Genomic DNA, 115,343 nt, shown 5'->3' on the forward strand with positions numbered 1-115,343 from the left:
AGAATGCATTCCGGTGCTGCCTACACTCCCGATCTCCTCTTTATCCACAAATAAACCTACGGATGTTCTTTCCGGGATATCCATATCTAATATTGCCTTTAGAGAAGTATATGCACATACTCTATCGTCATGACCATAAGAAGATATAAGACCTCTGTCCAATCCTACGTCTCTTGCCTTGCCTGAAGGTACCGCTTCTATTTCTGCCGTCAGAAAATCAGATTCGGTTATTCCATATTTCTGGTATAAAGTATTCAATATATTAAGTTTTATTTTATTATCCAAATCCTTCTCCTTATAAGGAATACTTCCTGCAATAATATTAAGCCCTTCTCCTGCTATTCCTTCGTCAAGAGTCTTAGCCATCTGGTCTTTAGCCAAGTGAATTAATAAATCCGTTATTAGAAATACAGGGTCCTTTTCATCTTCTCCTATTTCAACTTCTATTTCTTCCCCATTCTTCTTAATTACAATTCCATGAAGAGATAAAGGAATGGAAACCCATTGATATTTCTTTATTCCGCCATAATAATGGGTCTTAAGCAAAGCTAAATTTGAATCCTCATAAAGAGGAGCTTGCTTCAAATCAAGCCTTGGCGAATCTATATGAGAGCCGATTATATTCATTCCCTTTTCCATATCTTCCTTTCCTATGACAAAAAGTGCTACTCCCTTATTTTTATTATTAAAATAAATCTTATCTCCGGCTTTTATCTTCTTTCCAGTTTCTAATATTTTTTCTAATGGTTTAAACCCTTTTTCTTCAGCCCTTCTGATTATCTCTTTAGTTGCTTTTCTTTCAGTTTTTCCGACATTTAAAAATTCTTTATAATCCTCACCCATTTGAAAGATCTTGTTGAACTCATCTTCTTCAACATACTCCCAAGTATTTTTATGTTTTAAGAATAATTCCTCCTGAAGCATTTTCCCTTTACTCTTTTCACTCATTTAAATCCCACCTTTATATTTTCTTTATATTATTTTTATAAGCAAATATGGCTGCTTGGATTCTATCATTTACTTTAATCTTCTTAAATATATTAGAAACATGATTTTTAACAGTTTTTTCGCTTATGTATAATTTATCTGCTATCTCTTTATTGTTAATTCCTTCTGCCAAAAGGGTGAGAACTTCATATTCTCTTCTGGTTAAAGACTTAATCTTAGCTAAATCTTTATTCTCCTCTCCTTTTGAATTAATCTCATCAACAAGCATCGAAGCAATACTGGGCTGTATATAAGTCTTACCGGCATAAACGTCTTTAATGGCTTTGACCAAACTGTCCGAATCAGAATCTTTTAAAATATATCCATTTGCTCCAATTTTCATAGTCTCAAAAAGATATTCCCGAGCATCATGAATAGTTAGCATAATAATTTTAGATGTTTGTCCCATATCTTTCAATCTTCTTAATACTTCAATTCCATTTAATTTGGGCATATTTATATCCAATAATATAACATCAGGCTTACATTCTACTGCCTTCTTTATGGTCTCTTCCCCGTCTCCGGATTGAGCGATAACTTCAATATTATTTCCCAGCTCTAACAATTGCTTCAGTCCCTCTCTCATTAAAACATGATCGTCTGCTATCATCACTGTTATATTCTTACCTTTCATACGTATAGTTCCTCCTCTACAAATGGTATATAAAAATAAAGTTTCGTTCCCTTCCCTGGAGACGACTTAATTTGTAATTCACCATCTAATAATTCAATTCTTTCACGCATACTTATTAATCCAAATCCATTTTTCTTCGGCTCATATTCAATATGTTTATTATCGCAATCAAACCCAACTCCATTATCCGAAATAATTACATTTAATCTTGACTTTGCCTTCTCTACCATAATAGAACAAATACTTGCCTGAGAATGTTTTTTGACATTGGCCAGAGCTTCTTGAATTACTCTAAAAACCGCAACTCCTATAGTCGAATTAACATCGCTTATGTCGCCGATAACGTTTAACTTTACAATTATACTGTTTTCTTTCATATAATTATATATATATCTCTCCAACGTCGGCTTCAATCCTAAGTCGTCCAAAGACATAGGTCTTAAGTCATAAATTATTTTTCTTACATCTTTAAGGGTTTCTCTTACTATTGTTTTCAAGTTGCCGAGTTCAACCTTTGCTCTCTCTTTATCTAAATCCTGTAACTTTTCACACAGCTCTGCTTTTATCAAAATATTTGCCATGGATTGAGCAGGCCCGTCATGAATGTCTCTTGCGACTCTTTCCCTCTCTTCTTCTTGTCCTTCGATTATTTTAATACCTAAATATTGACGTTTCCCCAAGTCATCTATAGTTAAAAGGATTTGATCGGTATTTTCTTGAAGATATTTTACTGCAACTCCGATTTTTTTATTTACATTATCTGCCTTTTTCATAATGTCAAGATTGGCCTTAAGTCTTAATTCATACTCATATCTTCTTTCCAGCAAAGTTCTTTCTTTTTCTCTTAAGAGAATAAGTTTTATTCTTAAATCATTTGCTTCTTCATAAGCATCCTTTATATCCTGCTCACTATATATGTCAAAATTTTTACTAACGGTAGCAAGCTTAAACCTGGCCTTTCTTTCTTCAATTTCAGCAAAATCTACTTCCTTGGTTGTATTATCCACCAATTTTTTTATATCCGATAGTTCTTCTTCTATCCTTGTATATTCCTTTTTGATATTTTCCGATATATCAATTATTTCCTCTCTTCCTGTTTCAATAGCGTTAATTGTTTGATGAAATACATCATTGATCCTCTTTATGTTTAAAGAATCACTCATTACATACACCTCTAAACTAAATTTTCATCTGCTCTATTTCACTTTTTTCACTATCATTAAGAACTTTTTCTAAATCGATAATAATTATAAGCCTTTCTTCACTTAATTTTCCCACCCCTATTATATATTTTCTATCTATACTTGAAATAATATCCGGTGCAGGATCAATCTCATTGTCATTTAACCTTACCGTTTGAGATGCCTCATCTACTACAAACCCTATTTGTTTTTCATTAAGATTAATAATAATAACTCTGGTATCAGCATTAATTTCCGTATTCTCAAGATTAAACCTCTTCTTTAAGTTAATTATAGGTATTACTTTACCTCTATAATTGATTATTCCATCAATAAACTTAGGAGTATTGGGAACTTTCACCGTTTCTTTATAAGATCCTATTTCTTTGACATTCATAATATCAATTCCATATTCTTCTTTTCCTAATTTAAAAACTACATATTGATTTTCTGACATAAATCTTCCCTCCTATTCTAAATATAATATATTTCTACATTTTTCTCATTTATCCTTCTATATAATAAATATAATCTTTAGTACCTACTATTGAAATTGCAGGACTATTTTCCATTATTTGTAATTAAAATCAAAAATAATAGAACCCTGATTACTACTAAATATATAATTAAAAAGTACACAATGTGTACTTTTTAATTATATAAAAATAAGCATAAATAAAGACGCTAAAAAATCAATAACCCCTATTATCATAAATATCTTATTTAAAACCTTGTACAATTCTTTGCGAAATTTAAGATTGTCATGCATTCTTACCTTAGAAATAGTTTTATCATCAAATCGAGTTTGCCTCAACTCATCTATTGAAATCTCCCCTTCTGATTTTTTTACAATCTTCTTATGGAGAGACCAAGATTGTAATTCAAACACAACCCCAACTACCAAAAACACCATTGAGACTATAAAAAAATTATTACTCAATCTTGTAGAAAAACCTGTTTCTTTATTGATAAATAAGGATAAGAATAGCACCACTGCCATATCTATGGATAATAATATAATTATTAATTTTTTCCTATTCTGCTTGTATTTTTCCACAGCTTTCCCTCTTCTTTATTTGAAATGGCAATTTAATATTGCCCTTATCAAACTTTTCTTCCTTAAGTTCTTTAATGATTTTTCTTATTGCCACCGCTCCAATATCGTAATAGGGTTCTTTAATCGTAGTAAGTTTAGGTCTAAGAATCTGACTTATTTTAATGTCACCGTAGCCTGCCACAGAAATATCATCGGGTACCTTTACTCCGCAATCGTAGAAATAATTAATCAGCCCTATAGCAAGCTCGTCATGACTTAGGAATACCGCTGTAGCATCATATTTTTCTACTAAATCTTCAACTTCCTTGCCTATATCATATCCGTCTTCAATGCTACATCCTTTTGCAAAACAGATTAATTCGTCTCCCTCTCCAAATTCATCAATGGCCTTTTTATATCCTTCAATTTTGAACTTTTCCAATGAATATTCTTCGTTTTCATGAGTGCTGACATAAATAATATTTTTATGTCCCAAACTGATTAAATAATTAGTCATCTCATAACTTGCATCTAAATCGTCTATGGATACCGTAAGGACATTTTCCATATAGAAATACTTATTCAAATACACAAATGGTATGTTCTGTTGATCTATTTGTTCTTTAACTTTTTCATTTATTATTTCGGATATTAATATTATTCCTTCCACCTGTTTCCTATTCAATAGCTGAATAAATTTTAGCTCCGTCTCCTTATCTCCATAACTGCTGCACAACAATATATCATAATTATACATCTTACCTACTTCTTCAATTCCTCTAATTATCTGAGCTACATAGGAATTCCCTATATCAGTGGCAATCACACCTATCAAGAAAGATTTTTTAGTCACTAATGTTCTAGCCACCTCATTAGGTTTATATCCCAGCTCGTCAATAACCTCCAAGACTCTTTTTCTTACCTCGGGACTCACTGGTTTTGAATCATTTATAACTCTGGATACTGTTGATATAGAAACTTCCGCCATTTTAGCCACATCTTTAATTGTTGCTGACATTTTCAATCCTCCTATTCATAGGTGTATTAATTATCTTTAATTATTTGTTAAATTATATCACAATTAAAAGTATATATGCAAATAAATAACTCAATTAAGCAAAGGCGAAAATATGCTGCATATAGCTTTAATAAAATTATAACTGTTATAATCGAACTCTTTCTCTTTAAGTGGAACCGACAAATATACAATACCTTTCATTATACCTTTATAAATCAACGGAAATACAACTATTGACTTCCAATTAGGTATCCCTGATAAAGCATCCACATCTCCGATATCTTCCCAATCAATTAAAAATTCACCTTTTTTGCTCTCTATAGTTTTCTCCAATATTTCCTTATTATAATAAGGAATCTTTGAAAATCCCTTCGTAAATCTTTTACGGGAATAAGATTTTTCTATTTTCCCTGAATCGCTTAATGTAAATAAAATAATATTCTCTGCTGATAATATTTCCATAGTTCTCCCTAGAAATTCATAAATTTTATTTCTCAAAGAATTATCCTTTCTTAAAAGATCTACCATATCCATTAATGCCAATACGTTTCTTTGATCTTGAACGGTATTGCCGGTAACTATTCCGGCCAGTCTGTCTACCCTTTCAAAAGAATTAACAATATTGGAATTCCAGGCTTCTACCCTGTTTCTTCCATTCTCTTTTGCACAATATAAAGCTTGATCTGCTTCTTCGATTAATTCTTCTTTAAACTGACTATGATCTGGAAATATGGATATTCCTATGCTTACTGTTAAAAGGCAGCTTGAATTTTCAATATTTAACTCCTCTATTTTTTTCCTTAATTTTTCTGCAACTTCCTTTGCATCCCTTTCCGAAGTGTTCTGAAGAATCACTATGAATTCTTCACCTCCATATCTTGCAACTATATCAGTAGAGCGAACATTTTGAACTAATGTATTGCCTATTTTTGATAGTGCTTCATCTCCTTTTCTATGTCCATAAGTATCGTTTATATCCTTAAATTTATCTATATCAATCATAAGTAAAGCAAATCTTTCTCCGTTTATTTTAACATTATACATTATATCATTGATTATAATATCAAAATACTTTCTGGTATAGGTATTGGTCATAGCATCAATGGTAGACATTATCTTTAAATTGTAATTCTCCAAATTCATAAAAACCAAATATGACAATAAATCTGCAAGCTGATACCTTTCATAATCAAACCTATTAAATAGTTTATCTGTTTGTAGATAAATATATCCTATTATTTTTTCATTTTTAAGGTTATGTTTTCTTCTATCTTTATGAACAAAATTATTTATATAACCATTAGGCTTATACACCGGCACACATATAAAGGCTTTATTTTCTTTCGAGAGCGATTCCGTAAAAAATTTCTTTTTAAGTTCTTTGGGAGTATTTTTAATTATAACCCCAGTACTATTTTCCCCGATTATTTTTAAAATATTTTCGTCTATAATATCCGAATCCTTGGAATTTAAGCTGACAACCAAAGAAAGGTCTTTATTTTTTTCATCATAGGAAAATATAAATCCCTTTTGAGCAATAGTTTTTTCTGCTAAATATTCCAATATTAAATGAAGATTCTCTTTATAATTATCGGTAAAATTTACTATTAAATCTTCTAAATTTTTTATTTTATTTGTAAATTGTAAATCTGTACTGTTCCCCAACATTTTTCTAAGACAATCATTATCTATTAGTTCAGATATTTTTTCAAATTCAAAATATTTTTCAATAGAATCTTCCTTTTCTAAATCTTCTAAACATATATAAGGTATATCTTTCTTAAAAATTTCCTTAAATATGCTTTTCATTTTTTGTTTAATTTCATTTCCCCTATTGATTTTGATATATTGAATTTGAAATTTTTTATCAGGTATTCTTATAGTTAGCCTATAAAGAGCATCTAAAGTTTCAGTATAAAATTTCAATGATTTATAATAATCTCCAAGTTGATAAAATTTATCTGCGATAATAAAATTTCCGTAAAATTCAAAATACAGTATATCATTATTTTTCATTTCATTTTCCAAATACATAAGTTTAGAACTGTCCCCATTATTCCCATCAAGATAATATAATAGTAAATTTCTAATGAAATCCAGGGAATCCTTATGATATTTTTGAACTAAGTCCTCATCTTCTTTTAATAAATCATAAGCATAATCAAGATCCCCTTCTAAAATTGCAATAGTGGAAAACTGAAGCAGGGCTTTTCTTCTGTCAAAATTATACTTTCTCTTTCTAAATTCTTTTCTTATTTCTTCTATATGTTCTTTGTCAAATTTTGACTGTTCATAGTATTTAATTAATATTATTCTAATTTTCGATAGAAGATAATCTCTCATGTCAAATTCCTTACACATCTGTATGGCTCTGTATGTATTCTTCAACGATTTTTTCCACATGCCAAAGGTATAATAGAATTCTCCCATGAAATTAAAATATTGACCTAAGGCCTCTTTTTCTTTGTTAGGGTTTTTGATATATCCTTGTTTCAGTTCTCTGTAACAATTATAGCATAGACCGTATTCTCCCGTTGTTAAATATATATTCCCCAAATTTATGTTGGAAAGGAACAACATGTTTCCATTTTCAATATTCTCAGCTATTTCTTTAGTTTTTCTGATATACTTTTTCCCGTTTTCATAATCATGATTTCCAATATAGATTTCACCAACATTATTCAGAAAAGTCATTTCCAGATCTAAATCTCCAATTTTTCTGCTTATATTCAAGCCTTTATTATAGTATTCAATCGCTTTATCTATATCTCCATAATACTCAATATATACATTTGCCATATTATTTAACGGTTTTATAAACTCCACATAGTCCTCCGTTCTTTCAAAATATTCTATACTCTTAAGAAAATTTTTTTCCGCTTTTTCCATATTTCCCGAATAATAATCGATGATTCCTAACAAATTATAAAAATATCCTGTATTCTTTTCTGCTTTTTCTCTTTCGGAAATCTCCAACCCCGCTAATAACTCCTTCGAAGCACTGTCATAATTGCCTTTGTATATTTCGATCTTACTTAATGAAATGATCGAATTGAGTAATCCTTCAATATTATTTACATCTTTTGCAATGTTCTTTGCGGAAAAGGAATATTTAAAGGCTGAATCAAGATCATTTTTCTTATAATAAATTTGTGCTATTGAGTTCTTACTATCGACAATATATTTTACAGAATTATATTGTTCCGCCTCTTCAAGTAATTGCTTATAAACTTTTAGTGCTTTTTCATTCTGATATCTTAATACATAAAGCCTGCCAATACTTTCCAATACTCGAAGCTTTCTTTCATCTTTCCTATCTTTTAATAAATCATATGCTTTCTCCCAGAATAAAACAGACTGAGAATTTAGCAAAGACTCCATTTCCTCAGCATAATCAATTGTATAATCAATAGCCTTGTCCATTTGATCCGATTGTATTAAATGATATATGAGTTCTTCCAAATCTATATTTTTATTATTCTTATATTCTTCTTCCAATATGACTGCCGATTTTTTGTGCAGTTCCTTTTTTTGTATTGGATCTATAGAATAATATATCATCTTTTTTAATTTTAAATCATATACAATATAACTATATCCCCAATCTCCAACCCTTTCATCCACAAAATCTGCCTTTACCAGCTTATCCACTATCTCATTTAATTTATTTACGTCCATATTCACCATTTTAATAATACTATTTTTAGAAACGGGATTATTAAATATTGAAATAATTTTAAGTACATAGAGAGAATCATCGTCAAGGGAGTTCAACTGTTCTTTTAATGTATTATCAAAACTGACAGGCAGATAAATTTCCGAATAGGTCTTGTTTATCAAGTCCCAATTGCCTCTTTCATTTATCCTCAGCTCTCCTTTGGAGCAAAGATCATAAAGTAGCAATTCAATAAACCTCGGATTACCTAAGGTTTCCTTAAGAAGGCTGGCCGAAAAATTCAAGGGTTTAAAACTCATTCCCAAAATATATTGAACTAATTCTCCTATTTCTTGTAGCCCCAATTTAGATAACTTTATATCTTCAATATAACCTTTAGCTCTCCATTCTTCCAAAAATTTGGATACATTTGAATCAGAAATTTTGTCTCCGCTGTCGGACAGTATAAATGCTATGGAAAACTCCTTAGGACTTTTCAAAATATAATCAATAATCGTTAAAGTTTCTATATCACTGTAATGGATATTATCGATCACTATATTTAAGGATTTAATTTTAGATAAACCATCCATTAAATTTAATAATCTGTCATAAAGTCTAAATTTATCCTCGTTTTCTCCCAAAGAGGGAGTCGGAACTATATCTTTTGCAAGATTTAACTCCGGCAATATTTTTACCAGTTCTCCACCGTATTTATCTAATAATGACTTAGGAATACCCTTTATTGCTTGTCTCAATATATCTCTGATTACTTTAAAGCTTTCATTTTCCTTTTTGGTAATATAACTGTTATATACATCTATTCCTTTAATTTTCAAGCGATAAGATACTTCCTTTAAAAACCGAGTTTTCCCCACTCCCGGCTCCCCACTCACTAACACAATCTTCTTATTACATCTTCTGCCACGATAATCTCCACAAATTTGTAGAACCCGTTTTAATTCCTCACTTTGCCCAACCATCTTAGTTTTAAAATTAATGGTTTCCCTCTCTTTTCTTAAATCATATTCATATCTTATATGAAAAGCAGAAGAAAGTTTATTTACAATATGTGATAAATTAATATCCTTTCCATCCTTGTTACTTTCAACTAAATTATCATATACATTCTCTATAACTTGAAACTGTCCCTTCTCTAAAATTTCATCGGGAAACAAATATTTGATTATCATTCCTAAAAAATAAAAATCAGTTTTTATATCCTTAGACTTTTCTTTCAACAGAGTTTCCGATAAAATAAACTGATTAGTATTTTTGCCATATTCATTCTCTAAATTGTCTTCAAAGGTTGATATCAAATTTCGTAACTTAATTTCACGATTTTTCAATACATAAATATTTTCGGGATTCAAAGACTTATATGTTATTCCCCTAAAATGCAAGAAATTCAAAACTACACAGAGCTGAATAAGAATAAACACCTTGTCTTTAACGGACAATTCATCTCGTATCTGAGCTAAAGTTGAAGCATCTATATACTCGCTTACATAATAATATTTATTTATATTAACCGTACTTCTGTCTATTGTCCTGCAAATATCAAATTGCTCACAACTTAAGAGATACTTATGTTTAATACTGGAAATAAAAATAAAATTTTCAGTTAAATAGTCAATGAGTTTTCCATGTTCTTCATAATTAAAAAATTTTAAAAATTTCTTTTCTTCATTATTCCATAAGTCCTCAACTACATATAAATCATCTTTAGTACTATGATGTAATATAGTCACTATCTTGAATCTGTTATTAATAAATTTCATAGCTTCATTCCCCTTTAAAATCAAAATACCAAGTTTTAAAATAACTATAACGTTACTCTTCCCTAATAGCGTTATATAATATTTTTAGACATTCTTTTAATTTTGTTTTATCTTCTTTATTGAAGCTTCCAAGTTGTTCTTGCAGATATTCTCTCCTCTTCTCAAGAACTTTTTGAACCAATTCATTCCCCAGAGGCATAACTTCTATCCTTACAATCCTTTTATCCCTTAAATCCTTCCTCCTTTCCACAAGTTTATTTTTTTCCATCCTGTCAATCAAATCAGTTATTGTACTGCAGGCAAGAGCCATTTTCTGACTTAATTCTCCTATAGTCAAACTTTCTTCTTCATGTATTAATATTTGAAGAGCAGTAAATTGAGGAATAGTTATATTAATATCATTAAGAATTTCTCTCCCCTTCAATCTTACTATACAGTTGATTTTCCTCAGATACCTTTCAATTTCCATTACATCTTCTTCACAATTATTATTCAAAAAAATCTCCTCCAAAGTCCCGCTTTTAACATTTCTTTAATAAGAATTTTATAATGTCCTAACCTTTAAGTCAATATAATAATACCATAAATAAATAAAATTCTGACAATAAAATTGTCAGAGTTTTATTTAATAAATATTCTAAAGCTATTTGGCAGTACTTCAAATGTTGCGGGAAGTTTCCCTCCATATTCCCCGTCTATATCTATAGGTATACCTTCTTCTGTGAAAACGGATATCTTTTTAGTCTTAAAATACCTAACATTAGGATGATTTATATGGTCACCGCTAAATATATTTATAAATATCGAAACTAAATCCTGTATGTCCGATTTTTGGATGATAATACAATCCAAATATCCGTCACAGACTTCCGCCTTGGGAGCAAGCCTTTTAAACCCTCCTATTGAAGAACTATTAGATATCATAAACAACAATATATCTTCTGCTCCGTTATACTCCTCACTTTCAAATTTTACTTTTATAGGTTCAAATTTCTGCCTTGGTATCTCTTTTAATCCCTCTAAATAATATGCCATTCTTCCAAGAACCGCTTTGGTTTCCGATTGAACTTGATAGCCTACATTAGTCAATAAACCACTTGCAGCTACATTCATAAAGTATTCATCATTAACTCTTCCTAAATCCACATCTATCGTTTTACCTTTTCTTATCATTTCAAAAAAATCCCATCCGCTTTTAGGCAGCCCCATATGATTGGCAAAGTCATTAACCGTTCCTGCGGCCAATATAGCCACGGGTATTTTCTTTTTCCCCAAAACTATTCCCTTTGCAACCTCATTCACTGTTCCATCTCCGCCACATACAACTATTATATCCCAATCTTCTTTACAGGACTTAATCGTTTCCTTGGTGGCATCACCTTTTTCTTCAGTGACAAACTTTCCAACTATGTATCCATTGTCAATAAGAAATTTACATATATGATCCAACTTTCTGTTAATTAACTGTCTTCCTGAAGATGGATTAAATATTATTTTAACTTTTTTCATGAATATCAGCCTTTCTAATTTTTTCTTATCACTCCAAGGAAATATTTCATAATTATACAATTATAATTATACACTTTGTTTACTTTTTTAACATATAAATTTATAATAACCATATCAAAACTTCTTTCAAATAATTAAGAAGTTCTTAAACAGCAGAACTTCTTAAATTGATCTTAATTCATTCTTTTAAGTATATCTTGAAGGGCTCGAGCTTGAAGACCGCAGTCTTCCGCAAAACTTTTAAAAGTTTGAACTAATTCCTTATCTTCAACTTTCTTAGAATACATCTCATAATCTCTGACCATTTCCTGAGCGTCTAATATTTTCTTTTTAAGCATTTCTTTTGTATTTAGCTCCATAAATTCACCTCCAATAAACTATTATTAGTTTTTCATCAAATATTATTTTTATGTGAATGATTTTTTTACTTTAAAACTTATTTTTTTCAATTATAATAGTTAGTATAAAGTTTATTTAGAGAGTCAAAGTAAAAGTTGAGGGGGAATGACATTATAATGAAAAGTTTTTTGGTACTTAAAGATTTTTTTATCAAAAATAAATGGAAATATTTTTTTGGAGTAATATGGTTAATAATCATTGATATAGTCCAGCTAATAGTTCCGCAGATATTAAGAATAGTTACAAATCTTCTACAAAATAATCTCCTTACATTCAATGAATTAATTAAATATAGCTTATATATTATTTTAACAGGACTTATAATCGCGGTTGGAAGATATTATTGGAGAATATACCTACAAGGCACTGCGAGAACTTTAGAATATTATTTGAGAAATAAATTATTCAGGCATCTCCTCACTCTTTCAACGAATTATTTCAATACTCATAAAACCGGAGACCTTATGGCCCATGCAACTAACGATATTAACTCAGTAAGGATGGCATTAGGACAAGGAGTGGTAATGATTGTAGATGCGGTTTTCATGACTTTTTTTTCAGTAATAATGATGATTCATACCACAAATTTAAAATTAACTTTAGTTGCTATTTCTACTTTGCCTTTTATTGCCATTGTAGTAGGTAAATTCGGTAAAATAATTCATAAAAGATTTATAAAAGTCCAAGAGGCGTTTTCCGATCTTACAGATACCGCTCAGGAAAATTTCGCGGGAATTAGAGTAATTAAGTCATTCGTACAGGAAGAAAATGAAATTAAAAAATTTTCGGTAGTCAATAACAACAATTTATCCAAAAATCTAAGTCTCGTAAAAATTTCCGGAATATTTCACCCTTTAGTTCAATTTATGTCTTCAATAAGTTTTTTGATTGTTCTCTGGTACGGAGGAATATTGGTTATAAGAGATGATATCTCCCTTGGAGATTTTGTGGCTTTTAATTCATATTTAAGTTCGATGGTGTGGCCCATGATGGCAACAGGCTGGGTAATCAACTTATTTCAGAGAGGAGCCGCATCTATGGACAGGCTCAATATAATCTTTGAAGAAAAACCTGAAATTACGGATTCAAAGGATGCAATAGATATAAAAAATATGAAGGGAGAAATTGAATTTAAAAATGTATCCTTCAAATATCCCCATTCCGAAAATTATGCTGTTAAAAATTTAAATTTTAAAATACCTTCAGACCATAGTTTAGCAATCGTCGGAAGAACTGGAAGCGGAAAATCAACCATAGTAAGCTTGCTTCTAAGGCTTTATGATATAGATGAAGGAGAAATACTAATAGACGGAATTAATATTAAAGATATGACTATAAAATCTTTAAGGGAAAATATAGGGTATGTTCCACAGGAAAATTTTCTCTTTTCCGATTCCATTATAAATAATATTGCTTTTTCCTTTGAAGAAGAAGAAAAATATAATGAAGATTTAATTTATAATGCTTCAAGAACTGCTGAAGTATATGACAATATAATAGAATTCCCAAATAAATTTGAGACGGTGCTCGGAGAAAGAGGAGTAACTCTTTCGGGAGGTCAAAAACAAAGAGTATCAATTGCCAGAGCAATTATAAAGGATTCTTCCGTATTAATACTTGACGACAGTCTCTCCAGTGTAGATACCGATACGGAAGAAAGAATATTATCTAATTTAAGAGAAGTAATTAAAAAAAGAACTACTATAATCATAAGTCATAGAATATCAACTATTAAAGATTCAGATGAAATTCTTGTAATTGATGAAGGAGAAATTGTTGCAAGAGGAAATCATGATTCTTTAGTAAAACAAGACGGAATATATAAAGATCTTTATGAAAAACAACTTCTTGAAGAAAAAATACAAAAAAATTAATTCGGAGGGGAAAACATGGAACATAACAATAACGATGAAATATTGGGAAAAGCCTATGACTCCAAACTTATGAAAAGGCTTCTTAGTTATGCAAAACCCTATTGGCATTATATGACGATATGTATAATACTAATGATATTCATAACAGGACTTGAGCTTGCAAGGCCTTACCTTTTGAAAATTACAATTGACGACTATATAAACGGTTATAAAAAACCAATATATGTCTTTGACATAAATTCAGGTAAAAAAGGTACTATATTTAACAATAAAATCTATGTAAGGGAAAACAATCTTTCAGAAAGGGAAAGACTTCAACATGATGATAATGACATAAAAGTCATTACTAAATACAAGGGAAACTATTATATCGCCGATAAAAATGAAACAGATATAAAAAAGGGAGTCCTTTTATCTCATGAAGATTTTATGAAGTTCAGGCAAGAGGATATTGACGGATTAAAACTTATCGGTATGGTGTTTCTATTTGTAATATTAGGAGCGTTTGTTTTAAACTATGTTCAAGTATATCTTCTTAACTGGACAAGTCAAAAAATTATTTTTAACATAAGGAGGGATTTGTTCTCACATATTCAAAAAATGAGTTTAAAGTACTTTGATAAAAATCCTGTGGGAAGACTCGTTACCAGAGTTACAAACGATACGGAAACATTAAATGAAATGTACACCGATGTATTGGTTTATCTGTTCAAGGATATATTTATTCTTTTCGGGATAGCAATTATAATGCTCCAAATGAACTACAAATTAGCTATTTTGTCCTTCGCTTTGGTTCCGTTTATAGTGTTGGTTTCGATTATATTCAGAAATAGTATAAGAGACGTATATCGAATAGGCCGAATACAGCTCGCTAAAATAAATGCCAGACTAAATGAAAATTTTACAGGAATGAAAACTATTCATATATTTAAAAAAGAAAAGAAGATATTCAATCAATTTGATATCATCAATACAGATTATTTAAATACTGCAAAAAGAGAAATAAAAATTTATGCTTTATTCAGGCCTGCAATTGAAATAATCCGTTCTCTCGGAATCGCGGCTTTAGTATATTTTGGAGGAAGAAGAGTAATTTCAGGTCAGGTTGAATTTGGCGTTTTATATGCTTTTATCGATTATCTGCAAAGATTCTTCGAGCCCATATTGGATTTAACAGAAAAATATAATATACTTCAATCGGCAATGGCATCCAGTGAAAGAATATTCGGCATATTAGATGAAGAAGAACAAATTAAAAATCCTTTAGAACCCATACCAATAACAAATTTCAAAGGGAAAATAGAATTTAAAAATGTGTGGTTTGCTTATGAAGATGAAAATTGGATATTAAAAGATGTAAGCTTCACTATCAATCCCGGAGAAGCTGTCGCCTTCGTAGGAGCCACGGGAGCAGGAAAATCTTCAATTATAAGCCTTATGTCAAGATTTTATGATATTCAAAAGGGAGAAATACTTATTGATGGAATTAACATTAAGGATTATAATAAATATGAGTTGAGAAAAAAAATAGGAGTAGTCCTTCAAGATGTTTTCCTTTTTACAGGAAATATAAAAAACAACATAAGGCTTGACGATAATAATATTTCCGATGAAGAAGTAATTGAAGCGGCTAAATATGTAAATGCCGATCATTTTATAAAAAAGCTTCCCCAAAAATACGACGAACTTGTAATGGAAAGAGGCGCTACTCTTTCGGCAGGAGAAAGACAACTTCTTGCTTTTGCCAGAGCTTTGGTATTCAAACCTGATGTGCTTATACTTGATGAAGCCACATCAAATATTGACACAGAAACTGAAATATTAATACAAGATGCTCTTAAAAAATTAATAAAAGGCAGAACTACCATAGCAGTTGCCCACAGACTATCAACCATTCAAAATTCCGACAAAATAATAGTCCTTCATAAAGGCAGAATAGTTGAAATGGGTAATCATCAAGAACTGCTTCAAAACGAAGGAATGTACTATGATTTATACAGGCTTCAATATAAAGAAAGCTATCAAGCTTAATAAACTTTAGGAGTGCTTAATTTATGTATGATTTTCATATCCACAGCGATTTTTCCATAGATTCAAAATATTCAATGGAAGATATGGTCACGGAAGCAATAAATAAAAATATGAAATCAATATGCTTTACAGACCATGTAGAATTTGAAGTTACAGAAAAAAAACTGGATCTTGCTTTTAATACAAAAGATTATTTTAGAAAAATCAATCAAGTTAAATACAAGTATATGAATAAAATTGAAATATTATGTGGCGTTGAACTTGGGATGAAACCCCATTTATACAAAAAATACAATGAATTCATATCACAAAATCCTTTTGATTTCGTGTTGATGTCCATGCATTCTATCGAAGGAAAGGACATGTATTTAGACAATTATCTCAAAGATATAAAGCCAATTGAAGGATTAGTTAAATATTATGAATCCTTGTACGAATGTGTATTAAATTATAATGATTATGATGTATTGGGGCATCTTGATGTAGTTGACAGATATTTCCCGGAAAATACTCAGCTGCCTCCTCCAAAGGAATACATGTATTTGATAGAAGATATATTAAAATTAGTTATAAAAAATGGGAAAGGTATTGAGCTTAATACTTCGGGAATGAGATACCACCTTAAATATTTTCATCCTAAGACTGAATTGCTTAAGTTGTATAAATCTCTCGGAGGAGAAATAATAACAATGGGTTCCGACGCTCATGAACCCGCTTTTTTAAACTATAAATACAAAGAAGGAGAAAAACTTTTAAAAGAATTGGGATTTAAATATATCTTTCTTTTTAAAGAAAGAAAAAAATTTCCCATACACATAAGCTGAAATTAATTTAAAAAGCTGTTTTTATGTAGGAAGTATCTACATAAGGGCAGCTTTTTTATTGCTAAAATAAATTTTAAATACTTATTTACAAATACAATTTTCTTTAATATAATAGTAACTGATAGTAACTACTATCTACAGCAAAAAAATTGTACTGCAGACAATTTTTTATCTTGGTTTGTTAAAAATAGCACAATGTTAATCACCGAATTTAATATTGTCTTTATATTCTCATCATGGGATAATTGAATAAATTATATATAAAATTTATCTTAGGAGGGCAATATAGAAGTATGAAAAATTTAATTCCATTGATGAAAAAGTTCAATTTTACAGAATATGAAACAAAGGTATATGTAACTTTGCTAAAGGTAGGTCCGTCGACAGGATATGAAATCAGTAAACAGTCTTCTGTACCACGTTCAAGAGTATACAATATTTTAGAAACTTTAATTCAAAAAGGAATTGTATTGGAAGCACAAACCAATCCGATCTTATATAGTGCTATCCCAATCAACGAATTTAAGGAAAACATAAGCCGAAATGTTTCAAGTTCTCTTGAAGAAATAGATAACTATTTAGTTCAATATGAAAAAAATACGGATTCAGAAGCATTATGGAATATCGATGGATTTCAAAATATTTTAAACAAAAGTAAGTACTTAATCCAATATGCAAAAGAGGAAGTTTTGATTCAAATATGGCAGGAAGATTTAGATAAGGAAATGGTTCAGCTCTTACAAAAAACTAATCAACGCCTCAAAAAATTCGTATTAATTTTATTTAGTGAAACTCAACAGTATGATCTACCTTTTGACCACTATTACAAACATGGTTTTGAAAAAGACAAACTTAAAGAAATGGGAAGCAGATGGATATCAGTAGTAATTGACGAAAAGGAAATGATCTTTGGCTCTATTTCAAGCAAAGTTAACGGAGAAGCTGTATGGACAAAAAATCATTCAATGGTATTTCTTGCAAGGGAACATATTGTTCATGATGCATATTGCCTAAATATAATACAGCATTTAGATGAGAAAACAAAGAAAGAATTTGGTGATGACTTAGAAAAAATAAGAAAAATATATTAACCTTAGGAGGAAAATATTATGGTTAAAGTTATTTTAATATTAATTGTAATAGTTAATCTATCATTTCTAATTTCCTTTGTGATAGATCTTTTCAAAAACAAAAAAGAAATATCAAAAGAGCCGGGAAATAATATAGTTCTAGCCATTACATCTTTTATTATCTTTTTATTATCTACTTTTGGAATTTCGGATTTTGCAATCTCCACAGTTCTTTATCGTAAATTAAAATGGGTTTCAGACAAAAAATTACCGGGGACATTAAATACCCAATGTGTTATCCCTGTTGCGGTTATGGCCCTTTCTTATATTTCTGTTATTAAAGTAAGTATTGTAACATTAGCAGTATGTATTGTTGCCCAGGTTATCGGCGCATTCATAGGCCCCCGTTTTGTAGTTAAGTTACCTGAAAAAACCATTCGAATATTTATAGGAATCGGATTAATTATAGCTTCTCTATTAATATTAGCAGGGAAATTCAATTTGATTCCTTCAGGAGGCACGGCTACGGAACTGACAGGTGCAAAGCTCATTATAGCTGCTATACTGTTATTTATATATGGGGCACTAAATAATATCGGGATTGGGTCCTATGCTTTAACTATGGCAACAGTATATGCTTTAGGTTTAAATCCGGCTGTTTCATTCCCAATTATGATGGGCGCCTGCACTTTTTCCGTTCCCGTTGGAAGTATGCAGTTCATTAGATTTGGTCAATACAGCCGTAAAATTACATTATTTACGTCAACCTTCGGTATTATCGGAGTATTGATAGCCGTTTATTTTGTAAAATCCTTAAATGTATCAATGTTGCAATGGCTCATTGTCATAGTATTGCTTTACAGCTCAATTAGTATGCTTTATTCAGAATTAAAATCCGCCAATCCGGATGTTAAATAAATTAAAAAATGGAGGACTGATTATGTTAGTTTTGACAAAAGAGGATATTCAATCGATTTTTTCTATGAGAGATGCTATCGAAGCAGACAAAGAAGCTCTAAAACTTTATTCTCAAGGTAAAAGTTCCGTACCATTACGTACAAATATAGATATCCCGGAAGCAGAAGGCCAGAGCTTGTATATGCCTGCTTATGTAGGCGGAGATAATATAAAAGCTCTGGGGCTCAAAATTGTTTCTGTTTATCCCCATAATGTTGAAAGAGGATTACCTAATGTTCCGGCTACTATGGTAGTATTGGATCCCCAAACAGGTATTGTGGCTGCTATTATGGAAGGTACTTTTATTACACAATTGCGTACCGGAGCTATTCAAGGAGCTGCTACAGAAATTCTTTCCAATGAGAATTCAAAGATTGGAGCACTATTCGGAACCGGAGGGCAAGCTCAAAGTCAATTGGAAGCAATGCTTACAGTTCGTAATTTAACGGAAGTTCGTGTCTTTGATATTAATTATGAAAAAGCCCTTGATTTCTCAAAAAAGATGAATGAACATTTCAGTAATTTCGGTACTCGAATAATAGCTGTAAAAAACGCTGATGAAGCTGTAATTGATGCAGATATTGTTACAACTGTTACAACTTCCAAAATGCCTGTTTTTAACGGAAAATTGATAAAATCCGGTGCTCATATAAACGGTATAGGTGCCTATACTCCCGAAATGCATGAACTGCCGCCTGAAATTGTCCTAAGAGCAAATAAAGTTATCTTCGACACTGTGTCGGGAGTTCTATCTGAAGCCGGAGATTTAATCTCTCCACTTAAAGATGGAATTGTAACAAGGGACCACTATCAAGGAGAACTTGGAGAAGTAATATTAGGTAAAATTAAGGGGCGAGAAAATCCTAATGAGATAACTTTGTTTAAGACCGTAGGTTCCGCTGTTTTAGATGTAGTGGTGGGAGAAAAAATATACAAAAAAGCTGTAGAAACAGGAATAGGCAAAAATGTAGAACTCTCTTAACGAAAAAGTATTTTTAATATAAAGATAGGTTCTGTATAATACAGAACCTATCTTTATATTATCCTCCCTACCCCATTCTTAATTTTTATTGATACCCTCTAAATTTCCACTCTTCCTATCCCAACTCTTTTATCTTTTCCGCAACTTGGGCAACAAAAAAGATGCGTACATTCATCTTCCGCTGCCCCGTCTTCTGTATGGGAAATATCATCTAACAAATAAGGGCTATAATTATCTAAATAATTAACTACAGGACCATTATCCGACATATCTCTGCCACAGTTGGGACAGCTTATTTCTATTTCATATAACCCATTACATAATGGGCACACTCTTTTCAAATTAAACCACCTCTCCGGTAAAGATAATTTTTAAGCAATATCAAAAAAAACACCATTTAATATGATATATATTTTTATCATAAGTTGTCACGATTATTAATTTATTATAAAACTTTAAAATTTTTATTGACAAAATATAATATTTTCATAGTATATACTATGAAAATAAAAATTGTTAAATGCTGTGATAAAAAATAGTAGCATAAAATAAAAGCTGAAAGAAATTTTAAGCATAATTTTATGTGAATGCATCTTTGAGCACTGTCTCGAAATAAAATAGACGACAGCGGTTACGCCCGATAGAAGCGTTAAGGTATGTTTGTGCCGATAAAAACGAGTTATTATATGCTTATATTATATATAATAATTAGAGTGGAACCGTGGAATTTACTTCCGCCTCTAAGAAATAGAGGCGGAAGTTTTTATTTTTTGTATATAAGTCTTCAAATTTAAAGGAGGTGTATCTATGAATTCAATACAATATTTCAACACTGTAGCTAAAAAATGGAATGTAATACGAAGTGAATACTTTGAGGAGAGACTAAAATACAAAGCTTTATCAAAAGTAAATATAAAGGATAAGGAGTCGCTGATTTAGGCTGCGGAACCGGTTTTATTTCATTAGCTCTTGCTGATGACTCAAATATAGTATTTTCAGTTGACAATTCAAGAAATATGCTCAAAGAATTAAAAGAAGAAGCATTAAAGAGAAATTTGAAAAATATCTACCCTCTGAACTCCTCGCTTGATAACCTTACTTTATTTGACGAATCATTAGATGCCGTATTTATAAACATGGCACTTCATCATATTAAAGATGCTAAAAAAGCTATAAATGAAATGTACAGAGTACTGAAAAAATCAGGAAAATTAGTAATATCAGATGTAACCGAGCATAACGGAGAATGGGCAAGAGAAGAAATGTTTGACGAATGGTTGGGTTTTTCAAATGATACCATTTATGCATGGCTTAAAGAGGCAAAGTTCACTGATATCAATATAGAAAATACGGACTTAAGATGCAAGGGATATTCCAGTAAGGGCGAATACACGGAAACAGGTATATTCATAGCGGCAGCAACAAAATAAATATAATATGAGGAGGAAAAAATGAAAATAAAATCGTTATTGATTCATGGAGGAAAAGATGGGGATGAATTCACAGGTGCTGTAAACATACCTATTTACCAGACATCTACCTTTAAGCAACCCGAATTTGGCGTAAATAAAGGTTATGAATACTCAAGGACAGGAAACCCCACAAGAGAATCGTTAGAAAAACTTATTTCTGATCTTGAAGAGGGGTATGCAGGCTTTGCATTCGCCTCAGGAATGGCCGCAATTACAGCGGTACTTTCCCTATTCAAGTCAGAGGATCAAATTATAATATCAAATAACGTATATGGCGGAACTTTCAGAGTCCTTAACCAAATATTTAATAATTTTAATATAGGATATAAAATAGTTGATACGTCAAATCTTAACGAAGTAGAAAAAAACATCGATAAAAATGTGAAAGCTATATATATCGAAACTCCTACGAATCCTCTTATGGATATTACTGATATTGAGGAGGCAGCAAAGATAGCAAGAAAACATAAAATTCTCACTATAGTTGATAATACTTTCATGACTCCATATTTGCAAAGGCCTATTCTATTAGGCGCTGATATAGTAATCCATAGTGCCACGAAATATCTTGGAGGTCATAGCGATCTTGTAGCAGGACTTGCAGTGGTAAATACTGAAGATTTGGCAGAAAAATTACATTTTATACAAAACTCCACCGGAGGTATTCTCGGTCCCTTTGATTCATTTTTACTTATAAGAGGAATAAAAACTCTTTCAGTAAGAATGGACAGACATGATGAAAATGCAAAATTAATCGCACAATTTTTAAAGGGCAGACCTGAAATAGAAAAAATATACTATCCGGGATTTAAAGAACATCCGGGACATGATATACAAAAGAAGCAAGCCGATGGCTACGGAGCAATGATCTCCTTCGTTCTCAGAAGGGAATATAACTATAAAAAGTTTTTCAAAAATCTTTCTCTTATAACTTTTGGCGAAAGTCTCGGAGGAGTAGAATCTCTTGTATGCCATCCTGCATCTATGACTCATGCTGCTATTCCCTATGAGATAAGGCAAAAAGTCGGTATAACGGATAATTTAATAAGATTATCCGTGGGAATCGAAGATAAGGAAGATTTGATCAATGACCTGAAAGAAAGCTTGGAAGCAAGCAAGGAGGTATAAATAATGCCGTCATATTATAACGATATAAAAGAATTGGTTGGAAAAACACCGATACTCAAATTAAATAATATTTCTGTCAAGGAAGAAGTAAATGTCTTCGCTAAACTTGAAATATTCAATCCGGGAGGAAGCGTAAAGGATAGAATCGGCATATATATGATTAAAAAAGCTGAAGAAAAGGGGATTTTAAAAAAGGGTTCCACTATTATAGAACCAACTGCCGGAAATACGGGGTTAGGCATAGCCTTGGCCGCAATAAATAAAGGATACAGAGTAATATTTACGGTCCCAAAAAAATTTTCCATAGAAAAACAATTGCTTATGAAAGCCTTTGGGGCTGAAATAATCAATACTCCTGAGGAACAAGGAATGAAAGGGGCTATAGAAAAAGCTGAAGAATTATTAAGTACTATCAATAATTCCGTTTCTTTAAACCAATTTGAAAACCCTGCAAATCCGTTGGCTCATTATGAAACTACAGGACCGGAAATATATGAAGCATTGGATGGCAAAATAGATTATCTAATAGCAGGAGCAGGAAGCGGAGGTACTTTCACCAGCATAGTCAAATATCTCAAGGAAAAAAATCCAAATATAAAAGGGATAATTGCAGATCCGGAAGGCTCCATAATAGGTGGAGGCACTAAAGGGTGTTATAAGATTGAAGGTATAGGCAACGATTTTATTCCGGACACTCTTGATATGACTTTAGTAGACAGTTTTATAAAGGTTAATGACAATGAAGCCTTTGACATGGTAAAGGAATTGGCAAAAAAGAAGGATTAATCGTAGGATCGTCTTCGGGAGCTGCCGTAAGTGCGGCATTAAAATTGACTTCAACTATAAACAAAGGGAATATAGTGGTCGTATTGCCCGATAGAGGAGACAGATATTTTAGCAAAAATATATATTGATTATTTTAAAATTGCATTTTATGTGATAATATTTCAGATATATAAGTTATTCTTATAAAGTCAGGAGGAGAATAAATGCGTGAAAATTTAATTAGGGATATAAATTTGGCACCATCGGGACATAAAAAAATAGATTGGGTAAAAGGCTATATGCCAGTATTATCATTTATTGAAAAAAAATTTACGGAAGAGCAGCCCCTTAAAGGGAAAAAGATAACCATGTCCATACATCTGGAAGCAAAAACAGCCTATCTGGCCAAGGTCCTTAAAGCGGGAGGAGCGGATGTAACGGTAACAGGAAGTAATCCCCTTTCTACTCAGGATGACGTGGCTTCGGCATTAGCTGAGGACGGCCTGAAAGTATATGCTTGGTATAACTCCACTTCTGAAGAATATAATAATCATCTAAATTCCGCGTTAGATATCGAACCAAATATAATACTTGATGACGGAGGAGATTTGGTTAATTTACTCCATACAACAAGACAGGAACTTATTAAAAATATCATCGGAGGTTCGGAAGAAACTACTACAGGTGTATTAAGGCTTAAAGCAAGAGAAAGAGAAGGCAAATTAAAATTCCCCATGATTTCTGCTAATGGCGCTTATTGTAAATATCTCTTTGACAACCGATATGGTACAGGTCAGTCCGTCTGGGACGGAATAATGAGAACGACAAATCTTATAGTTGCAGGTAAAAATGTAGTGGTAATAGGATACGGATGGTGCGGCAAAGGCGTTGCCATGAGAGCTAAGGGCCTCGGCGCCAAAGTCATAATCTGTGAAATCAATCCTATTAAAGCTATAGAAGCTCATATGGACGGCTTTAAAGTAATGCCTTCCTTAGAAGCTGCAAAAATAGGAGATATTTTTATAACTGTAACGGGTGATATGAAAGTTCTTTCAAAGGAGCACTATAAGTTGATGAAAAATGGTGCTATTATGGCCAATGCCGGACATTTTGACTGTGAAGTCTGGAAACCGGATCTTGAAGAAATGAGCATAGAAAAGCGGGAAATGAGAAAAAATATTACAGGATATGTAATGCCGGACAAAAAAATATTAAACCTTCTTGCTGAAGGAAGATTAGTTAATCTCGCTGCAGGAGACGGCCATCCGGCAGAAATAATGGATATGAGTTTTTCCATTCAAGCTCTGTCCATAAAATATTTAATAAATAATGCAGGAAAATTGGAAAACAAAGTATATGATGTTCCGGATGAAATAGATAAAGAAGTAGCAACAACAAAATTAAAATCAATGGGAATAGAAATTGACCGTCTTACAGAAGAACAAGAAAAATATTTAAAAAGCTGGTAAAAGAGGTCGCCCCAAAATAGAAAGCAAAATTCTATAAGGGGCTTTTTTTTACTTCTAATTTATTCTTCATTGATTAATTTCCCGTCCTCAATCCTTACTATTCTGTCTGACATTTGGGCTAACCTTTCATCATGGGTTATCATTACTAAGGTTTGGTGATATTTTTTTATGGATTGCTTTAAAAGATTCAACACTTCCAAACTCGTTTTTGAATCAAGGTTCCCTGTAGGTTCATCTGCAAGAACTATGGAAGGTCTCGTAGCTAAAGCTCTTGCTATCGCAACTCTTTGTTGCTGTCCTCCTGATAATTCATTAGGGAAAGCATCCTTTTTCCCGATAATATTTAAAGTTCTCATAATTTCTTTTATAAACTCTTCGTCTACAACTTTTAAATCAAACTCTATAGGTAAGATTATATTTTCCCATACATTCAACACAGGAATCAGGTTATAGGATTGAAAAACAAATCCTATCTTTCTCCTTCTAAATATGGTTAAACTCTCATTATCCATAGAATATATATCCTTCCCATCTATAAACACCCTTCCAGACGTAAGCCTGTCCAATCCTCCCATCATATGAAGAAGAGTCGTCTTGCCGGAACCTGAAGAACCTACTATTGCAACAAATTCTCCTTCTTCTACAGATAGGTCTACTCCGTCCAATGCTTTTACTAAACTTTCGCCCTTCCCATAATACTTTTTCAAAGATTTTGTTTCTAATATCTTCATTTAGCTTCACCTTTCCCTTATAATTATCATCCGTCCCTAAACCCAATTATCGAATAAGCCTCTGAATATCCCAAGCTGCACAATAATATAATAGCTGTGGTATTGATTATATCATATGGAATTTACAGTTTTGCAGTGATAATTAAAGTAAAAACTTATAAAACCATTAATATTGTAAATTCACTGCCTTGTCCTTCTTTTGAAAAAGCCGTTATACTTCCGCCCTGTTCTTCCAGTATTTTTCTTGTAAGATACAATCCCACGCCCGATCCTTGAGTTTTTCTAACCCTCTCCGAATTTCCTCTGTAGAATCTGTCAAAAATCTTTCTTATATCCTTAGATGGAATACCTATGCCGTTATCGTCTATATCTATCTTTATGTAACTCTCCAATTTCTCTATAGAAATATCTATTTCTCCATTTTCATCAGTGTATTTCACAGCATTTTCGAGAACATTAAATATAGCCTCTTTTGTCCATTTGGCATCATGGCAAATATAAATATCCTGCAAATTGTTCATTTTTATATCTATGCCTTTTTCCGAGGCTTTTAAATAAATGCCATTAACTGCTTCGATTATTGTAGATTTAATATTATCCTTTTTCTTTTTTAACTGAATCAATCCTGTTTCCATCATTGAAATCTTAGTTAAAGAATTCAGAAGCCATTCAAGTTTATCTTCCTCATTTTTTATCCTGTTTAAAAACTCTTCTTCCTCTTCTTTACTAATCCCATTCTCAAGTAATAACGAATTGAACACTTTTATAGATGACAGAGGCGTCCTTAGTTGATGAGAAATATCGGTTACCAGTGATTTGACATTTTCTTTTTCATCGTTTATCTCATTTAAATTTATCTGCAATCTCCTGGACATCTGAAAAAATTGAAATTCTATCCTTGACAGTATCCCCTCTTCGTTGGTATCCGAAACAGCAGAAAAATCTCCATCCATTATCCTGTCTATCTCAAAGGATATTTTGTCGAGTTCGCCTATTATACGTTTCAATACATATATGAATGATGAAATACTTATAACTATCATTAAAACCACAATAATTATACTTTTAACCATGAATCCGTAAACCGCGGAAATTTTTACTCCATTATCCCCTAATTCTTCTATAAAAAAGTAATTATTAAAGATCATTGCAATTCCAAAGGCAATAATTGTTACCGTAAAAACAATGAATATTTTTTTTACAATCGGATCTTTTCTTAATATCATCATTCTTTAAAACACTCCTCCGCCCAAATGTAACCCAATCCTCGTACTGTTTTTATATATTGTGGTTCAGAAGGATTTTGCTCAATTTTTTCTCTGAGCCTTCTAATATTTGTAGGAAGAGTGCTTTCATTTAAAAAATTCCCATCCCCATCCCATATTTCATTGAAAAACTGTTCTTTTATAATTACCTGATGAGGATGATCTATGAAGCATTTAAATAGTTTAAGTTCTGTTTTCGTTAAAAACACCTCTTCCCCATCTACAAAAATTTTCATATTCCCAGGATAATATATAATATCCTTACATCGAATTTTCTCTGCTCCCCTTTTTTCTCTTCTCCTTAATACGGCATTGATCTTTGATATAAGGACCATCAAACTGAAAGGCTTGGTAACGTAGTCATCTGCCCCCAAATCATATCCTTTAACTATGTCCACTTCTTGGACACAAGCTGTAAGAAATATGATCAAAACATCCCTTATTTTTTTGACGTCCTTACAAAACTGAAAACCATCTCCATCAGGTAAACCAATATCCAATAATATAAGATCTATTGAATTTTCATTAAAAATTTTTTTGCCTTCTTCTATTGATTTAGCGGAAAAAACATTAAACTTTTCCTTTTTTAACTTAAAACTAATCCCTCGGTTTAGGGAATCATCATCTTCAACTAATAATATATTTATTAAATTGTTCATAATTTCACCCTTTCCCCGTTTCTTAATCCATCATCTTTATTAAAAAACCATTTAAACTATTTATAAGATAGAATTTTATATTTAAAAATATTATTTTTTCAAATTTTCTCCCAATACGGAGTCAATAACCATATCAGGTATTCCTATAGGTTCAACTATTATTTCTCCGGCAAGCTCTTCCATACCCATCAATCCCCTTTTCAGTAACTGAAAGGTAATAGTTTTAGAAGCCTTCACACAAATTCCTAAAATTTTACCTGTATTTCCGTCTAAGCCTGAAGGTATATCTATTGATATAACATACTTTTCACTTTTATTTATAGATAAAATAACGTCTTTAAAAATGCCTTCAACATTTCTTGTAAGTCCCGTTCCAAATATGGAATCAATAATTATATCTGAATCGATTATGGAATCTTTAAATAAAGATAATTCCTCATCACTATTGATATGAACAATATCTCCATTAATGTTTTTGATTATATTATAATTAACAGAAAAATCATTGCTTCCCCTATCCATATTACCAAGTATAAAAAATCGAGCCTTTTTCCCCTGTACCATTAGGTGTCTTCCTAATGCCAATCCGTCCCCACCATTATTTCCAACTCCACATACAATGACAAAAGTGTTATATTTATTCATTTCTATATTCTTCAATACCTTCAATGCTGCATTCTCCATGAGAACTATTCCCGGAATGCCTAAATTTTTAATACAATATTTATCAATTAATTTCATCTCTTCTCCGGAAACTGATATCATAACTAATCCCTCCTTGTAATTATATTCTGACTATATTATATACTATAAAAACATAAAATTAAAAAAGCCTTTTTTTAAACTCATTACAGAAAATTTACATTAAGGAAATTTTGATTTCCCTATGGGCCATAAAAACCCCTGCCCTATTTTATTAAATAATGATATAATAAGAAATATTAAAATATTGATTAATAAAAGGGTGGTAAATATATGAAATCCATTGATTTAAGAAGCGATACCGTAACCATGCCCACAGACGAAATGAGAAGAGCAATGGCCAATGCCTTAGTTGGAGACGATGTTTACGGAGATGATCCAACAGTAAATAAACTTGAAAAAATAGCTGCTGAAAAGGTAGGAAAAGAAGCCGCTTTATTCGTTCCAAGCGGAACCTTTGGTAATCAGCTTTCCCTTTTGACGCATACAAGAAGAGGTCAGGAAGTCATAATCGGAAAGGAAAACCATATAGTAGTTCATGAGGTCGGAGCATCAGCCGTAATAGCTGGAGTACAACTCAGAACTCTTAATACAACAAATGGAACTATGTCTCCTGAAGATGTCGAAAAAGCAATAAGAAAAGATGATATACACCAACCTGAAACAGGGCTTATTTGCATAGAAAATGCTCATGGATGTGGAGCGGTAATCAAAATTGATAATCTCAAAGAAATAAAGAAAATAGCTGAAAAGTATTCTTTACCTGTTCATATGGATGGAGCAAGAATATTTAATGCAGCTATATCATTAGGAGTAGACGCAAGGGATATAGCAAAATACTGTGACACTGTTATGTTTTGCCTTTCAAAGGGTTTAGCAGCACCTATAGGTTCAATGGTTGCAGGAAATAAAAAATTTATAGATAAAGCAAGAAAAAACAGAAAACTTATGGGAGGAGGAATGAGACAAGCCGGAATAATTGCTGCAGCCGGTATAATTGCCCTTGAAAAGATGACTTTAAGACTTGAAGAAGACCATAAAAATGCAAAATATTTTGCTTCGGAATTATCTAAAATTCCCGGAATAAATGTAAGGTTTGATAAAAATGATATAAATATGATTTTCTTTGAAATGAAGGATAATATAATCCCGGAAAAAACTTTTATAAATAAGCTGTATGAGAAAAATATCAAAATCAATAAAGCTGAAGATGGAGAATACAGATTCGTAACTCACGCAGGAATTACAAAAGAAGATATAGGTTTTGTTATTAATTCCATAAAAGAACTAGCCCACTTAACGGGAAATTTATATTAAGGAAATCTTGATTTCCCTATGGATTATAAGAAAAGCTTCTATCGAAACATTATAAGGTAGCCTTTCTTGAAACTCCTTTACGGAAAGTTCTTTTTTAATCAATATTTATTCGTTATACTTCCGTTGAGTATAAGCTTTCTATGGATTACAAAATAAAAATCCTTCGATATAATTCGAAGGATTTTTATATCCCGCGGTGCCGTACTCCCAGCTAATTCACGCCCGCCTTTTAAAAGGTGGGTATCTGTCAGCAGCTTCTAACTTCCACTCAGAGGAGGCATGTTATAGACTGTTGAACTAAAGACTCCCATATGTCTTATGTCGGTTGAATTATATAGGCTTACGTACATCGCAGAAACGTTTCTATTTATATTATAACCTCTTTTTTATTATACTGCAAGTAATAAGTGTTGGAATAAATATACTTTTGCGGTTAAATAAAATATTAATCTTGTAAAATAATCTCATTTATCTCTTTTTCTTCTAACATTTCCTTTTCTAATAATTCAGCAGCAAGTTTTTGTAATCTATCTATATTTTTTGTCACTATATCCATCGTTTCTTCATAAAAGCCATCTATTAGCTTTCCCGCTCTTTTGACCAATTCATCGTTATTACCAATTTTATTTTCCAAAAGCACCTCATAATTTATAAGCCCTGCTTCTTCATCCATTCCAAAACTTCCAACCATGGATAAAGTCATTTCCGTAGCTTTTTTTAGATCATTAGAAGCACCTGTAGTAATATTTTCTTTTCCAAATATTATTTCCTCCGCTGCTCTTCCTCCGAGGGCAATCATTATGTTATCTACAATGTCCTTCTTTCTTTGATACATTCTGTTTGGAGGAATATTCATACTGAATCCGCCCATGCCCTTTGTGCTCGGAATGATACTTACCTTTGTAACTCTGTTCAGTGTTGAAACCATTTTTGTAACTAGGGCATGTCCTGCTTCATGATAAGCCGTAATTTCTTTATCTTTGGCTGATATACAGCTTCTATCCTTTTTCTCTTCTCCTACAAGGACTGTATAATAAGCTCTGTTTATATGGTTCATAGTAATAAAATCTTCATTTTCTCTCGCCGCCATCATCGCCGATTCATTCATGAGATTCTCCAATTTGGCTCCGCTAAAATATACGGTTTCTTGAGCAACTTTCTTCAGGTCTACGTCCGGAGCTAAAGGCTTCTTTTCTCCATGGAGTTTTAATATTCGATATCTGGCATTTATATCAGGGAGTCCTACCTCTATTTGTCTATCAAATCTTCCCGGTCTTAGAAGGGCTTCATCAAGGGTATCAATTCTATTTGTTGCAGCAACAACTATGATCCCCTCATTTTCTCTAAATCCCGACATCTCAGTTAAAAGAGCATTAAGGGTCCTATCGCTTTCCTCGCTTCCGCCTCCCACATTTCCTCTTCTTTTCTTCCCAAGAGCATCTATTTCATCGATGAATACAACACTTTTTCCTTTTTGTTTTGCTTTTGAAAAAAGGCTTCTTATCCTGCTGGCCCCCAGGCCTGCATAAACCTGTATAAAATCCGAACCCGATACTGCAAAAAACGGTACTTTTGCTTCCCCTGCCAAAGCCTTAGCCAATAACGTCTTCCCCGTTCCCGGAGGTCCATACAGGAGAACCCCTCTTGGCATTCTTGCTCCATATCTTCCGTACTTTTCAGGGTTTTTAAGAAAATCTACCAGCTCATTTAACGATTCTTTTGCTTCTTCATTCCCTGCTACATCAGCAAATGTTACTACATTTGAGTTATTCTCTATATCTTCCATGTCCGACATTATTTCAATTTCCTTTTGAGCCTGCTTTGATGCATTATTATTCATAAAATAGGCAGCTACCCCTACCGCACCAATAACCAAAAAGAAGAAAACGCTTTGCAATGTCACCAAACTACCGTTAGTCTCAATTACCTTGATATTATTTTTTAAAAGATATTCTTTAAAGTTTTCAGTTCTTGGATTATCAGTTATAAAATACTCTCCGTTTTTTAATTTGCCTGTAATTCTGGGTTCATCGCTTAAGTCAACTCTTTCAACCATATTCTTGTTTACATATTCTAAGAAAATTTTATAAGATGTCTCTTTGTACTGATTTTCTTTATTTATATATACAAATATGCCTGAAATCAGAGCCATAGAAATTATGACAATCATTAGAACTTTTACCTTCTTGTCCAATTTCATCATATATTCCTCCTACATCTATATAATATAAGTAAATATAAATAAATTATAGCATTAATTTACTATTATGTCTATTACCTACATATGGAATGATAGGAAATAAAGTAACTAAATAACCTGACCCGTAACCTTATCAGTTCAATTAGTATGTTATCAAAATATTTTGACAATCCCTTTATTTTTTGAAATTTTTGTATTATAATAAAATTAGTAACATTTATATATGATTAAAGGATAATATTTGTATTTATTTCAATAAAAATTATATTTGTATATAGAACTTACCTCAAAATAATAATCTCTTATATTAAAGTGGTTAAGAGAGGACAATCCTTTTATATAGAGCATGTCCATCCAATATATTTTAAGGAGGTGACGAAATGTCCACACTGTTAAAGTCAAGTATTGAAAAAAAGTCGCTTTTTCTTCCAGCTTTAATATTCGGAGGATAGGAAATCGTTGTCTTGAAATTAGTACCGATATATAATATCAATATATTATAGCTAAACAACTATACCATTATATATACTCTTCTATATATTTTGACACCACTTTAAAATCTAACTATCTTAGAAATTATTTTTCTTTAACAGAAATAATCCTATTCTAATAACTATAAGCAGACATTACTTTTCATTATAACATATTTAAAATTAATTTTCTTAAATGGTGATTTATAATATATTTTTCTATGTTAATATTTTCACTACTATATTTCAATATCAAAATTTAGAATATGCACAATTATTAAGGAAGTCTTTTTTTGAAACCCATTTATGTAAGGAAAAACATGATTTCCCTATGGGTTATAAAAATTAATTGAGAGAGGTGAGTATTTTGAATATATTAATCGTTGTTGTTGGAGCAGCTATTATTTTCTATATAGCATATATTACCTACGGAAAGTTCTTGGCAAATAAAATTTTTAAATTAGACGATTCAATCAAAACACCGGCAGTTGAATTAAACGACGGACAAGATTATGTCCCTATAAAAAAGAGTATGCTTATGGGCCAGCATTTCTCGGCTATAGCAGCAGCAGGCCCCATAAACGGTCCTATTCTTGCAGGTACTATATTCGGCTGGGTTCCCGCCCTTCTGTGGATCCTTATAGGTACAATCTTTATTGGCGGCGTTCACGATATGGGTACTCTTGTAGCATCTGTAAGGCATAAAGCACGATCAATTGCTGAAGTAATCAGAACGAATGTTTCAAAACGGGCATGGTTGCTTTTTATGCTTTTTATATGGATAACTCTCGTATATATTATTGTTGCGTTTACAGATATTACTGCGAGTTCATTTGTAGGTACCGTAGAACTTGAATCTGGAGAACAAGTTGCAGGTGCCGCAATTGCAGCTTCATCCATTCTTTATCTTATTCTGCCAATAATTATGGGACTTCTAATGAAATATACCAAGCTTAAAGAAAATATCGCGCTTTTAATATTCCTTCCTCTTGTTGGAGTTGCAATTTGGGCAGGGCGTTATATACCGATTTCATTGCCAATTGCTGATATCCTTCTTCAGCAAAAAGTATGGGGAGTTCTTATTTTAATTTATTGTTTCATCGCATCTATTTTACCAATGTGGTTAGTTTTACAACCTCGTGGTGCTATAGGAGGATATTTCCTTTATGCATCCCTTATTGCTGCTGCAATCGGTATAATCTTTGGCGGATACCACATACAATTCCCCGCTTTTACAAATCTTGCTGCAGACGGCAGTATTGGTAGCGGCTTCTGGTTCCCAATGTTTCCCGTATTATTTATTACCATAGCCTGTGGTGCTTGTTCCGGATTCCATTCTCTTGTTTCATCCGGTACAACTTCTAAGCAGTTGGCAAAAGAAAGTGATGCTAAACCTATAGGATACGGGGCAATGTTACTTGAAGGTATGGTTGCAGTAGTTTCTCTTGCTTGTCTCATGATCCTATCTAAGGATTCTCCTATGGTTTCAAAAGCGCCAAACTTTATTTATGCATCAGGAATAGGCAGCTTCTTGGAACTTATAGGTATCCCGGGAGTTTACGGCGTAAGTTTTGGACTTATGGCCTTTACTACATTTGTTTATGATACATTGGATGTATGTACACGACTTGGCCGTTACATTATACAGGAACTTACCGGTTGGAAAGATTTAAAAGGTAAAATTATAGGCACATTGCTTACAGCCGGCATCCCTATCTTCTTTATATTCCAAACAATGGTTGATGCAAACGGTAATGCTATACCCGCATGGAAAACATTCTGGAATACATTCGGCGCATCAAACCAACTTTTAGCTGCACTTGCCTTAATTGGTGTTACGGTATGGCTCTTCAAAACAAATAGTAAATCGAAGGCATGGCTTGTTTCCTTCATACCTGCTTCAATAATGTTCATAATGTCAAATTGGGCATTAGTCAGAGATGTAATTAACGGATGGGTCAAAGGGCAGGGGCACCCGTCAATACCGATTGTTTCAATGATATTAATCATACTTTCAGTCCTTGTTGCAGTTGAAACATATAACGCACTCATAATTGTTCCAAAAAAACTAAAAGCTCAGAAAGCCTCATAAGTTCTTAATATAAAAGGACTAAGAAGATTTATTTAAAATACAAATCTCACCTTAGTCCTTTTATTTAATTTCGTTACTGATTACCCTTCTTTATAGTTTTCAACACCATATCCAGTTTTTCTCTCTGTTCGGCATCTAATAAAGGTCTTATATTATTGAGCTTTTCAATAAGTTCATTATATTCATCCTCTCCCATTGTCTCCTTCATTTGTTTATTAATCTTTATTATTTCAAAGAATATTTCATCTTCAGATTTATCTGAGTAATCTTCAGCCATATCTCTAATTTGGTTTATCTGCTCTTCTGTAGGACTCGTATCTTTCATTTGTTCAATTATATTTTTTAAATCTTCATTACTTTCCATCTTCATTCCTCCCATATTTTATACTCTAATCTTATGAAGGAATATCTACGGATATTACATATAAATAATAGTAAACATTCTGTTTTCATCTGCATAATATATTAAAGTGATCCTTTTCAATAAGGAGGGAATTATATTGGATGAACTGTTAATTTTATTAGTTCTTTTAATGTTTCTGAAAGGGAATAAAAATGATTTCAATAAAACAAATCTTCAGGATTCTTTTTCCTTAAATATTTCTTCCACTCATAAAAAAATCAAGATCTTGAAAAAAATTAGTCCCTATTTTCCACCCGACATGATCCCAGCCATTAATAAATCTCTTTTTATTACGGAAAAAATAGTAAAAGTTTATGAAACAGTTGAGTTTATAAAAAAAGAAGATAATTTCTATGATATTAAAGTTGCGGATGTTAATAACAAAAACGAAAGAATTAATTACATATTATCTACTCTAAAAAGGGAAGTCTCTTACGATGATGCAAAAGAAATAGGAAATGGAATGGAATTAATATTAAATATCGATAAATACAAAAAATTGGCCTCCGTATTGAAAACTTTCTTATCAAATCCCGATGGTATCAACAATTCCAATAGCCTTGAAAAAATAATAGAGGTTATGCTGGAAGGAAGAGATGAAAAAGAGAAGAAGAAGATTACGCAAATGGTTAAAATGTTTGAGTTAATGCAAACATTGGATACTCAAAAAAAGGGTTCCTCCGAAGATAAATAATATTAAAGTCATTTAATTCATTTTAAGTTTCTCAATTAAATATTTCATGTCTTCGGGAAGCGGAGCCTTAAATTCCACAATATTTTTGTATCTGGGATGGCTGAATTTTATTGACCAAGCATGAAGTGCCTGTCTGTCTATAAATGAACTTCTTTTATAATAAAGGGAATCTCCGATAATAGGATGCCCTATATAATTCATATGCACTCTTATCTGATGATTTTTACCTGTAAGTATCTGAACTTCCAAAAATGTGCTTTTCCTATATCTTTTTAAAACCTTATATTTTGAAATTGATCTTTTTCCGTCATTCATAACTTTATTCAGTATATCCTTCTCTTCTTTGCCAATGGGAATATCTATTGTCCCTTCATCTTCTTTTACAATTCCCTCTACCACCGCTAAATATTTCTTTTCAATCATATCATTTTCAAGTTGTAAAGCCATTTGCTGATGAGCAAATGGATTTTTCCCAACTATTATTATACCTGAAGTGTCCATATCTAATCTGTTTACAAATCTAATTTTTTTATGTATATCCTTTTTCATGTAATAACTACTGATTCCATTGGCAAGGGTACCGCTTATACATTTAGGAGTAGGATGGACTACAATATGCGGACGTTTATTTATAATGAGTAAGTCAAAGTCTTCATATATTATATCTAAGGGTATATCTTCCGGTTCAATATTATCGATTTCATCTTCCATAAATATTCCTACCACATCTCCTATTTTGACCTTCTCATTTTTCTGTGAAAATTTATTGTTAAATATTATTCTTTTTTCCTTTTTTAACTTTCTCATCAATCTTACGGATATTTGATTTTTAATAAGGACATCGTCTATGGTTAACCCATTCTCTTCAACCGGAAATAAAACTACACTGTCACTTTCATGAAAAAACTTCATTTAATAAATCCTCCAATTATTGATAGTTTTATTGTATAATATAATTATATTTATTATATCAAATTTTTTTTACTTTTACAGAATCATATTTTAGGGAGGTATTCCTTTGAAAAAATTTGAAAAGGGCAGACGGATTAATATCCTCTATAACGACAATCTGGATTCAAAAAAAGTTTTTAACCTTTTAAAAATTAAACTTAATGAAAATGGTTTCTTGGTTTCTGAAGATTATAATTCTCAGGCGGAATTAAATATATGCATAGGCGGAGACGGGGCTTTTTTAAGATCCGTACATAAATACAATTTCCCTAATATCCCATTTATAGGCGTAAATACAGGTCACCTTGGATTTTATCAGGAAATACTTCCGGAGGACATTGATACTTTCATTGAAAAATATATGAAGAAGGAATATTTTACCGAAAAAATATATTTGATAGAATCTAAGATTTTAATAGATAAAAAAATTATTAAATTGCTTGGAATTAATGAAATTGTTGTAAAGGGAACAGCTTCAAAAGTAGTTCATTTAGAAATTTTTATCGATAATAATCATTTGGAAATGTTTAGCGGAGACGGTATAATAATTTCCACTCCCATGGGAAGTACCGCATATAACTTTTCGAGTGGAGGAAGTATAGTCTATCCTTTATTGAAAGCACTACAAATAACTCCTTTATCTCCCATAAGTTCTAAGGCTTATCGTTCGCTTCCCAACAGTGCAGTAATTCCGGGAAACATGACTATAACCGTAAAGCCTGAATTTAAATATGAAAATTCCATTCTTATAATGAATGACGGAGTTGAAAACAGATACGACAATATCACGGAAATAAACCTTACAATGTCCAAAAAAAAGATATATAAATTAAATTTTGATAAGGATATGTATTGGAACAACTTAAAGAGCAAGTTCTTATAATAAAAAAGGCTTCCACTAAAGCATTAATATGCTAAGGAAGCCTTTTTTCGAAACCTATTTAAATAATTCTAAATATGATAACATAGTCAATATAAGAGCAACTCCTTAAGTTTCTTACGATCAGGCACATTTATTCTTTTTAATCCATATAGTCCATTAGATATATCCGCATATTTACTCTTAGGACCATATTTTCATCATTCTCTGTAATTCATAAAAAAATAGGACGGCTTGCTTTTCACCGTCCTATTTTTTATCTATATCAATTCATCTATTTCGTCAACTAATTTCCCGAACAATGCTAAGGCATTATTTACCGGTTCCTCTGTCGTCATATCCACTCCTGCATTTTTCAATACATTAATCGGATAATCCGAGCTTCCGCTTTTTAAAAACCTCAAATATCTATCCACCCCGGATTTGCCTTCTTTAAGAATCATCTGTGATAAATATATGGCAGCAGAAAATCCGGTAGCATACTGGAACACATAAAAGTTATAATAAAAATGAGGTATCCTCTCCCATTCGTTTGCAATTAAATCATCAACCACTATCCCTGGGCCATAATATTTTTCGTTTAATTCCTTGTATGTCTTATTCAGATATTCTCCTGTCAATGAGCCGCCCTTTTCCACTTCTTCATATATAATTTTCTCAAATTCCGCAAACATGGTCTGTCTATAAAGTGTAGTTCTGAATTGTTCCATATAATGATTCAGCAAATATAACTTTTTCTCCTTTTCGTGGGTATTATTAAGCAAATAATTCATAAGCAAAGCTTCATTACATGTAGAAGCTACTTCCGCTACAAATATGCTGTAATTTCCATAGATAAAGGGCTGATTTTCCCTCGAAAAATAGCTGTGCAGCGAATGGCCCATCTCATGAGCAAGAGTAAACACATCATTCAGCGTATCCTTATAATTTAAGAGGATATATGGTTTTGAATCATAGGACCCGCCGGAATATCCTCCGCTTCTCTTGCCTCTGTTTTCATATACATCTATCCATCTGTCTTTAAATCCCTTCTTCACAATGTCTCTGTATTCGCTTCCTAAGGGTTCAAGGCCTTTTAACACTATGTCCTTTCCTTCTTCATAGGGAATCTCTATATCTATATTTTTAACTATGGGAGTATATAAATCGTACATATGAAGTTCATCTACATTCAATGCTTTCTTTCTTATGTCAATATATTTATACATGAATTTAAGATTATTATGAACGGATTTAATTAAATTATCGTAAACATCCACAGCTACATTGTTCTGGCCTAAAGAAGCAGACAAACTCGAGGGATATTTTCTTACCTTACCGAAAAATATATTCTTTTTTACATTCCCGTTTAGCATTGCAGCAAAAGTATTGTTAAATTTATTATACGTAGTGTATAATCCTTCAAAAGCTGCTTTTCTTACATTTCTGTCTTTACTTTCTAACAACGGTATAAAATTTCCATGTGTTATCTCTACATCTTTCCCTTCTTCATCCTTTATAACCGGAAATTTAATATCGGCATTGCTCATCATCGAAAAAATATTTTCAGGGGAGTCTGCGATTTCACCCATTTGAGCCAATAAGGTTTCTTCTTCAGTAGAAAGAACATGTTTCTTGCTTCTGAATATATCGTCAAAATATTGTTTATATAAACATAGTCCTTCTTCTTTTAACAATCCCTTCAACTCGTCTTCCTCAGCGGAAAGTATCTCCGGAACTATAAAAGATGTCTTTTCTTGAGCATACACATATAAACCTAACCCTTTATTATACAAAATCTGGGATTTGCTCTTTCTGCTGTCTTCATCCAATTTCATATTCCCATAAGAAAATATTTTGGAAACAATCCTATATAATTCATCTCTTTTTTTCAGGACTTCTAAAAGCACTTTACTGCTGCTTAAAATTTTCCCTTTATAATTAAAAATGTCCTCCGATAGATTTTTGACTTTTTCACAGTCCTTCTCCCATTCTTTTTCGTTTTTATACATGGACTCTAAATCCCAAGTATATTCTACAGGAATTTCTTCTCTTTCCTGCAATTTAATTTTTCCCATATAATGTTACCTCCCCTTATAAATTAATATTTATAATTTATTAATTAATGGTATTCATAGTTTCAACCATTAGTTTTTGAGCAATAGGCGCAGCATTTTTTCCTCCGGTAGAGCCATCACTTTCAAGTAATACAACTACAGCCACTTTTGCATCGTCTGCAGGAGCAAATCCTATAAACCAAGAATGAGTTTTCCCTGTAGAATTTTCGGCAGTTCCGGTTTTACCAGCAACCCTCATATTTTTAATTTGAGCTCTGGTTCCGGTTCCTCTTTTAACTACCTCTACCATCATATTCTTTACTTTATTAGCGGTAAATCCATCTACTCCTTGGGAAAGAATTTGAGGTTCAATACTTTTTATTACTTTTCCCTCAGGAGAAATTACCTCTTTAACCAAAGTAGGTTTAACGATATTTCCTCCGTTAGCAATTCCCGAGGCTATCATAACCATATTTAAAGGAGTCACTCTTACCTTTCCCTGACCTATACTTGAAGCAGCCAATTCGGTCGTAGAAATATTTTCTCTAAACGGAAAACTTGACTTCTTAACCGACAAATCAAAAGGAATACTTTTATTAATAAAAAAGTCTTCTGCCACTTCTCCAAGTTTATTTTTCCCAATTTCCACTCCGATCTGGGTAAAATAGACATTACAGGATTCAACCAATGCTTCTTGAAGATCTACTCTTCCATGACCCTTTCCGTTATAATCCTTAAATGTGTAGCCGTCTATTTTAACCGAACCTTTACAATCAATTACTTTATCCTCATCAAAATTTTCCAAGGCAGCTATCGAGGTTAAAACTTTAAAGGTAGAACCCGGCTCATAAAGTCCCATAGTAGCTCTATTCAAAAATGGACTGTCAGGGTTTTCAACAATAGTTTTCCAATTCTCTCTTAAAGTAGAAACATCAAAATCAGGCAGGCTGACCATAGCATATATTTCTCCGGTTTTGGGATTCATAACTATTACAGAGCCTTTCTTACCTTTGAGAAGGCTTTTGGCATATTCCTGAATATGATGATCAACGGTAAGTTTTATCGAATTGCCTTCCCCATTCGGTTTAATCATCTTTTGAATCTCATTTAAGGCTGCATTATCTTTTAGATTCAACAATTCATTATTATATGTGGCTTCAAGGCCTGATTTTCCATATTCTCTATAACTGTAACCTATAATATGACTATATAAACTGCCATAGTTATAATATCTTTTAGCAATTTCTTCTTCGCCCGTTTTCTTGCTATAAGCTAATATCTTCCCATTTCTGTCAAGTATCATTCCCCTTAATATACTTTCTTCGTCTATCCATAATCTTTTATTGTAACTGTTATTTTTAATATCTTTAGCATCAGCAATCTGAAAATAGCTTAAGTATACAATCAAGCTTACAAATAAAATACATACTGACACAAATACTCTTATCATTCTTTTAAGCTCTTTTTTCATCTTCTACTTCCTCCTGTTCTATTTCTTCTGATGCTACCTGAAGTACCCCCAAAGCAATAAAACTGGACAAGAGAGAACTTCCCCCATAGCTTACAAAAGGCAATGTAATCCCTGTTAAAGGTATGAGCTTCATAACCCCGCCGAATATTATAAATGATTGAAATCCAAATAATATACTTATCCCAAAGGCCACTATCTGAAAAAATTTATCATCCTGGCTGAAAGCAATCTTGAACCCTCTGTATACAAGTATAAGAAACAGCATGATTATTGCCATGCCGGTAAATACACCCATTTCCTCACATATTGCGGAGAAAATAAAGTCCGTATGAACCGCCGGAATAAAATCCGGGTGTCCAAGTCCAATTCCAGTTCCAAAAAATCCCCCACTTGCTATAGCAAACAGAGATTGAGTAATCTGGTACCCCTTATTGTCAATGTACTTCCACGGGTCAAGCCAAGTTGCAATTCTTATTCTCACATGGTCAAACAAAGTATAACCAAGGACTATTCCCACCAAAGAAAAAAGAACATTATACAATATCAGTTTCCTATTATCTTCATATACGTATTGTATTCCAAGAAAGATTAAGTAAAACAACGCAGCCATTCCTAAATCTCTTTGCATGAATAAAAAACCAATAAATATATAAACTACCAAAATTACATAATAACCATTTCTATAATTCTTCTTATATTTTTCTATATTGGAATAATAAGAGGCAAGGAAAAATATAAAAAGTAGCTTTATAACTTCCGACGGTTGGAAATTAAATCCTCCTACCTTAATCCAGTTGGTGGCTCCATTTATATTTCTTCCGAATACAAGGGTTATTATGAAAAGTCCTAATGAAATACCTAAATATAATTTCATCCGCTTATTCAATCTTTTAATTTTTTTAGTCATAATATAAGACAGGAAAAAAGCGAACACTCCCATACTAACCCATATCACTTGTCTTATTCCTATTTCAGGATTTATTCTGTATATCATTACTGTCCCTATACTTATAAGCATAGTAGCAATAAGAAATATATAATTGTCTCCCGTAGATATCTTTATAAGAATAAAATTTGATATATATATTATAAATACCATGGATATAGCTGAAATCATAGTAAATGCATCTAAATTCTCCTTCTCATATATAAAAAGAAGAAGCAATGCCATCAAATCAAACAGAACCAAAAAATTTCTCGGAACTTTATAACTTACAAGTTTATCAAACATTTTCTTCACCCCATTAATCCTTATTTACAAATAAGAATTCCACTTGCCCTAAATTTATTCTATCTCCGTTTTTAATTCTTATTACATCCATAACCCTTTGCCCGTTAACAAAACTGCCATTAGCACTGTTCAAATCTTCCAGATAATATTCATCTTCATCTTTTACAATTTTCAGATGCTGTTTTGAGATATATTGATCTTTAATAACTATATTGTTTTGATTTCCCCTTCCAATTGAAACTCCGTCATCAACAGAATAATATTCTTTTACTTTAAACGGCAAGGCCTCTTTCCTGTTTATAAGTTTTAAATAAGTATTTTTATCAAATGTAGTCATGTTTATTCCTTTAATATCTAAATAAATAAGCCTAATAATGTTTATCATAAAAAAATAAATAACAAAAATGAAAAGATATTTAAATACTAAAGATAAGATATTATACATAATTTATCCTCCATATAATCATTTTCTTAAATATAATGTTACCACAATGATAATATATTGTGAATAAAGGGTATTAATAAATTATATTAAATTCACTTTTATTATTATATCTGATAAAATATAATAATAAAATGAAAATAAGGGGGAATTGATATGGCAAGAAAAATTTATCGTTCCAAAGATAATAAAATAATAAGCGGCGTTTGCGGCGGATTGGGTGAATACTTCAACGTAGATCCATCTATAATGCGATTGTTGTGGATTATACTCGCTTTCGTTACAGCCGGTTTTGCTATTATTGCTTATTTTATATGCGCTCTGGTTATTCCCCAAGGGGACAGCGATGTTATTTATTATGGTGATGATGATGACAATACTTTTAAGAATAATTCCTCGTTTATAGGAATTGTTTTAATAATCTTTGGTTCTTTTATGCTTATCAAAAAATTATTTCCTTGGTTCACTGCCAAATGGTTTAATATAGGCAGATATTGGCCTATATTATTGATTATTGCAGGAATATATATTATATATACTCAAAGAAAACAATAATAAATATAAGCATATCTACCTTTTTCTGAAATTTATTTATCTTCGGCTTATATTAAGAAAAAATGAGACTTTCCTGTTGACTATAAGAAGAAAAAAGAATTTAATTATTAGAATATGGAAATAATAGATAAAAATATAATATTAAGAGAGGATAGATATTAATGAGGATACCAAATCATATCGGTATTATTCCGGACGGAAATAGAAGATGGGCAGTAAAAAATGGAATGACAAAGGAAAAGGGATATAACATGGGATTAAAGCCAGGATTGGAACTCTTCAAATTATGCGAAAAAGAGGGAATAAATGAAATCACTTACTACGGATTTACCACTGATAATACAAAAAGGCCTAAATTCCAAAGAGTAGCTTTTACTCAAGCCTGCATTGATGCAGTAAAAATGTTGTCGAAAGAAAATGCTTCCCTCTTCATAGTTGGCAATACGGAATCTCCCATGTTTCCTCGGGAATTAATTCCCTATACAATTAAAAGGCAAACTTTTGGAAATGGAAAAACAAAAATAAATTTTTTAGTTAATTACGGTTGGCAATGGGATCTAAATGATTGTTTTGCCTCTAACGAAAAAGATAAAAATATGATGGATTTGATTAGATCAAGAGAAATATCAAGAATAGATCTGATTATTCGATGGGGAGGAAGAAGACGATTGAGCGGATTCTTACCTTTGCAGTCTGTTTATTCAGACTTATATATAATAGATGAATACTGGCCCGAATTCACTCCAAAACATTTCTATAATGCATTGGAATGGTATGATAAACAGGATATTACTCTGGGAGGATAGGCTTATCCTCTTTTTTTTATTGATATCTTTTACTTCTAATGTTAAAATTAAATCATAAAAGAGGTGTTAAAGATGAAAGAATACGGTATTTTTGATATATTAGGTCCTATAATGATTGGACCTTCCAGTTCTCATACGGCAGGAGCAGCAAAATTAGGAAAAACCTCGGAAGAAATCTATGGAGATGATTTTGATAAAGTAGATTTCTATTTGCACGGCTCTTTCGCTAAAACATATAAAGGCCATGGTACAGATAAAGCGCTGGTCGCCGGAATACTTGGCATGGAACCCTCTTCCGAGAAACTAAAAGATTCTTTTATTATAGCAAAAGAAAAGGGAATTGAATTTAACTTTTACGAAACTGATTTAGGTTATGAACATCCTAATACTGTCAAAATAGTATTTCATAAAGACAATAAAAGGGATTTTTATATAATAGGTTCATCCATAGGAGGAGGAAGTATATTAATCACTGATATAAACGGAAACAAAGTTGAACTCACCGGAGAATCACCTACCCTTATATTAGAATATCCTGATAAAAAGGGAGTAATAAGTAAAGTGGGTACTATACTTGCATATAATAATATTAATATTGCAAATATGAAGGTTTCAAGATTCGATAAAAATGCTACTATGATCGTTGAAACCGACAATTTTATGGATAAGAAAATATTAGATGAAATATCCGCAGGTGAAGAAATAATATACGGAAATATTATAAATCCGGTTAGGAGGTAAAGTAATGTTTAACAACGGAAAAGAGCTTCTTAAGTTATGTAAGGAACAAAATAAAAAAATATATGAAATTGTCATTTTAAAAGAATGTTCTTCTTCAAATATATCCGGTGAAGAATTAAAAAATGAAATGAAAAAAATTTTAAATATAATGATAAGTTCTTCTTCCTCAGGATTGAATAAAAAAATAAACTCCATAAGCGGTCTTACAGGAGGATATGCAAAAAAGGTAGAAGAATATAAAAATGCCGGAAAAACCATATGCGGAGATACTATTATTTCTGCAATGGCAAGGGCCTTATCTACATCTGAAGTAAACGCATCTATGGGACAAATTGTAGCCGCTCCTACTGCCGGCGCTTCCGGAATACTCCCCGGAGCTATAATTACCGTAAAAGAAAAATTTAATCTTAAGGAGGAAGATATGATAAATGGTTTGTTTACTGCGGCAGGAATCGGAGAAATAATCGCAAAAAACGCTACTATTTCAGGGGCTTACGGGGGCTGTCAAGCAGAATGCGGAACAGCAAGTGCTATGGCGGGAGCCGGAATAGTCGAAATGCTCGGCGGAACTCCACAGCAGTGTTTAAATGCAGCAAGTTTTTCTCTGATAAACGTAATGGGACTTGTGTGTGATCCCATAGCCGGTTTGGTAGAATTTCCATGTATCATTCGCAATGCATCCGGAGTTATAAATGCGCTTTTATCTGCCGATTTGTCTTTATCAGGAGTTGACTGTATTGTTCCTTTTGATGAAGTTGTCGATGCTATGTATAAAGTAGGAAGGGAGCTCCCCACTTCTCTTAAAGAAACTGCCCTGGGAGGATTGGCTGCCACTCCCACAGGAGAGGAATTAAAAAGGAGGTTATTATAGTAATCATGTATGAGGAAGTTTATAATTCCATGTTCAACATAATAAACCAACAATCTGATATTGATGGAAAAGATGAATTATTGGAATATATTAAAGCCGATTCTTTTAAGAGAAGCTTAAATCGTTCCTTAGCTAATTTTTCCGTTGATCCTTCATCTTTATTGGACCTATTTTGGGATTATATCAAAGATCACTTTTCCTTTAATAAGGAGGAATGTCTTAAATACATATATTATTGGATCTTATATAAGTCATTTCCTCAAAAAATAAATATTGATTTTAATCACTCTTATGATAATTTGGTTTCTACTTATCTTTATATCTTAAGGGAATTCTGTAAATATGAGATATCTTACAATAAAAAAAGTTTTCTTCACAAATATCCTGTTTCTTTTTTGACCAAAGAGGAAGAGGAAAATATTAAAAATCCTGAATATTTTCACTTTAAGGAAATATTTTTTAAAAATTGGATTTATGAATTAATGAAATTAGACCAGTGCATTACCGGACATAACACTATAGAACATATTGCCGGTGTAAATAATTTAAGTTTATATTTATCAAGACAGTTAAAAAATCTTGAGATACCTTTAGATCTTGGAATAATAGCGGGAGCAAGTATAGGCCATGATATAGGAAAATACGGACTGAAAGAAGGAGAAGAAAAAAGGGTAGCTTACCTTCATTATTACTATACGGATGAATGGTTCAAACATTTTTCCATAAATACTATAGGTCATATAGCAACAAATCATTCTACCTGGGATTTGGAATTAGAAAATCTCCCCATAGAATCTTTGATACTCATATATTCCGATTTCAGGGTAAAAAGCAAAAATACAGATGGAGTTAATCATATACATATATACACTTTAGACGAAGCCTTTGATGTGATTTTAAATAAATTGGATAATGTCGATGAAAAAAAAGAGAAAAGATACAGGAAAGTTTATTCGAAACTTAAGGATTTTGAAAACTTCATGAAAAGTCTGGGAGTTAATACCGAGACGGTTAAGAAGAACTTTAAAAAGCCTGAACTTAAATTGTTTTCGTTGATGCAGGAAAAAGAAATCGTAGAAAATTTAAAATATTTTTCTATTGAGCATAATATTTTCTTAATGAATAAACTTATGAATAATCAATCCTTTAACAATATCCTTGAATCTGCCAGAAGCGAATACAACTGGCAAAAACTCAGTACTTATTTGCAGATTTTCTACGAATATTCCACTTATCTGACTCAGGAACAAAAGATTAAGACTCTCTATTTCTTATATGATTTACTTCTTCATAAGGAAGAAGCCATAAGAAAAGAAGCTGCTCAGCTCATAGGAATTTTAATCGGCTCCTATGACGAAGAATATCGAAAAGAAACTCCCAAATCTGTAAATAATGATACTTTTGAGCTTAAAAGTTCAGATATATTAAACAATGCTATAAAATTAATATTATTTCCGGAACATAAAATTCAGGATTTTCAGGAAGAATGGCTTTATAATATTAAGAATGTTATAAATTCGTTATTTTTGCATTGTCATAAAAGTAAGTATGAATCCTATGCGGATGTATTGATATCATATTATAATAACTATTTGATTTTATCGGAGACTCAGCAATTTTATCTTCTTCAAACCGTAGAATATATTCCATTTGAAAGTTTAAACAGAACCGAGCTTTCACAAATTTCTAAATATATAATCGAGCAAATAAAATCTCCAAATTTCGAGATAAGACTTCAGGCTTGGGATTCTATCAAAGATTTATCTCCTTATTTGAAAAATGATAATAAATTTATACCGGCTTTAAAAGAATATATGGAAGAAAACTATGCGCCCTCTTCCTCTATAGCCGAAGATTTTTTGAGAGTAAAAATAGCTGATAAGTTAGCATTAAGAGATAATATCATCAACACTTATAAAAATTCCTACGCTCGCCATAAGGATATCATGTCGGATATATTTTTCAACAATTTAAAAACCGCTACTTCTTGGATAAATAAAAAAATAAACATTGATATTCTATATGAAGAATTGATGAAATCATCTGATCCTAACGGCCTCCATACTGCCATGCATTTTTGCAATCTTCTTAAAGTAAGCGCTGTTGAAAGGGTAAGAAATTATGCGGGAGAAACCCTGATCAAAATTTTTAACTTTCTCACTCTCGACCAACGAAATGATATAGTTATTGAATTATCCAGAGCTCTCGAAATGCAAAGCTATCAATTCACAAAATATATACCGGAATATTTAGGCCGAATAATTTTATACTTAAGACCAATAGAATTAGACGAACTTATTGATGATATGGAAATAGAAATAAAGAAGTCCAACGTTCAAATCGCTATTTTATTGTTAAAGACCGTAGGAGTTGCAATTGAAAATTATAAAAGTTACGGGAATAATTTTAAAGAGGAAACAAAAGTAAACAGAAAAAGATTGAAAAGGCTCCTGGGAATATTATTAATGGAAATGGCTAATTTTAATCCTGAAATAAGTACTTATGCTTTCAGAGTCCTGGGAACGGATATCTTCGGTTCTTCAAAGTTAACTTTAAATGAAAAACACGATATATTTCTGTTAGTATCCAAAAAAATCCTTACTCTTTTAACAAAGAGAGAAGAAAACGAGTTCCTATTCTTGAACAATTCCGCTTCCTTAAATTATATATACAGGTTTATATCGGATTATGAATTTAATTATGGTGAAATAGACCTGAAAAGGAAGAAAAATATTGCATTTTTTCCCGGTACCTTTGATCCCTTCACCCTCAGTCATAAGGAAATTGCCATGGAAATCAGAGATATGGGCTTTGAAGTTTATCTGGCTGTAGATGAATTTTCTTGGTCAAAGAGAACTCAGCCTCACTCTTTCAGAATAAATATAATGCGAATGTCTATTGCTCAAGAATTGGATATTTATTTATTTCCATCAGAAATTCCCATAGGTCTCAATAATAGTAAGGACTTAAATAAGCTTAAAAATTTGTTTCCCGATTCTGATGTCTATATAGTTATTGGTTCAGACGTTATACTTAATGCTTCATCTTATAAAAACAACAGCCCGATACACAAATTTCCCCATATAATATTCAACAGGGAGACTTATATCTCTGAGGAAAATCAAAGTTCAATATTGGAAGAAAAAATAAAAAAGATTAAGGGGCATGTTGTAAGGCTTTCTCTTCCTCCTCAATACGAAGACATAAGCTCTACCAAGATAAGGGAAAGTATTGACAAAAACAGGGATATTTCAAAATTAATAGATTCCGTGGCAGAACAATATATATTTAAATTAGGCCTTTATGTAAAAGAACCTCAATACAAGACATTAGTGCAGCAGAAAACCTTTGAAGTGAAAGTATATGAATCCTTGGGTGAATCCCTTATTGAAGATATAATTCGTTCTATTGGGAAAAATATTGATATCACATTCTTGGAAAATATAAAAAATAAATCTGAAACAAGAGTTCTTGTTATAAAAGATTCGGAAAACAAAAATGTTTTAGCTTTTTCTTTGTATCACTGGTTAAAAAGCAGTATGATATTCGATGAATTTCAGAACAGCAATTTAACTGAAGAAATAAGAAAAAACGCCAAGGGCAGAATTGTCGTATTAGATGGAATATACGCTAAAAACAATAGTAAAGTCCTCATAGAAACTATCCTTAACGAAACTTTAGCTTTTCTCGTTTCAGATGATTATAACTACTGTATATATAAGAATAATACTCAATGGCAGAAAATGGTTGAAAATATTCTTCCTCTTTTGGGTTTTGCAAAATCCGTTCGTTCCTATAACGGGAAACCTATATTTATGGTAGACATGAATAATCCCTCAACATTAGATTTAGACATAGAGGACTCTTTAAAGGAAATCTTCAGGGAAAACAAAGACATAAACAAAGTCATAGAAGAAAAAAGAAATGAATTAAAAAAAGCAATTGTAAATTTATATCCCGGGGAACTGCTTCTTTCTTTCAGTAAGGATATGATATACAGTAAGTTAATACAACAAATATGTGATACAAATAAAGTTTCTTCGGCATCCCAACAGTCCAGGCAATCAGGTCCCTGTATATGCGCACCTTTTGGTTCTATTCTTAACGGATGTATTTTACCAAATACTATAACAAAAACTATCCATACTGAAAAAATATTTGACTCTGATATAAAAAATTTTTCTATAAGTGCTTTTCCTAACTATTTAAGTCTGGAAAATCAAATAAAAGTACTCCGTTCTTTTAACAAACCTTTAATTCTTGTAGATGACCTACTCCATAAGGGATATCGAATCAAGGTGCTGGAACCATTAGTCAGAGGTTCAAATATTAAGATTGAAAAAATCATTGTAGGTATATTATCCGGAAGAGGAAAAGAAATAGCGGATATGAGAAATCTAAATGTAAGTTGCGCTTATTTTATCCCGAATCTTAAGCTGTGGTTTAATGAAAGTGCTCAATATCCTTTCTTAGGAGGAGATATGGTTCAAATAAAAAACAGATTGGATAAAAATCTGATACCAAGCATTAATTTAATTCTACCTTATGTTTCTCCGAATTTTATTAAGAACACATCAAAGGATAATATATATAATCTGTCGGAAGTTTGCCTTAAAAATACTTATGAAATTCTTGAAAAAGTTGAAGAAGTTTATCAAGATATAAATAAGAAAAACTTAACATTAAAAAGGTTAAAAGAAGTAATACAGACACCCAGATGCCCAGATATAGGGATTAATATGGACTATGATATGAATCTTAGTCCTTCAGTATATGTTAAAAGGGACTTAGAACATTTGAACAGGTTAAAAAATATCTTTAAAAGGTAGGAGATTTTAATGTTTAATTATTATAAGTATAAAAATAAATACTTATTTTCAACTTATGAGTATAGTATGTTTAAAAAGGTTTCCCTTGATGAATTTATAGCAAATAAAAATAAATATTACTATTTGAAAAAATCTGATCCTCTCTACTCAAGGAGAAGCTTTTCCGTTTCCCATCCTGATTTTATTTTATCAGAAAGGGAAGATATCGATATAATACTCGACATTAAAGAAGAAAAAGAGTATTCTCTGCCTGAATGGCTTATAAAAGATATCTATAATGGAAATATAATTTCAATTAATACAAATTATCCCCATTGGTCCGAATTATTAGAGGAAAAAAGTCATAACAAATGGAAGGTGAATATCTTAGCCTTAGGAGATGTAGGAAGTACTCTGCTTATCGGTTTGAAACTTTTAGGAGGAGAACTTATCGAAAAAATAGGAATATGTGACAGAAACGAAAATAATAAAATAAGATGGGAATATGAAATGAACCAGGTGCGGAAAGCCTTTTCTAACGAAAAATTTCCTATGGTCAAAGGAATAGATATAGAGAGTTTATTTGATTGTGACATGTTTGTATTTTGTGCATCAAAAGGTGTGCCTCCCACAAACAGCAAAGCGGGCGACGTCAGAATGGTTCAATTCAACGGCAATTCAGCCATTATAAAAGAATATGCCTATATGGCACGGAAAAAACATTTTAAGGGTATATTTGCTGTAATATCAGATCCCGTAGACCTTCTATGCAAAAAAGCATTTCTTGAAAGCAATAAGGATGAATATGGAAATTTAGATTTTGAAGGAATTCCTGCCGATAAAGTCATCGGATACGGGCTGGGCGTTATGAACGGAAGAGCAGCTTTTTATGCCGAAATGGACGAAAAAACAAAACATTTTTTAAATGAAGGAAGAGTTTTTGGCCCTCATGGAGAAGGATTAATAGTAGCGGACAGCATCAAAAATTATAATGAAAATCTGTCTAATCTATTAACGGAAAAAACAAAGAATGCCAATTTAAAAATAAGAAGTTTGGGATATAAGCCATATATTGCTCCCAGTTTGTCTTCAGGTGCACTATCTCTGTTATCAACAATGAGTGGAGATTGGTTTTACGGTTCAACTTATATGGGTGGAGCTTATATCGGAGCAAAATGCAGGCTCATAAACAATAATATTGAAGTAGAAAAATTAAATTTACCTGAACCTCTGTTTAGTAAGATTAAATCCGCTTATGAAAGGTTAGTGAAAATAATATGAATGATTTATTTTTAATTATTCCCGAAAAGCCTTCCTTTATGTTGGAAAAGATGATTCAAGCCGTTATTCAGGATAGAGATCCCGTTATAATCAATGATGAAAACCATGTTTCATCATTAAGGCAGGGAAAGATCATATTTGCTCTTGAAGTCAATAATATAGGATTTAGCAATAATCTTTCAAATATATTTTCTAAACTATATTCTATGGGGAACTCCTCCCTATTTGGCTTCCAGGGAATAGTTTTAACCCATAGTAATACGGAATTGTATACAAGGAGTGCTGCTCAGAATATAATATTCCACGGAAATCAATTAGGTTTAAGATTTATAGGAAGGCCTTTAGTTGAAGCAACAGGAAATTTAGAAAATTTTATTCCTATGAAAAGTATATATAATGATTCTTTGGAAAATATTTGCCTAAATTCTTGCTATGAATTGGGACAAAGGTTTTTCAAAGACAATATCAGCCCTATAAAAAATCCTAAAATATTAATAATTTACTCCAGTAACTGGAGAACTTCCAACAGTCTTCTTCTTTGGAACATGGTTAAAAGAAATTTAAATTCATGTAAAATAAGAGAAATTCACATAGGAAACGGAACAATATATGACTGCAAAGGTTGTCCTTATAAAACTTGTAAACATTACGGCCAGCAAGTAAGCTGCTTTTATGGGGGAATAATAGTTGAAGAGGTCTATCCCGCTCTTCTTCAATCAAACGCAGTGGTATTCATCTGTCCTAATTATAATGACTCCGTTTCGGCTAATATAATGGCTGTTATTAACAGACTAACCGCACTTTTCAGGAGAACAAAATTTTATGATAAAACTTTGTTCTCCATAATTGTATCAGGATATTCAGGAAGCGATATTGTGGCTAAGCAAATTATAAGCAGTTTAAATCTAAACAAGACTTTCAGGCTGCCTCCGTATTTCTCTTTAATGGCTACAGCCAATAACAAAGACTCCATAAAAGACGTGCCCAACATCGAAGAAAAAGCAAAATGCTTTGCCGAAAATATTATGAAAGAAATAAAAAAATAGGAGGACATGGGGACGTTTCGGGACCAGTGAAAAAGTAGCTTTTTTCCCTAATAATTATTCTAATTCAAACAAAATTTATAATACTGACTAAAAATTTTAATGTTTAAGGTAAATATACAAAATTTAGAGGCAGCTATTGCTGCTATCCTCTTTATATTTACCGCTATTGCTGCTAATTTCGATTGCATGGACACACTTAATAGACCATATCCTCTTGCACGATATAGTCCGTGAAATCTTTTGAGTTCTGCATTTTTGCCTTCTATGGAAGCCCTTTTTTTATATTTTTCCAAGTATTCTTCCGTCTTTTGATATTGTGATATTTCATAGAATTCTATAGTATTTAATCCTATCTGTAGTATCTTCCTTGCACTTTTTTTTGCACACTCATCATGTTTTGGGCATCTTTTACATTGTTCCGGTTCAAAATAATATTTATATCCTTCTCTGTCCGGCCTTGATTTCCCCTTTATTTTATAATATTTCTTTTTTACGGTTATATTGCCTTCTCTACACTCCCACTCGTCTGAGTCTTTATTGTATGAAAATTCGCTTTCATCAATTCTATATACCGATTCACTTACAGGTATGTAAGCTTTAGCTTTAATTTCCTCAATACTATTTAAAATTGGTTTCCTAAAATATGCCTTGTCCCCATAAACCTCCTCTATTTTCATTCCGGATTTTAATGTTTGCTCAATCAGTTCATCTGCATATGTTCCATCTACATATGCTCCATCTGCTGTTCTTACTGATGTAATTATTCTTTCATCTGCTGTCATCATAAATTCAGTTTTATATCCATAGAATTCTTGATTCTTACTTTTTCGGCCGACTCTTGCATCTTCATCTATTATGGAACGAACACCTTTCTGATTTAAAAATTTAGGATCTTCTATTATTTCTCTTGCTTTTTCTATAGTTTCTTTTGTTTTTATACTTTCACTGCAATCTTTTCTGATATTCTTTTTAACTTTACTTATTACATTTTCAAGATAATCTTTCATTACAGCCTTTGCTTCAGTATGATCTTCGATTTCTTTATATTTCGGTACTTCGGGAATTTCTTCTAAAACCTGGTTGTTTTCTTTTTCATATGTTTTAATAATTTTTCTTGCTAAATGTTTCATTAACCTCTCTGGAGTCTTTCTTATTGTATTTGCTTCTATATGAGTGGCATCAACGCTTACACTTGTTCCTCCTATTATCCCTTTCTCTACACATTGTCTTACAATTTCTGTGATTATTTCATCTAAAGTAGCTTCTTCCAGTCGTTGAGTTCTAAATTTCGATAATAAACTTTTGTCAGGTAACTCATCTTCCGGATTAATGCCAAGAAAATACATATATCCTAAGTTTAAGTTTGCTTCTTCAATAACCTTTTCATCCGATAATATGTACAAATGTTGAAGAAAAAGCAATTTACACATCATTTCAGGTTCTTTTGCAGGTCTTCCAAAGTTTTTACAATAGCTGTCTTCAAGCAATTTATTGATAAAACTAAAATCTACTACATAATTTATTTTTTTTAGTATATGATTCTCAGAAATTTTATTGTATAATATTGAGTGTAGAGACATTTGTTTTTGAACTTGTCTTAACATGATAAAGCCTCCTCATTTGGTTATGTTTTGTTTGCACTTACATTATACCATATCAGGAGGCTTTTCTTTTATTGTATAAATATCTTATTTTTAATACAATTTTTATTATCAAATGGAGACTTTATCACTGGTCCCGGACGTTTCATTTGTCTTTTTTGTATTTCTATGCCATTTCTTCCGTATTGCTTTATGTTAAAATCAACATATTTAGGGATGAAGACAGATTATTTTTCTATGTATAGCCAAAAAAATTTTATTCTGATATAATGAAAATCTGCTAATGTTAATATAATTCTTCAATAGACTTAATAAGACAGTAAAGAACATGATTTACCGGTGTTGGTATACTAAGCTTTTTCCCCATTTCAACAACAAGTCCTGAAAAATAATCGACTTCCGTTTTCCGTTTTGCCTCAACATCCTGCAGCATAGAAGTTTTCTCTTTAGCAGAAAGCCGGCTTGTTATTGACGCCATAAGTTCTTCAACATCTTTTTCTCTCAGATCAACACCCGATGCTTGGGCGACTTTCAGTACTTCCATCATAGCCTCTTTGTATAGGATAAGATTTGTTTTAACACTTGCCACCTTTTCGTATGATGCTTTGGTTATTGCGGTCACCTGATTTACTCCAACATTTAGCATAAACTTTTTCCACATTGCTCTTATCATGTCAGGAAAAACTTTATTTTTAATTCTCGCTTCATTTAATAATTCTTGCACAGCTTGTACTTCCGGTGCAATTACTGTATTATCACCATTTCCAAATTGAATTTCTCCATACTCTGTACTAAAAACGCCCTTATGTGTTCTAACAGCATTCATATGCGTAGACAGACCATAAAGAACTTTATTATCCGGATATGCTGACAATATTCTGTCTCTGGCAGTAATTCCATTAAGAATGGTGAGTATTATCGTGTTTTCGCCTACAAAATTACGTACATCATCGATTGCTTTATCAAGCTGATAATTTTTTACGCAAAAAATTATCAGATCATATTTAATATCTTTTTTATCAGGTGATAACACCAAAGGATAAAGTGTATTATTATTTAGAGTAATTCCTTTCGACTTAAGCTCTATATTTCGCTTTTCCCCTGCTATAACAGCAAAATCTGACCCATATCTTTTATAAAGAAAACTACCATATACAGTCCCAATTGCCCCCATCCCGATCATTGCAACATTTTTTATTTTCACAATAGTTCACTCCTCAATGTTTATAAATTCCAGTACATCTTATGTTAAGGTTCAACGAGAAGTTGTCAATGGAGTAACGGTCACTGAACAACCATTTCAATACATCCTATGTTAAGGTTCAACAAGCTAAAATGACAAAAATAAAGAAAAAATACTATAAATTTCAATACATCCTATGTTAAGGTTCAACGTTATTTTCTCTGGCTGCTCTGTTATTGTTACTCCATATTTCAATACATCCTATGTTAAGGTTCAACGAAAATCGTAAAAGATACTTTGAGCAAGAAAACAAGATTTCAATACATCCTATGTTAAGGTTCAACAAGGGTACATGACATGGCTAAGTTTCAAATATGCCAATTTCAATACATCCTATGTTAAGGTTCAACAGAGATCATCGGCAGAAGCGCAAGCGCGTTCCCTGCATTTCAATACATCCTATGTTAAGGTTCAACGAGTGTGCAATCAATGGAAATTAAAGATACAATATAATTTCAATACATCCTATGTTAAGGTTCAACTTTTGCCGAGTGTATATGGCAATTAAAAAATATAGATTTCAATACATCCTATGTTAAGGTTCAACCCAAGTTGACCGTAGCCATTTTCACCGCAGGCCCAATTTCAATACATCCTATGTTAAGGTTCAACACGGAGATTATGTGCATGGAGAGGGTGAAGAAAAAGATTTCAATACATCCTATGTTAAGGTTCAACAGTAGATACTCCAAAAGAAGATAAAAAGATAGTAGCATTTCAATACATCCTATGTTAAGGTTCAACTGTTGTGGAGTGGTTTTTGGAAGTTCAAAACCAATAATTTCAATACATCCTATGTTAAGGTTCAACAGATATAATAATCGTTCTTACAGTAGAAGTAGAAAAATTTCAATACATCCTATGTTAAGGTTCAACGAGGTTTTAGAGAAGATGTTCCTACGATTGATACTGATTTCAATACATCCTATGTTAAGGTTCAACAGATGCTCGAAAACCGAATCAAACTTCAATTTTCATTTCAATACATCCTATGTTAAGGTTCAACTGTTTTCTCGTATTCAGCATTCATCTTATTTATGCTTATTTCAATACATCCTATGTTAAGGTTCAACATTATACCTTGCAAAGTATGCCAAGTCGACGGCATAATTTCAATACATCCTATGTTAAGGTTCAACCTGTTGCCATAACTCGTCGGTGTCGGGCTTTCCCAATTTCAATACATCCTATGTTAAGGTTCAACAAATCGGGGCCTCGTCGGGCGAAATGGCAAAATATTCATTTCAATACATCCTATGTTAAGGTTCAACAAAGGAAAAATTGGGTTCTGAATATAACTTTAATTAATTTCAATACATCCTATGTTAAGGTTCAACATAGCAGAGGTAGCAAAGGATTTCGGAGCTGAATCAAAATTTCAATACATCCTATGTTAAGGTTCAACTATTAGCGATATATTCACAATATTATGTTGTAGCTTAATTTCAATACATCCTATGTTAAGGTTCAACATGGACGACTGGAGAGTTGTTCCTGGAGATCCATAATTTCAATACATCCTATGTTAAGGTTCAACAAAGAGATAGAAAGGTTATACGGTTTATATTTTTTATTTCAATACATCCTATGTTAAGGTTCAACGTCTTGCCATTACTCTATATGTGCAAGACCAACAAGTATTTCAATACATCCTATGTTAAGGTTCAACAGAAGAAAAGACTCCTTTATATTCATTTTGTTATGGAATTTCAATACATCCTATGTTAAGGTTCAACGAAGATATAGAGAATACCAAAGAATACATGATGCGATTTCAATACATCCTATGTTAAGGTTCAACTACATTAAATTACACGTTCATCATTTATATAAAATCTCTCAACGACTGCTATTTTCTCAACTTTATATTTATTTTCCCAACCGATTTTTATAATTTTATTTATACATATATTATATTCATAAAATATGTATTTTTCAATACCTGGAATTATATAAACTTAAAAATCAGGTTGAGAAAAATCATAAGATTAATGATTCACTGTCTTTATAATTTGTCCCTATGGTTTCTTCGTCAAAACTGTCTTCATTCATCAGCTTAATGATCGATATGAAATCTTCCTTGGGATTTATAATTTTCTTTAGTTCTGCAGTTAACTTGATTAAATTTGATGGTGTTATATTCCCTCTAAAAACAGATTTTTGATGGTGTTTAAAATATTTTTTACAAACTTTAAATACTTTGTTTACTCTCTTTTCATTTACATCATAAAAAAGAAAAGCGTAGTTATAATTGGATATCTTCACCGCTTACATCATCTCCTTCAAACTAAAGGGTTTAAACTCTTTTCCTTCCATACAGTATTTTATAAGCTTGTACCCATCAAGTTTAATTGCAGTTTCATAGCTGATTTTGCGTTTCAATATTTTGTGCTCGAACACATTACTGAATCGGTTTTCGATAGATTCAATAAATATTTTTTTACCTGAATCATTAAGTAAGCAGTAATTGAATTTTTTTACAAAATGTTTATCAACCTGTATTTTTCTATTATTTACTAACTCAAATATACTCTTATAAACCACAACAGGTTTAAATACCTCAGATAAATCCAAACTTAAAGAAAATCTGCTTTCCCTCGGTTCATGTAAAAAGCTTATGGTCTGATTTAAATGAGTATTATATATCTGGGTTATAGTTCTGCTATAAAGTATTGAATTTCCAAAAGAAATAAGAGCATTTATTGGATTATCCGGCGGCCTCTTTACTCTTTTGTTCATTATAAAATCCTCTGGAAGGAAGTATTTAAAGCTGTCATAAAACTTCATCCATATTTGCCCTTCAATGAACAAAATATGCTTGATGTCCAAATCCTTATCTAAAAAATTTGGAATATCCTCTTTCAGCCAATATAAAAATTCCTTCAACTCTTTTTTGCCATGTTTATAATAATGATATAAAACTTCATATATATTTTCTGCGATACCTAATACAATAGCTTTTGCTATCCCCGCCCTTGAAGCAAAATCTAAAAACTTTGTATTCATACTTATTTCATTTAAACAATATATTTCTCTTGTATCTTCAACAGGTATATAATTATTTCCCTTTTCATTTCGAAAAAGAATGGAATTATCCTTTCTGCTCAATTCTCCCATAGACATAATATATCTTGTATGCTTACCCAATGGTATTTTCCTCCTTTTCTTACCTTAAATAAAACAGTACTCATAAAATGCACATTTCTTACACTTTGGCTTATATATCGGGTCCGGCAATTTATCCGATGAAACAAATTCGATTATTTCATTCTCCAGTTCATTTAATTTATTTTTCTCTTCCTCTGTAAGTTCTAATGTAATAATTTTTTTATTCTGTTTATTTTTTTCAATAAACTCAATCTTTCCTTTCCTATTTATCCCCTTCTCTTTTAAAATTTTTAAATACAAAAGAGTCTGCCATTTTGCTGCTTTTACATCTGCATCGGATTTTTTAATTTCAACAAGATAATCATTAGTAATTTTATCTACCTTTATATTTTCTATGGAAACTTCGGCATTTTCATTTCCGTTGTATTTTAATTCATGGAGAACTCTTCCTATATGGACATCTTCGCTATTGTCTTCCAAATTAATTCTGTTGGCAAAAAGCCAACACTGACGTTTACAGTGAAAATAATAATTTATCATCGTTCCGTTAACTTTCATAAGTTTTCCTCCATATTACAAAATATCACAATTACCCTCTTCCAACAATGCTCTCTTAAACTTTCCGTCTTCAAAATACTTTTCTCCGTCTTCCAAATAAAATATTTCTCCGATTAAATCATTATATGACACGTTTAATGATCTTACTTTATATATAAAATAACTCATTTTTTCCATTACTTCAGACAATTTAACTTTTTTCTCAGCATATCCAATGTTTTTATCCATCAATACTTTTTTATACTCTTGCCACACTTCCCTCCCTATTAACTTTCCTTTCTTCTCCAAATTCACTTCTCTATTAATAAAAACTGTGTATTCTTTCATATCATCTGAAATCAACTCCATCCTCTTAGAAATAATCCTATAATTAAGTTCTATTATACTTTCTCTGAAGTTCTTTATATTGTCTGGGTTTTCTCTGTTTAAATTTTCTTCTATCCTTCTCATTATTATCTCATAAAATTTATCAAAATCTTTATTTTCCAAAATATCTCTGATATAGCCCTGTTTCAAAGTAACACTTGAATCTTTCCTGTAATCCTTCTTATAAACAGTAGAAGCTTTATCCAAATCAAAAAAATACACTACTGCCATCTTTTTTAGGCATGAACGATTTATACGCCCCATAAATTGCTCTTCCGAATCCAATATTGAAATATCCTTAAAACCTGCATACATATCCACATCTAACCCTGCTTCGATTATCTGAGTCGAAACGAGAATTATATTATTTTCATCATTTACATCCTTAATTATTTCATTTCTTTCAAACTTATTATTATCACCAGTCAATAGTAATATTTTCTTACCTGATAATTCCTTGTTATGATACAATTCATCATAAAATTTTTCCGCCGATTTTTTTGTTATGAACTCTATTGCTATATTTTTATCCGTACTTTTAGCTACCTCAATTAACTTTTCTTTTAACCTGTCCCATAAATTTTCACTGACATTTAATAATGAATAATCGGGTTTCACTCTGTTTTTAAACAGTGGATTTTTAAAATATTTATCCTTGTTTTCAATCAAAGATACGAATTCTTCTTTCGTATCCGTCAATTTATCAAGCTTCGGCAAAGTTGCGGACATTATTATTATCTTTATATTTAAAATTTCCGTATATTTTTTCAAAAATAATATTATTTCCTTCCAGATATCATTTCTGTAACTCTGAATTTCATCAAGAATAACTACACTGTTAGCCAAATGAACTAAAGGAAAAACCTCTTCCCTTTCATTACCGAAAAGATGACTAAAAAATCCTACATGAGTTGTCAGTACAATCGGATAGTGCAAAAACTGCCTGTCCAATACCGCTCTTTCATAATTTATCTCCTGTTTTAAGGAGCCCTTTAAATGTAACTTATTGTCCTCTTCCTCATCAATTAATTTTATGGGAGTAATAGAGTTAACCACCGTTATATCATTTTGTATATCTTTATTGCCTTTGAAAATATCATTAAGGGATTTTTTCGTCTGTTCAACTAAAGTATTAAAAGGAAATATATAAAATATTTTATTTAAATTAGAATTATTTTTTAGCATTTTAAAAGCCAAATTAATAGAAGTATTAGTTTTACCGCTGCCTGTCGGGGCTTCAAGATAAAATATATTCTCATTTAAATGATTTTCTAAATTTTTTTCTGCCTCCAAAAACATACTGCTTCTTAATTCATTGATATCCCCATCTTTATAAGGTTTGATACCTTCTCCGTTTATACATTTCTCATATCGCCTTATACTTTTATAATTCTTGTTTTCCTTATATATATCATAAAACCTGTCCACATCTTTAATCGTTCCAAATTTCTTAATTTCATTGCCATTTATAAACTCTGAGGTTGAATAAAAATCCGAAGCAACTAACAGTGAGTAAACAAATTTTGTATAGATATATATATTCATACAATTCCAAGGTTGAGATTTATCATAATTCTTCAAAAAATCACCGCATAATTTAAATACAGCTTTAACATGATTTTCAGTAGCAAAAAAATCAACATTATAGTCTTCATAAATTATTTTATTGTTTCTATATTTTTTATAACTTTCCTGAAACTTTTCGCCGAATTCATACAAGTCGTCAAAAGAGCTGTGATGCCTTGATATTATATAGGAATTAAGAAACAAAAAGGTCAAAAGAGTACTGCATAAATTTTTATTTTCTTCTATATTGCCTATAAATTTTCTTATTTTCTTAAAAAAATAGTCAAAATATATACAGGCCGAAAGCATTGAATGTTTCGAATCTTCTGTAGGTTTATTTTCATATTTCTCGTTTCTCATTTTTCTATACTGAAATCCGCTGTTTATCTTCCCTAAATCATGCATATATATTTCATTACAAACCATCTCTTCCCACAATTTTATTCCGTCATATTCATCTTTGCCAAAAAAAACATTTTCAAGATTTTTAAATACCCCATTTAATTTTTTCTCTTCACATAACTTCAAAAAATATGAATATGCCAAATCCGAATGCTCTTTTAATCTTTCCTTAATATCATCTTTTCTATTCCTATCTTCCTTCAAATGAGCATATATATCTTCATTATTTGGAATAAACTTATCCATATCAAATAACTTTACGCCATCAAAAATCATACGTAAACCACCCCTCTAAGATATACTCCCCCACCAAAACAGTGGGGGATAATTTCTAAGAAAAAAATAAATTTTTATTTCCATCCGAAAAAACCGGACATTTCTTTTTGGGTTTTACGTTCATATTGGTAAACACATATCTTTTTGTAATGTATTGATTTGTATTTTCATCCAATTTTTCCGGCAGCTTTTCTTCATATTTCCACAGTTTTTCTTCTTTATAATCCTCATTAAATATTCCTGTAAACGCATCAGCCTTATCCAAAATTTCAAAATAATCCTTTAAAAACAAACTATCCAACCTGTCAAAATCAGATACTTCTTCTAATTTTACCAACTTTGTATCTAAAATATCGGCAAAATGGTCATTCTTTCCCAAATAAGGCAGATAAACAAACTTACCGTTTAAAAGCCTGTCTTTAATTTCATCTATATATGGATTGTCATCAATCAAAATATAAATTTCCCAGCTTGGATTTTCCAGCCACTGTTCCGTTACTACAAGATTTCCTCCCGATTCCTGAGAAGCATATCCTACGGAATTATTGAAAGTCTGAATCTTTTTGGGAATAAACCCTCCGGGATTATTGTCAGGTACAACCGAAAATTTCAAATCCTTTAGCTTCTCGTAAAATTCAGGATAAGTTTTTTCATCTTGAAAGGTATACCCTTTAAATCCCATCGCAGCCCCTATTATCCCCAGTAATGCTATTTTGTGAATATTTCCGTAAGTAAAATATAAATAAGTATTCACATCGGGCTTTTTGAAAAAGGCTGTCCTCCCTTTTAGCAAAAATTTAATTCCGTCCATGGTTTTACAGCTCTTCTCTTGTAAAAATATTATAATATTTTGCTTTGGGAAAGTTTTTGTCAATGTGAATCTTTAAAGAATTATAATATACTTCTGTATTGATTATCTTATCAGATAATTTGTCGATAAGATCTATTAATTCTTTGGAAAATCTTATAATATCTTTTTCTCCGCCTTTTTCAAATTCAATATATTGAGTTATATCAGGCAAATAAAGATCCGATTCCGTTTCTATGAATATTGACAGCTCATTTTCGCATCCTATTTTGGAATTCGTATTAAAGGCAGTGGCTGAAACAAGAGCTGCTTCTTTAAATTTTTTATAATCTTCTTCCGTATATCCTTCCGTAACTCCCAATTTTATATAATCATTATAAGAAGTCGGATTTATAACAAAGGGATAAAAATAATGGGCTTCACTGCTTACTATTTTCGTTCCTAATGTGGAAGCATTGGCTTCTTCCATTTCTTTACCTTCTTCTTTGTTTCTCTTATTTTTTCTCTTAATTTCTTCATTCTCCACTCTGAATGGTGACAATATCTGCTGTTCTTCAACAGAAGTCTTATCATATTTGTTAAATCCCTGTCCTATTTGAACGGTTCCGGTTATGGAAATATTGTTACCTTCTTCCGCAAAAGTGGCCCCAAAATTTTTAACGTCTAATGCAGTAAAAAGATTTTGAACGACTTCCTTTTTATCTTCATCTTTTAACTTAGGGACGGAAAATATCTCCTCATATCTTTCTTCTAACGATTTAGGCCTTAACTCTTTTTTCCCTTTTTTATCTTCCGCCATCTTTAAGGATTTGATATAAAGAATTTTTTCTCCTTGGTCCAGCCACATTCTTTTCATAGGATATTTCAAGGCTTTATCACTTCCGAATATCTCCCCCGTGGATATGGATTTGGGATAACCGCTGAAATCCGCATTCCAATTGGACATAATTGATTTTATCCCTATCACCCCGTAAACTCTCTTCTTCATGCTCTTATTTTCCATCTTCCTTTACCTCCTCTTTATCTTTTTCATATAATAAATTGCTGTATAAATAACCCCCAATTAAAATATCCTTCATTATTCCATCTTTTTCCGGAACATAACCGATAACCATGGCATATAAATTATTGAATTTTTTACTATCCTTCCAGATATCATAATTATACTTAATGAACAATTTTCTAAGCTCATCTTTGAGTTTCTCATCGGTACTGCAATTCAATATAGGATTTATAAGGGAATGCATCTTTTTACTTGATTTATTCTTGGATATTAAAAAACTCACCAGCTGTCCTACTGCAAAATAGTATCCTTTATCCGTTTCTATCTGATCCGTAGAATCTTTCTTTATTTTTTCTCTCAGCTTATCTGATATATCTTTCAAAATATCTCCCATATTTTTCACACCTCCAAAATATTTTATTATCGACTCTCTTAAATTAAACTGTTCTTTTGCTCTTAAAATATAGCCGTTACAAATGGAATTCTCTATTAAATTCATAGTTACCTGAGGAAATACTTGCCTTATAACCATTTCATCCCCCTTATAAAGCCAGTCAAAAAATGCTTTCCTGTACCTAAGAATATTTCTTCCTATTTCAGGATCGTAGACTTTCAAATCTTTCGGTTCGGTAAAATAATTATTAGTCAAATATTTACTGAAATAAACTTCATTTATCACATTCTTTAAATCCTTCCAATTTTCAAGAGGACCGTAGTTATTTAAGTGCTGTTCCTTACCTTCATATTTAATGGACAGGACGTTTTCGATGTTTAAATTTTTAATCTTATTCTCATATAAAACTATTTCGTCAAAATCCTTAATTTCCACTTCTTTTCCTTTTTGTACCTTTAAAAAATATCCTGAAAAGTCCTTATCGGGAGATTCATCATTTGTCAGACATTTAATATCGGAATCACTTATATATATGTTAGTTCTCCCCTGGGAAGCATAATTCATGAGATAATCAAAAAATTTTTTCTGAATCATTACATCTTCTTCCGAGATCAAATATGGGAGCTTGTTTTTTCTTGTTTTATGCTCAAGATAAGGTTTTTTGGAGTTAAGTCCCATATTGTCATTTGGAAGCCCCAATACCTCATCGCCTATTTTTATATTGTACTTTGCATCATTATAAATATTGGGAATTATATATTTTTCACTTTCAATTTTATACTGTTCCATATCAGCTTTAAAAAATATCTTCAGATAATTTTTATCGTTTTTTATGTTTTCTTCTTCGATTATTGTATATATTCTGTTCTTTATCCAATTTTTATTTTTCTCTATAATTTTTTCATCTGCTTTCCCGTATTTTTTTTCTATGTCCAAATACATATCTTTCTTTTTTCCCTCATATCTCTTTTCAGGATATAAAATATTTTTGTAATAGTTATCTATAACCTCGCCAGTAAGCTTCTTAGAATTTACATTGGGCTTTTTAATAAAAAACGAGAAACAGTTGTTACTGTGAATTACTTTCTTGGGATCTACAGGTTTATTCATGTCCACTAATCTTGACAGATAATCCATTTCCGCAAAAATATAATACATGCTGTCATTTCTATCTGTATCTTCTTTATTTACTTCAAGTATCTTTTCAATGTCTCCCTTGCCATCCACTAAAATATAACTTCCTTCAGGTAATACATAATTATCAATTATAATCCTATCGTCTTTCTCTTCATATATTTTCTTGAATGTATCTATACAGTCCTTCAGCACATTTTCACCTCCTCCCTCTTAAAACCATTTACAATTTACATATCCAAAGCCTCTTGAATTCAATTCCAAGATTCCCACCCCTAAAGCAAAATATGCTAATTTCTGAGCCATTTTGTTTTCAGCAACATAAAGGGTAAGCTTGTCTCCCAAAAGCTGTATATTCTTAAATTCGGATGCAACAGGTTTCATATTATCAAATTTTAAGAATGTAAAGAGTTCAAAATTTTCTTCTATTTTTTCATTAAAATAATCATTATATTTTTTTATAATATTTCCCATAAGCCTTTTTTCGTAGTTTCCAACGGATTCGCTTTTCCTCCAATACCCTTCTTCAAATTTTGCAACTGCGGGAGTAATGCTGTAAATTTTCTCTATTATTCCCCTATCAGGAATAATACTTTTCTCAACAGTTAATGCTTTTAAATATCTTGTATACTCATTTGCCAAATATTTTTCGAAATGATCGGCAAGCCTTTCATCCACTGTTCGGATTATTACGGTATATATATTCCCTTTTTGATAAATTTTGGACTTTTCCACAGGATAAAATCCATTGTGAACATAATTTTTAAATACGTTTTCCTCATGAAAATCAGACAGCTCTTTGTTTTTTAAAAAACTTTTATCGATTAGTTGCGATATGTACTCCAGGGACCTTTTGCTGTTCATGTTTTCAAGAGCATAAACTTTTAATTTAAATTCATATACTTTCATATTTTCACCACCTTTATTTGTTTAATAAATTTTGAATACTTATTCATTAGATTGTTATATAATGTTTATATAAATAATTTTTTTAACTTAAATTAATTATATACCTGTCGTTATTATTCGTCAAACAAATAATATTGATTTTTTAAGTTGAAAATAAAATATTTCTTTTCTTCTTATTTTTCTACATCTCATGTTACGGTTCAACTTTTTACTTAATCAAACAAAAAATATATTTCAATACATCTTATGTTAAGGTTCAACGTATACTATCTTACGATTGCACACGAAATACAATAATTTCAATACATCTTATGTTAAAGTTCAATGTCTAAAACTCTATTACTGTTTATTTCTTTTACATTATTTCAATACATCTTATGACATCTTATGTTAAGGTTCAAATACACTAAATTATATATTATCATTTAAATAAAATTTCTTAACAACTATTATTCCCAAATTTTATATTTATTTTCCTAACTATCTTTATAAATTTATTAATATATATTATACTTATAAAACTTGAATTTTGCAAATTTCATCACTCCAAAGAAACTTTTTTTCTCATAGAAACAAATTTAAAATTACCCCCATTTGTCTGTTGGTCAAAATGATATTCTTCTTTAAAGTCCAATTTTTTGTAGACTTTTATTGCGCGTATATTAAAACAAGCTACGGACAAGGTTATTGCTTTAACATTTCTGTGCTTTTTGGTTATAAAATTTAGGCATGAGGACATGAATTCCGTTCCTAAACCCCTTCCTGTTAAATCCGGACGCATACCTATACCAATATCAGCAACATTTTCACTAATATTTAAAGTTAAAAAACCAATAAGTTCACAACCGCTAAGTACCTCAAAATACGTTTCTCCTCGCATATCTGGGTCTATTAATTCATTATAGTCATCTTCATCAGCAGTCATATCATAAAATGAATAAATGCCCGGATATTTCCACTCATCAGCAATTATAACTGCATTCTTTTGTGTAAGTTTTCCGAATTCTAATTTCAATCTAATCACTCTCCTATATATCAAACGAATCAGTATCTTTCATTATTTTATCATAAATAATAAAGACTGTAGTTATATAATTACTATAAATTCAGTCATAACATTTATGGAAGATATAATTTCTAATTATTAAAAAAAATAAAAGAAATACATGTAGTCGGAGTCTTAAACAGTAAAGAAGGGCTAAGAGATAAGCATGTCGAAATGCAGGATGAAGACTATAAATTATTGGAATGGGTTCTTGGATTGACTAATCCAAATAATATCACATTGGAATATGGGGGACCGATGCCTCATTTTGAAGGCCGCAGCAATATAGACGAGCTTGAGAGGCAGCTCGTCTGCTTAATGAATATATGCAAACATTATTGAAATTTCCCCAGTCTAGGCACCTACTTTATCAGCTTAGAGATTACTTTAAACTCGGGAGTTCCTGCTTTCTTTAACAGATCAAATACTACCGTTTCTGTATTCGTTATTACCGCTCCCATATCTCTCATCAGAGATAAGCCGTTTTTGTGATTTTCCTTAGTTCTTGAGCAAACCCCGTCACTTACAATAAACACATCATATCCGTTTTCAATTAAATCCTTTGCAGTTTGAAAAACACATACGTGGGTCTCCATTCCCGTAATTATGATCTTCTTTCTGCCTGTATTTTCAAGTTCTTTTTTAATTTCTTCAAGGTATGCTGAAAAATTTACTTTTTCAAATTTTTTTGCCGTTTTTAATCCTTCCTGCAGTTCAGGAACCGTACCGCCTAATCCCTTAGGATATTGTTCCGTATAAATTATAGGGAATTTCAGTTCTTCCGAAGCCGAAATCAAAATATTTGTCTTGTCAATTACCTGTTTCCCATATTTCATAACTTTTACAAGTTTGCCCTGAATATCAATAATAAGTAAAACAGCATCCTTCGTATCCAAATTAAATCTGCTCACCTTTCATGCCTCCTTCAATTTTCTCTACAAAAGTATAATAACATTGATAAGCAACGGTATCAATGTTATTATACTCTCTCATATGTGATTGAAATATTAAGATTGCAAGTTATTCTTAACAAATTTTAAAACATTATTGGCATGTTCCGCTACTTTTACTTTCCTGTATTCCTTTACCAATATTCCTTTTTTGTCTATTATAAATGTACTTCTTTCAGTTGAAAAGCCGTTTTCTTCCTTACCGCTCTTTGGCTTAAGTACACCATATAGATTGTGTATTTCCCCGCTTTCATCACTAATCAATGGAAAAGGAATACCGAGATCGTTGCAAAAACTTTCATGAGATTTTGCACTGTCTCTGCTTATTCCTAAAATCTCAGTATCCGCTGCTTCAAATTCAGGATATAAATCCGTAAAATCCATAGCTTCAAGAGTACAGCCAGGAGTGTTATCCTTAGGATAAAAATAAAGGATCACATTCTTCTTGCCGATAAAATCAGAAAGTTTCATATCATCATTATTTTTTGATTTAAAAGTAAAATCCAGAGCCTTCTCTCCTACAACAGTTTTAATATTTTCATCCATAAAATTCACCTCATTTCATTAAACTATTACCCTGTTTTGAGGTAAATAAAACTTAAATATTAAGAAAGTAAAAATGCGGACAACCCAATTGAATAAAAACTTATTATCAATACCGTAACTACTATCAATATGGATGCTGTGAAGCCTACAATAGCCACAACAATTGTCTTCCACCAAATAGGCATCTTGTTATACCTCGTTTTGATAACTATTATCCCTATGATAAATAAAATAATGCAGACAGCCAAAACAGGAACCGAAACATTTATTAACGCAAAATCAAATATCCTTCTTATCGTCACCTTTGATCCACTCCCTCTGATTCATTGGGAAAACACATGGAATGATTTCATTTATTTAAATCTTCTTTAATGTCTTTCATCTTTTTTACAACATCAAAATATTTTCTTTCCAGTTCAGTCTTTTTCTCTTCTTTACAACTGCTGATTTTAAAAGAAATATAAGAAAGTTCCATTTCCAGTTTGAAAAGTTCTTCTTTTTTATTAATATCACTATTACTGGTATTCAGCCAGCTTTTTTTATCAATATAGTAATTATATCCTCCCTCATATTTAGTAAATCCTTCATTGCTTATTTCCCATATTTCCTGAGCCATTTTGTTTATAAAATATCTGTCATGAGAAACAAATAATATTGCTCCGTCATATTCCGAAAGGGCATCTTCTATTATTTCCTTTGTAGGAATGTCAAGAAAATTTGTAGGTTCGTCGAGAATAAGAACATTGGTTTTCTCAAGAAGTATTTCGGCAAAGGAAACTTTAACTTTTTCTCCGTAACTCAAATCCCAAAGTTTCTTATAGATATCGTCTCCTTTAAAAAGTAAGCTCCCCAAAATATTTCTTATTGAACTTTCGTCAAAGGAAATCCTCTTCAAATTATCTAATACTGTCATGTCCATATCCAAATTTTCAAGTTCCTGAGAAAAATATCCTATCTTTGCCGACGGGGATATATAAATTTCCCCATCAATTTTTATTTTTCCTATTATTCCTTTAAGAAAAGTACTCTTTCCCACTCCGTTTTTCCCTATAATAGCTACTTTTTTATTCTTATACAAATCAAAGCTTATATCTTTAAACAGTACCTTATCGTAGGATTTTGACAACTTTCTCCCTTTAATTAAAATATCTCCGGTTTTTTCTTCATCCCTTTTGAACTTTATATTAACATTTTTAGGTACGAAAGGCTTTTCTTTTTCCTCCATATTTTTAATTCTTGATATTATAGCTTTTGATCTTTTAGCAACCTTAGCAGACTTATGCCTTTGGAAATCATTTTGGGACATATTATTGTATCTCTTGGATTTTTCCATATGTTTCCTTGCCGCTTTCTCCAACTCTTTTCTTTTATTTATATATTGATGATATTCAAGTTTTATTCTCTCTGTTTCCTCTTTTTTTTGATTATAATAGAAAGTATAATTTCCACTATATTCTTTTATTGTTTTATTTTCTAATTCAAATATTTGTGAAACGGTATTATTGAGGAAATACCTATCATGAGTCACTATGAAAACTGCCCCTTTGAAGTTTTTGATAAAATTTTCAAGCCATTGAATTGTTTCATAATCCAAATGGTTTGTAGGTTCATCCATTATAAGTATGTCGGGGTTCTGAAGAAGAAGCTTTATAATATATAACTTAGTTTTTTCTCCTCCGCTCAAAGTTTCTATAGGACGATTTTCAGCACCATTCAATTCAAATTTTTTAAGCAATTCAAGAAACTTTCCATAGCTTTCACTTTTATTGACAATCTGATTAACACATTCAAAATTTTTATCGTTACGTAAAAAAAGATTCTGAGGCAGATATCCCCATCTTCCGTTAATTTTAACACTTCCCGAATCCTTTTCTGTTTGAGAAGTAATTATTTTTAAAAGTGTAGTCTTGCCAATCCCGTTTTTTCCTATCAATCCAACCTTGTCATTTTTATATAATTTAAAGGAAATATCCTTTAACAATTCTCTGTCCCCAATGGACTTTGATACGTTTTTTATCTCCAATAACATATATTCATCTCCTCCCAAAAAAATACAGCTATAGATTTACAATCTATAACTGTATTTTGTAACTAATATAAAAATCTTGCTTTCCCTCAATTAACACTTTCATAGAAACCCTTTTTTATAACCCATAAGAAAGTTTCATTTTCCCTAATATATATTTGACCTAATGAGTTTTAAAAAGATTCCTTAATTTGTTTATGCCTCGATAGAAACTTTTTTACAAAAAATATAAAAACTATGAACACACAAGTTCATAGTCCTCTTTTCAATATTTAATATATATATCATACAGAAACGGACATATAAACCTTATATATAAAAACATCCTATTGAGTTTTCATAATATATAATGCTTACATGTATTCTCACCGATTTGTACCTCCCATATTTATATCCTTATATTATCATAATTTTAATAATAAATCAACAAATTGAAATTACTCATCCCTCATTCTATTTCAAACCAATTTACAGACCTGTCCTCTTTAAATCCTAAGGACTTGGCAAGCTTTATAGAATTTTCGTTTTCCTGTTCAATATGGGCAAAGGGTAATTTACCTTCATTCCTTATTTTCTTGATAACATCCAAAGTTACAGATTTTCCATAACCTTTTTTTCTGTATTCGGGAAGAACATGTAAAAAGCCTACCGCACCGTCATCCTGAGTTATACACCAAGCTGCTAACTTCCCGGAACTGTGTATCCCCGAGCTTAATCCTTTTTTAATTCTATCCTTAACATATTCAACTGATATGTATTCCTTGTAATCGGAATTTTGATAAATAAAATCCGCATCATCTGTTTTTAAATCGGATGTAGCATGTTTAATATCCGGCAATAATATATCTTTCGGAACAAAAAATCTCATAGTAGATAATTCCCATTTGATTTTACTTCCTTTAGTTAAAATAGGAATCATCCAATCCTCTATTATTGCAAAGCATTTATCATCAATCTTTAATTTTTCTTTTACGGCTTCCAATTCTTCCTTTGAATCGGAACTTATATAAACCCAGTTTCTATCGCTTCTTCCCTTAGCAATAACGGAATTCCCTACTTTTTCAATATAAGAAACAGGGTAATCATTCATAAAATTTATCATATTTATATTTTTAACTAAATCCTTTTGTAAATAATTCAAAATATCATTTATATTTTCCATGTCATATGCACTCTTCTTTCTTAGTCTAATCAAATTTTATTTTAAAAGTCTGTTCAATTTCTCCAAGATTGATAATCCAAAAATAATTTCTCACAACTCCCCTCAATTTATTTGACACACATATGAAAACACTTCATATATCTCGGGATATTCAAACAAAATCCCGCTTTTCAACATTTGCTTAAATTCAGCGGAAGTAACCCATTTTACCTCATCTACTTCATCTTTCTGAAGTACAAAATTTTCAGTACTCATATCTATTCTGACAAGATATAAATCCCATATTAAATTCGAATTATTTCTAAATATTCTGCGTATAAAACTGCAGTCCTTTTTATCTACGGCAATTCCCAACTCTTCATGTATTTCACGAATACATCCTTCAAGAGAACTTTCTCCTGAAATCATTCTACCGGTAGTTAAAGCCCATATGCCCGGCAGTACTTCACAGTTTTCACTTCGTTTCTGTATCAATATATGATTGTCCGGATTAATGATCCATGCCTCCATAGCTAAATGGTACTCCTTCTTTGAAAAGATACTTCCCTTTGATACCTTTTTACCCGTTGATTTTCCTTTTTCATCGTAAATATCCCAAAGTTCCATAATCTATCCCCTTCTCGCCATAAAGTATTCACTATCTTACTAAATTATTGTACCATATTTTTTATCTCATTTTCGATTCCCTTTATTCCAAATTCATCAAAATGTTGTACACTATTATACTATTATACTATTGTAATCTTACACTCACATCATTATGGTATACTTACGTGTTTGCTGTAAAATAAAATTACCCAATATTGCAAAGTAGAATTCCCCACTTTTGCAGAGGTAATTTCCCCAATATTGCAAATGCCATTGCAGACATCTGACCAATATATTATCCTTGTAATTGATTAGATTGCAAGGAGGAAATGGAGATGCTAACAATGGCACAAATATATGATATCAGAAAACTTTACTTTGAGGAAGGGAAAAATATATCTCAAATATCCCGTGAAACCGGTTATGACAGAAAAACAATAAGGGAGTATATTAATAAAAATGATTGGAACAAGCCTGTTCCTGCAGTTAAAACAAATATGGAATTTTCTAAACTTGATCCTTACAAGTCAATTATTACCCAATGGCTGGAGAATGATAAGAAAGCAAAAAAGAAACAACGTCATACAGCCACCAGGGTCTATAACAGACTGAAAGAAGAAATCGAAGGTTTTGACTGTTCTTACCGGACAGTAGCGGCTTTTGTAACATTAAAGAAAAAGGAAATTTTTCATACCGAAAAAGAAGGATATTTGCCGTTGGAGCACCCTGCGGGTGAAGCACAGGTTGATTTCGGGGATGCACAGTTTTATGAAAATGGCGTACTTCATGACGGAAAATATCTGAATGTATCTTTCCCATACAGTAATCAGGGATATCTTCAGTTATTCTATGGAGAAAATATTGAATGTTTGTTGGAAGGATTGAAAGCAATATTCGAATATATAGGAGGTGTTCCAACCCGGTTATGGTTTGACAATACGAAGACGATTGTAACCAAAATACTGAAAGAAGGAAGCCGTAACCTGACTGAAAAATTCATGAGATTTCGGGAACATTACGGTTTTGATACTGTATTCTGTAATCCTGAGGCAGGGCATGAAAAGGGGAATGTTGAATCAAAAGTAGGATACCACAGGAGAAATATGTTAGTCCCCATTCCGAGATTTCAGGAATTAAGGAAATATAACGAGGAATTACTTGTCAAATGTAATGAAGACGGAAACAGGGAGCATTACAGAAAATCAGATTTTATCAGTAAATTGTTTGAAGAAGATAAAAAGAATTTTTTACCGCTGCCTGCAACAGAGTTTGATACAGCAGGATATCATATAGTACATACAAACGGATATGGGCGATTTTATTTAAACAATGGATTACATGAATATTCCGTTTCACCAAAATACGCAAATACCCGTGTTGTAATCAAAGTCACATCTTCATATGTGATACCTATGGATGAAAATCAAAACGAAATTGTTCGGCACAAAAGATTATACGGAGATCATAAACAGCAAAGCATGAAGTGGCTTCCCTATCTGAGGCAACTTGCTAAACGGCCTGGGGCATTAAAATACAGCGGTATCTATAACATTATGCCGGAAGATATGAAGAAATACCTGGATAAATGTAAAAGAAGCGAGAGAGGGAAGATACTATCCGTAATAGCTTCATTAACAGAGAAAAATGGTTTTGAGAATGCAGCACAAACAGTAACCCAAGTACTATGTTATGATGCAGTGGATGTAGACAGCCTGATAAGCATGCACAGGCATTTATGCAGTGAGATAAGGGAATTACCTCCGATGAAAACAGAAAGCAGAATACCCCGACTGAAACCTACGAAAACAGATTTATCAAAGTATGATAAGGCATTGAAAAAATGGGGTAAAAGGACATGTTAGATAAAGAAATCAGAGAATGCTGTAAACGTCTCAGATTAAGTCAAAACCTGGCAGAACAGGCACAGACAACGGAAGGGGAAAATCATCAGGAATTTTTACTTAAACTACTGCAGGAAGAAATAGAACACAGAAAAACAGCAAGAATAGATAAACTAATAAGCAAGGCAGGATTCTATAGTATAAAAACATTTAACGGATTCAAGTTTGATGAAATAAGCCTGCCTCCAGGTGTTACACCGGAGTATTTAAAGGAGTTAAAGTTTTGTGAAAGCAAAACAAATATCATAATGTACGGAAATGTAGGTACAGGGAAAACTCACTTATCCATAGCATTAGGAGTAGAAGCTTGTAAAAAAGGGATGGAAACCCGTTTTTACCGTACGGCAGCATTAGTTAACAGACTGTCGGAAGCAAAGAAAGAAGGAACCTTAAGCAGTTTTATGAAAAAGATTATGAAAGCGGAACTGATTATATGTGATGAATGGGGATATGTACCCCTTGATGTAACAGGAGCCCGGCTGTTGTTTGAACTTATATCCGAATGCTATGAACAAAGAACACTGATTATAAACACTAATATTGAATTTTCAAGATGGATAAATGTTTTTTATGATAAAGATATGACAGCCGCAATACTGGATAGAGTTTTACACCACTGTCACCTGCTGCTTTTCCCCGGGGAGAGCAACAGGATGAGAGAATCAAGTATTTCGGCTTAGTAACCGCAGAATAAAAAGTTGAAAGATGGCTGCAATGATCAAAAATTCCCCACCTATGGGGTGAGGAAAAAAATTTGCAAAAGTGAGGAATTTCCTCTTGCAAAAAACAACTTACGTTTTGATAAATAAAAGATCATGTTTATTTTATTCAAAGAAGCATCTTCACTATTTGCTTAGTAATGAGATATACTCCCCTTAACCTTTACTATTTTAATTGAATGATTAAAAGTTAAAATTCCTACACCTACCCATATTAAAGAAACTAATGTTAACATACCAAAAGATCTATTAAATAAATCTAAAATAGTTTTTGAATTATATATAGATTGATTAATAGATTCCATTGACCAATAGAAGGGAAATGCTTTAGCTATATATCTAAATATATTAGGAACTGCTGTTATGGGTAAGATTAGACCAGAAAAAAATAAAATTACATTCGATGTTGCTCTTGCTACTGCTTGTGCTTTTTTATATATTATAGATAAACCTGCTACAGCATAGCCTATTCCACATAGCCCCACAAGCGTCATTAGAATATTGATTAATAAATTAATATAACTTATATTTAATTTAAATAAATCTGCTAATCCAAAAGAAAGCGTACATAGTAGAATTACAAAGATTATTTGTAATGTTTCAAATAAGTAGTTAGCTATTAATTTGCATAAAGTAATTTGTCCTACCTTAGATTTAGTCATAAATATTTGTTCAAGAGTTCCTTGTCTTGCTTCGTCTTGTATTATTATTGATACAGATTGAATGGCGGTAGTCGTATACCACCACAATATTAATCCTATTAAGAAATAAAGTATTTCAATGCTTTCTTTTGATTGCTTTTCCATTCCATAAAATAATCCTAAAAATAAAAGATACATATTTATATTATAAAATATATAGTTTAAATAATATGATTTAAAATCGCCAAATAAATTCACAAACTCCGCCTTGATAGCATTGCCAAATTTATTCATAAAACCCCATCCTTTTAATTTTTTTATATAACATTAGCTTTACACCTACATTAATATTGATTTAATGTGCCTTTTATCCGAGCCTTCTCCTCACATATTTTAAATATAAACACACCAAATAGTATCCAAAATAAACAACTTATAATTAAGTAAATAAAATTTGAACTCCTAACAATTTTAAATAACTGAAAATCATTTCTAATTAAATCATTTAAAGTGTTCATCCCCCAATGCAATGGTAAAACTTTCGAAAGATATATAAATGCCTTAGGTAATTTATCAAGATCAATTATTATGCCAGTAAAAAATAATAACAAATTTGAACATGTTCCTGCAACTGCCGTAGTTTTCTTATAAATTATAGATAACCCAGCAACTGCATAGCCTATACCATATAAACCTGATAACGTTAAAAAAAAGATTATTAATGTCCATAACCAATTTATCGATTTGATAAAGCTGAAGGGAATTTTAAATGTAATAACACATAATACAAATACAAAAACACCTTTTATCGTATCAAATATAATCTGAGACATTATTCTATTAAATAACACTTTTATGAAACTGCTTCTTGTAACAAAAATCTGTTCTAATGTACCCTCTTCTGCTTCTTCCTCAATTATTATAGCTATTAAATCAATGGCATGAACTCCGTAATACCATATCATAAGTCCAATCAATAAATTAAAAGTATCTATTGCAGTTCCATTACTTTTTTGAAACGCATAAAATATTCCAAGAAAAAGAAAAAATACATTTAAATTGCCAAATAAATAATTAAACCAATAGGCTTTTAAGTCTCCCATTATTTTAACTATCTCCGCACCTAATAATTTAAGGTTTCTCATTTATAGCACCTTCTTCTAAGATTCTTCTATAAATAGCTTCAAAATCATATTCCTTTTTATTTATATTAATAATATCTAAACTGTCTATATTTTGAGCTATCCACTTCTTGCTAGTTGTATTTATTATTATCAGATTTTCCCTATTATCTATTACTTGGTAATCAGTTTCAATTAATTCGTTCATTTGCCTTTTAAAACTCTGCTCTGTAATAACTAACTCATAAGTATCTTCTTGTCCTATAATATTTTTTAAATTACTTAAATAATCATCTTTAACTAACCTACCTTCTTTCATAAATACTACTCTGCTATCTAAATTTTCAATCAAACGCACATCATGTGTTGTTATCATTATAGTCTTGTTGGATTTTTCTGATAATTCTTTGATAATGTTTTTAACAATGCTTGAAGATATTATATCTAATCCCAATGTAGGTTCATCCAGAAGTAATATATCAGGTTCTTTCATAAGAGCAACCATAATTGCCACTTTCTGTTGCATCCCTCGTGAGAATTGTTTAACCATATCATTTTCTCTGTTTTTTAAATCAAATAGGTTTAAATAATATTCAGTTCTTTCTTCTATTTCTCTTTTAGATAAATTGTTAAGCAACCCAAAATATTTCAGGTTTTCCCTAGGCGTAAGATAATAGTAAATATTTCTTGATCCTTCCAAAACAGCACCTACTTTATTTTTAGGAATATTAGAATTTTTTATAACACTTTCAGAATCTATAGTTATTTCCCCACTAGTAGGTATTATCAATCCACTAATACACTTTATTAATGTAGTTTTCCCGGCTCCATTATGACCTAAAATACAAACAATCTCTCCTTTATCTACTTGTAAATTGATATGATTTAGAGCTTGTACTTTTTTATTGTTTTTACCAAATTCTTTTGAAATATTAGATATCTTTAGCATATTTACCTACCTTCCTTTAATTTATAAAAATTATACATTACAAAAACCCATATTACTAAGTATACATTAGTGAATCTGTATTTTTTATCGATTTTTGTCGTTGATTTGTTTTTTCCCCTAACATTATTTTTCTATTCATAAACGTTAGTGTTGCACTAAGATGAATGCACTTAAAGTCATGGGTACGGTTATCATGACTGTTTTATCAACATGAAGAACCGTATCCTTGATTAGACAATTTCAATCCTCTTTGATAAAAAAGATAAAAAAGCGCTAATATTATTTTTGACTACACTTTTCTATTTTCTGCCTTAACTTCGGAGTAAAACAATTAGATCTTTAGGAGACAGCCCTGATTTTAATGCAAAAAAGACGGCAAACAAAACGTCCCTATGTATGCAGCCATTTTTTAACCATACTATGACATTATAGTATTGATGGAAATAATAAAAGATAGAAATTTAACTTTGTTCATGACTTTTATTCCTAAAAACTTTATAGAATACAATTGTAAAAATTAAAGTTCCAATAAAAATATAATAAACTCTATTCAGATTTAGATATTTAAACAATATAGTTATCAGCATTAAAATAATCATTCTAAGCGATGAGTATATAAACGAAACGATAGATTGATAGTGAGTGCTTGTACTCTTATCTTCAATCGAATCTAAAACATATATTTCAAAGTGTATTGACAAATAAGAAAATATTATCTGTTGTAAGACAATTGCAATAAACAGCAAACCTATATTATTGCTTAAAAGCTCAAATAAAATGCTGTTTTTATAGGAACTATAATTGCATTAGTATCAAATACTTCACATATATATACAAGTTTTTTTAAACTCATTTTATTTTTCATAATTTTGTTTTCTTCCATAGTATAACCACTGAAATTAATTCGGTTGTATACCTCCAATTATTAAATTCAATTTTATTAAAATATTACTTCCTTCCTCCAACTTTTACATATAATAACTTAATGCTCGATTTCAGGAGGAACATTAACTTTTTTTACCGTAATAAAGCATAAAATTCCGATAACAGTTGCATATATTCCTGCAAACATAAATATATACATTACGGGTACTCTGTCTCCTACTATACCGGCTATAAGCGTGCTAAGAGGAATTGAAATAACACTTAAACTGGAAACAATCCCTATTATCCTGCCTCTGAATTTCTGCTCCACCTCTCTGAGCATAAAAATATCAAGATTGACCGCTGAAACAGTGACAAACAACGATTGAAGGAAAAACATGACATATATTATAAACCTTCCCTTAAATATTGATGTCCCCAAAATAGACAGCCCCATTCCAATCCATCCATAGGAGATAAGTTTTTTGCTCTGAATATGCTCGGTTAAAGTAGAAGCCGTGGAACCGACTAATATGCCGGCAATTAAACTTACAGTCTCAATAACGCTGTAGTCAATTGACCCTCCGCTAAATTTTTCATCAATAAAAGCAGGTAATAATGGTCCTATAAAGGATACGACATTTATTAGAATCGCAGCAACAACTATTCTTTTCAATAAAACATTGCTACTAAGTACTCCCCAGCCATCACGAATTTTTCCTAATAAATTATCATTTTTATTAATATCAATGGAAATAGATCTCTGAGGGATATTGATAAATACAATAATCACGCTGGCTATAAAAAACGTTATACTATCAATAATTATAGCTGTAAATCCGCCGAAAAATTCAATAACAAATCCCACCGACAAGGTTCCGATAAAATTAAATATATCTGTTATATATCTTAATGTCCCCGTTGCACCTGCGATATTTTCTTCCCCCGAAATGTCAGGTAAAATGGATTTGCTCGCAGGTCTTATAAAAGTCTGGGCTATATTGGATAACACGATTGCCGACAACGCTACAGACAGCGATAATTTTTCATTAATCAAATAAAATAAAGCAACACAGAAGGTAACAATAAATCCGATAAAATTAGAAAACATTAAAATCCTTTTTCTATCATAGCTGTCGGATAACGCCCCCGCAATAGGTGAAAGTATCATAGATGAAATATGCCATGCAACTCCCACCATAGCACTCTGCAAAACCGACCTGGTAGAATCATATACAAGCAGGAGAATAGAAGTATCAAAAAATATATCTCCGAAGCTTGATATTCCTTGGGATAGTGCAAAAAATAAAAAATTTTTGTTTTTCATTATGAAATATCCCCTTTTTTATTCCTAATATTGCCCTAATAAGCCGTTCTTTCTTGCAATTTTGCTGCATAGTTTAAAAACCAACAATCCTACAAAAAAATAAGCGGCCGAATTCCCTATCATAATTCCAAAATCGCCTAAAGAAAAATCCGTAATGGATTCCCCTCCCAATACTATCCTATATACACTCTCAATAGATAATCTAAAAGGAAGCAATGCCGATATTAATAAACTAAAGGAATTTGGTCCTTGAATAACCAGCGCTATTAAAAAGTATTGAACCATATTTAAAAATGATTGAATCTTTTTAAATATTAAAGCTAATCCTCCAAATATCAAAGCAATTCCTAAAATACTGAAAATCCCTATAAATATCAAAATTAAAAGTTGTCCTACTTTTATGTCAAGCCAATAATTTGTAGTTGCCATTATTGTAAACAATATTATAAAGCAAACCAACAGGTTTACTATCAAATTTGTTATGCTTCTTACAATTAGCACATTATGTAACCCTAAATTTGACATGCTTATTTGTTCTAAAGTGCCTCGGTTAGCATCATTTATTATATTATTGGCAGTATCTGCATAAGCCATCACCATTACAACCCACAAAAAATATCCTATTACAAAACCTTCCAATGTTCCTCCTAACTTTATAGGACTTACATCCATACTGATGCCAAACATCCTTATTATATAAAACATCATGATAAACGGAATATAAAAACTGATAATTTCCGAAATGGTATTAAATCTATATCTGACTAAGTCAATAACAGATTTTTCAATAGATACCTTAAATAAATAAAATAACTTTTTCATTAATTTCCCTCCCCGCCGGTAAAATTCAAATATACTCTTTCAAAATTTACATCTTTCTGCTTTATTTCCTTCACTAATATGTTCTTAGCCCTTAAGGTGTCTATAATACTATATATTTCCTTAGAATCGGATATTTCCGTTTCTAATACGGTATCATCCTTCGTAAAATAAAAATTATAATTTAAGCCCAATAAATAATCTTTTATTTCTTCAGACATAGGATTTAATAAAACAAATTCGTAAGTCATACCTCTAAACATACGCAAAAGGTTTTCTACCGTACCATCCGCCACTATTTTGCCCTTGTCCAATATAACAACATCATCGCATACATTCTGAACCAATTTCATATCATGGGTACTTAAAAGCACAGTTTTCTCCATTTCTCGAGCTATAGTTCTTAATTCTCTTTCTATATCCATACAGCTTCGAACGTCCAATCCAAGGGTTGGCTCGTCTAAAAGAATAATATCCGTATTACAAATCAGTGTCATAGCTATAGCAACCTTTTGCTGCATACCCTTAGATAAGTTATTGACAACAACATTTTTCTTATTCTCTAAATTAAATCTTGTCAATAACTCATCTATTTTTTCATTTATTTCCTTCCCTCCCAGACCCCTTATGCCCGCAAAATATCTTAAATTTTCTGTCGGAGTCAATCTCCAATAAAGATTTCTGTTCCCCTCAAACAATGCTGCCATTTTATCCATAGTTTTTTTATTATCTTTTCCATATACTTTTATTTCACCTTCATCCGGAATTATTAAATTGCATATACTTTTAATAGTAGTAGTCTTGCCTGAACCGTTAGGTCCAAGTATTGCACATATACTTCCCTTTTCTACAGAAAATGAAACATTATTTACGGCAAAAACTTCTCCATACCTTTTCACTAAATTATTAACTTCTATTGCTTTCAAGAAGCCACCCCTCTTTCACTTATGCCCTAAATTTACTTCTTATTCCATATAATTCTACATTTTTCGCCCATTACTCCCAGCATCAGATATGCCGGCCATTTAGGAAGCAAATGCTTTTTTAAGAATTCTTTGATTTTCATTTTACACCATTACCCTCATGATTTAATACAATCGGTATATAAAAAACGAACAAATACGGAACTATTTGACACACTTAAAATAAGCTATTGATTTTTGATTGACTACCTCAGCGTGAGTGTATATCGCAGATAATTTTGACCTCAATTCCTCAAGAGATTGAAAAGGCGGTGTAAACCAACCTTTCTTCGCCAGCAGAGAATTGACGATAAAATCCGTACGTTTACATTGCCCTTTAATATAAAAACAGCCGCAAAAGATGCCACCTTTTTTTATAACACGTGCAGTTTCAGAAAATGCCTTCTCTTTATCAGGAAAAGCATGAAATCCGTTCATAGATAGAACAATATCAAATGTTTCATTGCTGAATTTTAGGTTTCCTACATCACCTTGCATGCAAGTAACATTTCTGAGTTTACTATCGGAAAATCTTTTTTGAGCTTGAAGTAACATATCCTCTGAATAATCTATGCACGTTATTTCGGCATTTGGCAATGTCATATATTTACCTAATGTGAATATTCCGGTGCCAACCGGCACATCAAGTAATTTCCCGGCAAAATCACTCGGAATCATTTTTAAAACCTTGTCAGCAATCTCATTATCATTTATACCGTTCCAAAAGAACCGTATATATAGTTTAGACCACCATTTTGTCTGAGTCAGTATATCATCATAAACATTTTTTGAAGACGAATACGCCTTTTTTACGTTACCTTCATTCATATTTTTACTCCCGGAATAAATTTTTATAACCACAAACAGCACGGAACGTACATGAAATCTTTAATTTTAATTTTAATTATACAGCCTTTCCCTTGATTTTACAATTCAACAACCACTCCATTCCAGTTTGACCTGAAGTTTTATTTTGTCCATCAACCTGTTTAAAATCATAGCGTGTTAAGGGAAATCGATAAGGTTCCGATAAAATTAAATATATTTTAATATTCCTGCCACGCTTTCGATATTTTCTTCTCCCGAAATATCAGGTAAAATAGATTTGTTTGCTGACCTTATAAAAATTTAGGCTATATTACAAGCCGATAATACTAAGAACAGTGATAATTATGCCTATTCCTTCTTTATTTTACTTCAATACTGCTTAAACACTTTATTATCTCACCGTAATAGGATTCAAAGGTCGGATACTTGTCTCTGTTATTTTCATAATTTTCAAGGGAATTACATACTTCTTCTATATATATAAAGCCTATTCCTTTTTCATACTCTATTACATTTTTGTAATATTCTTCTCCTTCATACTTGTTAATAAGTCTTGCTACTACGGATCTGACTATAAGTTCATCTAAAAAATTCTCTACACTGCCATATGGTTGAACCGCCATATCATCTTGTACTTCTTCAAATAATTTAACTAATTCATGGTTTTCTTTTATTTTAGCTTCATTTTTAAAAATCAAAAGATCTATAAACGAATGACTAAATTCATGATATTCCACATATTTCGGTAAATCTTTTATATAAAATAAAAGATCATTATTTTTTATATCTATAGGTCCCATAATACAATATACGTTTCTTAATTTTTCTTCGTTTTTTATACTAAATCCATATCCCCCTGTTACTATCAAAGGTACCAAAATAACATTATATGTATTTTTTTCAATACCATAGTACTGTTCCATCCTTTCTTTAACATCAGCAATATTGACAACTTTTTCATAATCGGATATATATTTGGCATAGCGATTCTTGTTTGAATCAAAAAATTTATCAAACTTGCTTACGCTGATGAAATCATTTAATTGATGAATTAAATCGTCTATTTTACTCTTATCCTTAAAAAAAATACCAATTGGATTCTTATTATATAATTCCTCCTCAAATGATAATAACCCTTTATTGTAATTACAGCAGAGCATAAAATACATAGGTTTATAATAGTTAAACCCTTTTGAATTATATTTTTTAAATGATTTTATTGCAGGGCAGTCCCTATATTCATTAAAATAATCTAATACATTATTTTTATAATCAAATGTTAATCTTGTGAGAGGTTTAACTCCCGCGAGGGTTTGAATGATTGAAATCAATTCAATCCTCGGGTCTACTGACACGGTTACTTTTCCTTCCTCATATTTAACTACATTTATTTCTTTTTCACAGCCGGAGATGAAAACCAATATAGCTAAAATTATAATTAAAATACTGCTTATTTTCTTTTTCATTATGAACATATCACCTTTCTGTTCTCACATAGGTTAATAAATTTTTATTACCTAAATAATATTCATATTATAAAACTCTCCATCATTTTTACATTCCATTTTGAAAATTTATAATTAAAAATATATACAAACAAAAAATCTTTTCTCATATATCCGAATTTGGCACAAATTCAATATTATTTTGCAGGCGATAAAGATATCCGTAATGCCCATTTAAATCCATTAATTCTTCATGAGTTCCCTGTTCTGTTAATTGACCATCTTTTAGTACAAGTATCCTAGATGATATCTTCCTTAAGTTATATAATCTGTGAGATATAAATATACTTATCTTACCTTTTGTCAATTCTGAAACTCTTTGAAATATCTCATACTCCGACACCGGGTCTAAGGAGGCGCTTGGTTCATCTAATATATAGCAATCCGCATCTCTCAGAAATGCTCTTGATAATGCTATTTTTTGCCATTGACCCCCTGATAATTGTACTCCTCCGCTAAACCACACTCCTAATTGTGTATCTATTCCCTTTGGAAGAGCATCAACTGTTTCATTTGCATAAGCTTTATTTATTGCAGCCTGTAATTTTACATCATTGTCCATTAAGTTTATATTTCCTAATCCTATATTTTCTCTGCACGTCAATTCGTATTTGGTAAAATCCTGAAATATAATTCCCATTTAATATAACTAAATTTTCTGAGTTTTGAACCACTGATTTATCATCATAATTTGTTATCAAAAATGGAATTATTTTATATTTCAAATCTTTCACCTCCAAATTTCAATTCCAATAAGGGTTATTTTTATCCAGAGCATCATATTTCTTATTTTTATAAGCTATAATCAATAAAGGTATCATCGAAACAGCTAAAAACATTTTTAAATCAACTCCATATTTATGTAAAAAAGGTGATACAGCAGCATCATAAAGATTAGCTGCTATATGGCAGATTACAGCCGGATATAAATTATCCGTCCACAATACTAAAAACATAAAAAGAACTCCTGCCATGAAAGCATAAATAGACTGTATAATATTCATATGAGCTACACCAAATATGACAGCCTGTATAAAAATCACCCTACCCATCGAATAATTTCCATATAAACATTTAGGAACAAAATGCCTGTATATTACTTCTTGTACTATCGGTCCTATAATTCCCGTCGTTATAACAAACACATAGATATTGTTTCCTTTCCATTCTTTAAAATTTTCAGAATAATTTTGGGCTGATTTTATAAAAAAATTTTTTGCCAAATCAGAAATGTATTCACTGCAACATATTGTCGAAAACCCTATTAATATATATAAAACGACATATGATATTTTAATTTTAGATAAATGTAAATAGTTTTCGTTTTCTATACGCTTATCTTTTTTAAAAATATAATAATATAATAAAAATACAAATAAGCCAACGTGTAGATAATTTAAATCAAATTTCATAAACTCAAACTGAAAATAATCTTCAGGTGATAACACCCCAATTATACCCAACAATCTTGTTATCCCATAAGGAAGCAACTGTGCCAGGAATACAGAAATAAGCATTGCCAGTGCTAAATAATATAACCAATAATAAAGCAGCCCCTTATGGACTTTTTTCTTCTCCACATCATTCACCTCCATTAAATTATGTATGATGGCAAATCATATATTGATTTGCCATCATACACATATACAACAGCTACAGTATTACGTCTTCTTCAATAAGAGAGGCTGTTCCTCCTCCGCCACCGCCTCCGCAGCAGCAACACGAAACACAACAACTAATATTAGTATCATCTGGTTCTACCATTTCACCCATCGTCGTTGACTTACTTAACCCAAATTCTTCATTTTTTACATCTGTCGGATTATTTGTCAGATCATTATTAGCTATTATAACTTTACTATTAGGATTATAAATTGGCTCCATTTTTTACCATCTTTTCTTTAGTAAATTAGTGTTTGCATATAAAAATACTAAACACTCAGGTTTCAATATTAAAACTTTTATACGGGGTTGGCCGTTCCCCTGTAGAATTATATTGAATAAATCAGTGAACAAAATCACTGCTTATCATGCGATTTTGTGTTTGCCTATCTAAGTAATCCCTATATCGTTTTCCTGATTTCAATTTTATCATCTTATAAAAATATATCAATATACTCTAAGCGAACGACACCTTCATCGCTGTGAACGATATCTACGACTATGCGAACGACACTTTAATAGATGTAAAGGTTATCTTAAGCCTTTACTTTCTTATTTTTATAAACAGTTATGGTTATATTTAACAATACACGATATATAACCAAAAGCCAAATAGACTGTGTTGTATAAGCAATATATGCAAAAATACCTCCCTGAATAAAAAAATACGTTACACTACTTTCTTTAATAAATGACCAGCAATTCTTCCGGAATAAAGCAAAAAGTATCCCATCTATCGCAATAATGATTTCCGCTCTAAAATATTCTTTAAATAAAAATGCCAAAATGGGAAGAATAATCCCTTGAAAAGCAACCTCTTCAAATAAAGGCTGAATAACAGAAAAATTAACGCACTTCAGAATATTATCCGCCGTAGGATAATATATTTTGTTCCCTTCTTTCAAGTTTAATAAAAGAAATAACATCATAACCCCAATTATAAGCAATGAGAAACCAATCCTTGAAGGAATTTTAAAAACAAAATCTATAGGCCTAATTGCTAAAAGCGACACCAATAAACATATGCCGTACAAATAATACCAAACACCTGACCAAAGGGGATCCCTATTGCTTTTCAAAACAGAAAAATGCCGAAGTATCCTCTCTATTACCGTATAAGACAGCAATGCAACTAAAATGACTATAACATACTTAATAGTTCCTTCTTTCATTTTCATCCCCCATTCTTTAAATATATTAAGTATTTTTAGTATAAAAACAAAAACACTCGAACCCTACCAAAACTTTTTCAAGATTTTTTATGTCAGTATTATTAATCATAAATCATAAATTTAATACCAAATCTCAGCTCCAATAAGGGTTATTTTTATCCAAAGCATCATATTTTCTATTCTTATAAGCTATAATCAATAAAGGTATCATCGAAACAGCTAAAAACATTTTTAAATCAACTCCATATTTATGTAAAAAATGCGATACAACAAGAGAATAAAGATTAGCTGCCATATGACAAATTACAGCCGGATATAAATTATCTGTCCATAGTACTAAGACCATAAAAAGAACGCCCCCCATAAAAGCATAAATAGACTCTATAATATTCATATGCCCCACACCAAATATGACAGCCTGCATAAAAATCACCCCAACCATCGAATAATTTCCATACAAACATTTAGGGACAAAATGCCTACATACCACTTCTTGTACTATTGGCCCTATAATTCCCGCCAATATAACAAACATATAAATATTGTTTCCTTTCCATACTTTAAAATTTTTCGAATAATTTTGGGCTGACTTCACAAAAAAAATTTCTGCCAAATCTGAAATATATGTACTACAACATGCAAACGAGAATCCTATCTGTATTTGTCAACCGAAAATTAGGTCAAAAGACCATTTAATTTTAGGTCACTTTCTTGTAAATAAATGTGCCTCTAAAATTTGTGTACAAAGGCACAAATACTTTAAGCTGTTAAAGATTTAATAGATGCACCATTTTCTCTTAATGTTTCTCTTAGCCGATAAGAATCACCCTCCATGTCGACAAGAATTGCCTTGTAAGTAAGTCTATCTATCATCGCACTTGTAACTGTCGGATCACCGAAAACCTCAATCCAACGCTCAAATGAAAGGTTAGAAGTAATTATTGTTGATTTCCTTGCTGCCCTTAAAGAAAGATTATTAAACAGCAGATCTGTCCCTTCCCGGTCAAACGAGGTGTACCCAAGTTCATCTGCCACTACAAGGTCATATTTTTCAAATCTATTCTCAAAATATCTCAAGGTCTTAGCGCTATTGCTTTCCTTCAATGTAGTAACCAGTAGTGGAATTGTCGTGAACAGAACCTTATAACCTGCCATGCAAGCCTTTAATGCTAAAGCAATACTAACCATAGTTTTTCCGGTTCCCGGGTTACCGGTCATTATGATATTTTTGCCTTTTTCGATAAAATCAAGTGTTGCTAACTCAGGAAGTCTTTTCTGCATATCTACTGGGAGACAGTCAATTTCAATATCTTCAATATATTGCCTGTAAGGCAAATGTGCATTTCGAATACGACATTCAATGGAACGCTTATCCTTTTCTTCCATCTCATAAGTTAAAAGCTTATGAAGAAAATCCTCATAATCAGCCGCTTCAGATATTACTTCTTCATAGTGAGTTTTAATTCCTTTAAGTTTCAATATATTACAGTATTCTTTAATCTCTTCATTTAATTTAACCTTCATACTATACAGCCTCCTTGTTAAGCTTTCTTGATTGGAGTGCTGCAAGTTTATCATAAATCGATAATGTGCTCCTTGATTTTTCAGTTAGATGATCATTTAATGGAACAGTAACGCAAATTTCTTTTTCCTTTCTACTTTCACAAATCACCTTAACCTTATCAGCACTCATATCCATTGGTGACAGTTTTTCAAGTTCCCTTAAAGCTTCTGTCACAGCATGGATTCCTTTTTCATAAATAATTTCTAAAACTTGTAGAAATGTCTTGGCATCTTTGGTATAATACTGTTCATAGATATATTTGATCTGGGTGTCCGTTTGGAGCAGTGCTGTGCTTCCTTTGAGGGCACCTGGTTTTTTATGTAGAGTTCTAAGATAATGATGAATCTCAATTTTCCAGTCATGCAGTTTAAAACTGCGGTCATGTTTAGCTACAATGCTGTTATCGTAGTAGATAATTATCTTATCTGTAAACATCTTCACTTTTACCATTTTACCAACTAATGTATCCGGCACAGAATAATGATTTTGACTTACCGTTACGGTCGAATATTTGTCAACACGGTTTTCTGAATAAATACTGCTTTCAAACTTAGGTAAGTTAGGAAACAAGTGTTTTTGCTCTTCTTTAAAGATTTCCATCGGCACCAATCCGTTAGATGTTTCTTTATTATTAAGCTTCATACATTCTTCAAAAAGAAACTTGTTTGCTTCTGCAAGAGTGTCGAATTTGTCATTACCCGGCTCACTGAATACTTTTCTTCTAACATATTCTACACTTCTCTCAACGTGGCCCTTTTCATTGCCTTTTGCAATATTCGTGAACCTAAAGTTGAATCCATAGTATATTGATAATTCTGTCAATGCTTTTGTTGGCTCTTTTTCGAACAATCCAACAAATTTCTTAACTGCAACCCTCATATTATCATAGACCATTGTTCTAAAATTACCTTTGCAAAATGAGAAAAATTCTGCATGTGATTGTTGAAATGCTGGAGTATCTTGAGATTTAAAAAGCATTGAATATCTGATTCCGCTTTTAGCAGGAGTAAAAACTGCCATTTGATAAGCTTTATATCCTTCTCCCCCTATATCTAATTTTGCCGTACCCCAGTCAAATTCACATACATCTCCAAGAACATATTCTTGTCTTATGAAAGCTTCACGATGCCTATCCTCGATTGTTTTAACTAATCTTTTAACTGATGAATAACTAATATTAAAATTTTTCTTTAACAAGTATTCATGAATATCAATTTTTCTCATTTGCTGCTTTGACATACCGTTAGCACGCTTCCATTCATTAACCTTTAAGCATTCTTCAATTACTTCAATCATCTCAGATGTTACCTTGTTTGGCCCTCTGTTTTCAGAATTGTATTTTGGTTTTTCAACAATTGCTTGAATTAATTCTTTTGTATCTGTTTCAGGATTTTTTGCTAAAAGTTCTTGCTTTTGATTTTCATACTCATTTACATATTTATTTACAGTATCCTTGCTCATGTGAAGCTCACTGGCAATGCTTCGATTGCTCATACCGTCAATATGTTTAAGTATGATTTTTTGTTTTTGATTCAATTTTATCACTTCCTTCTCTTCCTCCTCCCAGTTTATACTGAAAGGATACCATATTTTCTTAAGAAAGTGACCTAATTTTCAATGAGCCAGCTGACCTATTTTTAGATTAGCATAAACACTATCAGTATATATATAACAATATCCACTACTTTAAGCTTAAATAAATGTAAATAGTTTCCGTTTTTTATACGTTGATCTTTTTTAAAAATAAAATAATATAAGAAAAATACAAACAGTCCAAAATGTATGTAATATAAATCAAATTTCATAAACTCAAACTGAAAATAATCTTTAGTGGATAATACCCCTGCCATACCTAACAACCTGGTCATTATATAAGGAAGCACCTGCCCTACCAATACACTGTAAAACACCCCCCATCCTAAATAATAAAATAACCCTCTGTCTGATTGCTTCTTATTCATATTATTTATTCCTCCTTAAATTATATATGATGGCAAATCGGCATACGATCTGCCATCATACAACAGCTACAGTATTATGTCTTCTTCAATAAGAGAGGCCGTTCCTCCGCCATTACAGCAGCAGAATGTCACACATAAGACAATAGTATCACCATCACCATCATCATCGTCATTGGGAGATGCCGCATAGCTCATCATTTCTAACCCAAATTCCTCATTTTTTACATCTGTAGGATTCTCCGTTGGATTATTAGTAATAATTGTACCTTTACTATTAGAATTATAAGTCGGCTTCATGCTTACCCTCATTTCTTTAGTAGATTAGTGTTTGTATATAAAAATACTAGACACTCAGGCTTCAATATTAAAACTTTCATACAAAGCCAGTCGTCTCCTTTGACTGACAAGACGAGCTGAATCCTTCCCAATATTTTTATTGGGGACCTTCATCAAATGTCCGTAGACTTAATTTTTTATTGAATATTCTACATCATCTATTATCATAGTTCAGTCACACCTTCGTATAGTCACATTATATTGATTTTCAATCATATTTGATATTTATTCATATTTATACTATTCTGTCTCAATATTGCTTAAGCACTTTATTATCTCATCGTAATAGGATTCAAAGGTCGGATACTTGTCTCTGTTATTTTCATAATTTTCAAGGGAATTACATACTTCTTCTATATATATAAAGCCATTTTCTTTTTCATACTCTATTATATTTTTGTAATATTTTTCTCCTTCATATTTATTAATAAGCCTTGCTACTACGGATCTAATTATATATTCATTTAAGAATCCTTCCATAGCTCCATATGCTTGATTTTCCATATCATCTTTTACTTCCTCAAATAATTTAACTAATTCATGGTTTCTCTCTATTTTATCCATATTTTTAGAAGTCAAAGGGTTTACAAATGAATGACTAAACTCATGATATTCCATATCTTTTGGTAAATCTTCTATGTAAAATAAAAGATTATTATTTCTTATATACATGGGTCCCATAATACAATATATATCATTTGATTCTTCTTCGTCTTTTATATTAATTCCATATCCCCCTGCCTTTAGCAAAGGTACCAAAATAACATTATATGATTTCTGATCAATACCATAGTATTGTTCCAGCCTTTCTTTAACATCAACAATATTAACAACTTTTTCATAATCGGATATATACTTGGCATATCGGTTCTTGCTTGAATTAAAAAAATTATCAAATTTACTTACACTGATGAAATCATTTAACTGATGAATTAAATCATCTATTTGGTTCTTGTACCTAAAAAAAATATCACTTTGTTCCTTATTATATAATTCTTCATCAAATGATAATAACCCTTTATTGTAATTACAACAGAGCATAAAATACATAGGCCTTTGATAGTTAAACCCTTTTGAATCATACTCTTTAAGCAACTCTACTACAGGATGATCTTTATATTCATTAAAATAATCCAGTACATCATCTTTATAGTCAAATGTTAATCTTGTAAGATGTTTAACTCCAGCGAGAGTTTGAATTATCGAGATTAATTCAATCCTCGGGTCTACGGACACGGTTACTTTTCCATCCTCATATTTAACTACATTTATTTCTTTTTCACATCCGGAGATGAAAACCGATATAGCTAAAATTATAATTAAAATACAGTTTATTTTCCTTTTCATTACGGAACTTCCTTTCTTCTATTTTGCTTCCGGCAATAAATCTTCTTTCTTTTCTTCCGACCAGACGTTAGCATTGCAGAATATAACTTCTGTCCTTATGTACTATTTATAAATTAAAATTTAGGTTGGTCTTGGCTCTTATATAAAAACCTTCTCCCAAATAGGATTATAGTCATCAATATTATGGATGATGATATTCCTATTGCAAGTGCTGGATTTGTAACATCTACAACTGCACCAAAAAATAATTCTCCCAACGGAACTGCTATTGTACATACCATAGATATTACCGACTGTATCCTGCCCATCATATTAAGAGGAACTGTCTTTTGTATCACAGTTTCAAACACTATATTGCATAATGTAGCTATCATCATTATTATAAAGCAAATTATGATTACCGTTATAAAAGGTATTATGCTAGTCGCAAAAATATTTAAATAGGGTTTTGAAACAAACACTGCAAGTAAACCTATTGCTACCGATATGGCTATTCCACTCCAAAATAAAAGCTTGTTTATTCCAAATTTTTTGGATATTCTTCCGGATATTATTGAGCCAATAATTCCGGAAATAATTATAGTTATACGAAGCATCGAGTATTGCATGCCGTTACCTGATAAAACTTCTGTCGAAATATACGGCAGACCAATTTTAAATATAGGATTAAATGCAAAATTTATAAAAATCATTATAAACAAAAGATTAAATATCAAATTCTCTCCTTTAATATAATTCATACCTTCTTTAAAATCTGACATAAATATCTTTAAATCTGTTTTCTCATTCTTTACATTATCTTTAGGTATGTTTATAAAAATTTCGCTAATAGCCGAAATTATAAAACTTATGGAATTTAATATAAATATAATACCTATTCCAAAATTATCATACAATATTGCACCAATAGTAAGTGCCAATATATCCGAAATAGTCATAAGCAAAGTGTTTATGGAATTTGCATCTATTAATTCATTTTTTTTCATTATGGACGGAATTACAGTTTGAACCGCAGGATTGTCAATAACCGATGTTGTAGTTAGTATAATTACAATCATATATATATCTATTAAATTTAAATTACCCTTTATGTAAAAAACAACTGAATATATTAAAACTACAATGCCGCTCACTAAATCCGTTCCAATCATAATTCCTTTTCTATTAAACCTATCTGCCAAAACCCCGGAAATTGGTCCGAAAATAAGTTTGGGAATTATTGTTATAGCTGTAACTGAAGCAAATTTGATAGTTGAATGTGTTATAGCGAGAACATATAGCGCCAATGCAAAATTTTGCATTGATGTTCCTATAAGAGATGTCATATTTCCAAACATAAGCAGGAAAAAATCCTTTTGCTTTAATAATTTTATATTCATAAAAAATCATCTCCGCTTCTATACCAATAACAGCACTTTCTAAAACATTATTACATGAATTTATACATTCATTTCTCCAACTAAATAAATACATACCCATCATAATCCATTTTGCCCAAATCACTTGTATAGTACCAGCCATCTTTTATAACTTTAGAAGTAGCTTCATCATCATTTAAATATCCAACCATGACATTTAGAATAGTTACATTACTTCACTGGTATTTATCCTATTCCGTCTCAATATTGCTTAAGCACTTTATTATCTCATCATAATAGGATTCAAAGGTCGGATACTTGTCTCTGTTGTTTTCATAATTCTCAAGGGAATTACATAATTCTTCTATATATATAAAGCCATTTTCTTTTTCGAGTTCTATTACTCTCCTATAATAGTCTTCTCCTTCATACTTGTTAATAAGCCTTGCTACTGCGGTTCTTACTATATATTCATCTAGAAAAGTCTCTACTGTTCCAATTGAGTTCTTTTGCATATCACTCTGTACTTCTTTAAACAGTTTAGCTAATTTATAATTTTTATTTATTTTGTCTCTATCCTTAAAAACTAATGGGTTTATAAATGAATGACTAAATTCATGATATTCTATATATTTTGGTAAATCTTCTATGTAAAATAAAAGATTATTATTATTCATATCTATAGGTCCCATAATGCAATATATATCATCTAATTCTTCTTCATCTTCTATTTTAATTCCATATCCTCCCGCCTGTATTAGAGGTGCCAGAATAACATTGTACGATTTTTGTTCAATACCATAGTACTGTTCCAAATTTTTTTTAACGTCAACAATATCAACAATTTTTTTATAAGCAGCCACATACTTTCTATAGCAATCTTCGTTTGAATCAAAAAAATCATCAAATTTGCTTACACTGATAAAATCATTTAATTGATGAATAAAATCGTTCGTTTTATTTTTATCCTTAAAAAAAATACCAATTTGATCCTGTTTATTATATAATTTTTCATTAAATGATAATAATCCTTTATTATAATTACAGCAAAGCATAAAATACATCGGCTTCCCATAGCCAAACCCTTCTAAATTATATTTTTTAAATGATTTTACTGCAGGGCAGTCCCTATATTCATTAAAATAATCCAATACATTATTTTTATAATCAAATGTTAATCTTGTGAGAGGTTTAGTTTCCGCGAGGGTTTGAATTATCGAAATTAATTCAATCCTCGGGTCTACAGACACGGTTACTTTTCCTTCCTCATATTTAACTACATTTATTTCTTTTTCACAGCCGGAGATGAAAACCAATATAGCTAAAATTATAATTAAAATACAGTTTATTTTCTTTTTCATTATGAAAATACCGCCTTTCTGTTTTCATGACTTTCCGATAAAAAATTATCATCAAAATTGAATGTTTTATCTGCTACACTTAGTAAATCTCTGTCATGGGTTATTATAATTATTATTTTTTCTTTTTTGCAACGGTTTAATATGTTAATCAATTTTATCTTGGATTTACTGTCCAAAGCAGAAGTGGGCTCGTCCAACAACATAACATCGGCAGGTTTATATAAAGCTCTAATCAGAGAAACCTTTTGCTTTTCTCCTCCGGACATTTTCAACTCGTCTTGAAGGGATGCATCTTCCCTTTTACAGAACTCCTCCATAGGTTTTTCAAACAGCTCATTGAATAAATCCAATATTTTATTTCTGTCAACATTATCTAATCCCAAAGTCAGATTCTCATATAAATCATTGCTTATCAGAACCGGCTCTTGCTCAAGAAAACTAAGATTGTATTTTCGTGTATCTGTAACAGATATGTCTTTGATATCTATACCATTATAATATATATTTCCTTTATAATCATAATTCACTCCGGATAATATATCTAAAATAGTTGATTTTCCCGTACCGTTTTTACCTGATATACAGTAGATATTACCCTTCTCCAAATTGATATTTACGTTTTCAAAGAGTACATTATTTTCAATTTTATACGATAATTCGCATATTTTTATTGAATCTACGGATTGTATATTTACAATGCCGTCTTTATTTTCTTCAATATTAAAGATTTCCTTTAATCTATTATATGAAACCAAAGCTTTCTGATACTCGCTTCCGAAAGAAAAAATAACTACTAATGCCTGCAGTAAAGTAGACTGATAATTATTTAATATCGTAAAATCACCCAAAGTCATTTCATGATTAATAATTCTAAGACCGCCGTAAAAAATCAGTATAATAGTACAAATATTTGTCATAACATTTATCAATTGTGAATACATGGTGTCAATATGAACAAACTCCAGGGTTTTACGGTATTTATTTTTATATCTGCTTGCAAATTTTTTCGAAAACAACTCATACCACGAATTCCGTGCTATGGTTTCCTTAAATCTCAAATATTTATTCTGAAATGAAAAATATTTATTCTCTTCTTCCACTAAAGATAGATATTTCTTGTAGATTAATTTTTTCAATAAGAAGTATATAATCGCACTTAAAGAAATGATTGAAATGATCATTAAGGAAATCCCTACATCCGTATTTATCATTATATATAAGATAACGACAGACTTAAATATGGCATCCGATATAGAAATCACCCTGTTAACCGTAAAATTCGATACGGTTTTGCAGTCCGTATCAATTTGGCTGACAAGATGAGCTGAATCCTTAACGATATTTTTATTGGGAACCTTCATCAAATGTTCGTAGACTTGGTTTTTTATTGAATATTCTACATCATTTATTATCATGGTTGACAAAATTCTTAAAAAATATGTAATGATAATGGACAGTAAAAGAAGCACTATGAATTTTACGGTAAAATCATATATATATTGTTTATCCATCTGTATCAATGCATCAATATACCTTCCGAGGATAAACGTCCTATAAATTATTATACATTCCAATACCATACATAAAATAAAATAGATAATATTTTTTATCTTCACTCTATTAAAATTTTTCCATACATTTATTATCATAGATCAACCACACCTTCGTATAGTCACATTATATTGATTTTCAAACATATTTGATATGAGTTTGTATTTATCCTATTCTGTTTCAATACTGCTTAAACACTTTATTATCTCACCATAATAGGATTCAAATGTCGGATACTTATCTCTGTTTTTTTCATAATTTTCAAGGGAATTACATACTTCTTCTATATATATAAAACCTTTTTCTTTTTCAAACTCTATTACTCTTTTATAATCCTCTTCTCCTTCGTATTTGCTAATAAGTCTTGCTACTACAGATCTTACTATAAGTTCATTTAAAAATCCTTCTATATTTCCATAATCCTGTCTTTTCATATCGCCTCCTACTTTTTCCAATAATTTACTTAATTTATAGTTCTCATTTATTTTATTTTTATTCTTAGAAAATAAGGGATTTACAAACGAATGACTAAACTCATGATATTCTATATATTTCGGAAGATTTTCTATATAAAATAAAAGATCGTTATTTTTCATATCTATAGGTCCCATAATACAATATATATCATTTAATTTTTCTTCATTTTTTATATTAATTCCATATCCCCCAGCTAATATCAAAGGTACTAAAATGACATTATATGATTTTTGTCCAACACCGTAATACTGTTCCAATCTTTTTTTAGCATCAACAATATTAACAATTTTTTCATAATTGGATATATAACCAGCATAGCGGTTCTTGTTTGAATCAAAAAAATTATCAAATTTGCTTGCACTGATGAAATCGTTTAACTGATGAATGAAATTATCTATTTTATTTTTATCCTTTGAAAAAATATTAAAATCAAGTTGATCCTGTTTATTATATAATTCTTCATCAAACGATAATAATCCTTTATTGTAATTACAACAGAGTATAAAATACATAGGTCTTTGATAGTTAAACCCTTTTGAATCATATTCTTTAAACAGTTTTACCGCTGGATGATCTTTATATTCATTGAAATAATCCAGTACATCATCTTTATAGTCAAATGTTAATCTTGTAAGATGTTTAACTCCCGCGAGGGTTTGAATGATTGAAATCAATTCAATCCTCGAGTCTACTGACACGGTTACTTTTCCTTCCTCATATTTAACTACATTTATTTCTTTTTCACAGCCGGATATGAAAACCAATATAGCTAAAATTATAATTAAAATACTGCTTATTTTCTTTTTCATTACGGAACTTCCTTTCTTCTATTTTGCTTCCGGCAATAAATCTTCTTTCTTTCCGACCAACCTAACCTTATCAAACAAAAAGAACCATCCCTTAAACCTTGTATAGTCACATTTTACTGATTTTCAAACATATTTGATATGGGTTTATATTTATACTATTCCGTCTCAATATTGCTTAAACACTTTATTATCTCACCGTAATAGGATTCAAATGTCGGATACTTGTCTCTGTTATTTTCATAGTATCTTAGGGAATCACATACTTCTTCTATATATATAAAGCCCCTTTCTTTTTCAAACTCTATTACTTTTCTGTAATAGTCTTCTCCTTCATACTTGTTAATAAGTCTTGCTACTACAGATCTTACTATCAATTCATCTAAAAATCCGTCTACGGATTCGTACCCTTGATTTTTCATATCATCTTGTACTTTTTCAAATAATTTAACCAATCTCTGGTTCTTATATATTCCATCTACATTTTTAAAAACTAAAGGGTTTATAAATGAATGACTAAATTCATGATATTCTGTATATTGAGGTAGATCTTCCATATAAAATAAAAGAGTATTATTTTTTATATACATGGGCCCCATAATACAATATATACTATCTAATTTTTCTTCATTTTTTATACTAATTCCGTATCCCCCTGCCATTATCAAAGGTACCAAAACAACATTATATGATTTTTGCTCAATACCATAGTACTGTTCCAGCCTTTCTTTAACATCTACAATATTGACAACTTTTTCATAATCGGATATATATTTGACATAGCGATTCTTGTTTGAATCAAAAAATTTATCAAACTTGCTTACGCTAATGAAATCATTTAATTGCTGAATGAAATCATCTATTTGGTTCTTATACCCGAAAAAAATATCACTTTGTTCCTTATTATATAGTTCTTCATCAAATGATAATAACCCTTTATTGTAATTACAGCAGAGCATAAAATACATGGGTTTAGAATAGTTAAACCCTTTTAAGGCATACTTCTTAAACAATTTTACTACAGGATGATCTTTATATTCATTAAAATAATTTAATACATCACTTTTGTAATCAAATGTTAGCCTTGTAATAGGTTCAGTTTCTGCAAGAGTCTGAATGATTGAAATCAATTCAATCCTCTGATCTACAGATACAGTTACTTTTCCTTCCTCATTTTTAACTACATTTATTTCTTTTTCACAGCCGGAAATGAAAACCACTATAGATAAAATTATAATTAAAATACTGCTTATTTTCTTTTTCATTATGAAAATGCCGCCTTTCTGCTTTCACATAGGTTAATAAATTTTTATTACCTAAATAATATTCATATTATAAAACTCTCCATCATTTTTACATTCCATTTTGAAAATTTATAATTAAAAATATATACAAACAAAAAATCTTTTCTCATATATCCGAATTTGGCACAAATTCAATATTATTTTGCAGGCGATAAAGATATCCGTAATGCCCATTTAAATCCATTAATTCTTCATGAGTTCCCTGTTCTGTTAATTGACCATCTTTTAGTACAAGTATCCTAGATGATATCTTCCTTAAGTTATATAATCTGTGAGATATAAATATACTTATCTTACCTTTTGTCAATTCTGAAACTCTTTGAAATATCTCATACTCCGACACCGGGTCTAAGGAGGCGCTTGGTTCATCTAATATATAGCAATCCGCATCTCTCAGAAATGCTCTTGATAATGCTATTTTTTGCCATTGACCTCCTGATAATTGTACTCCTCCGCTAAACCACACTCCTAATTGTGTATCTATTCCCTTTGGAAGAGCATCAACTGTTTCATTTGCATAAGCTTTATTTATTGCAGCCTGTAATTTTACATCATTGTCCATTAAATTTATATTTCCTAATCCTATATTTTCTCTGCACGTCAATTCGTATTTGGTAAAATCCTGAAATATAATTCCCATTTTTTCTCTGAAGCTTTCTTTATTTATTTGGTTCATAGATACTCCGTTAATCAGTATCTCACCTTCATAATCGTCATATAATCCTGATAACAATTTCACCAATGTGGATTTTCCGGAACCGTTTTCTCCCACTAAAGAAATAGTCTCTCCCTTTCTTATCTTAAAACTTATATTTTTTAATGCATATTCCTGTCTGTTGGGATATTTAAAACTTACATCTATAAATTCTATTGTTTTTATTTCCTCTATTGATGTACCTATAGACTTTTCCAACTTCACCGGCATCTCCAAAAAATCAAACAACTGTTTCAAATATAAATTGTTTTGATATATTGACGATATTGAAGTTAACAGCCCCTCCATATTCCCTTTTATATTCGAAAGGCTTCTTATATAAGCCAAAGTATCTCCCAATAATATTTCACCCATATATGCAGATTGTACTATTAAGTATAATATAAATCCTCCTGTAATCTGATCTAATATCTGAAATCCAAATGACACAAACGTTCTCTTTTTTATTATTTTTTTATCTTGCTTGATAAACTTCTTATTCAATTTTTTATATCCTTTAATAAAATAATCTCCAAGTTTATAAATCTTTATTTCTTTAAACGCTATATCATTTGTCATCAGATAACTGAGATACCAAGCCTTTCTTCTTTCCTGCGATCTCTCATACTCTATTTTATATTGTAAATATCCTATCTTTGTCATATAAATAGTTGATGTTATCGGAATAACTACTAATAAAAGTATTGTCCAAGGTTTCCAATATATTAATATAGCTAAAGTTGATATAAATCCTATAATTTGACTTATTAATTCCAACATTATGGAAAGTACTGTATAAGGCTTTTCTGCTGCTTCGTTTTGTGCCCTTCTCAGTTTGTCATAAACCTCTGAATTTTCAAAGTCCTTTAAGCTGAGATTTTTTGCCTTTTCAAGTATCATTACATTTATTTTATAGTTTAAATCTATCCTGAATATGCTTTGTAAATATGTATTTAATTGCGATATAATATATCCTAAAAAAATTATAGATAAATATATAATCAAAGGATGCAGCACATAAGAGAATTTCTTATTAACACTTGTTTGTATTGCATTTAAAAGTATTTGGGTTGAAATTATTGACATAGCCGGCAGTAACCCTCTTATTATATACGAGATTACGATAAATATTAAAGATAACTTTTTAATGCTCCACAATAATCTAAAAATCTTAGGAAATAACTTAAAAGATTTTATTGCATCTTTCAAGTTAAATGAATACATTTCTTGATCCATTACTATTCTCCTTTAAAAATAATTTTAAATAAAATGTCGTTTGAATAAATATATTTATAAAAATCTATAATCTACTCTTAAGTCCGGCTTCCCTATTATTATTTCATACAGTACAAATATGCCCACATCCCTTAATTTCAGCATCTCCAATATTTCTTTATCTAAAAATCCTCCTGATGCCACAGCTCCGGCACCTATTGCCGTTGATGTCAAGTAAAGATTTTGTGCCAAATGCCCTGCTTCCAAATTCATAAATCTGTACCCTCTGTCACCATACTTATATCCTGTTAATTCCATATCTCCTAAAATATAAACAACAAATGAGGAATTTACAGCCAAATTATAAGAGCCAGTGATTTTTCTATAATCCTGAGGACTAAAACCCTTATCAATAATTTTTAAATTATGCTCATAAGGGTTATAATAATAAATCCCGGAATCAAGTCCTTCAACATTTGTTACAAAAAAATATATATCAGTAGGCACAAGCCCGCCTGCAGAAGGGAAAGCAAATAAGTTACATTTGGGTTTGTTTTGAAATGGTTCATATTTTCCCATAATTCCACCGCTGTAAAATAAAATTGTAGAGAGTTCCTCAAGATTAACCGGTTTACTTTTATCAAATTTCCTGACACTTCTTCTTTTATATAAAACATCAAACAAATTAAGTTCCGTCAAATTAGGGTTAGGATCAGGCATATTTATAGTAGAACAATCATTATATAATTTTTTCTCTTCACAGATTGCCTCTAAGAATCCATCGTCTGATATTGCTTTTTCTATACCCTCCGAAAATTTATATAAGCTTACGGAATTAAGCTCCGAATTTCTATGATACAATTCATATATATTTATTTTATTTATCCGGTTAAAACAACTTTTCTCTCTAAATGTATTAGTTTTGATCCCTGTTTTTTTCAAAAAAATCCTCCTCTCCGTCAATGTCCACAGACACTGCAATTTGGTATAAATAAAATACCTTCTTGATTATAATTCAATTCATTTCGTTCAAACGAAACAATTTTTCCAAGGGTTAAAGGAGCCTTATTTAAAATATCATGCAAAAAGTATTTTAAAATATCTTCTATTATTAAATCAAAAGCAATATATTTATTAACCTCTTTGCCAATTTCGCCTATATTACGATGCTCATTCTTATTTTGATTTACCGATTTATAGCAGTAATAGCAAGGTGATATTCTATATTGAATTAATGGGCCTACTTCCACATAAGTATCGTTTAAAATGCAATTTAACCAAGGAATATTTAATTTAATAATAATTTTATTAATGTTTGTCCTAATTTTTTCATTATCTCTCGGCAGTAAAGATACTACAAAATCGTAACCTCTATAAATATTTTCTTCTTGTATGGACATTAATACGTATTTATGTTCTGTTTCTAAACCATCAATATCCTGTTTGATTTTCATGTCATAGTTTTCTTTGGTATCTCCACTAAAGTCAACTACCTTTATTTTTTGAAATAAAAATTTAGATAGAGGATTTAATAACAAATCAATATGCCCTATATCTAAAAAGTCCAAAATCAATATATTTTTATTTCTCAATCTTTTTTGTACTCTTTCATTGACAGTTTGATTTCTTTTAAATCCGTCAACAATCTCATTATATTTATTAAATAGATAATTTTCGTCTATTATAACTGTAAAACCATAATCTGTCAGTTTTTTAATGGTTTTCAAAAAAATTTCTTCTGATATTTCAACATCATTTATATTCCCCTTGGAATCTTCTACCATTTTATATAATTCATCTAAATAATTGGGCTGATTTAAATAATCTATTATCGGTAAAATATAAGGTCTAACTTTTTCCCCCCTAATATTATATTGCTTATTATTAACAATAAATGAAATATCCCCTTCTTTTCTATGTTTAATCTTTATGCCATCCTTAAGCTTAATTACATCTTCTATTTTTAACATATACACCCCTCCCTTTAATCCTCCCACAATATTATTAAAATATTTATTACGGAAAAGGCAAAGTATTGCATGCTCTGTCAAGCTTTACATTAGTCACCCTTTCAACAAAATCATATACTTTATCATCATAAAACCTGGGCATTAAATGAGGAAACCAATTTAAATCAAGTACTTTAGCTACTTTCAAATTCTTAATATCCCTGAATGGTTTTATAAAGACTATCAGGGGATCCATTTCATATTTCAAATTTAAATCCTTTATAATACTCTCAAGATTAAATTCTTTGCTGCTGCAGTCTTCGTATTTAATTTTTGGAGGCTCCTTATCTAAATATGAATAGGCATTCACCAGTAAATCCGTCGGTAACCCCAAAAAAATCTTGGAATAATCAAGTTCCTTAGTTTTGGTACTCCTGCTTCTCTTTTTATCTAAATTTTTATATCCGTATTTCATTTGAAACAATTCTTTTATAGCCAATTTCAATGCAGTATCAATGTCATCAGATGCCCCCAATCCGACATAAAATTCTTCATTATGATAAGCCTTGCCCAATATAACATAATAGTCTTCTAACAAAGATATATTATAAAATTTCAATTCTTCAAATCCGTTTGAAACAGCCTTATATTCATCTATACCATCTAAATCAATAATAATTCCTTTACTCTTAGACAAATAATTAAAAATATAACTTTGCCTTTCGATAAACTCTCTCATCGCTTCCATAACACACGATTTTGAATTCGTATGGGACGCCATTCCGCAGGAATCGGCAAAAATCTTTTTATCACCAAATACTCTGCTATATTCAATTTTTACGGCTTTATTTTGAATAAATGAATAACCATAAATTCCATTACCTTTATAATGTTTATTACGTACATTTCCCGAAATAAAAGTTTCCCTCTCCAAAAATTCTCCCAATCCTGCCAGCAGAGATAATTGCTTTAACTGTAAGCTTACTCCATACCCACTTATTCCGTTATTAACTTTCGATTTAAAAGAACTTAGAGTCCCGTTTGAAAGAAAATTTGAACTTTTATACCAATAACTTACATATAAACTATCATCCATATTCATAAAACCCCTTTAACTATAAAATTATACAATCAGGTCTTGTCCTCACCGAATCCTCATCAATAGAATACTGCTTCAATATTTTTTTATCTAATGAATTTAATATAATACTATGATTAGCTACACAATTTAAAAGGTCCTTTGATACACATTTGACAGTTAAAAAATCTTGATACTTGTTTGTATTCAGCACTACAAGCTCCAAGGATGTCAGCCAAGGTTTAAATACTACTTTATCAAAATCATTATAAATTGGTTCCATGCTATTTAAAGAATCAGTCAATGAATTAATAAATTCATATATATCCCTGTGTTCTTTTTTACTCAATTTGTAACGAAAGGATTTCCCTATCCCATCATAAAACATTTCCAATAGCCTACATTCCATAAGAGCCGTATTTAGAGAATCCATAAAAATTTTTTTAAGACTGACTCCTGTAGATATAATCTCTTGATCTTTAAATGTTATAACAATTATGGTATATATATTGGCAATCTCATTAACAGCAAAAATTAAAACCTCATATGAATTCAACCCAGTTTTGTTAATTAAATTTCTGATTTTTTTATCATGTTTTACCACCGAACCCTTTCCAGCATACCAAAAAAGCATGGCCTCATTCTTTTCAATCAATTCAAAAAATGCTTTTTGTTTTAATTTCTCAGAAAAATACCCCGACGAAGTTCCGGTAGTATCTATAAGACCATATTCGTCGTTATATCCGTAGCCGAATAATTTCCTGTTTCGTTCATAAATTTTTGAATTTAATATATCCATCGAATAAGTCTTTTCCTCTTTATTTGTATTTACTCCCATCCTAAACCGTTCTAGATGCTCTTGATGCAATTTTTTAAAAGCCGTATATTTTGATGAATCAATAGCACAGGAAGTAAAAGGAGTCAATTTATCCCTTATTCTTAGAGTACTAAATATCCCAAATGTCTTGTTTAAATCACCTATAAAATTTTTTTCACCTGACATATAGCTCGAATATAAATAAGAAAAAATCATATTTCTCTCCTCACAAACTGATTTGAAATATAAAGCATACTCCTGCAGTTAAGCCCCAACCCATGTGTAAATGCCTGCTGGGGAACCAATAAGTTGTGAATTCTCAGATCAATTTTATCGGCAGCCATATGAATATGCTCCATGACTCGGCCTATTTGCAATATACCTTCAATAAATCCCGATTCTCCTTTATCCATAACCGCCATGTTTATATCCAAAAAATACGATATACCTATATCAAAATCATCTTTTAAACATTTTAGGTCGCATTTCTCATAGTCTATATCTTTGTATTTAATCAAACATTTTTCATTATAATCTATACAATAAATTCCTGATGATATACAATCCGCGTTTTTAACTATCAATATGGGCAAAAAATAAACCATTTCCTTCGATAATTCAAATTTTACCAATTTTTCAACCATCATCTTAATATCTCCTGTTATTTGAGAAAAAGGGATTCTGTTTATAGATAAATCGGGAATATTAAAATTGATTTTCATTTTGGAACACCCATTGTTTTTAGATTCTTCCAACAATTCGTTTACACTTACGGTTGACTGATAAAAACGAAGTATTCTGTTTATTTTATTTTGAGTATGTTCTTTTAAATAAAAATAATTATTGTAATCAATCATAGCAATCACACAGCTCCCAATACATAGCACTATCCGAATATACGCTGTGATTTTTTATATCAATATAATATACACCGTTAATATTCGACATATCTTTGACTTCCAAACTATATAATAAGGTTTCAGTCAAAAGCATCATATCATAATTAGAAAAATTGTTTTTTACCTGGAATTTTGCATCCTTCTTATATATTAAATCCAATAAAGTTTGAAAAGAAACCGTATTATGTGCTTTAGACATTCCTCTCAGCGAAGCCTCCAAATTGCCGAAAAAGCACAGAGGACACGGATTATACCATTCTCTTTTATAATAGTTGGTAATATATATTTTATTATTATAATAAAAAGCAAATCTGCAGAGTATATTTTGTTCCCTAAAACTACCTACGATTTCACTAAAATATCTAAAATTAAACGGATTCAAAAAAATTATATAAAGGTCGCCTTTTTTAAGATTTCCTACATTTGTGTTATCTATTGCCAATTTTTCGTATAAAATTTTTTTATCATATCCCTTAGCGTTAAATTTCATGCTGTCTAAGAATACATCATCATTTGAATATATGACTATATCCTTATAGTCAACCGGCTTATCCTTTATTAAATAAATCAAATTATTATCAATCATAAATTTAATACCATCGGAAGTCCTGTCCTTCAAAAAATTTTCAACCTGTTCCCGTTTAATTTCATATACGGCATTTTCATCACACCAATTCAAAAAATCAATCATATTTTTATCCTTTAATATAACTAAATTTTCCGAGTTTTGAACCACTGATTTATCATCATAATTTGTTATTAAAAATGGAATTACTTTATATGTCAACTTTCTCACCTCCAATAAGGATTGTTTTTATCCAGAGCATCATACTGCCTTCTTTTATAAACCATAAACAATAAAGGTATAATCAAAACGGCAAAAAACATTTTTAAATCAATCCCGTATTTATATAAAAAAGGTGATACAACAACAGCATAAAGATTGCATGCCATATGACTGATTACAGCCGGATACAAATTATCCATCCATAATACTAGAACCATAAAAAGAATACCTCCTATAAAAGTATAGATTCCCTGTATACTATTCATGTGTCCCACACCAAACATAACAGCCTGCAATAAAATCACCGTAATCAATGAATAACTTCTATATAAACATCTAGAAAAAAAATGCCTGACGGCTACTTCTTGTACTATTGGTCCTATAATTACGGCCAATATAACAAATGTATAAACATTATTTCCTTCCCATACTTTAAAATTTCTCGAATAATTTTGGAATGACTTAACAAAAAATTTTCCTGTCAAATCTACAATATAACCATTACAACATGATAATGAAAACCCTATTAGTACATATAAAATAATATTCATCGGCTTCAGTTTAAATAAATGTAAATAATCTCCATTTTCTATGCGTTTATTCTTCTTAAAAATATAATAATATAATAAAAATACAAATGCGCCAAAGTATAGATAATATAAATCAAATTTCATAAATTCAAACTGAAAATAATCTTTAGGCGATAATATTCCAACTATGCCTAACAACCTGGTTACTAAATAAGGAAACAACTGTCCCAAAAATATAGAAATAAGCATTGCCAGTGCTAAATAATATAACCAATAATAAAGCGGCCCCTTATGGACTTTTTTCTTCTCCACATCATTCACCTCCATTAAATTATGTATGATGGCAAATCGACATATCGATTTGCCATCATAAAACAGTTACAGTATTATGTCTTCCTCAATAAGAGATGCTGAACCGCCGTCACCACTGCAACATAATACTATAATCCCACAGAGGCTACCACCTCCGCCACTGCCACCACCATCGTCATTACCGCCACCACCTCCGCCACCGGGGTCTGGTACATGACTCATTATTCCTAATCCAAACTCTTCATCTTTCATAATTGTCGGGTTATCACTAATGTTCTGTGTTCCTGCTTTTGAATGAATACTTGCATTGGGATTATAAATTGGCTCCATTTTTTACCCTCCTTTCTTTAGTAGATTAGTGTTTGTATATAAAAATACTAAACACTCAGGCTTCAATATTAAAACTTTTATACGGGGTTGGCCGTTCCCCTGTAGAATTATATTGAATAAATCAGTGAACAAAATCACTGCTTACCCTGCGATTTTATGATTTTATATTTATCTATCCTAAATAACCCCTATATCGTTTTCCTGATTTTAATTTTATTACCTTATAAAAATACATCAATATGCTTTAAACGAACAACACCTCCGCCGGTGCGAACGACATCTACGGCTAATCGAACGTCACTTTAACGGAGGTGAAAGATATTTTTGTTATATAGATTCTACTTTTTAAAAAAATCTTTGTATTTCCTTCCGATAGGAAGAGCAATATCTACATTTTTGAGTTTGACCACATCTGTACCTTCAAATTCTTCTACATATTTTGTGTTTACTATATATTCTCTATGACATCTTATAAAGCCTTCTGCCAATTCAGTCAAAAGTTTTTCCATAGTAAATTTATAGGAAGGAATTTCAATTTTTTTATTAATGGTATTTACAAATATGGAACCTTTATTGGATTCGATATAAATAATCTCGTCTTTATTTATCACATGGGTATGTCCCTTATGATGTAATACAATATGATTTTTACTGTCATCATCTTTTTCAGTTTCACCGTCAAATACTTCCAAGGCTTTCCTTACTTCTCTTTCCGGCAAAAGTTTGATATCACTGCAGCTCATTCCTGATATATCAAATTTCTTCACGGGAACGGAAACTATAAAAAATATCGGCGTTAATTTATGATTTTCCGTCTCCCTTATCTTTTTAGCCAGTTCAATCCCCGTACAGCTTTCAAATTCCATACCCAGCAGAAACAAGTCATAATGATTGATTTTTATATATTTTAAAGCTTCTTTAGCATGTTTTGTTATAGTGATATTTAAATCATTGCGTATATATCTTGCCGTATCTGCCAGACTTTCAGCAACAGCTGATTCCTCCTCCGCAATCAGCAGACTGCTCATTTAAATACCCCCTTTTCCCCGATGTTTTAAATTTTTTTACTTTTGATAATATTAAATTCTACATTATTTTTATATTTCCTCTAAAAAAATTAAAATAAGTATGAATTTTTTTTAATTCATACTTATAAGTATATAACAAGTTATAAAACCGAAGGGACGGTTCTTATGGCCATTTTCCCAACCGAAAGAACCGTCCCCGCGGTTTACATTCTCCTGTTTTTCATATTGTTTCTTTCTATCTTATTCCTTCCCTTTCCGCATATTCCTCAAGGTTTATATCTATAGTGTCATACACTTTCTTTTCTCTGTACATCTTTCCGTCTTTCCCTGAGAATAAATGAGCTTTTTTATCTTCTGTGGCAAACCCGTTATCGTACAGCAATCCTTTTGAAACGGATTTGTCAGACCAATATATTCTGTTTTGGTCTTCTAAGCTCAGTAATTGGCTATATTCAGGGATAGTATGGGATATATCTTCCCTTATATCCTCCAAATCCCTATATTCAATATTCAACTTGTCAGCCCAATCCATGAATAGTTCAAGATTGCTTTCTCCTATTCTCGGTTTGATTCCCGGATTTACTTTTTGAATCCTTCTGTCGGATCTTGTGAAGCTTCCCGAAGATTCATAGGAACTTCCGATAGGAATTACAACTTCTGCTTCTTTGGCTGTTTCCGTGTTGAATATATCAAATACTCCGAGGAATTCAAGTTTCTTAAATGTTTCCTTTAATTTTTTATCTGCCTTGACAGGATCTTCTCCCAAAACTATCAAGCCTTTTACCTGGCCTTTTTCAATAAGCTCTGCCACTTCTTTTCCGGAAGTTCTGAAGCCCACATCCCATGCTCCTTGACTATTGTTTTTAACTCTCATAATAATAATTCCTCTGTGAGCCTTTCCTATCTTTCCGGTCAGATATGCAGTTTCACCTAAAAGTTTTACGGCTTCATCCGTAAGAGTATCCTCTTCAACCACTATTATTGCCTTTTTAGCTTCTCCGTACATCTTCGCAATAGCTTCAATATTCTTGTCAACAGATGCATCTTTTACCCACTTTTTCAATTCCTCATAACCTACGGATTTTTCTCCGATTTCCTTTTCGTTCACATATCCTTGTTCAATGAGTACTTTTATCAATCCTTTTAAGAAATTCAAATTATCCTCCGGAGAATAACTTATATCTGCAATATCATCAAGCCTTGTTCCTTCTTTAGATACTGATATTATTTTCTTTCCCTTTTTATATGCCCTTCTCATCTTCATCCCCATTACAGGATGATTTTCATATATATTCCCTAAGGAAAGAATTAAATCCGTGCTGTATATCTCATCATATCCGTTGGCAGATGCATTATATCCGAACAAGTTCTTCAAACCGTCTCCGCCCTCTAATACAAAGGACCCGGTCAAAGATGTGCCGAGTTTATCGGCAATTTTTTTCAAAACAAACAGTTCTTCCGTAGTAAATCTCGGGGAAACAAGTACTCCGATACTATCCTTGCCATACATTCCTCTTATGGATTGAAGTTTTTTAACTACATGGTTTAGTGCTAAATTCTTAGATACCTTTTCTCCGTAAACCGTCGGTTCCAATATCCTGTTTTTATTATTAACATGATCTACTCCAAATTTACCTTTCATGCAGAGGAGGCCTTCCTCCAAGTCTTCCCTCGGAGTAGTTCTGTAAATGTATTCTCCCTTGCTTTCAAGGTTCAAATTACATCCGACTCCGCAGAAAGTACATACTGAAGGAGTAGTTTTTAAATCCACCGGTACTTGCTTCTTAACAGCTGATTTTTCAATAATAGCCCCTACAGGACATGCATCCACGCACTGGCCGCAGGAAATACATTCGGTATCTCTCAAATGAAGTCCGAACTCGGGGCTTGCTATGGAATTAAATCCTCTGTCAATAAGCCCTAAAGCAGTAACTCCCACTACATCATCGCAGACTCTGATACATTTGCTGCAGAGTATACATTTATCCGGATTTCTCTCAATAAACGGATGATAATCCTCGTTATTTCTCTTATGTTTTTCTCCGTGAGCTTTGTCCGGGTCTATATCATATTCATTAATATATTTAAATAACTGACATTCAAAGTAATCCTTACATCCGCATTCCAAACATCGGCTGCCTTCCTTCATTGCCTCTTCAGCAGTCATAGTCTCATTTATGGAATGGAAATTGTTCTTTCTCTTTTCAGGGGATAATACATTGGATATAGCTCTGTCTATTCTTTCTCTGTCTGCAAAATCCTTTTCGGTTAAATCATCTTGTTTTACATAATAACTTTCTTCCAAAGGTTTGATTTCTCCTCTTAAGAAACTGTCCATTACAATGGATGCTTCCTTGCCTTGGGCTATAGCTTCTATGGCAATTTTCGGTCCCGAAACTACGTCTCCTCCTGCAAATACCTTTGGAATGTTTGTCTCATAAGTTCCTTCTTTAACCTGAATAGTATTTTTCTTGGTTACATTTAATCCCTTAATATTTCCCAAAGTTACCTGCTGGCCTATTGCCCCTATAACAGTATCCACGTCAAATACTATTTCTTCCCCTTCTATAGGAACGGGTTTTCTTCTTCCCGATGCATCGGGCTCTCCCAATTTCATCTTCTGGCATCTGATTCCTGTAACCTTGTCATCACCCGTTATCTCAATAGGAGCAACTAAATAATTAAATTCCACTCCTTCTTCTTCCGCTTCTTCAATTTCTACATCCTCTGCCGGAATTTCTTCCCTCGTTCTTCTGTATAACACGCTTACTTTATCGGCGCCCAGTCTTACGGCAGTTCTCGCTACGTCCATAGCGGTATTTCCGCCGCCTACTACTGCTACTCTTTTCCCTATTTCTGCTTTCCCGTTGGTGCTGACTTCCCTCAAAAAGTCAATTCCTCCGAGGACTCCTTTTTTGTCTTCACCTTTACATCGGATACTTGAACTCTTCCATGCACCTATTCCGATAAATACCGCGTCATAATTGTTTTTCAGGTATTCGAGGCTTATATCTTCACCGAGTTTGGTATTATATACGATTTTAACCCCCATCTTTTCAATAAGGGATATCTCCTTATCAAGAACTTCTTTGGGAAGCCTGTATTCCGGAATTCCGTATCTCAACATTCCGCCTCCGTGAGGCATTGCCTCATATATCGTTACATCATGGCCTTCCCGTCTTAAGAAAAATGCATTTGAAAGGCCGGCAGGTCCCGCGCCTACGACTGCCACCTTTTTCCCTGTATTTTCTTTTATTTCAGGAATATACTTTTCTCCAGCAAGATCCATATCCCCAGCAAAAGCTTTTAATCTTGCTATTGAGATAGGTTCTTCCACAAGCTGTCTCCTGCATGCATCTTCACAAGGATGAGGACATATTCTTCCTATACTTGCCGGTACGGGAATCTTATCCTTTATAAGTTTTAAGGCTTCATCAAACTGACCGTTAGCAATAAGCCCTACATAGCCCTGACAATCCGTATGAGCCGGACAAGCCAATACGCAAGGAGGTCTGCAGTCTCCCCTGTGATCCGACACAAGAAGCCTTAACGCTGCTTTTCTTGTATCTACTATTCTGTCCGTGTGGGTTTTTACTACCATTCCGTCTCTTACAGGAGTAGCACAGGCCCTTTGAAGTTTCGGAATACCTTCGATTTCCACAACGCAAAGTCCGCAGCCACCGTATATTTCCATTCTATTATCATAACAAAGATGTGGAATATCTATGCCGTTTTCTTCAGCGACATCCAATATACTTTTGCCGACAGTGGTTTCCACTTCTCTGCCATTTATATTAACTCTTATAACCGACATTCCATTCACTCCTTTTATTAATCTACTTTTACAGCATTAAATTTACATGTATTTAAACAATTTCCGCATTTAATACATTTTTCATGATCAATTACATGAGTTTTCTTAACTTCGCCCGAAATCGCATGAACAGGGCAATTTCTAGCACAAGCAGTACATCCTACGCAGAACTGTGGATCTATATTATATGTCAGCAATGCAGTACATTTCTTTGCCGGACATTTTTTATCAACTATATGGGCAATATATTCATCTCTAAAATATCTGAGAGTTGTTAAAACAGGATTAGGTGCCGTCTGTCCAAGTCCGCACATTGAACCGTCTTTTACTGTAACGGCAAGATTTTCAAGTTCATCCAAATCATCAAGAGTTGCTTCTCCTTTAGTAATCTTCTCAAGTATCTCCAGCATCCTCTTAGTCCCGATTCTACAATAAATACATTTTCCGCAGGATTCCTTACAAGTAAAGTCAAGGAAAAATCTTGCCATGTCAACCATGCAGGTTGTTTCATCCATAACAACCATTCCGCCTGAACCGACAATAGCTCCGGTTTTGACGATATCCTCATATGTTACGGGAGTATCCAATAATTCCTTTGGAACGCATCCTCCTGAAGGGCCTCCCAATTGAACTGCCTTGAACTCCTTGTCTCCTTTTATTCCTCCGCCAATGCCGAATATTACTTCACGAAGAGTCATTCCCATAGGTACTTCTACAAGTCCGCCGTTTTTTATCTTTCCCGTAAGAGCAAATACCTTCGTTCCCTTGCTCTTTTCCGTACCCATTTCTGCGAATTTTTCAGGTCCGTGAAGCATTATCCAAGGTACGTTTGCATAAGTTTCAACATTATTAATATTTGTAGGCTTTTTCCAATAACCTGATTGAGCCGGGAAAGGTGGTTTCAACCTTGGCATTCCTCTTTCCCCTTCAAGGGATGCTATAAGGGCCGTTTCTTCTCCGCACACGAAAGCTCCCGCTCCCTTTTTAATCCTTATATCAAAATTAAAAGAAGAACCAAATATATTATTTCCGAGGTAATTTCTTTCTCTTGCCTGCTTCATGGCAATTTCCAATCTCTTAATTGCAAGGGGATATTCCGCACGGCAATATATAACCCCCTGATGTGAGCCTATGGAATATCCGGCAATAATCATACCTTCTATGACTCTGTGAGGATCTCCTTCCAATACGCTTCTATCCATAAAAGCTCCCGGATCTCCTTCATCTGCGTTACAAACTACATACTTTGTATCTCCTTTAGATTGACGAGCTGCATTCCATTTAAACCAAGTAGGAAAACCGGCTCCTCCTCTTCCTCTTAATCCCGAAATTTTAATTTCCTCTATTACTTCTTCAGGGCTCATGGATTTCAAAATTCTCTCTGCAGATGAATACCCTCCCTTTTCAATGTAATCATCTATGTTTTCCGGGTTTATCCTGCCGCAATTTTCAAGGGCAACTTTAACTTGTTTTTTAACATAACCTGCCGGTTCGTCACTGGTATATATTAATTTATCTTCAATCGGTTGTCCATTTTTCACATGCTTGTCTACTATTTCCCTTGCAAGTTTTTCATCAACAAATCCGTAACTGTAAGTCTTGCCCCCATCAACAACATCAACAATTGGTTCATAAAAACACATTCCAATACAGCCGGTAGGTTCTACAGAAATGTCAAGTTTTTCGTTAGAAACTTCGTCTTTTATTATATCAAGTAATTTTCCGCCTCCCGCAGCTATACCGCAACTGCCTAAACCAACCCTAATTTTCATTCTTTTCACCTTCTCTTTCCTTTTTGTATATATCTCTTATAATCTTTGTTGCTTTAGCAGGAGTCAGTTTACCATAAGCTTCTCCATTAATCATCATTACGGGTGCCAAACTACAGCAACCGAGGCAAGCAACATTCTCCAACGTAAAGATTCCATCCGGAGTAGTCTCTCCCGGAGTTATTTTTAATTCTTCACGTAATGCCCTGCTCACCTCATCAGAACCGTTAACATGACAGGCTGTCCCTTGGCATTGGAGTATCAAATATTTCCCAATAGGATTTAATCTGAATTGAGTATAAAATGTTGCTACTCCATATATTGTTGCTCTTTTAACCCCCGTTTCAGCCGATATATACTTTAAAACGCTTAAAGGCAAATAGCCGTATATATCTTGAGCTTTTTGTAAAATGCTGATGAGATTTCCCTTTTCATGACTTAATTCATTTAAAGTTTCATCTAAGAGCGAAAGATCTACTTGTTCATCTTTAAAATTCGCTTCCAGTTTTTTTTCGTCGCAGCAATTGCTCATTTTGATTCCTACCTTTCTTTTTATTTTTAAAATTTTTTTCATTATCTATTTAATAATTATAAAAACATTTCTCTTTGCATAAATTAAATATATTCCTACCTTACACATTCTATCACATTACATTCATCAGTTCAATAATATATATTTTCTCTACATAATTCATGTTGTATTGTTTGTCTATATAATCTGCTGCTTCAAGCCATAATTTTTCCGTATTTTCATACATCCCTCCAAAATATTTTACATTCTTTAACCTCTTTCTGCTTTTACTGCTTTTTTCTGCATCTATTCCTTCATGTACATAAACGATCTTTGGCATTGCTATATTATACTTGCTTTTGTTAATTCCTTTTTGCTGTAGATGCACATGATCTTCATCCGCTTCTATATATAATGTTTTTATATCCTTCTTCTTGTATTTTTTAGTTTCTGTTGTTGTAAAATCAAGGTTGTGTATTTTATCCATCACGGCCTGTTTACTTATTTCATTCATATATGATGCTTTTTCTCCCGCTTTTCTATAGCTGCTTTCCGCTGCCTCATCGACTGCATTTATTATTACATCCTCACTCATTTTTTCATGCGGTTTTATTCCAACCATATCATCAACAAGATGATGCCTTTTTCCTCCCATTTTGGGTTTAAAATACGTTCTTTCATATGTTACAATACCAAAACTTGTTAAAATCCTATTTTTATCTTTTCTTACTATTTCCCATTTTTTCTTTCTAACTCCGCTGTTACGTAGATATTCATCCATATTCTCCAATACTTCTGTTATAATATCTCTTCCAAGCTCAAATAAAATTTTTTGTAAGGCAAGTATTAAACCAACAATATTTTTATTCCCTTCCATGAAATTTTTTATCTCATTTTCAATTTTTTTTACTCCAAACTCATTAAAATGTTGTATACTATTATACATAGAAGATATCATCCTTTCTT

102 protein-coding genes, 1 other RNA gene and 1 CRISPR repeat array (1 of these 104 running past the window's edge) are annotated in these 115,343 nt (G+C 31.4%); of the genes, 25 read left to right on the forward strand and 78 right to left on the reverse strand.

What is annotated here, in order from left to right:
- From EQM13_RS12330 to EQM13_RS12375, 10 genes are all read right to left on the reverse strand, one after another.
- Positions 1-948, reverse strand: partial view of an aminopeptidase gene (locus EQM13_RS12330; protein WP_071141355.1) — the 5' portion only. 474 nt of this gene lie to the left of the window's left edge; 948 of the gene's 1,422 nt are visible here — the first part of the coding sequence; the start codon lies at positions 946-948; its stop codon lies beyond the left edge, outside the window.
- Positions 949-961: 13 nt separating this feature from the next.
- Positions 962-1,621, reverse strand: coding sequence for a response regulator (locus EQM13_RS12335; RefSeq protein ID WP_071141356.1), 660 nt, complete (start codon positions 1,619-1,621; stop codon positions 962-964).
- Positions 1,618-2,784 carry a sensor histidine kinase gene (locus tag EQM13_RS12340; protein ID WP_128752832.1) on the reverse strand — a complete coding sequence of 389 codons (1,167 nt, stop codon included), beginning with the start codon at positions 2,782-2,784 and terminating at the stop codon, positions 1,618-1,620. The genes EQM13_RS12335 and EQM13_RS12340 overlap by 4 nt, the downstream gene beginning before the upstream one ends.
- A 16-nt stretch (positions 2,785-2,800) precedes the next feature.
- On the reverse strand, positions 2,801-3,259 hold the full coding sequence (locus EQM13_RS12345; RefSeq protein WP_128752834.1) for a chemotaxis protein CheW: 459 nt from the start codon (positions 3,257-3,259) through the stop codon (positions 2,801-2,803).
- 198 nt (positions 3,260-3,457) lie between these two features.
- On the reverse strand, positions 3,458-3,859 hold the full coding sequence (locus tag EQM13_RS12350; protein WP_114219294.1) for a hypothetical protein: 402 nt from the start codon (positions 3,857-3,859) through the stop codon (positions 3,458-3,460).
- Positions 3,837-4,856 (reverse strand): LacI family DNA-binding transcriptional regulator, encoded by a 1,020-nt coding sequence (locus EQM13_RS12355; protein WP_071141360.1) that lies wholly within the window; start codon positions 4,854-4,856, stop codon positions 3,837-3,839. The genes EQM13_RS12350 and EQM13_RS12355 overlap by 23 nt, the downstream gene beginning before the upstream one ends.
- Before the next feature lie 90 nt (positions 4,857-4,946).
- Positions 4,947-10,292, reverse strand: a complete 5,346-nt coding sequence (locus EQM13_RS12360) for a diguanylate cyclase (protein ID WP_128752836.1) — start codon at positions 10,290-10,292, stop codon at positions 4,947-4,949.
- A gap of 52 nt (positions 10,293-10,344) precedes the next feature.
- The gene (locus tag EQM13_RS12365) at positions 10,345-10,788 is read right to left on the reverse strand and encodes a MarR family winged helix-turn-helix transcriptional regulator (RefSeq protein WP_234958969.1); all 444 of its coding nucleotides are present in this window, start codon (positions 10,786-10,788) and stop codon (positions 10,345-10,347) included.
- 125 nt (positions 10,789-10,913) lie between these two features.
- Positions 10,914-11,801, reverse strand: a complete 888-nt coding sequence (locus EQM13_RS12370) for a diacylglycerol/lipid kinase family protein (RefSeq protein WP_071141362.1) — start codon at positions 11,799-11,801, stop codon at positions 10,914-10,916.
- Between the two features lie 173 nt (positions 11,802-11,974).
- The gene (locus EQM13_RS12375; RefSeq protein WP_071141363.1) at positions 11,975-12,160 is read right to left on the reverse strand and encodes a hypothetical protein; all 186 of its coding nucleotides are present in this window, start codon (positions 12,158-12,160) and stop codon (positions 11,975-11,977) included.
- A 156-nt stretch (positions 12,161-12,316) separates the two neighbouring features.
- Between EQM13_RS12375 and EQM13_RS12380 the strand changes: the two genes are divergently transcribed.
- From EQM13_RS12380 to EQM13_RS12405, 6 genes are all read left to right on the forward strand, one after another.
- Positions 12,317-14,074: an ABC transporter ATP-binding protein gene (locus EQM13_RS12380; protein WP_128752838.1), complete on the forward strand. Its 1,758-nt coding sequence runs from the start codon at positions 12,317-12,319 to the stop codon at positions 14,072-14,074.
- A 15-nt stretch (positions 14,075-14,089) separates the two neighbouring features.
- On the forward strand, positions 14,090-16,105 hold the full coding sequence (locus EQM13_RS12385; RefSeq protein WP_071141365.1) for an ABC transporter ATP-binding protein: 2,016 nt from the start codon (positions 14,090-14,092) through the stop codon (positions 16,103-16,105).
- Positions 16,106-16,128: 23 nt separating this feature from the next.
- On the forward strand, positions 16,129-16,929 hold the full coding sequence (locus EQM13_RS12390; RefSeq protein WP_071141366.1) for a histidinol-phosphatase HisJ family protein: 801 nt from the start codon (positions 16,129-16,131) through the stop codon (positions 16,927-16,929).
- A gap of 293 nt (positions 16,930-17,222) precedes the next feature.
- Complete coding sequence (locus EQM13_RS12395) at positions 17,223-18,020, forward strand: TrmB family transcriptional regulator (RefSeq protein ID WP_071141367.1); 798 nt, start codon at positions 17,223-17,225, stop codon at positions 18,018-18,020.
- An 18-nt stretch (positions 18,021-18,038) separates the two neighbouring features.
- The gene (locus tag EQM13_RS12400) at positions 18,039-18,917 is read left to right on the forward strand and encodes a sulfite exporter TauE/SafE family protein (RefSeq protein ID WP_114219299.1); all 879 of its coding nucleotides are present in this window, start codon (positions 18,039-18,041) and stop codon (positions 18,915-18,917) included.
- A 22-nt stretch (positions 18,918-18,939) separates the two neighbouring features.
- Entirely contained in the window at positions 18,940-19,938 is a 999-nt protein-coding gene (locus EQM13_RS12405) for an ornithine cyclodeaminase family protein (protein WP_114219300.1), read from the forward strand.
- A gap of 98 nt (positions 19,939-20,036) precedes the next feature.
- Here EQM13_RS12405 and EQM13_RS12410 read toward each other — a convergent pair whose 3' ends face one another.
- Positions 20,037-20,270, reverse strand: a complete 234-nt coding sequence (locus EQM13_RS12410) for a hypothetical protein (protein WP_240663035.1) — start codon at positions 20,268-20,270, stop codon at positions 20,037-20,039.
- 475 nt (positions 20,271-20,745) lie between these two features.
- Here EQM13_RS12410 and EQM13_RS18865 point away from each other — a divergent pair, with 475 nt between their 5' ends.
- The 5 genes from EQM13_RS18865 (at position 20,746) to EQM13_RS12430 (ending at position 24,772) form a co-directional block, all read left to right on the forward strand.
- Positions 20,746-20,877 (forward strand): hypothetical protein, encoded by a 132-nt coding sequence (locus EQM13_RS18865; RefSeq protein ID WP_255417523.1) that lies wholly within the window; start codon positions 20,746-20,748, stop codon positions 20,875-20,877.
- Between the two features lie 47 nt (positions 20,878-20,924).
- Entirely contained in the window at positions 20,925-21,368 is a 444-nt protein-coding gene (locus EQM13_RS12415) for a class I SAM-dependent methyltransferase (protein ID WP_240663036.1), read from the forward strand.
- Positions 21,369-21,389: 21 nt separating this feature from the next.
- A complete protein-coding gene (locus tag EQM13_RS12420) occupies positions 21,390-22,538 on the forward strand; it encodes a bifunctional cystathionine gamma-lyase/homocysteine desulfhydrase (protein ID WP_128752840.1) in 1,149 nt (382 codons plus the stop codon).
- Between the two features lie 3 nt (positions 22,539-22,541).
- On the forward strand, positions 22,542-23,324 hold the full coding sequence (locus EQM13_RS12425; protein ID WP_320053069.1) for a PLP-dependent cysteine synthase family protein: 783 nt from the start codon (positions 22,542-22,544) through the stop codon (positions 23,322-23,324).
- Positions 23,325-23,527: 203 nt separating this feature from the next.
- Positions 23,528-24,772 carry an adenosylhomocysteinase gene (locus tag EQM13_RS12430; RefSeq protein WP_128752842.1) on the forward strand — a complete coding sequence of 415 codons (1,245 nt, stop codon included), beginning with the start codon at positions 23,528-23,530 and terminating at the stop codon, positions 24,770-24,772.
- A gap of 59 nt (positions 24,773-24,831) precedes the next feature.
- Here the strand turns inward: EQM13_RS12430 and EQM13_RS12435 are convergent, their stop codons facing one another.
- From EQM13_RS12435 to EQM13_RS12450, 4 genes are all read right to left on the reverse strand, one after another.
- Entirely contained in the window at positions 24,832-25,503 is a 672-nt protein-coding gene (locus EQM13_RS12435; RefSeq protein ID WP_071140532.1) for an ABC transporter ATP-binding protein, read from the reverse strand.
- 155 nt (positions 25,504-25,658) lie between these two features.
- The gene (locus tag EQM13_RS12440; RefSeq protein ID WP_071140545.1) at positions 25,659-26,729 is read right to left on the reverse strand and encodes a sensor histidine kinase; all 1,071 of its coding nucleotides are present in this window, start codon (positions 26,727-26,729) and stop codon (positions 25,659-25,661) included.
- Positions 26,729-27,427: a response regulator transcription factor gene (locus EQM13_RS12445; RefSeq protein ID WP_071140531.1), complete on the reverse strand. Its 699-nt coding sequence runs from the start codon at positions 27,425-27,427 to the stop codon at positions 26,729-26,731. Before EQM13_RS12445 ends, EQM13_RS12440 begins: the two co-directional genes overlap by 1 nt.
- A gap of 90 nt (positions 27,428-27,517) precedes the next feature.
- Complete coding sequence (locus EQM13_RS12450; RefSeq protein WP_114219306.1) at positions 27,518-28,192, reverse strand: NAD(P)H-hydrate epimerase; 675 nt, start codon at positions 28,190-28,192, stop codon at positions 27,518-27,520.
- Between the two features lie 210 nt (positions 28,193-28,402).
- Here EQM13_RS12450 and ltaE point away from each other — a divergent pair, with 210 nt between their 5' ends.
- Positions 28,403-29,446, forward strand: coding sequence for a low-specificity L-threonine aldolase (ltaE, locus tag EQM13_RS12455; RefSeq protein WP_128752843.1), 1,044 nt, complete (start codon positions 28,403-28,405; stop codon positions 29,444-29,446).
- Between the two features lie 184 nt (positions 29,447-29,630).
- Here ltaE and ssrS read toward each other — a convergent pair.
- Both ssrS and ftsH read right to left on the reverse strand, forming a co-directional pair.
- A non-coding RNA gene (gene ssrS / locus EQM13_RS12460) (6S RNA) lies at positions 29,631-29,807 on the reverse strand.
- An 84-nt stretch (positions 29,808-29,891) separates the two neighbouring features.
- The gene (gene ftsH, locus EQM13_RS12465; RefSeq protein WP_114219307.1) at positions 29,892-31,646 is read right to left on the reverse strand and encodes an ATP-dependent zinc metalloprotease FtsH; all 1,755 of its coding nucleotides are present in this window, start codon (positions 31,644-31,646) and stop codon (positions 29,892-29,894) included.
- 837 nt (positions 31,647-32,483) lie between these two features.
- Between ftsH and EQM13_RS12470 the strand changes: the two genes are divergently transcribed.
- Complete coding sequence (locus EQM13_RS12470) at positions 32,484-34,208, forward strand: carbon starvation CstA family protein (RefSeq protein WP_071140527.1); 1,725 nt, start codon at positions 32,484-32,486, stop codon at positions 34,206-34,208.
- 73 nt (positions 34,209-34,281) lie between these two features.
- On the opposite strand, the gene EQM13_RS12475 is transcribed toward EQM13_RS12470, so the two are convergent.
- On the reverse strand, positions 34,282-34,572 hold the full coding sequence (locus EQM13_RS12475) for a hypothetical protein (RefSeq protein WP_114219308.1): 291 nt from the start codon (positions 34,570-34,572) through the stop codon (positions 34,282-34,284).
- A 136-nt stretch (positions 34,573-34,708) separates the two neighbouring features.
- On the opposite strand from EQM13_RS12475, the gene EQM13_RS12480 reads away from it, so the two are divergent.
- Positions 34,709-35,305 (forward strand): hypothetical protein, encoded by a 597-nt coding sequence (locus tag EQM13_RS12480; protein WP_114219309.1) that lies wholly within the window; start codon positions 34,709-34,711, stop codon positions 35,303-35,305.
- A 12-nt stretch (positions 35,306-35,317) separates the two neighbouring features.
- On the opposite strand, the gene EQM13_RS12485 is transcribed toward EQM13_RS12480, so the two are convergent.
- Positions 35,318-36,217 carry an RluA family pseudouridine synthase gene (locus tag EQM13_RS12485; RefSeq protein WP_128752845.1) on the reverse strand — a complete coding sequence of 300 codons (900 nt, stop codon included), beginning with the start codon at positions 36,215-36,217 and terminating at the stop codon, positions 35,318-35,320.
- A 106-nt stretch (positions 36,218-36,323) separates the two neighbouring features.
- Between EQM13_RS12485 and EQM13_RS12490 the strand changes: the two genes are divergently transcribed.
- A complete protein-coding gene (locus EQM13_RS12490) occupies positions 36,324-37,139 on the forward strand; it encodes an NAD(+)/NADH kinase (RefSeq protein WP_114219311.1) in 816 nt (271 codons plus the stop codon).
- 257 nt (positions 37,140-37,396) lie between these two features.
- Here the strand turns inward: EQM13_RS12490 and pepF are convergent, their stop codons facing one another.
- From pepF to EQM13_RS12510, 4 genes are read right to left on the reverse strand one after another with little or no spacing between them, the layout of a single operon-like run.
- Positions 37,397-39,193: an oligoendopeptidase F gene (pepF, locus tag EQM13_RS12495; RefSeq protein ID WP_114219312.1), complete on the reverse strand. Its 1,797-nt coding sequence runs from the start codon at positions 39,191-39,193 to the stop codon at positions 37,397-37,399.
- A gap of 40 nt (positions 39,194-39,233) precedes the next feature.
- On the reverse strand, positions 39,234-40,643 hold the full coding sequence (locus EQM13_RS12500) for a peptidoglycan D,D-transpeptidase FtsI family protein (protein WP_071140520.1): 1,410 nt from the start codon (positions 40,641-40,643) through the stop codon (positions 39,234-39,236).
- Positions 40,627-41,874, reverse strand: a complete 1,248-nt coding sequence (locus EQM13_RS12505) for an FtsW/RodA/SpoVE family cell cycle protein (RefSeq protein WP_071140519.1) — start codon at positions 41,872-41,874, stop codon at positions 40,627-40,629. The genes EQM13_RS12500 and EQM13_RS12505 overlap by 17 nt, the downstream gene beginning before the upstream one ends.
- A gap of 13 nt (positions 41,875-41,887) precedes the next feature.
- Positions 41,888-42,319 carry an FHA domain-containing protein gene (locus EQM13_RS12510; RefSeq protein WP_071140518.1) on the reverse strand — a complete coding sequence of 144 codons (432 nt, stop codon included), beginning with the start codon at positions 42,317-42,319 and terminating at the stop codon, positions 41,888-41,890.
- A 153-nt stretch (positions 42,320-42,472) separates the two neighbouring features.
- Between EQM13_RS12510 and EQM13_RS12515 the strand changes: the two genes are divergently transcribed.
- The 7 genes from EQM13_RS12515 to EQM13_RS12545 all read left to right on the forward strand — a co-directional run bounded on the left by EQM13_RS12515 (position 42,473) and on the right by EQM13_RS12545 (position 52,424).
- Positions 42,473-42,871 (forward strand): PspC domain-containing protein, encoded by a 399-nt coding sequence (locus tag EQM13_RS12515; RefSeq protein ID WP_071140517.1) that lies wholly within the window; start codon positions 42,473-42,475, stop codon positions 42,869-42,871.
- Between the two features lie 161 nt (positions 42,872-43,032).
- A complete protein-coding gene (gene uppS / locus EQM13_RS12520; RefSeq protein ID WP_071140516.1) occupies positions 43,033-43,677 on the forward strand; it encodes a polyprenyl diphosphate synthase in 645 nt (214 codons plus the stop codon).
- Between the two features lie 72 nt (positions 43,678-43,749).
- Positions 43,750-44,418, forward strand: coding sequence for an L-serine ammonia-lyase, iron-sulfur-dependent subunit beta (sdaAB, locus tag EQM13_RS12525; RefSeq protein WP_071140515.1), 669 nt, complete (start codon positions 43,750-43,752; stop codon positions 44,416-44,418).
- A 4-nt stretch (positions 44,419-44,422) separates the two neighbouring features.
- On the forward strand, positions 44,423-45,289 hold the full coding sequence (gene sdaAA, locus EQM13_RS12530) for an L-serine ammonia-lyase, iron-sulfur-dependent, subunit alpha (RefSeq protein WP_128752847.1): 867 nt from the start codon (positions 44,423-44,425) through the stop codon (positions 45,287-45,289).
- Between the two features lie 5 nt (positions 45,290-45,294).
- On the forward strand, positions 45,295-50,118 hold the full coding sequence (locus tag EQM13_RS12535; protein WP_128752849.1) for a cytidyltransferase: 4,824 nt from the start codon (positions 45,295-45,297) through the stop codon (positions 50,116-50,118).
- Between the two features lie 9 nt (positions 50,119-50,127).
- Positions 50,128-51,378 carry a Rossmann-fold NAD(P)-binding domain-containing protein gene (locus tag EQM13_RS12540; RefSeq protein ID WP_128752850.1) on the forward strand — a complete coding sequence of 417 codons (1,251 nt, stop codon included), beginning with the start codon at positions 50,128-50,130 and terminating at the stop codon, positions 51,376-51,378.
- Positions 51,375-52,424 (forward strand): flavodoxin family protein, encoded by a 1,050-nt coding sequence (locus tag EQM13_RS12545; protein ID WP_128752852.1) that lies wholly within the window; start codon positions 51,375-51,377, stop codon positions 52,422-52,424. Before EQM13_RS12540 ends, EQM13_RS12545 begins: the two co-directional genes overlap by 4 nt.
- A 59-nt stretch (positions 52,425-52,483) precedes the next feature.
- Here the strand turns inward: EQM13_RS12545 and EQM13_RS12550 are convergent, their stop codons facing one another.
- From EQM13_RS12550 to EQM13_RS12600, 11 genes are all read right to left on the reverse strand, one after another.
- Positions 52,484-54,028: an IS1182 family transposase gene (locus EQM13_RS12550; protein ID WP_128752854.1), complete on the reverse strand. Its 1,545-nt coding sequence runs from the start codon at positions 54,026-54,028 to the stop codon at positions 52,484-52,486.
- 283 nt (positions 54,029-54,311) lie between these two features.
- Positions 54,312-55,229 (reverse strand): ketopantoate reductase family protein, encoded by a 918-nt coding sequence (locus EQM13_RS12555; RefSeq protein WP_128752856.1) that lies wholly within the window; start codon positions 55,227-55,229, stop codon positions 54,312-54,314.
- 26 nt (positions 55,230-55,255) lie between these two features.
- A CRISPR array of direct repeats spans positions 55,256-57,069; the repeat unit is 30 nt; unit sequence ATTTCAATACATCCTATGTTAAGGTTCAAC.
- A 179-nt stretch (positions 57,070-57,248) separates the two neighbouring features.
- A complete protein-coding gene (gene cas2 / locus EQM13_RS12560; protein ID WP_128752858.1) occupies positions 57,249-57,533 on the reverse strand; it encodes a CRISPR-associated endonuclease Cas2 in 285 nt (94 codons plus the stop codon).
- Positions 57,534-57,536: 3 nt separating this feature from the next.
- Positions 57,537-58,415, reverse strand: a complete 879-nt coding sequence (cas1, locus tag EQM13_RS12565; RefSeq protein ID WP_128752861.1) for a CRISPR-associated endonuclease Cas1 — start codon at positions 58,413-58,415, stop codon at positions 57,537-57,539.
- Between the two features lie 24 nt (positions 58,416-58,439).
- A complete protein-coding gene (gene cas4, locus EQM13_RS12570; protein WP_128752863.1) occupies positions 58,440-58,934 on the reverse strand; it encodes a CRISPR-associated protein Cas4 in 495 nt (164 codons plus the stop codon).
- Between the two features lie 15 nt (positions 58,935-58,949).
- Positions 58,950-61,544 carry a CRISPR-associated helicase Cas3' gene (cas3, locus tag EQM13_RS12575; RefSeq protein ID WP_128752865.1) on the reverse strand — a complete coding sequence of 865 codons (2,595 nt, stop codon included), beginning with the start codon at positions 61,542-61,544 and terminating at the stop codon, positions 58,950-58,952.
- Between the two features lie 55 nt (positions 61,545-61,599).
- Positions 61,600-62,355, reverse strand: a complete 756-nt coding sequence (gene cas5b / locus EQM13_RS12580; RefSeq protein WP_071140506.1) for a type I-B CRISPR-associated protein Cas5b — start codon at positions 62,353-62,355, stop codon at positions 61,600-61,602.
- Between the two features lie 4 nt (positions 62,356-62,359).
- Positions 62,360-63,355 (reverse strand): type I CRISPR-associated protein Cas7, encoded by a 996-nt coding sequence (locus EQM13_RS12585; RefSeq protein ID WP_240662932.1) that lies wholly within the window; start codon positions 63,353-63,355, stop codon positions 62,360-62,362.
- Positions 63,345-65,078, reverse strand: coding sequence for a type I-B CRISPR-associated protein Cas8b/Csh1 (gene cas8b / locus EQM13_RS12590; RefSeq protein ID WP_128752867.1), 1,734 nt, complete (start codon positions 65,076-65,078; stop codon positions 63,345-63,347). Before cas8b ends, EQM13_RS12585 begins: the two co-directional genes overlap by 11 nt.
- 18 nt (positions 65,079-65,096) lie before the next feature.
- The gene (locus EQM13_RS12595; protein ID WP_128752869.1) at positions 65,097-65,792 is read right to left on the reverse strand and encodes a CRISPR-associated endoribonuclease Cas6; all 696 of its coding nucleotides are present in this window, start codon (positions 65,790-65,792) and stop codon (positions 65,097-65,099) included.
- Between the two features lie 541 nt (positions 65,793-66,333).
- Positions 66,334-66,807 carry a GNAT family N-acetyltransferase gene (locus EQM13_RS12600; protein WP_206172696.1) on the reverse strand — a complete coding sequence of 158 codons (474 nt, stop codon included), beginning with the start codon at positions 66,805-66,807 and terminating at the stop codon, positions 66,334-66,336.
- A 204-nt stretch (positions 66,808-67,011) separates the two neighbouring features.
- Here EQM13_RS12600 and EQM13_RS18270 point away from each other — a divergent pair, with 204 nt between their 5' ends.
- Entirely contained in the window at positions 67,012-67,179 is a 168-nt protein-coding gene (locus tag EQM13_RS18270) for a hypothetical protein (protein ID WP_159429062.1), read from the forward strand.
- Between the two features lie 20 nt (positions 67,180-67,199).
- On the opposite strand, the gene EQM13_RS12605 is transcribed toward EQM13_RS18270, so the two are convergent.
- The 6 genes from EQM13_RS12605 to EQM13_RS12630 form a co-directional block, all read right to left on the reverse strand.
- Positions 67,200-67,748 carry a hydrolase gene (locus tag EQM13_RS12605; RefSeq protein ID WP_128752870.1) on the reverse strand — a complete coding sequence of 183 codons (549 nt, stop codon included), beginning with the start codon at positions 67,746-67,748 and terminating at the stop codon, positions 67,200-67,202.
- A 96-nt stretch (positions 67,749-67,844) separates the two neighbouring features.
- Entirely contained in the window at positions 67,845-68,333 is a 489-nt protein-coding gene (locus EQM13_RS12610) for a peroxiredoxin (protein WP_114219320.1), read from the reverse strand.
- Positions 68,334-68,392: 59 nt separating this feature from the next.
- Positions 68,393-68,635, reverse strand: a complete 243-nt coding sequence (locus EQM13_RS12615) for a hypothetical protein (RefSeq protein WP_114219321.1) — start codon at positions 68,633-68,635, stop codon at positions 68,393-68,395.
- A gap of 47 nt (positions 68,636-68,682) precedes the next feature.
- Positions 68,683-70,362 carry a ribosomal protection-like ABC-F family protein gene (gene abc-f, locus EQM13_RS12620; protein WP_128752872.1) on the reverse strand — a complete coding sequence of 560 codons (1,680 nt, stop codon included), beginning with the start codon at positions 70,360-70,362 and terminating at the stop codon, positions 68,683-68,685.
- Between the two features lie 445 nt (positions 70,363-70,807).
- Entirely contained in the window at positions 70,808-71,521 is a 714-nt protein-coding gene (locus EQM13_RS12625; RefSeq protein ID WP_128752874.1) for a GNAT family N-acetyltransferase, read from the reverse strand.
- Between the two features lie 102 nt (positions 71,522-71,623).
- Positions 71,624-72,127, reverse strand: coding sequence for an NUDIX hydrolase (locus EQM13_RS12630; RefSeq protein WP_071140498.1), 504 nt, complete (start codon positions 72,125-72,127; stop codon positions 71,624-71,626).
- Positions 72,128-72,453: 326 nt separating this feature from the next.
- Between EQM13_RS12630 and istA (EQM13_RS12635) the strand changes: the two genes are divergently transcribed.
- Together istA (EQM13_RS12635) and istB (EQM13_RS12640) are read left to right on the forward strand one after the other, a co-directional pair.
- Positions 72,454-73,971 carry an IS21 family transposase gene (gene istA, locus EQM13_RS12635; protein ID WP_406565247.1) on the forward strand — a complete coding sequence of 506 codons (1,518 nt, stop codon included), beginning with the start codon at positions 72,454-72,456 and terminating at the stop codon, positions 73,969-73,971.
- On the forward strand, positions 73,965-74,690 hold the full coding sequence (gene istB, locus EQM13_RS12640) for an IS21-like element helper ATPase IstB (protein WP_128751668.1): 726 nt from the start codon (positions 73,965-73,967) through the stop codon (positions 74,688-74,690). The genes istA (EQM13_RS12635) and istB (EQM13_RS12640) overlap by 7 nt, the downstream gene beginning before the upstream one ends.
- A gap of 173 nt (positions 74,691-74,863) precedes the next feature.
- Here istB (EQM13_RS12640) and EQM13_RS12645 read toward each other — a convergent pair whose 3' ends face one another.
- From EQM13_RS12645 to EQM13_RS12830, 38 genes are all read right to left on the reverse strand, one after another.
- Positions 74,864-75,664 carry an ABC transporter permease gene (locus EQM13_RS12645; protein WP_128752876.1) on the reverse strand — a complete coding sequence of 267 codons (801 nt, stop codon included), beginning with the start codon at positions 75,662-75,664 and terminating at the stop codon, positions 74,864-74,866.
- Positions 75,665-75,714: 50 nt separating this feature from the next.
- On the reverse strand, positions 75,715-76,473 hold the full coding sequence (locus tag EQM13_RS12650; RefSeq protein ID WP_161567240.1) for an ABC transporter permease: 759 nt from the start codon (positions 76,471-76,473) through the stop codon (positions 75,715-75,717).
- A 28-nt stretch (positions 76,474-76,501) separates the two neighbouring features.
- Positions 76,502-77,440 (reverse strand): ABC transporter ATP-binding protein, encoded by a 939-nt coding sequence (locus tag EQM13_RS12655; protein ID WP_128752880.1) that lies wholly within the window; start codon positions 77,438-77,440, stop codon positions 76,502-76,504.
- A 760-nt stretch (positions 77,441-78,200) separates the two neighbouring features.
- On the reverse strand, positions 78,201-78,362 hold the full coding sequence (locus EQM13_RS18275; protein WP_161567241.1) for a hypothetical protein: 162 nt from the start codon (positions 78,360-78,362) through the stop codon (positions 78,201-78,203).
- A 60-nt stretch (positions 78,363-78,422) separates the two neighbouring features.
- Complete coding sequence (locus EQM13_RS12660) at positions 78,423-79,631, reverse strand: MFS transporter (protein ID WP_128752882.1); 1,209 nt, start codon at positions 79,629-79,631, stop codon at positions 78,423-78,425.
- A gap of 24 nt (positions 79,632-79,655) precedes the next feature.
- Positions 79,656-80,453: an ABC transporter permease gene (locus tag EQM13_RS12665; protein ID WP_114219700.1), complete on the reverse strand. Its 798-nt coding sequence runs from the start codon at positions 80,451-80,453 to the stop codon at positions 79,656-79,658.
- Positions 80,453-81,376, reverse strand: coding sequence for an ABC transporter ATP-binding protein (locus EQM13_RS12670; RefSeq protein ID WP_128752884.1), 924 nt, complete (start codon positions 81,374-81,376; stop codon positions 80,453-80,455). Before EQM13_RS12670 ends, EQM13_RS12665 begins: the two co-directional genes overlap by 1 nt.
- Before the next feature lie 201 nt (positions 81,377-81,577).
- A complete protein-coding gene (locus EQM13_RS12675; RefSeq protein ID WP_128752885.1) occupies positions 81,578-82,240 on the reverse strand; it encodes a class I SAM-dependent methyltransferase in 663 nt (220 codons plus the stop codon).
- A gap of 359 nt (positions 82,241-82,599) precedes the next feature.
- Entirely contained in the window at positions 82,600-83,706 is a 1,107-nt protein-coding gene (locus EQM13_RS12680; RefSeq protein WP_161567242.1) for a DUF4932 domain-containing protein, read from the reverse strand.
- A 145-nt stretch (positions 83,707-83,851) separates the two neighbouring features.
- Positions 83,852-84,385, reverse strand: a complete 534-nt coding sequence (locus EQM13_RS12685; protein WP_128752887.1) for an ATP-binding cassette domain-containing protein — start codon at positions 84,383-84,385, stop codon at positions 83,852-83,854.
- 103 nt (positions 84,386-84,488) lie between these two features.
- Positions 84,489-85,325 (reverse strand): CPBP family intramembrane glutamic endopeptidase, encoded by an 837-nt coding sequence (locus tag EQM13_RS12690; protein WP_161567243.1) that lies wholly within the window; start codon positions 85,323-85,325, stop codon positions 84,489-84,491.
- 73 nt (positions 85,326-85,398) lie between these two features.
- Positions 85,399-85,629 (reverse strand): hypothetical protein, encoded by a 231-nt coding sequence (locus tag EQM13_RS12695; protein WP_128752889.1) that lies wholly within the window; start codon positions 85,627-85,629, stop codon positions 85,399-85,401.
- Positions 85,630-85,943: 314 nt separating this feature from the next.
- Positions 85,944-86,579, reverse strand: coding sequence for a CPBP family glutamic-type intramembrane protease (locus EQM13_RS12700; protein ID WP_161567244.1), 636 nt, complete (start codon positions 86,577-86,579; stop codon positions 85,944-85,946).
- Positions 86,580-86,712: 133 nt separating this feature from the next.
- The gene (locus EQM13_RS12705) at positions 86,713-87,114 is read right to left on the reverse strand and encodes a CPBP family intramembrane glutamic endopeptidase (protein ID WP_128752891.1); all 402 of its coding nucleotides are present in this window, start codon (positions 87,112-87,114) and stop codon (positions 86,713-86,715) included.
- A 224-nt stretch (positions 87,115-87,338) separates the two neighbouring features.
- Positions 87,339-88,103 (reverse strand): IS21-like element helper ATPase IstB, encoded by a 765-nt coding sequence (istB, locus tag EQM13_RS12710; RefSeq protein WP_114217624.1) that lies wholly within the window; start codon positions 88,101-88,103, stop codon positions 87,339-87,341.
- A gap of 1 nt (position 88,104) precedes the next feature.
- Complete coding sequence (gene istA, locus EQM13_RS12715) at positions 88,105-89,688, reverse strand: IS21 family transposase (protein WP_128751667.1); 1,584 nt, start codon at positions 89,686-89,688, stop codon at positions 88,105-88,107.
- Positions 89,689-89,780: 92 nt separating this feature from the next.
- Positions 89,781-90,104, reverse strand: coding sequence for a hypothetical protein (locus tag EQM13_RS12720; RefSeq protein WP_128752892.1), 324 nt, complete (start codon positions 90,102-90,104; stop codon positions 89,781-89,783).
- A 66-nt stretch (positions 90,105-90,170) separates the two neighbouring features.
- Positions 90,171-90,401 carry a hypothetical protein gene (locus tag EQM13_RS12725; protein WP_128752893.1) on the reverse strand — a complete coding sequence of 77 codons (231 nt, stop codon included), beginning with the start codon at positions 90,399-90,401 and terminating at the stop codon, positions 90,171-90,173.
- Between the two features lie 279 nt (positions 90,402-90,680).
- Positions 90,681-91,787, reverse strand: coding sequence for a DUF4932 domain-containing protein (locus tag EQM13_RS12730; RefSeq protein WP_114219692.1), 1,107 nt, complete (start codon positions 91,785-91,787; stop codon positions 90,681-90,683).
- 113 nt (positions 91,788-91,900) lie between these two features.
- On the reverse strand, positions 91,901-93,166 hold the full coding sequence (locus tag EQM13_RS12735) for an MFS transporter (protein ID WP_128752894.1): 1,266 nt from the start codon (positions 93,164-93,166) through the stop codon (positions 91,901-91,903).
- A 230-nt stretch (positions 93,167-93,396) separates the two neighbouring features.
- Entirely contained in the window at positions 93,397-94,506 is a 1,110-nt protein-coding gene (locus EQM13_RS12745) for a DUF4932 domain-containing protein (RefSeq protein WP_128752896.1), read from the reverse strand.
- Entirely contained in the window at positions 94,506-96,155 is a 1,650-nt protein-coding gene (locus tag EQM13_RS12750; protein WP_128752897.1) for an ATP-binding cassette domain-containing protein, read from the reverse strand. Before EQM13_RS12750 ends, EQM13_RS12745 begins: the two co-directional genes overlap by 1 nt.
- A 72-nt stretch (positions 96,156-96,227) precedes the next feature.
- Positions 96,228-97,343, reverse strand: coding sequence for a DUF4932 domain-containing protein (locus EQM13_RS12755; protein WP_128752898.1), 1,116 nt, complete (start codon positions 97,341-97,343; stop codon positions 96,228-96,230).
- Positions 97,344-97,498: 155 nt separating this feature from the next.
- Positions 97,499-98,605 (reverse strand): DUF4932 domain-containing protein, encoded by a 1,107-nt coding sequence (locus EQM13_RS12760; protein ID WP_128752899.1) that lies wholly within the window; start codon positions 98,603-98,605, stop codon positions 97,499-97,501.
- A gap of 145 nt (positions 98,606-98,750) precedes the next feature.
- Positions 98,751-100,424 carry an ABC transporter ATP-binding protein gene (locus tag EQM13_RS12765; RefSeq protein WP_161567245.1) on the reverse strand — a complete coding sequence of 558 codons (1,674 nt, stop codon included), beginning with the start codon at positions 100,422-100,424 and terminating at the stop codon, positions 98,751-98,753.
- 204 nt (positions 100,425-100,628) lie between these two features.
- Positions 100,629-101,495 (reverse strand): SagB/ThcOx family dehydrogenase, encoded by an 867-nt coding sequence (locus tag EQM13_RS12770; RefSeq protein ID WP_128752901.1) that lies wholly within the window; start codon positions 101,493-101,495, stop codon positions 100,629-100,631.
- 17 nt (positions 101,496-101,512) lie between these two features.
- Positions 101,513-102,523: a hypothetical protein gene (locus EQM13_RS12775; protein ID WP_128752902.1), complete on the reverse strand. Its 1,011-nt coding sequence runs from the start codon at positions 102,521-102,523 to the stop codon at positions 101,513-101,515.
- A gap of 46 nt (positions 102,524-102,569) precedes the next feature.
- Positions 102,570-103,598 (reverse strand): YcaO-like family protein, encoded by a 1,029-nt coding sequence (locus EQM13_RS12780; RefSeq protein ID WP_161567246.1) that lies wholly within the window; start codon positions 103,596-103,598, stop codon positions 102,570-102,572.
- Between the two features lie 19 nt (positions 103,599-103,617).
- Positions 103,618-104,583 (reverse strand): hypothetical protein, encoded by a 966-nt coding sequence (locus EQM13_RS12785; protein WP_161567247.1) that lies wholly within the window; start codon positions 104,581-104,583, stop codon positions 103,618-103,620.
- Positions 104,584-104,609: 26 nt separating this feature from the next.
- Positions 104,610-105,254 carry a hypothetical protein gene (locus EQM13_RS12790; protein WP_128752905.1) on the reverse strand — a complete coding sequence of 215 codons (645 nt, stop codon included), beginning with the start codon at positions 105,252-105,254 and terminating at the stop codon, positions 104,610-104,612.
- Positions 105,247-106,083, reverse strand: a complete 837-nt coding sequence (locus tag EQM13_RS12795) for an McbB family protein (RefSeq protein ID WP_161567248.1) — start codon at positions 106,081-106,083, stop codon at positions 105,247-105,249. The genes EQM13_RS12790 and EQM13_RS12795 overlap by 8 nt, the downstream gene beginning before the upstream one ends.
- A 5-nt stretch (positions 106,084-106,088) precedes the next feature.
- Complete coding sequence (locus EQM13_RS12800; RefSeq protein ID WP_161567249.1) at positions 106,089-106,925, reverse strand: CPBP family intramembrane glutamic endopeptidase; 837 nt, start codon at positions 106,923-106,925, stop codon at positions 106,089-106,091.
- 66 nt (positions 106,926-106,991) lie between these two features.
- Positions 106,992-107,255 (reverse strand): hypothetical protein, encoded by a 264-nt coding sequence (locus EQM13_RS12805; protein ID WP_114219680.1) that lies wholly within the window; start codon positions 107,253-107,255, stop codon positions 106,992-106,994.
- A 338-nt stretch (positions 107,256-107,593) separates the two neighbouring features.
- Positions 107,594-108,283, reverse strand: coding sequence for a LytR/AlgR family response regulator transcription factor (locus EQM13_RS12810; RefSeq protein ID WP_128752907.1), 690 nt, complete (start codon positions 108,281-108,283; stop codon positions 107,594-107,596).
- Between the two features lie 235 nt (positions 108,284-108,518).
- Positions 108,519-112,097, reverse strand: a complete 3,579-nt coding sequence (locus EQM13_RS12815; protein WP_128752908.1) for an NAD(P)-binding protein — start codon at positions 112,095-112,097, stop codon at positions 108,519-108,521.
- A 17-nt stretch (positions 112,098-112,114) separates the two neighbouring features.
- Complete coding sequence (locus EQM13_RS12820) at positions 112,115-113,869, reverse strand: NADH-quinone oxidoreductase subunit NuoF (protein ID WP_071140474.1); 1,755 nt, start codon at positions 113,867-113,869, stop codon at positions 112,115-112,117.
- Positions 113,859-114,440 (reverse strand): NADH-quinone oxidoreductase subunit NuoE, encoded by a 582-nt coding sequence (nuoE, locus tag EQM13_RS12825; RefSeq protein ID WP_206172698.1) that lies wholly within the window; start codon positions 114,438-114,440, stop codon positions 113,859-113,861. The genes EQM13_RS12820 and nuoE overlap by 11 nt, the downstream gene beginning before the upstream one ends.
- 70 nt (positions 114,441-114,510) lie before the next feature.
- Positions 114,511-115,323, reverse strand: a complete 813-nt coding sequence (locus EQM13_RS12830) for a UPF0236 family transposase-like protein (protein ID WP_161567250.1) — start codon at positions 115,321-115,323, stop codon at positions 114,511-114,513.
- Positions 115,324-115,343 lie beyond the last annotated feature (20 nt).

The organism is Acidilutibacter cellobiosedens, assembly GCF_004103715.1.
Taxonomy (GTDB): Bacteria; Bacillota; Clostridia; order Tissierellales; family Acidilutibacteraceae; genus Acidilutibacter; species Acidilutibacter cellobiosedens.

Coding starts and splice junctions, on each gene's coding strand:
- EQM13_RS12335 (WP_071141356.1), bottom strand. CDS start 1,621: ATGAAAGGTAAGAATATAACAGTGATGATAGCAGACGATCATGTTTTA.
- EQM13_RS12340 (WP_128752832.1), bottom strand. CDS start 2,784: ATGAGTGATTCTTTAAACATAAAGAGGATCAATGATGTATTTCATCAA.
- EQM13_RS12345 (WP_128752834.1), bottom strand. CDS start 3,259: ATGTCAGAAAATCAATATGTAGTTTTTAAATTAGGAAAAGAAGAATAT.
- EQM13_RS12355 (WP_071141360.1), bottom strand. CDS start 4,856: ATGTCAGCAACAATTAAAGATGTGGCTAAAATGGCGGAAGTTTCTATA.
- EQM13_RS12360 (WP_128752836.1), bottom strand. CDS start 10,292: ATGAAATTTATTAATAACAGATTCAAGATAGTGACTATATTACATCAT.
- EQM13_RS12370 (WP_071141362.1), bottom strand. CDS start 11,801: ATGAAAAAAGTTAAAATAATATTTAATCCATCTTCAGGAAGACAGTTA.
- EQM13_RS12375 (WP_071141363.1), bottom strand. CDS start 12,160: ATGGAGCTAAATACAAAAGAAATGCTTAAAAAGAAAATATTAGACGCT.
- EQM13_RS12380 (WP_128752838.1), top strand. CDS start 12,317: ATGAAAAGTTTTTTGGTACTTAAAGATTTTTTTATCAAAAATAAATGG.
- EQM13_RS12385 (WP_071141365.1), top strand. CDS start 14,090: ATGGAACATAACAATAACGATGAAATATTGGGAAAAGCCTATGACTCC.
- EQM13_RS12390 (WP_071141366.1), top strand. CDS start 16,129: ATGTATGATTTTCATATCCACAGCGATTTTTCCATAGATTCAAAATAT.
- EQM13_RS12395 (WP_071141367.1), top strand. CDS start 17,223: ATGAAAAATTTAATTCCATTGATGAAAAAGTTCAATTTTACAGAATAT.
- EQM13_RS12400 (WP_114219299.1), top strand. CDS start 18,039: ATGGTTAAAGTTATTTTAATATTAATTGTAATAGTTAATCTATCATTT.
- EQM13_RS12405 (WP_114219300.1), top strand. CDS start 18,940: ATGTTAGTTTTGACAAAAGAGGATATTCAATCGATTTTTTCTATGAGA.
- EQM13_RS18865 (WP_255417523.1), top strand. CDS start 20,746: ATGAATTCAATACAATATTTCAACACTGTAGCTAAAAAATGGAATGTA.
- EQM13_RS12420 (WP_128752840.1), top strand. CDS start 21,390: ATGAAAATAAAATCGTTATTGATTCATGGAGGAAAAGATGGGGATGAA.
- EQM13_RS12425 (WP_320053069.1), top strand. CDS start 22,542: ATGCCGTCATATTATAACGATATAAAAGAATTGGTTGGAAAAACACCG.
- EQM13_RS12430 (WP_128752842.1), top strand. CDS start 23,528: ATGCGTGAAAATTTAATTAGGGATATAAATTTGGCACCATCGGGACAT.
- EQM13_RS12435 (WP_071140532.1), bottom strand. CDS start 25,503: ATGAAGATATTAGAAACAAAATCTTTGAAAAAGTATTATGGGAAGGGC.
- EQM13_RS12440 (WP_071140545.1), bottom strand. CDS start 26,729: ATGATATTAAGAAAAGATCCGATTGTAAAAAAAATATTCATTGTTTTT.
- EQM13_RS12445 (WP_071140531.1), bottom strand. CDS start 27,427: ATGAACAATTTAATAAATATATTATTAGTTGAAGATGATGATTCCCTA.
- EQM13_RS12450 (WP_114219306.1), bottom strand. CDS start 28,192: ATGATATCAGTTTCCGGAGAAGAGATGAAATTAATTGATAAATATTGT.
- ltaE (WP_128752843.1), top strand. CDS start 28,403: ATGAAATCCATTGATTTAAGAAGCGATACCGTAACCATGCCCACAGAC.
- ftsH (WP_114219307.1), bottom strand. CDS start 31,646: ATGAAATTGGACAAGAAGGTAAAAGTTCTAATGATTGTCATAATTTCT.
- EQM13_RS12475 (WP_114219308.1), bottom strand. CDS start 34,572: ATGGAAAGTAATGAAGATTTAAAAAATATAATTGAACAAATGAAAGAT.
- EQM13_RS12485 (WP_128752845.1), bottom strand. CDS start 36,217: ATGAAGTTTTTTCATGAAAGTGACAGTGTAGTTTTATTTCCGGTTGAA.
- pepF (WP_114219312.1), bottom strand. CDS start 39,193: ATGGGAAAAATTAAATTGCAGGAAAGAGAAGAAATTCCTGTAGAATAT.
- EQM13_RS12500 (WP_071140520.1), bottom strand. CDS start 40,643: ATGAAAAAAGAGCTTAAAAGAATGATAAGAGTATTTGTGTCAGTATGT.
- EQM13_RS12505 (WP_071140519.1), bottom strand. CDS start 41,874: ATGTTTGATAAACTTGTAAGTTATAAAGTTCCGAGAAATTTTTTGGTT.
- EQM13_RS12510 (WP_071140518.1), bottom strand. CDS start 42,319: ATGTATAATATCTTATCTTTAGTATTTAAATATCTTTTCATTTTTGTT.
- EQM13_RS12515 (WP_071140517.1), top strand. CDS start 42,473: ATGGCAAGAAAAATTTATCGTTCCAAAGATAATAAAATAATAAGCGGC.
- uppS (WP_071140516.1), top strand. CDS start 43,033: ATGAGGATACCAAATCATATCGGTATTATTCCGGACGGAAATAGAAGA.
- sdaAB (WP_071140515.1), top strand. CDS start 43,750: ATGAAAGAATACGGTATTTTTGATATATTAGGTCCTATAATGATTGGA.
- sdaAA (WP_128752847.1), top strand. CDS start 44,423: ATGTTTAACAACGGAAAAGAGCTTCTTAAGTTATGTAAGGAACAAAAT.
- EQM13_RS12535 (WP_128752849.1), top strand. CDS start 45,295: ATGTATGAGGAAGTTTATAATTCCATGTTCAACATAATAAACCAACAA.
- EQM13_RS12540 (WP_128752850.1), top strand. CDS start 50,128: ATGTTTAATTATTATAAGTATAAAAATAAATACTTATTTTCAACTTAT.
- EQM13_RS12545 (WP_128752852.1), top strand. CDS start 51,375: ATGAATGATTTATTTTTAATTATTCCCGAAAAGCCTTCCTTTATGTTG.
- EQM13_RS12550 (WP_128752854.1), bottom strand. CDS start 54,028: ATGTTAAGACAAGTTCAAAAACAAATGTCTCTACACTCAATATTATAC.
- cas4 (WP_128752863.1), bottom strand. CDS start 58,934: ATGAAAGTTAACGGAACGATGATAAATTATTATTTTCACTGTAAACGT.
- cas3 (WP_128752865.1), bottom strand. CDS start 61,544: ATGATTTTTGATGGCGTAAAGTTATTTGATATGGATAAGTTTATTCCA.
- cas5b (WP_071140506.1), bottom strand. CDS start 62,355: ATGGACGGAATTAAATTTTTGCTAAAAGGGAGGACAGCCTTTTTCAAA.
- EQM13_RS12585 (WP_240662932.1), bottom strand. CDS start 63,355: ATGGAAAATAAGAGCATGAAGAAGAGAGTTTACGGGGTGATAGGGATA.
- EQM13_RS12595 (WP_128752869.1), bottom strand. CDS start 65,792: ATGAAAGTATATGAATTTAAATTAAAAGTTTATGCTCTTGAAAACATG.
- EQM13_RS18270 (WP_159429062.1), top strand. CDS start 67,012: ATGCAGGATGAAGACTATAAATTATTGGAATGGGTTCTTGGATTGACT.
- EQM13_RS12610 (WP_114219320.1), bottom strand. CDS start 68,333: ATGGATGAAAATATTAAAACTGTTGTAGGAGAGAAGGCTCTGGATTTT.
- abc-f (WP_128752872.1), bottom strand. CDS start 70,362: ATGTTATTGGAGATAAAAAACGTATCAAAGTCCATTGGGGACAGAGAA.
- EQM13_RS12625 (WP_128752874.1), bottom strand. CDS start 71,521: ATGGAAAATATAAATGATATTTTGAATTATTTACAAAAGGATTTAGTT.
- EQM13_RS12630 (WP_071140498.1), bottom strand. CDS start 72,127: ATGGAACTTTGGGATATTTACGATGAAAAAGGAAAATCAACGGGTAAA.
- istA (WP_406565247.1), top strand. CDS start 72,454: ATGGCACAAATATATGATATCAGAAAACTTTACTTTGAGGAAGGGAAA.
- istB (WP_128751668.1), top strand. CDS start 73,965: ATGTTAGATAAAGAAATCAGAGAATGCTGTAAACGTCTCAGATTAAGT.
- EQM13_RS12645 (WP_128752876.1), bottom strand. CDS start 75,664: ATGAATAAATTTGGCAATGCTATCAAGGCGGAGTTTGTGAATTTATTT.
- EQM13_RS12650 (WP_161567240.1), bottom strand. CDS start 76,473: ATGGGAGACTTAAAAGCCTATTGGTTTAATTATTTATTTGGCAATTTA.
- EQM13_RS12655 (WP_128752880.1), bottom strand. CDS start 77,440: ATGCTAAAGATATCTAATATTTCAAAAGAATTTGGTAAAAACAATAAA.
- EQM13_RS12660 (WP_128752882.1), bottom strand. CDS start 79,631: ATGAAAAACAAAAATTTTTTATTTTTTGCACTATCCCAAGGAATATCA.
- EQM13_RS12665 (WP_114219700.1), bottom strand. CDS start 80,453: ATGAAAAAGTTATTTTATTTATTTAAGGTATCTATTGAAAAATCTGTT.
- EQM13_RS12675 (WP_128752885.1), bottom strand. CDS start 82,240: ATGAATGAAGGTAACGTAAAAAAGGCGTATTCGTCTTCAAAAAATGTT.
- EQM13_RS12680 (WP_161567242.1), bottom strand. CDS start 83,706: ATGAAAAAGAAAATAAGCAGTATTTTAATTATAATTTTAGCTATATTG.
- EQM13_RS12685 (WP_128752887.1), bottom strand. CDS start 84,385: ATGGGAATTATATTTCAGGATTTTACCAAATACGAATTGACGTGCAGA.
- EQM13_RS12695 (WP_128752889.1), bottom strand. CDS start 85,629: ATGGAGCCAATTTATAATCCTAATAGTAAAGTTATAATAGCTAATAAT.
- EQM13_RS12700 (WP_161567244.1), bottom strand. CDS start 86,579: ATGAAAGAAGGAACTATTAAGTATGTTATAGTCATTTTAGTTGCATTG.
- EQM13_RS12705 (WP_128752891.1), bottom strand. CDS start 87,114: ATGTTTGTTATATTGGCGGGAATTATAGGGCCAATAGTACAAGAAGTG.
- istB (WP_114217624.1), bottom strand. CDS start 88,103: ATGAAGGTTAAATTAAATGAAGAGATTAAAGAATACTGTAATATATTG.
- EQM13_RS12720 (WP_128752892.1), bottom strand. CDS start 90,104: ATGAATAAGAAGCAATCAGACAGAGGGTTATTTTATTATTTAGGATGG.
- EQM13_RS12725 (WP_128752893.1), bottom strand. CDS start 90,401: ATGAAGCCGACTTATAATTCTAATAGTAAAGGTACAATTATTACTAAT.
- EQM13_RS12730 (WP_114219692.1), bottom strand. CDS start 91,787: ATGAAAAGGAAAATAAACTGTATTTTAATTATAATTTTAGCTATATCG.
- EQM13_RS12735 (WP_128752894.1), bottom strand. CDS start 93,166: ATGAATATAAAATTATTAAAGCAAAAGGATTTTTTCCTGCTTATGTTT.
- EQM13_RS12745 (WP_128752896.1), bottom strand. CDS start 94,506: ATGAAAAAGAAAATAAACTGTATTTTAATTATAATTTTAGCTATATTG.
- EQM13_RS12750 (WP_128752897.1), bottom strand. CDS start 96,155: ATGATAATAAATGTATGGAAAAATTTTAATAGAGTGAAGATAAAAAAT.
- EQM13_RS12755 (WP_128752898.1), bottom strand. CDS start 97,343: ATGAAAAAGAAAATAAGCAGTATTTTAATTATAATTTTAGCTATATTG.
- EQM13_RS12760 (WP_128752899.1), bottom strand. CDS start 98,605: ATGAAAAAGAAAATAAGCAGTATTTTAATTATAATTTTATCTATAGTG.
- EQM13_RS12765 (WP_161567245.1), bottom strand. CDS start 100,424: ATGTCAATAATTTCAACCCAAATACTTTTAAATGCAATACAAACAAGT.
- EQM13_RS12775 (WP_128752902.1), bottom strand. CDS start 102,523: ATGTTAAAAATAGAAGATGTAATTAAGCTTAAGGATGGCATAAAGATT.
- EQM13_RS12780 (WP_161567246.1), bottom strand. CDS start 103,598: ATGGATGATAGTTTATATGTAAGTTATTGGTATAAAAGTTCAAATTTT.
- EQM13_RS12785 (WP_161567247.1), bottom strand. CDS start 104,583: ATGTCAGGTGAAAAAAATTTTATAGGTGATTTAAACAAGACATTTGGG.
- EQM13_RS12790 (WP_128752905.1), bottom strand. CDS start 105,254: ATGATTGATTACAATAATTATTTTTATTTAAAAGAACATACTCAAAAT.
- EQM13_RS12805 (WP_114219680.1), bottom strand. CDS start 107,255: ATGGAGCCAATTTATAATCCCAATGCAAGTATTCATTCAAAAGCAGGA.
- EQM13_RS12810 (WP_128752907.1), bottom strand. CDS start 108,283: ATGAGCAGTCTGCTGATTGCGGAGGAGGAATCAGCTGTTGCTGAAAGT.
- EQM13_RS12815 (WP_128752908.1), bottom strand. CDS start 112,097: ATGTCGGTTATAAGAGTTAATATAAATGGCAGAGAAGTGGAAACCACT.
- EQM13_RS12820 (WP_071140474.1), bottom strand. CDS start 113,869: ATGAAAATTAGGGTTGGTTTAGGCAGTTGCGGTATAGCTGCGGGAGGC.
- nuoE (WP_206172698.1), bottom strand. CDS start 114,440: ATGAAAAAAATTTTAAAAATAAAAAGAAAGGTAGGAATCAAAATGAGC.
- EQM13_RS12830 (WP_161567250.1), bottom strand. CDS start 115,323: ATGTATAATAGTATACAACATTTTAATGAGTTTGGAGTAAAAAAAATT.